Source organism: Micromonospora sp. IBSANI012 (genome assembly GCF_052814045.1).
The window spans coordinates 4,251,035-4,365,027 of sequence record NZ_CP199933.1; the positions used below are offsets into that span (position 1 = coordinate 4,251,035).

103 protein-coding genes and 10 pseudogenes (1 of these 113 cut by a window edge) are annotated in these 113,993 nt (G+C 69.0%); 53 read left to right on the top strand and 60 right to left on the bottom strand.

Annotated elements, in window-relative coordinates; translation table 11 throughout:
* Positions 1–33 precede the first annotated feature (33 nt).
* Positions 34–1,860 carry a hypothetical protein gene (locus ACTWM8_RS19605; RefSeq protein ID WP_446210324.1) on the top strand — a complete coding sequence of 609 codons (1,827 nt, stop codon included), beginning with the start codon at positions 34–36 and terminating at the stop codon, positions 1,858–1,860.
* 62 nt (positions 1,861–1,922) lie between these two features.
* Here ACTWM8_RS19605 and ACTWM8_RS19610 read toward each other — a convergent pair whose 3' ends face one another.
* On the bottom strand, positions 1,923–2,591 hold the full coding sequence (locus ACTWM8_RS19610) for a transposase (RefSeq protein ID WP_446210325.1): 669 nt from the start codon (positions 2,589–2,591) through the stop codon (positions 1,923–1,925).
* Between the two features lie 429 nt (positions 2,592–3,020).
* On the opposite strand from ACTWM8_RS19610, the gene ACTWM8_RS19615 reads away from it, so the two are divergent.
* From ACTWM8_RS19615 to ACTWM8_RS19635, 5 genes are all read left to right on the top strand, one after another.
* On the top strand, positions 3,021–3,584 hold the full coding sequence (locus ACTWM8_RS19615; RefSeq protein ID WP_446210326.1) for an NADPH-dependent FMN reductase: 564 nt from the start codon (positions 3,021–3,023) through the stop codon (positions 3,582–3,584).
* A gap of 64 nt (positions 3,585–3,648) precedes the next feature.
* On the top strand, positions 3,649–3,846 hold the full coding sequence (locus ACTWM8_RS19620) for a hypothetical protein (RefSeq protein ID WP_446210327.1): 198 nt from the start codon (positions 3,649–3,651) through the stop codon (positions 3,844–3,846).
* On the top strand, positions 3,843–4,268 hold the full coding sequence (locus ACTWM8_RS19625) for a DUF6069 family protein (protein ID WP_446210328.1): 426 nt from the start codon (positions 3,843–3,845) through the stop codon (positions 4,266–4,268). Before ACTWM8_RS19620 ends, ACTWM8_RS19625 begins: the two co-directional genes overlap by 4 nt.
* Positions 4,269–4,580: 312 nt before the next feature.
* Entirely contained in the window at positions 4,581–4,706 is a 126-nt protein-coding gene (locus ACTWM8_RS19630) for a hypothetical protein (RefSeq protein WP_446214599.1), read from the top strand.
* A gap of 28 nt (positions 4,707–4,734) precedes the next feature.
* Positions 4,735–6,354, top strand: coding sequence for an MFS transporter (locus ACTWM8_RS19635; RefSeq protein ID WP_446210329.1), 1,620 nt, complete (start codon positions 4,735–4,737; stop codon positions 6,352–6,354).
* A 552-nt stretch (positions 6,355–6,906) separates the two neighbouring features.
* On the opposite strand, the gene ACTWM8_RS19640 is transcribed toward ACTWM8_RS19635, so the two are convergent.
* A complete protein-coding gene (locus ACTWM8_RS19640) occupies positions 6,907–7,395 on the bottom strand; it encodes a MarR family winged helix-turn-helix transcriptional regulator (protein WP_446210330.1) in 489 nt (162 codons plus the stop codon).
* A 579-nt stretch (positions 7,396–7,974) separates the two neighbouring features.
* Here ACTWM8_RS19640 and ACTWM8_RS19645 point away from each other — a divergent pair.
* The 8 genes and pseudogenes from ACTWM8_RS19645 to ACTWM8_RS19680 all read left to right on the top strand — a co-directional run bounded on the left by ACTWM8_RS19645 (position 7,975) and on the right by ACTWM8_RS19680 (position 15,124).
* Positions 7,975–9,156, top strand: coding sequence for a low temperature requirement protein A (locus tag ACTWM8_RS19645; RefSeq protein ID WP_446210331.1), 1,182 nt, complete (start codon positions 7,975–7,977; stop codon positions 9,154–9,156).
* A gap of 88 nt (positions 9,157–9,244) precedes the next feature.
* Entirely contained in the window at positions 9,245–9,547 is a 303-nt protein-coding gene (locus ACTWM8_RS19650) for a hypothetical protein (RefSeq protein WP_446210332.1), read from the top strand.
* A gap of 252 nt (positions 9,548–9,799) precedes the next feature.
* A complete protein-coding gene (locus ACTWM8_RS19655) occupies positions 9,800–10,171 on the top strand; it encodes an ArsR/SmtB family transcription factor (RefSeq protein ID WP_446210333.1) in 372 nt (123 codons plus the stop codon).
* 34 nt (positions 10,172–10,205) lie between these two features.
* Positions 10,206–10,972 (top strand): annotated as a pseudogene (locus tag ACTWM8_RS19660) (recombinase family protein); the annotation flags it as partial.
* Positions 10,973–11,125: 153 nt separating this feature from the next.
* Entirely contained in the window at positions 11,126–11,659 is a 534-nt protein-coding gene (locus tag ACTWM8_RS19665) for a hypothetical protein (RefSeq protein WP_446214600.1), read from the top strand.
* 430 nt (positions 11,660–12,089) lie between these two features.
* A complete protein-coding gene (locus ACTWM8_RS19670; protein ID WP_446210334.1) occupies positions 12,090–13,547 on the top strand; it encodes an SDR family NAD(P)-dependent oxidoreductase in 1,458 nt (485 codons plus the stop codon).
* A gap of 339 nt (positions 13,548–13,886) precedes the next feature.
* Positions 13,887–14,246 (top strand): DUF7674 family protein, encoded by a 360-nt coding sequence (locus ACTWM8_RS19675; RefSeq protein ID WP_446210335.1) that lies wholly within the window; start codon positions 13,887–13,889, stop codon positions 14,244–14,246.
* 461 nt (positions 14,247–14,707) lie between these two features.
* Complete coding sequence (locus tag ACTWM8_RS19680) at positions 14,708–15,124, top strand: hypothetical protein (RefSeq protein ID WP_446210336.1); 417 nt, start codon at positions 14,708–14,710, stop codon at positions 15,122–15,124.
* 175 nt (positions 15,125–15,299) lie between these two features.
* Here ACTWM8_RS19680 and ACTWM8_RS19685 read toward each other — a convergent pair whose 3' ends face one another.
* Positions 15,300–15,803: a GNAT family N-acetyltransferase gene (locus tag ACTWM8_RS19685; RefSeq protein ID WP_446214601.1), complete on the bottom strand. Its 504-nt coding sequence runs from the start codon at positions 15,801–15,803 to the stop codon at positions 15,300–15,302.
* A 462-nt stretch (positions 15,804–16,265) separates the two neighbouring features.
* Between ACTWM8_RS19685 and ACTWM8_RS19690 the strand changes: the two genes are divergently transcribed.
* On the top strand, positions 16,266–16,829 hold the full coding sequence (locus tag ACTWM8_RS19690; protein ID WP_111135932.1) for a dihydrofolate reductase family protein: 564 nt from the start codon (positions 16,266–16,268) through the stop codon (positions 16,827–16,829).
* Positions 16,830–17,126: 297 nt separating this feature from the next.
* The gene (gene lepB, locus ACTWM8_RS19695) at positions 17,127–17,624 is read left to right on the top strand and encodes a signal peptidase I (protein ID WP_446210337.1); all 498 of its coding nucleotides are present in this window, start codon (positions 17,127–17,129) and stop codon (positions 17,622–17,624) included.
* A gap of 265 nt (positions 17,625–17,889) precedes the next feature.
* Here lepB and ACTWM8_RS19700 read toward each other — a convergent pair whose 3' ends face one another.
* The 3 genes and pseudogenes from ACTWM8_RS19700 to ACTWM8_RS19710 all read right to left on the bottom strand — a co-directional run.
* Positions 17,890–18,543, bottom strand: a complete 654-nt coding sequence (locus ACTWM8_RS19700) for a GrpB family protein (protein ID WP_446210338.1) — start codon at positions 18,541–18,543, stop codon at positions 17,890–17,892.
* 40 nt (positions 18,544–18,583) lie between these two features.
* Positions 18,584–18,895 carry a transposase gene (locus tag ACTWM8_RS19705; RefSeq protein ID WP_446210339.1) on the bottom strand — a complete coding sequence of 104 codons (312 nt, stop codon included), beginning with the start codon at positions 18,893–18,895 and terminating at the stop codon, positions 18,584–18,586.
* Positions 18,876–20,051 (bottom strand): annotated as a pseudogene (locus tag ACTWM8_RS19710) (IS30 family transposase); the annotation flags it as partial. The gene ACTWM8_RS19705 and the pseudogene ACTWM8_RS19710, both read right to left, overlap by 20 nt.
* A 183-nt stretch (positions 20,052–20,234) precedes the next feature.
* Between ACTWM8_RS19710 and ACTWM8_RS19715 the strand changes: the two are divergent.
* Positions 20,235–20,421: pseudogene (locus tag ACTWM8_RS19715) on the top strand (IS30 family transposase); the annotation flags it as partial.
* Between the two features lie 62 nt (positions 20,422–20,483).
* On the opposite strand, the pseudogene ACTWM8_RS19720 reads toward ACTWM8_RS19715, so the two are convergent.
* From ACTWM8_RS19720 to ACTWM8_RS19730, 3 genes and pseudogenes are all read right to left on the bottom strand, one after another.
* Positions 20,484–20,924: pseudogene (locus ACTWM8_RS19720) on the bottom strand (IS3 family transposase); the annotation flags it as partial.
* The gene (locus ACTWM8_RS19725; RefSeq protein ID WP_446210340.1) at positions 20,921–21,277 is read right to left on the bottom strand and encodes a transposase; all 357 of its coding nucleotides are present in this window, start codon (positions 21,275–21,277) and stop codon (positions 20,921–20,923) included. The gene ACTWM8_RS19725 and the pseudogene ACTWM8_RS19720, both read right to left, overlap by 4 nt.
* A 1,218-nt stretch (positions 21,278–22,495) precedes the next feature.
* Positions 22,496–23,545, bottom strand: coding sequence for a hypothetical protein (locus ACTWM8_RS19730; RefSeq protein WP_446210341.1), 1,050 nt, complete (start codon positions 23,543–23,545; stop codon positions 22,496–22,498).
* A gap of 190 nt (positions 23,546–23,735) precedes the next feature.
* Here ACTWM8_RS19730 and ACTWM8_RS19735 point away from each other — a divergent pair, with 190 nt between their 5' ends.
* The 4 genes and pseudogenes from ACTWM8_RS19735 to ACTWM8_RS19750 all read left to right on the top strand — a co-directional run bounded on the left by ACTWM8_RS19735 (position 23,736) and on the right by ACTWM8_RS19750 (position 27,842).
* Positions 23,736–24,335, top strand: a complete 600-nt coding sequence (locus ACTWM8_RS19735; protein WP_446210342.1) for a hypothetical protein — start codon at positions 23,736–23,738, stop codon at positions 24,333–24,335.
* 130 nt (positions 24,336–24,465) lie between these two features.
* Positions 24,466–24,647, top strand: a pseudogene (locus ACTWM8_RS19740) (integrase core domain-containing protein); the annotation flags it as partial.
* A gap of 122 nt (positions 24,648–24,769) precedes the next feature.
* Positions 24,770–26,410, top strand: coding sequence for a hypothetical protein (locus ACTWM8_RS19745; protein WP_446210343.1), 1,641 nt, complete (start codon positions 24,770–24,772; stop codon positions 26,408–26,410).
* Positions 26,411–26,732: 322 nt separating this feature from the next.
* On the top strand, positions 26,733–27,842 hold the full coding sequence (locus tag ACTWM8_RS19750) for an IS110 family transposase (RefSeq protein WP_446210344.1): 1,110 nt from the start codon (positions 26,733–26,735) through the stop codon (positions 27,840–27,842).
* 1,072 nt (positions 27,843–28,914) lie between these two features.
* Here ACTWM8_RS19750 and ACTWM8_RS19755 read toward each other — a convergent pair.
* Positions 28,915–30,153, bottom strand: a complete 1,239-nt coding sequence (locus ACTWM8_RS19755) for an esterase-like activity of phytase family protein (protein WP_446210345.1) — start codon at positions 30,151–30,153, stop codon at positions 28,915–28,917.
* Between the two features lie 256 nt (positions 30,154–30,409).
* Positions 30,410–31,384 (bottom strand): hypothetical protein, encoded by a 975-nt coding sequence (locus ACTWM8_RS19760; protein WP_446210346.1) that lies wholly within the window; start codon positions 31,382–31,384, stop codon positions 30,410–30,412.
* Positions 31,385–31,488: 104 nt separating this feature from the next.
* Here ACTWM8_RS19760 and ACTWM8_RS19765 point away from each other — a divergent pair, with 104 nt between their 5' ends.
* Positions 31,489–31,953, top strand: coding sequence for a hypothetical protein (locus tag ACTWM8_RS19765; protein WP_446210347.1), 465 nt, complete (start codon positions 31,489–31,491; stop codon positions 31,951–31,953).
* 15 nt (positions 31,954–31,968) lie between these two features.
* Positions 31,969–32,730, top strand: a complete 762-nt coding sequence (locus ACTWM8_RS19770; RefSeq protein WP_446210348.1) for a hypothetical protein — start codon at positions 31,969–31,971, stop codon at positions 32,728–32,730.
* 195 nt (positions 32,731–32,925) lie between these two features.
* Here ACTWM8_RS19770 and ACTWM8_RS19775 read toward each other — a convergent pair whose 3' ends face one another.
* Positions 32,926–34,419: an ADP-ribosylglycohydrolase family protein gene (locus ACTWM8_RS19775; RefSeq protein ID WP_446210349.1), complete on the bottom strand. Its 1,494-nt coding sequence runs from the start codon at positions 34,417–34,419 to the stop codon at positions 32,926–32,928.
* A gap of 263 nt (positions 34,420–34,682) precedes the next feature.
* On the opposite strand from ACTWM8_RS19775, the gene ACTWM8_RS19780 reads away from it, so the two are divergent.
* Entirely contained in the window at positions 34,683–35,966 is a 1,284-nt protein-coding gene (locus tag ACTWM8_RS19780; RefSeq protein ID WP_446210350.1) for a vWA domain-containing protein, read from the top strand.
* A 469-nt stretch (positions 35,967–36,435) separates the two neighbouring features.
* Here ACTWM8_RS19780 and ACTWM8_RS19785 read toward each other — a convergent pair whose 3' ends face one another.
* From ACTWM8_RS19785 to ACTWM8_RS19795, 3 genes are all read right to left on the bottom strand, one after another.
* The gene (locus tag ACTWM8_RS19785; RefSeq protein WP_446210351.1) at positions 36,436–37,215 is read right to left on the bottom strand and encodes a transposase family protein; all 780 of its coding nucleotides are present in this window, start codon (positions 37,213–37,215) and stop codon (positions 36,436–36,438) included.
* 210 nt (positions 37,216–37,425) lie between these two features.
* A complete protein-coding gene (locus ACTWM8_RS19790) occupies positions 37,426–39,213 on the bottom strand; it encodes a CocE/NonD family hydrolase C-terminal non-catalytic domain-containing protein (RefSeq protein WP_446210352.1) in 1,788 nt (595 codons plus the stop codon).
* Positions 39,214–39,599: 386 nt separating this feature from the next.
* The gene (locus tag ACTWM8_RS19795; RefSeq protein WP_446210353.1) at positions 39,600–42,617 is read right to left on the bottom strand and encodes a M36 family metallopeptidase; all 3,018 of its coding nucleotides are present in this window, start codon (positions 42,615–42,617) and stop codon (positions 39,600–39,602) included.
* Positions 42,618–43,619: 1,002 nt separating this feature from the next.
* Between ACTWM8_RS19795 and ACTWM8_RS19800 the strand changes: the two genes are divergently transcribed.
* Positions 43,620–44,552 carry an IniB N-terminal domain-containing protein gene (locus tag ACTWM8_RS19800; RefSeq protein WP_446210354.1) on the top strand — a complete coding sequence of 311 codons (933 nt, stop codon included), beginning with the start codon at positions 43,620–43,622 and terminating at the stop codon, positions 44,550–44,552.
* A 698-nt stretch (positions 44,553–45,250) separates the two neighbouring features.
* Here ACTWM8_RS19800 and ACTWM8_RS19805 read toward each other — a convergent pair.
* On the bottom strand, positions 45,251–46,891 hold the full coding sequence (locus tag ACTWM8_RS19805; protein ID WP_377609127.1) for a RecQ family ATP-dependent DNA helicase: 1,641 nt from the start codon (positions 46,889–46,891) through the stop codon (positions 45,251–45,253).
* A 103-nt stretch (positions 46,892–46,994) separates the two neighbouring features.
* On the opposite strand from ACTWM8_RS19805, the pseudogene ACTWM8_RS19810 reads away from it, so the two are divergent.
* Positions 46,995–47,525 (top strand): annotated as a pseudogene (locus ACTWM8_RS19810) (IS5 family transposase); the annotation flags it as partial.
* A gap of 417 nt (positions 47,526–47,942) precedes the next feature.
* A complete protein-coding gene (locus tag ACTWM8_RS19815) occupies positions 47,943–48,833 on the top strand; it encodes a restriction endonuclease (RefSeq protein WP_446210355.1) in 891 nt (296 codons plus the stop codon).
* Between the two features lie 22 nt (positions 48,834–48,855).
* On the opposite strand, the gene ACTWM8_RS19820 is transcribed toward ACTWM8_RS19815, so the two are convergent.
* From ACTWM8_RS19820 to ACTWM8_RS19830, 3 genes are all read right to left on the bottom strand, one after another.
* Entirely contained in the window at positions 48,856–48,978 is a 123-nt protein-coding gene (locus ACTWM8_RS19820; RefSeq protein WP_446210356.1) for a hypothetical protein, read from the bottom strand.
* 94 nt (positions 48,979–49,072) lie between these two features.
* Positions 49,073–49,321, bottom strand: coding sequence for a hypothetical protein (locus ACTWM8_RS19825; RefSeq protein WP_446210357.1), 249 nt, complete (start codon positions 49,319–49,321; stop codon positions 49,073–49,075).
* Positions 49,322–49,692: 371 nt separating this feature from the next.
* On the bottom strand, positions 49,693–50,352 hold the full coding sequence (locus ACTWM8_RS19830) for a DUF6308 family protein (RefSeq protein WP_446210358.1): 660 nt from the start codon (positions 50,350–50,352) through the stop codon (positions 49,693–49,695).
* A gap of 223 nt (positions 50,353–50,575) precedes the next feature.
* Between ACTWM8_RS19830 and ACTWM8_RS19835 the strand changes: the two genes are divergently transcribed.
* Both ACTWM8_RS19835 and ACTWM8_RS19840 read left to right on the top strand, forming a co-directional pair.
* Positions 50,576–51,772, top strand: a complete 1,197-nt coding sequence (locus ACTWM8_RS19835) for a hypothetical protein (protein WP_446210359.1) — start codon at positions 50,576–50,578, stop codon at positions 51,770–51,772.
* A gap of 613 nt (positions 51,773–52,385) precedes the next feature.
* Entirely contained in the window at positions 52,386–53,087 is a 702-nt protein-coding gene (locus ACTWM8_RS19840; RefSeq protein ID WP_446210360.1) for an ATP-dependent DNA ligase, read from the top strand.
* Positions 53,088–53,122: 35 nt separating this feature from the next.
* Here ACTWM8_RS19840 and ACTWM8_RS19845 read toward each other — a convergent pair whose 3' ends face one another.
* The 9 genes from ACTWM8_RS19845 to ACTWM8_RS19885 all read right to left on the bottom strand — a co-directional run bounded on the left by ACTWM8_RS19845 (position 53,123) and on the right by ACTWM8_RS19885 (position 63,153).
* Positions 53,123–53,341: a hypothetical protein gene (locus ACTWM8_RS19845; RefSeq protein ID WP_446210361.1), complete on the bottom strand. Its 219-nt coding sequence runs from the start codon at positions 53,339–53,341 to the stop codon at positions 53,123–53,125.
* A gap of 601 nt (positions 53,342–53,942) precedes the next feature.
* Positions 53,943–55,136 carry an alanine racemase gene (locus tag ACTWM8_RS19850; RefSeq protein WP_446210362.1) on the bottom strand — a complete coding sequence of 398 codons (1,194 nt, stop codon included), beginning with the start codon at positions 55,134–55,136 and terminating at the stop codon, positions 53,943–53,945.
* 85 nt (positions 55,137–55,221) lie between these two features.
* The gene (locus ACTWM8_RS19855; RefSeq protein WP_446210363.1) at positions 55,222–56,013 is read right to left on the bottom strand and encodes an ATP-binding cassette domain-containing protein; all 792 of its coding nucleotides are present in this window, start codon (positions 56,011–56,013) and stop codon (positions 55,222–55,224) included.
* A 2-nt stretch (positions 56,014–56,015) separates the two neighbouring features.
* Entirely contained in the window at positions 56,016–57,245 is a 1,230-nt protein-coding gene (locus ACTWM8_RS19860) for an alanine racemase (protein ID WP_446210364.1), read from the bottom strand.
* Positions 57,246–57,257: 12 nt separating this feature from the next.
* Complete coding sequence (locus ACTWM8_RS19865; protein WP_446210365.1) at positions 57,258–58,229, bottom strand: ABC transporter permease; 972 nt, start codon at positions 58,227–58,229, stop codon at positions 57,258–57,260.
* A gap of 56 nt (positions 58,230–58,285) precedes the next feature.
* Complete coding sequence (locus ACTWM8_RS19870) at positions 58,286–59,461, bottom strand: substrate-binding domain-containing protein (protein WP_446210366.1); 1,176 nt, start codon at positions 59,459–59,461, stop codon at positions 58,286–58,288.
* Positions 59,462–59,569: 108 nt separating this feature from the next.
* Positions 59,570–60,697, bottom strand: coding sequence for a substrate-binding domain-containing protein (locus ACTWM8_RS19875; RefSeq protein ID WP_446210367.1), 1,128 nt, complete (start codon positions 60,695–60,697; stop codon positions 59,570–59,572).
* Between the two features lie 4 nt (positions 60,698–60,701).
* The gene (locus ACTWM8_RS19880) at positions 60,702–62,027 is read right to left on the bottom strand and encodes a M20 family metallopeptidase (RefSeq protein ID WP_446210368.1); all 1,326 of its coding nucleotides are present in this window, start codon (positions 62,025–62,027) and stop codon (positions 60,702–60,704) included.
* 28 nt (positions 62,028–62,055) lie between these two features.
* Positions 62,056–63,153 (bottom strand): ROK family protein, encoded by a 1,098-nt coding sequence (locus tag ACTWM8_RS19885; RefSeq protein WP_446210369.1) that lies wholly within the window; start codon positions 63,151–63,153, stop codon positions 62,056–62,058.
* A 192-nt stretch (positions 63,154–63,345) separates the two neighbouring features.
* Between ACTWM8_RS19885 and ACTWM8_RS19890 the strand changes: the two genes are divergently transcribed.
* Positions 63,346–64,485 carry an ROK family protein gene (locus ACTWM8_RS19890; protein WP_446210370.1) on the top strand — a complete coding sequence of 380 codons (1,140 nt, stop codon included), beginning with the start codon at positions 63,346–63,348 and terminating at the stop codon, positions 64,483–64,485.
* A gap of 115 nt (positions 64,486–64,600) precedes the next feature.
* Positions 64,601–64,852 (top strand): hypothetical protein, encoded by a 252-nt coding sequence (locus tag ACTWM8_RS19895; protein ID WP_446210371.1) that lies wholly within the window; start codon positions 64,601–64,603, stop codon positions 64,850–64,852.
* Positions 64,853–65,049: 197 nt separating this feature from the next.
* On the opposite strand, the pseudogene ACTWM8_RS19900 reads toward ACTWM8_RS19895, so the two are convergent.
* Positions 65,050–65,325, bottom strand: a pseudogene (locus tag ACTWM8_RS19900) (WYL domain-containing protein); the annotation flags it as partial.
* 442 nt (positions 65,326–65,767) lie between these two features.
* On the opposite strand from ACTWM8_RS19900, the gene ACTWM8_RS19905 reads away from it, so the two are divergent.
* From ACTWM8_RS19905 to ACTWM8_RS19920, 4 genes are all read left to right on the top strand, one after another.
* Entirely contained in the window at positions 65,768–66,301 is a 534-nt protein-coding gene (locus tag ACTWM8_RS19905; RefSeq protein ID WP_446210372.1) for an integrase core domain-containing protein, read from the top strand.
* A gap of 146 nt (positions 66,302–66,447) precedes the next feature.
* Positions 66,448–67,245 carry a CPBP family intramembrane glutamic endopeptidase gene (locus ACTWM8_RS19910; protein ID WP_446210373.1) on the top strand — a complete coding sequence of 266 codons (798 nt, stop codon included), beginning with the start codon at positions 66,448–66,450 and terminating at the stop codon, positions 67,243–67,245.
* Positions 67,246–67,492: 247 nt separating this feature from the next.
* Entirely contained in the window at positions 67,493–68,050 is a 558-nt protein-coding gene (locus ACTWM8_RS19915) for a hypothetical protein (protein WP_446210374.1), read from the top strand.
* Positions 68,051–68,336: 286 nt separating this feature from the next.
* Positions 68,337–69,626 carry an ATP-dependent DNA ligase gene (locus ACTWM8_RS19920; protein WP_446210375.1) on the top strand — a complete coding sequence of 430 codons (1,290 nt, stop codon included), beginning with the start codon at positions 68,337–68,339 and terminating at the stop codon, positions 69,624–69,626.
* Positions 69,627–69,686: 60 nt separating this feature from the next.
* Here ACTWM8_RS19920 and ACTWM8_RS19925 read toward each other — a convergent pair whose 3' ends face one another.
* From ACTWM8_RS19925 to ACTWM8_RS19940, 4 genes are all read right to left on the bottom strand, one after another.
* Positions 69,687–69,872, bottom strand: a complete 186-nt coding sequence (locus tag ACTWM8_RS19925) for a hypothetical protein (protein ID WP_334456674.1) — start codon at positions 69,870–69,872, stop codon at positions 69,687–69,689.
* Positions 69,873–69,935: 63 nt separating this feature from the next.
* Complete coding sequence (locus ACTWM8_RS19930; RefSeq protein WP_446210376.1) at positions 69,936–70,721, bottom strand: SigB/SigF/SigG family RNA polymerase sigma factor; 786 nt, start codon at positions 70,719–70,721, stop codon at positions 69,936–69,938.
* 166 nt (positions 70,722–70,887) lie between these two features.
* Positions 70,888–71,616 (bottom strand): GAF and ANTAR domain-containing protein, encoded by a 729-nt coding sequence (locus tag ACTWM8_RS19935; protein ID WP_446210377.1) that lies wholly within the window; start codon positions 71,614–71,616, stop codon positions 70,888–70,890.
* Positions 71,617–71,711: 95 nt separating this feature from the next.
* Complete coding sequence (locus tag ACTWM8_RS19940; RefSeq protein WP_446210378.1) at positions 71,712–72,443, bottom strand: GAF and ANTAR domain-containing protein; 732 nt, start codon at positions 72,441–72,443, stop codon at positions 71,712–71,714.
* Between the two features lie 650 nt (positions 72,444–73,093).
* Here ACTWM8_RS19940 and ACTWM8_RS19945 point away from each other — a divergent pair.
* Genes ACTWM8_RS19945 through ACTWM8_RS19955 form a run of 3 tightly spaced genes read left to right on the top strand, consistent with a single transcriptional unit; the run spans position 73,094 to position 74,853 of the window.
* Positions 73,094–73,408, top strand: coding sequence for a lipopolysaccharide assembly protein LapA domain-containing protein (locus ACTWM8_RS19945; RefSeq protein ID WP_446210379.1), 315 nt, complete (start codon positions 73,094–73,096; stop codon positions 73,406–73,408).
* 3 nt (positions 73,409–73,411) lie between these two features.
* On the top strand, positions 73,412–73,960 hold the full coding sequence (locus ACTWM8_RS19950; protein ID WP_446210380.1) for a DUF5994 family protein: 549 nt from the start codon (positions 73,412–73,414) through the stop codon (positions 73,958–73,960).
* On the top strand, positions 73,957–74,853 hold the full coding sequence (locus ACTWM8_RS19955) for an SPFH domain-containing protein (RefSeq protein ID WP_446210381.1): 897 nt from the start codon (positions 73,957–73,959) through the stop codon (positions 74,851–74,853). The genes ACTWM8_RS19950 and ACTWM8_RS19955 overlap by 4 nt, the downstream gene beginning before the upstream one ends.
* Before the next feature lie 32 nt (positions 74,854–74,885).
* On the opposite strand, the gene ACTWM8_RS19960 is transcribed toward ACTWM8_RS19955, so the two are convergent.
* The 4 genes from ACTWM8_RS19960 to ACTWM8_RS19975 all read right to left on the bottom strand — a co-directional run bounded on the left by ACTWM8_RS19960 (position 74,886) and on the right by ACTWM8_RS19975 (position 77,013).
* The gene (locus ACTWM8_RS19960; protein ID WP_446210382.1) at positions 74,886–75,275 is read right to left on the bottom strand and encodes a hypothetical protein; all 390 of its coding nucleotides are present in this window, start codon (positions 75,273–75,275) and stop codon (positions 74,886–74,888) included.
* Between the two features lie 295 nt (positions 75,276–75,570).
* Positions 75,571–75,702, bottom strand: a complete 132-nt coding sequence (locus ACTWM8_RS19965) for a hypothetical protein (RefSeq protein WP_357616540.1) — start codon at positions 75,700–75,702, stop codon at positions 75,571–75,573.
* Positions 75,703–75,804: 102 nt separating this feature from the next.
* Positions 75,805–76,332 (bottom strand): universal stress protein, encoded by a 528-nt coding sequence (locus ACTWM8_RS19970; protein ID WP_446210383.1) that lies wholly within the window; start codon positions 76,330–76,332, stop codon positions 75,805–75,807.
* A gap of 6 nt (positions 76,333–76,338) precedes the next feature.
* Positions 76,339–77,013, bottom strand: a complete 675-nt coding sequence (locus ACTWM8_RS19975) for a hypothetical protein (protein ID WP_446214602.1) — start codon at positions 77,011–77,013, stop codon at positions 76,339–76,341.
* Between the two features lie 619 nt (positions 77,014–77,632).
* On the opposite strand from ACTWM8_RS19975, the gene ACTWM8_RS19980 reads away from it, so the two are divergent.
* A complete protein-coding gene (locus tag ACTWM8_RS19980; protein WP_446210384.1) occupies positions 77,633–78,691 on the top strand; it encodes an Acg family FMN-binding oxidoreductase in 1,059 nt (352 codons plus the stop codon).
* Positions 78,660–79,097: a DUF1003 domain-containing protein gene (locus tag ACTWM8_RS19985; protein WP_446210385.1), complete on the top strand. Its 438-nt coding sequence runs from the start codon at positions 78,660–78,662 to the stop codon at positions 79,095–79,097. Before ACTWM8_RS19980 ends, ACTWM8_RS19985 begins: the two co-directional genes overlap by 32 nt.
* 350 nt (positions 79,098–79,447) lie before the next feature.
* Here ACTWM8_RS19985 and ACTWM8_RS19990 read toward each other — a convergent pair whose 3' ends face one another.
* From ACTWM8_RS19990 to ACTWM8_RS20000, 3 genes are all read right to left on the bottom strand, one after another.
* Positions 79,448–80,743: an MFS transporter gene (locus ACTWM8_RS19990; protein WP_446210386.1), complete on the bottom strand. Its 1,296-nt coding sequence runs from the start codon at positions 80,741–80,743 to the stop codon at positions 79,448–79,450.
* A gap of 457 nt (positions 80,744–81,200) precedes the next feature.
* Positions 81,201–81,974, bottom strand: coding sequence for a phosphotransferase family protein (locus ACTWM8_RS19995; protein WP_446210387.1), 774 nt, complete (start codon positions 81,972–81,974; stop codon positions 81,201–81,203).
* A 186-nt stretch (positions 81,975–82,160) separates the two neighbouring features.
* Positions 82,161–82,694 (bottom strand): SUKH-4 family immunity protein, encoded by a 534-nt coding sequence (locus ACTWM8_RS20000; protein ID WP_446210388.1) that lies wholly within the window; start codon positions 82,692–82,694, stop codon positions 82,161–82,163.
* A 1,035-nt stretch (positions 82,695–83,729) separates the two neighbouring features.
* On the opposite strand from ACTWM8_RS20000, the gene groL reads away from it, so the two are divergent.
* Positions 83,730–85,301 carry a chaperonin GroEL gene (groL, locus tag ACTWM8_RS20005; protein WP_446210389.1) on the top strand — a complete coding sequence of 524 codons (1,572 nt, stop codon included), beginning with the start codon at positions 83,730–83,732 and terminating at the stop codon, positions 85,299–85,301.
* A gap of 145 nt (positions 85,302–85,446) precedes the next feature.
* On the opposite strand, the gene ACTWM8_RS20010 is transcribed toward groL, so the two are convergent.
* Positions 85,447–85,983, bottom strand: coding sequence for a BON domain-containing protein (locus ACTWM8_RS20010; RefSeq protein ID WP_446210390.1), 537 nt, complete (start codon positions 85,981–85,983; stop codon positions 85,447–85,449).
* A gap of 14 nt (positions 85,984–85,997) precedes the next feature.
* A complete protein-coding gene (locus tag ACTWM8_RS20015; protein WP_446210391.1) occupies positions 85,998–86,510 on the bottom strand; it encodes an inorganic diphosphatase in 513 nt (170 codons plus the stop codon).
* Positions 86,511–87,834: 1,324 nt separating this feature from the next.
* On the opposite strand from ACTWM8_RS20015, the gene ACTWM8_RS20020 reads away from it, so the two are divergent.
* Complete coding sequence (locus tag ACTWM8_RS20020) at positions 87,835–87,972, top strand: hypothetical protein (RefSeq protein ID WP_441149341.1); 138 nt, start codon at positions 87,835–87,837, stop codon at positions 87,970–87,972.
* A 184-nt stretch (positions 87,973–88,156) separates the two neighbouring features.
* Here the strand turns inward: ACTWM8_RS20020 and ACTWM8_RS20025 are convergent.
* Positions 88,157–88,847 (bottom strand): annotated as a pseudogene (locus tag ACTWM8_RS20025) (IS6 family transposase).
* A gap of 896 nt (positions 88,848–89,743) precedes the next feature.
* Positions 89,744–90,594, bottom strand: a pseudogene (locus ACTWM8_RS20030) (IS5 family transposase).
* Between the two features lie 110 nt (positions 90,595–90,704).
* Between ACTWM8_RS20030 and ACTWM8_RS20035 the strand changes: the two are divergent.
* On the top strand, positions 90,705–91,946 hold the full coding sequence (locus tag ACTWM8_RS20035; RefSeq protein WP_446210392.1) for an IS701 family transposase: 1,242 nt from the start codon (positions 90,705–90,707) through the stop codon (positions 91,944–91,946).
* Between the two features lie 4 nt (positions 91,947–91,950).
* Here the strand turns inward: ACTWM8_RS20035 and ACTWM8_RS20040 are convergent, their stop codons facing one another.
* From ACTWM8_RS20040 to ACTWM8_RS20090, 11 genes are all read right to left on the bottom strand, one after another.
* Positions 91,951–92,292 carry a VOC family protein gene (locus ACTWM8_RS20040; protein ID WP_446210393.1) on the bottom strand — a complete coding sequence of 114 codons (342 nt, stop codon included), beginning with the start codon at positions 92,290–92,292 and terminating at the stop codon, positions 91,951–91,953.
* A 168-nt stretch (positions 92,293–92,460) separates the two neighbouring features.
* On the bottom strand, positions 92,461–93,519 hold the full coding sequence (locus ACTWM8_RS20045) for a hypothetical protein (protein ID WP_446210394.1): 1,059 nt from the start codon (positions 93,517–93,519) through the stop codon (positions 92,461–92,463).
* On the bottom strand, positions 93,516–93,863 hold the full coding sequence (locus tag ACTWM8_RS20050) for a PadR family transcriptional regulator (RefSeq protein ID WP_346535457.1): 348 nt from the start codon (positions 93,861–93,863) through the stop codon (positions 93,516–93,518). Before ACTWM8_RS20050 ends, ACTWM8_RS20045 begins: the two co-directional genes overlap by 4 nt.
* A 1,682-nt stretch (positions 93,864–95,545) precedes the next feature.
* A complete protein-coding gene (ptsP, locus tag ACTWM8_RS20055; protein WP_446210395.1) occupies positions 95,546–97,213 on the bottom strand; it encodes a phosphoenolpyruvate--protein phosphotransferase in 1,668 nt (555 codons plus the stop codon).
* Positions 97,206–97,487 carry an HPr family phosphocarrier protein gene (locus ACTWM8_RS20060; RefSeq protein WP_109943736.1) on the bottom strand — a complete coding sequence of 94 codons (282 nt, stop codon included), beginning with the start codon at positions 97,485–97,487 and terminating at the stop codon, positions 97,206–97,208. The genes ptsP and ACTWM8_RS20060 overlap by 8 nt, the downstream gene beginning before the upstream one ends.
* Positions 97,488–97,529: 42 nt before the next feature.
* The gene (locus ACTWM8_RS20065) at positions 97,530–98,570 is read right to left on the bottom strand and encodes a zinc-dependent dehydrogenase (RefSeq protein ID WP_446210396.1); all 1,041 of its coding nucleotides are present in this window, start codon (positions 98,568–98,570) and stop codon (positions 97,530–97,532) included.
* Positions 98,570–99,037: a PTS sugar transporter subunit IIA gene (locus ACTWM8_RS20070; protein ID WP_446210397.1), complete on the bottom strand. Its 468-nt coding sequence runs from the start codon at positions 99,035–99,037 to the stop codon at positions 98,570–98,572. Before ACTWM8_RS20070 ends, ACTWM8_RS20065 begins: the two co-directional genes overlap by 1 nt.
* The gene (locus ACTWM8_RS20075; protein WP_446210398.1) at positions 99,030–99,338 is read right to left on the bottom strand and encodes a PTS lactose transporter subunit IIB; all 309 of its coding nucleotides are present in this window, start codon (positions 99,336–99,338) and stop codon (positions 99,030–99,032) included. The genes ACTWM8_RS20070 and ACTWM8_RS20075 overlap by 8 nt, the downstream gene beginning before the upstream one ends.
* Positions 99,339–99,343: 5 nt before the next feature.
* On the bottom strand, positions 99,344–100,528 hold the full coding sequence (gene mtlA / locus ACTWM8_RS20080; protein ID WP_446210399.1) for a mannitol-specific PTS transporter subunit IIC: 1,185 nt from the start codon (positions 100,526–100,528) through the stop codon (positions 99,344–99,346).
* A 62-nt stretch (positions 100,529–100,590) separates the two neighbouring features.
* Entirely contained in the window at positions 100,591–101,535 is a 945-nt protein-coding gene (locus ACTWM8_RS20085; RefSeq protein WP_446210400.1) for a 1-phosphofructokinase family hexose kinase, read from the bottom strand.
* Positions 101,532–102,293, bottom strand: a complete 762-nt coding sequence (locus ACTWM8_RS20090; protein ID WP_446214603.1) for a DeoR/GlpR family DNA-binding transcription regulator — start codon at positions 102,291–102,293, stop codon at positions 101,532–101,534. The genes ACTWM8_RS20085 and ACTWM8_RS20090 overlap by 4 nt, the downstream gene beginning before the upstream one ends.
* Positions 102,294–102,729: 436 nt before the next feature.
* Here ACTWM8_RS20090 and ACTWM8_RS20095 point away from each other — a divergent pair, with 436 nt between their 5' ends.
* The 3 genes from ACTWM8_RS20095 (at position 102,730) to ACTWM8_RS20105 (ending at position 107,265) form a co-directional block, all read left to right on the top strand.
* Positions 102,730–103,161, top strand: a complete 432-nt coding sequence (locus ACTWM8_RS20095) for a MarR family winged helix-turn-helix transcriptional regulator (protein WP_207783768.1) — start codon at positions 102,730–102,732, stop codon at positions 103,159–103,161.
* A 128-nt stretch (positions 103,162–103,289) separates the two neighbouring features.
* Positions 103,290–104,891, top strand: coding sequence for an MFS transporter (locus ACTWM8_RS20100; RefSeq protein ID WP_446210401.1), 1,602 nt, complete (start codon positions 103,290–103,292; stop codon positions 104,889–104,891).
* 154 nt (positions 104,892–105,045) lie between these two features.
* Complete coding sequence (locus ACTWM8_RS20105) at positions 105,046–107,265, top strand: hypothetical protein (RefSeq protein WP_446210402.1); 2,220 nt, start codon at positions 105,046–105,048, stop codon at positions 107,263–107,265.
* A 214-nt stretch (positions 107,266–107,479) separates the two neighbouring features.
* On the opposite strand, the gene ACTWM8_RS20110 is transcribed toward ACTWM8_RS20105, so the two are convergent.
* The 5 genes and pseudogenes from ACTWM8_RS20110 to ACTWM8_RS20130 form a co-directional block, all read right to left on the bottom strand.
* Positions 107,480–107,899, bottom strand: a complete 420-nt coding sequence (locus tag ACTWM8_RS20110; RefSeq protein WP_446210403.1) for a low temperature requirement protein A — start codon at positions 107,897–107,899, stop codon at positions 107,480–107,482.
* Positions 107,826–107,999: pseudogene (locus tag ACTWM8_RS20115) on the bottom strand (hypothetical protein); the annotation flags it as partial. The pseudogene ACTWM8_RS20115 and the gene ACTWM8_RS20110, both read right to left, overlap by 74 nt.
* Positions 108,000–108,040: 41 nt before the next feature.
* A complete protein-coding gene (locus tag ACTWM8_RS20120) occupies positions 108,041–108,298 on the bottom strand; it encodes a DDE-type integrase/transposase/recombinase (RefSeq protein ID WP_446210404.1) in 258 nt (85 codons plus the stop codon).
* A gap of 186 nt (positions 108,299–108,484) precedes the next feature.
* Entirely contained in the window at positions 108,485–108,709 is a 225-nt protein-coding gene (locus ACTWM8_RS20125) for a hypothetical protein (RefSeq protein ID WP_446210405.1), read from the bottom strand.
* Positions 108,710–108,853: 144 nt separating this feature from the next.
* Positions 108,854–109,483: a TetR/AcrR family transcriptional regulator gene (locus ACTWM8_RS20130; protein WP_446210406.1), complete on the bottom strand. Its 630-nt coding sequence runs from the start codon at positions 109,481–109,483 to the stop codon at positions 108,854–108,856.
* 72 nt (positions 109,484–109,555) lie between these two features.
* On the opposite strand from ACTWM8_RS20130, the gene ACTWM8_RS20135 reads away from it, so the two are divergent.
* From ACTWM8_RS20135 to ACTWM8_RS20165, 7 genes are all read left to right on the top strand, one after another.
* Positions 109,556–110,281 carry an NADPH-dependent FMN reductase gene (locus ACTWM8_RS20135; protein ID WP_446210407.1) on the top strand — a complete coding sequence of 242 codons (726 nt, stop codon included), beginning with the start codon at positions 109,556–109,558 and terminating at the stop codon, positions 110,279–110,281.
* A 7-nt stretch (positions 110,282–110,288) separates the two neighbouring features.
* Entirely contained in the window at positions 110,289–110,591 is a 303-nt protein-coding gene (locus ACTWM8_RS20140; RefSeq protein ID WP_446210408.1) for a hypothetical protein, read from the top strand.
* Positions 110,592–110,660: 69 nt separating this feature from the next.
* Entirely contained in the window at positions 110,661–111,659 is a 999-nt protein-coding gene (locus ACTWM8_RS20145) for an LLM class flavin-dependent oxidoreductase (protein WP_446210409.1), read from the top strand.
* Positions 111,660–111,847: 188 nt separating this feature from the next.
* Entirely contained in the window at positions 111,848–112,429 is a 582-nt protein-coding gene (locus ACTWM8_RS20150; RefSeq protein ID WP_446214604.1) for a TetR/AcrR family transcriptional regulator, read from the top strand.
* 75 nt (positions 112,430–112,504) lie between these two features.
* Positions 112,505–112,696 carry a hypothetical protein gene (locus ACTWM8_RS20155; RefSeq protein ID WP_130336588.1) on the top strand — a complete coding sequence of 64 codons (192 nt, stop codon included), beginning with the start codon at positions 112,505–112,507 and terminating at the stop codon, positions 112,694–112,696.
* Between the two features lie 148 nt (positions 112,697–112,844).
* Entirely contained in the window at positions 112,845–113,453 is a 609-nt protein-coding gene (locus ACTWM8_RS20160) for a tyrosine-type recombinase/integrase (RefSeq protein WP_446214605.1), read from the top strand.
* Between the two features lie 53 nt (positions 113,454–113,506).
* On the top strand, positions 113,507–113,993 hold the 5' portion of the coding sequence (locus ACTWM8_RS20165) for a helix-turn-helix domain-containing protein (RefSeq protein ID WP_446214606.1). 170 nt of this gene lie beyond the right edge of the window; the window shows 487 of its 657 coding nt (coding positions 1–487); its start codon is at positions 113,507–113,509; its stop codon lies off the right edge, out of view.

Genomic DNA, 113,993 nt, shown 5'->3' on the forward strand with positions numbered 1-113,993 from the left:
AAACCGGCGCACCAGGTGCGTAACGTGCCGGACATGGTCTTTCGCACTTGGCGTAACCTGTTGCTCACAGCGCTCGGGATGGGCGTGCTCGCCGGTGCCGGTCAGCTCGGCATCGCGTTCGGCTTCGGCATCGTCCAGCTCACCGGCGCCTCCACCGGCGCCACCGTCAACCAGTGGCCTGCCCAGCTCGTCTGGGTGGGCTGGTTCGCGGCACACGCCGCCGTAGCCGGCACCGTCGTCACCGCACGCCTGGCCCGCCGGTACGGGGTGCTGGGGAGCACGGGCAGATTGGTGGCCGTCGCCGCCGCCGCCGCGCTGGGCGCCACCGTCGTGGCGCCGCTCTGCGTCCGGCCGGTCCAGGCCGCCGAGCGCTTCTCTGTGGACCCGATCTGGGCCGTCGCCATCTGCGCGACCCTCGGCGCGCTGGTCGGCGCGGGTGCCGCGATCGCCGCAGTGGTGAAGCCGCCGCTGGGCTGGAACATGGCGGCGGTGGGCGGCGTGGTCTGGCTGCTGGCGCTCGTCTCGGTCGTCCCGTCGCTCGCAACCGCCGGGCCGTTGCCCGCCGTACGGGTCGGTGTGCTGGAGCCGGCCGGGCTCGACGCCGACGCGGCACACCGGCAGGCGATCCTGATTCTGCCGGCGGTGGCCCTGCTCATCGGCGCGGCGACCGGCGGGCTGGCCCGCTGGCGCGGGCATCCGCCGCTGGTCAACGGCGCGACCGGCACGGCCGGCACGGTACTGGTCGCGTTCGCCTACCTGACCGCCGGTCCCGGCGACGCCGTCGACCGGTACCAGATCACGCCGTACTACGGTGCGCTGCTCGCCGTCGCCGCCGGTGTGCTCGGTTCGGCCGCCGCCGCGTTGTTCCGCTGGCCGCTCCTGCCGCGCACCGCCGAAGCGCGGGTCGTCGAGCCGACCGACATCCTCCGTCCGCTGTCCGCCGGCCCCGCCGTGCCGCAGGCCATGACGCCGGCCGCTGGTGGTACGACCGACGAGCCGGATCCCGTCGACCTGGCCGGCACGGGGCCGGTCGCCGACGCGACCGCAGCGAAGCTCCCTACCGCAGCGGAACCGCTGGGTTTCGGTGCGCCAGCTGGCGACCGGGACGCCAGCGCAGTACCGGCCGACTCCGCGACGCGGACCGCCGCACCGGCCGTTACCGCCGCAGCGGCCGCACCCGCCGCACCCGCCGACCTCGCCACACCGGCCGACGTCGACGACACCCCGGAGACATCGGAACCGGCCCCCGCGACGACGGCCCACCTTCCCGCGGGACCCGGCGGGGACGGCTCCGGGACGGCGGTGGCGGAGGCCGACAACACCGAACCCGACGGGATGCCGCCCGACGGGGCACTCGTCGCCCCGGGGACCCGCCGGATGTACCAGCCGCCGAAGACCGACCGGACGCGGGTTCAGGCGACCTGGCCGGTCGTTCCGGCGCGGCGGGTGCCGCCCTCGACCGAGCCCGCTCCGGGCGCCGAGGCGACCCGCTCGGCCGGCACGCACGAGTGGCCCGAACCGGCGCTCCCACCTCGGCACCGGCCGCCCCTGCCCAACCTGAACCGGGCCGCGAACTGGGACGCCCTCGCGACCGCCCAGCGCGCCGGGCCCCCGCCCACGACCGACGCCGCGCCGGCCGCCCCGGCATCCGTCGTCGAGACGGGACGGGCCAGCGGCCGGCTGGGCCTGTTCCGGCGCAACAAGTCCCGGGCCGACGGGGACGGCGCGGGCATCCCGGCCGACGGCGAGCCGCTGCCGAGGCATGACGCGGAGTTCGTCGACTGGGTGACCCGGCTGGGCAAGCCGGTGGCGGACAACGAGCCGGATCAGGAGAGCGATCGCCGGTCACTCCGCCGGTAGTTCCACGGCGCGATGATCAGCGCCACCCCTAGCGGCTCGGGTCGCAGCCGCGCTTCCCGGCTTCAACGCCAGCGGCACTGCGACGCGTTGAGGGCGCAGCCAGCGCCGGAGGCGCCGCCGAGTGCGCGCCACCTCACCGAGCACGTTCCCAGTCTCGGTGAGCCGGGCTTCGGTCGCGCTCTTGTGCAGGTCTTCCCAGAGAGCACGTTCGAGTCGGGGACCGTTCTGTTGACCCCCCTCTGCCCCGGAGCCTTGCGCACGACCTCCAGCGTCGTACGCAGGATGCGCTGGCACCAGTTGACCAGCACGCCGGCGAAGCCCGCGTCGGCGTAGACGAACCGCACCGGGGTGAACAGGTACGCCGACAGATGGGTGGCCTTGGCTCCGTCGCGGTCCTGCACACCCGCTGCCATGACGCACACGACTAGCAACAGCCCGAGGGTGTCGGTGACGATGAACCGTTTGCGGCCGTTCATCTTCTTGCCCGCGTCGTAGCCTCGGGATGTGCGCGGCACGGTGTCGGCGCCCTTGATGCTCTGGGAGTCGATGATCCCGGCTGACGGCTCCTCAGCGCGGCCATGCGCTGCACGAACCCGGCGGCGCAGCACGACCAGCATCCGCTCGGTGAGCCTGTCCTCCTCCCAGCGGGTGGAATACCAGTACACCGTCTGCCATGGCGGGAAATCGACCGGCACCGACGACGTCGCCGCCCTCTGGACGACAGCTGCCACAGCGACCGATCCCGTGGACCGAGAAGCCGCCGAAGCCGCCGCCCGGGCGGCCTACCGCGCTGCCGACCTCCCGGCGCCTGCCCGATGCTGACGTCCGGCCCCTGGTGGCCCTTCGCCGACCTCGCCGTGATGACCGAGCGAGTCCCGCCGGGCAGCAGCTGTCCGGCAGCAGTTGGGTGAGCCCAGGTACAACCCTTCAGCCTGCCCGAATCCCGACGTGTTGGGCACTTCGCACCCAAGCAACGGCTCAAAGGTCCACGAGTCGCAGCTCACACTTGAACGTTCATGTGTGCTGTTCTAAGGTAAGACTTGAACATTCAAGTGAAGGGTATGGCAGGCCGGTACCTGTGGCTCAGCGCCACGATCCGCGCCCGCCGCGCATCCGCCGGATCGGCCTCGCACCGGCCGGCCCATCAAGGAGAGAACCGCATGAGTGACCTGAAGATCGCCGTCATCCTCGGCAGCACCCGGCCCGGCCGCAACGGCAAGGCTGTCGCAGACTGGGTGGTGGACCGGTCCGGCGCCCGCGCCGGCGTCGAGTACGAGCTGGTCGACCTCGCCGACTTCCCGCTGCCCCACCTGGACGAGGCCATTCCGCCGTCCATGGGTCAGTACCAGGGTGAGCACACCAAGGCATGGGCGACCAAGATCGCCGAGTTCGACGGGTACATCTTCGTGACCCCCGAGTACAACCACTCCACCTCCGCCGTACTCAAGAACGCGATCGACTACCTGTACGGCGAGTGGAACAACAAGGCCGCCGCCTTCGTCTCCTACGGTTCTCTCGGCGGCGCTCGGGCCATCGAGCACCTGCGGGGCGTGGCCAGCGAACTGCAGCTGGCCCATGTACGTCAGCAGCTGTCGTTCTCGCTGTTCACGGACTTCGAGAACTTCTCCGTCTTCAAGCCGGGAGAGCAGCACGACGCCGCCGCGACCACCCTGTTCGACCAACTGGAATCCTGGGCCCGCGCCCTCAAGACGGTCCGGGTCTGACGCCCTCGCCCACCGCAAGGCAGGCGACGGGAAACCCGTCCATCCTCAGGCAGGTGGCGTCGTCGTGTCCGTCACCGTCCCGGTCGAGGTGCCCACCGGCTCCCCGGTCAACGCGGTGCACTTCGTGGCCCGCAACGACACCGGTCACCTCGCCGCACTGGTCGCGCTCGTCGACGCCGGCGCCGTCCGGGTCGACATCACCGCGTCCCGTCCGCTCGCCCAGTCCGGCCGCACCCGCGGCAAGATCATCCTCGTTCGATGAAGGAGTCCCTGATGACTAGCACGTCCGTCTCCCCGACAACCACGCGGCTGCGCGTCGGCGCTCTCACGGTCGGCGGTGCCGTCCTGGCCACCGCGCTGCTCTGGACGGCCGCCCAGATTCTGGGTATCGAGCTGCGTGTCGACCCCCGCAACGGCCAGGCGCCCTCAGCGGTTGGCCTGCCGCTCACCGTCACGTTCACGCTCGCCGTCAGCCTGCTCGGCTGGGGTGCGCGGGCGCTGCTGGACCGGTTTACCCGCAGCGCACCGGCCGTGTGGACCGTCCTTGCCGTGTTGGTGCTGTTGGTATCTTTCCTGCCCCTGTTCATCTTCGAGGCAACCGGGGCAACCAAGACGATCCTGGCGCTGATGCACATCGCGGTCGCCGCCGTGTTGATCCCAGCTTTCAGCCGCCCGAAGCCCTGACCACCGGTCAGCGGAACCGCGATGCCGGTCGCCGCTGAGCCACCACGCAGGTCGGATCGCCACCGTGCGGGCTGGTACGGCGACAAGCGGAGCGGGCGGTGTCCCGGAACGGAACGGACAGGGTTCAGGTTCCGGGACCCGCACCGAGCCCACTGTCTGCCGAACGTCTGAGCCCAGAGAAGCGCAAGCGTATGCGTACGGTGGGTGCTTCAAGACTGGCCCGCCTGAGCACAGTTCCCCCGGCTGTGGCTACCGCCGAGAACTCGCCCACCGAGTCGGCCCGTCCAGGTAGCCGCCTTCGCCAACTCCCCGATCGAGGACGGTCGGCCCAGCGGATGCCTGTCCGCGCGGCGGCCCGTCAGCGAGACCAGCCGGTCCGCATCACCGACCTCACGCCCTGACCAGGCACTCGAGGCGGAGTGCCGCCCAGAGTGCTGACGACGCGAGCGGGTATCGCCCGAAAGAAGTGACCTTCTCCGCGGAGGAGGCCTTCGCGGATGCGGTGATCCCTTCGAAGCACGCCCTCAGGCACCTTCAGCCAGCCGATTCCTCACGAAGTCCCGAAGTGGATACCCTCATGTCTCGAACAGCCTTCAAGGCTGCCGGCGACGCGCACGCCGAGCGCTGGAAAGCGCTCGTCTTCATCGCCCTCGCCCAGCTGATCGTCGTCCTCGACGCCACCATCGTGAACATCGCCCTGCCCTCCGCCCAGCAGGAGCTGGGCATCTCCGACGGCGACCGGCAGTGGGTCGTCACGGCCTACGCCCTGGCCTTCGGCGGCTTGGTCCTGTTCGGCGGCCGGGTGGCCGACCTGTGGGGCCGCAAGCGCGCTTTCGTCGTAGGCCTGATCGGCTTCGCCGCCGCCTCCGCGCTCGGCGGCGCGGCGACCACCGGCACGATGATGTTCGGCGCCCGCGCCCTCCAGGGCGCCTTCGGCGCCCTGCTCGCCCCCGCCGCGCTCTCGCTGCTTGCCGTGATGTTCACGGACGCCAAAGAGCGCGCCAAGGCGTTCGGCATCTACGGCGCGATCGCCGGCGGCGGCAGCGCCGTCGGCTTCATCCTCGGCGGTGCGCTCACCGAGTACCTGGACTGGCGCTGGACGTTCTTCGTCAACATCCCGTTCGCGATCGTCGCGGCGGCCGGCGCCTACTTCGTCGTCCGCGAGCCCGAGGGTAGCCGCAACCGCTCCCCGCTCGACATCCCCGGCGTCGTCCTGTCCACCCTGGCCCTGGCCTCGCTGGTCTACGGCTTCAATCACGCCGAGTCCCACGGCTGGGGCGACACCACGACCATCTCCCTGTTCGGCGCGTCGGTGGTCCTGCTACTCGCCTTCGTCCTCACCGAGGCCAGGGTCAAGGCACCGCTGCTGCCCCTGCGCGTGGTCACCGACCGCAACCGCGGCGGCGTCTACCTCTCCCTCGGCATCGCGGTCATCGCCATCTTCGGCACCTTCCTGTTCCTGACCTATTACCTGCAGGTCGTGAAGGGCTACTCGCCGATCAAGAGCGGGTTCTGCTTCCTGCCGATGGTGGCGGGCATGATGGTCGGCTCGACGCAGATCGGGCCGCGTCTGATGACCCGCGTTCCGGCCCGGTTCCTGATGGGCTCCGGCTTCCTGGTGGCCGCGGCCGGCATGTTCCTGCTGGCGCAGCTGGAGATCGGCTCGTCCTACGCCTCGACCGTCCTGCCGGCTCTGGCGCTGCTCGGTCTCGGCATGGGTATGACGTTCATGCCCGCCATGTCCCTGGCCACTCTGGGCGTCGAGCCCCGGGACGCCGGTGTCGCCTCCGCGATGGTCAACACCTCGCAGCAGGTGGGCGGCGCGATCGGCACGGCCCTTCTGAACACGATCGCCACATCCGTGACGACCTCGTACGTCCAGGACCACATCGCCAGCGCCGCGACGAAGCCGCAGCAGCAGCTGGTCCAGCTGCAGGGAGTGGTGCACGGCTACAGCAACGCCATCTGGTTCGCCATCGGCATGCTGGTGCTCGCCACGCTGATCGTCCTGACCTTGGTCAACGTCGGCCGTACGGGCCGCGAGGGCGCCGAGGACGAGGTGGCGGTGCCGGTGGTCGCCCACTGAGGCACCAGGTCCCCCTGACGAAACCTGTCGTGGGGGCGTGGCGGGACGCCGCGCATCCACGGCTCCCTGAGTGAGGGGCTCAGCGGAGTCAGTGCAGTCCGCGGTTCTTTCGGCTGAAGACCCTCGACGACGATCTCCACGATCTCGCCGAGGGTTCTGCTGACGGAGGGGATAGCCGCTCGAACAGCGCTTGGCGCAAGGCGGTCACTGGCCGGCGCTGGCTGAACTGGTGGAGCATCACCAGCGCGGCCGGGTGCTGGACGCGTGGGCGCAGAGCCCGTGCCAGCGACGGACGTGTCTGGGTGAGCAGGCCCTCAGTCTGTTTGCTGATGCGGGTGGCTTCACCGGCGACATTGTCAGGGACGAAGCCCCGTTCCGGATCGGTCGGTGCCGGTGACCAGAGGTGCCGCGGTGTCAGTGCCCCTACGAGGCGACCGCTTCTGCAGATTCCACGCCAGGGGTCGCGACACGGCGGCGATGGCATGTGGGACGCCGGATGCCCGGCCTCGCTCCCATCGAGGCCCATCATGGCGTGGCGTTGCGGGGGCAGTTCTACCGCTCCCGGCGGTCGATCCTCTCGCTGATCTTCTCGGCAGCGGTGCGCAGGCTGTCCAGCTCGGCGGGGTCGAGAACGTCGAAGACCAGGTCGCGTACCCGGGCCACGTGTCGCGGGGCGACCTCGAGGAGATGGGCGTAGCCGGCTTCGGTCAGGATCGCGTGGGTGTAGCGGCCATTCATGGGGTCTGGTTCGCGGCGGACGAAACCCCGGCGCTCCAGCCTGCTGATCATGTGGGAGAGACGGGACAGCTCGGCGTTGGCGAGGACGGCCAGGTCGCTCATGCGCATGCGGTGTCCCGGCTGGTCGGACAGTCCGGCGAGGACGTAGTACTCGACGTAACTGAGGTCCGCGTCCTGCTGCAGCTGCGCTTCCAGGGCGATGGGCAGTTTGTGCAGCATCAGGGCGAATTGCTGCCATGTCTCCAGCTCCGCCGGAGTCAGCCAGCGCGGCTGATCGTTCGGGCGTGGAGGCTGTTCAGGCATGCCCGGAGTCTAACTGGCGTGAACGTTCACGTGTCACACTTGAATGTTCATGTGGGGCGCCCCCGGGGCAACTGCCCACACGCTGAGTTCCTGCACGTATCAGAACGCCGGCGCCAATGGCCTCGGCCTCGTCCATCCAGGTGCGGTGGATCCGCCGTGCGGCGTGCGCTGATCGGTGGGGTGCGGGGATTCGGCGTGCAGACACATGCCAGGCAGGCCCCTGGGGTGAGCCGCTTCGCGCGCAAGCCGGCGATAAGATCCTGCCTGCATCTGCGCGCAGCGCCCACCGGATCCAGCACGCACGACTCGCGCCCCAGGCCGTCGATCCACTGGTTCGACAGTCGAACTGCGAGGTACACACCGCCGTGACCCACGATCCGTCGAACCAGATGGCGCGAAAAGCTGGACGCAACCGAGCATCGTTCCGCACGGGTGTCCCGGCGAGCAGCACGGCCTGTACCGGGCAGGACGTGAATCCAGCGTGGTTGCCCGCGGAAGGTGCTAGGACTGCTCTGTGAGCTGCATCGACGGAACGACGCGCTGATCGTGGCAGCGAAGGCGACCAGACGCTTGGAGCCCATGTCCGGCGAATACGGCGGCGCGACGTTCCTGGAGTTGTTCTTCGACCTGGTCTTCGTGTTCGCCCTCACCCGCATCTCCACGCGCGCCTTCGAGGACATCGCACTGGAACCTGGCGGCAGCCATGCCTGGACGGCCGTCACCGGCGGCGGGAAGACACTTCTGCTGCTGCTCGCACTCTGGGGCATGTGGCAAGGCACGGCGTGGACCACCAGCCGCTACGACCCGCACCACATCTTGCTGCAGACGATAGTGATCACCGCGCTGGTGGCCAGCATGGTGATGGGCGTGGCGATCCCTCGAGCCTTCACCCAGACCGGTCTGATGTTCGCCATCGCCTACGTGATCGGCCAACTGTCCCGGCCCCTGATCCTGCTCGTCGCCCTCGGCCCGCACCCGAACCGCCGGCTGAAACTGCGCATGGCCATCACCTTCACCGCCACCGGCGTGCTCTGGATCGGCGGGGCATTGCTGCCGACCAACCCACGAGTGATCTGCTGGGCCTGCGCGCTCGCCGTCGAGTACGCGGCGGTACGGCTCGGCTGGCCAGTGCCCGGGCTGGGCCGCTCCACCATGTCGAAGTGGGACATCGCCGGCGAACACCTGGCCGAACGCTACCAACAGTTCTTCCTCGTCGCTCTCGGCGAGACGATCCTGGTCGCCGGCCTCGCCTACAGCATGGACCCGCACGGACCCGGCCGCACCATCGCCTTCGCGCTGGCCCTGGCAACCACGATCGCCATGTGGCGCATCTACGTCCAGCGGGCCGGGCAGATCCTCGGCGAGGCCGTCGCCAAGGCCCGACACCCGGCAACCATCGGCCGCTCCGCCGCCGACACCCACGCCGTCATGGTGATCGGTCTGACCGCCACGGCGATCGGCTACGAACTGGTCATCGACCACCCCGGCGGGCACCCCGGACCCGCCTGGGTCGCGGCGGTGATCGGTGGACCCGCACTGTTCCTCGCCGGACGGGCCCGCCTCGAATACGAAGTCTTCGCCCGGGTGTCCCCGTCACGCTGGATCGCCATTCTGGTCCTGCTCGCCCTGACACCGGTCCTGCCCCACGTTCCCGCACTGCTGGCCGCCGCGGGCGCCCTGGTCGTGCTGGCCGCGGTGGGCGTCGCCGACACCCGCCGCGCACGCGGCGACTCCGCCGAGGCAGCAGCGCCGCCCTTCTGACGCTGCCGTCCGAGCCGGTCGGCGCCGCGCACACCTCGGCCGATTGGGGCTGGAGACTTTGTAGTGAGGCACTCGTACTCTGGCCGGCGTGTCTGCATCCCTCGCCGCCATGACCCGGCACCGCCGGGTAGTCCTCGCGGTTGCCCTGGCCCTGTCTGCTGGCTACCCGGTAGGGCAATGGTTCGGCTCGGCGGGCGATGAAGCCCTAGGTGATTTGTCGTTCTTCGGGCTCCTGGCAGCCGTCGTGATTTCGCTGGTGCTGCTGATCGTCACTTCTCCGGCGCAGCGACCGGCGGTCTTCATCGTGCGGCCGGAAGAGTCGTCCTTCAGCATGCCGCCGATGCGCGATGAACTGGCCGGCCCGCCCGTCGGGCCCGGAACCGAAGCGTAGGTAGTAGCGCGCCGCCAAGCCCGCCTGGCCGCCTCCGACGACCACCACGTCACATCCGGGCATGCTCGTACCTCCCTCCGTCCGCCGATCATCATGTCGAGTGGCCCAAGATCCCGACACGCTGGGCCGACGCAGACACTCGCCCGTCCCGGGCGCGGACACGGCCGGGACGAGTTAACACTGCTCCCTACCTGCGAACGGACGGTGACCCGGTCCTGGTTCCACCGGCCTATTGCTGGTGTGGGTGGAACGATGCAAGACGTGGGAGCTGCGAAAACTGCTATGCCTGTTACCTCGCCTCTTGCTGGCGAGCCGATCAAGCGTGCCGATGCCGAGCGGCTCGCGGGAGTGCTGAAGGCATTCGCCGACCCGGCCCGGCTGCGACTGCTCAGTCTGATCCAGTCCGCGCCGGAGGGCGAGGCGTCCGTGAGTGACCTCACCGCGCCGCTTGGTCTCTCCCAGCCGACCGTGAGTCATCACCTTCGGATCCTCACCGAGGCCGGCCTGCTCGAGCGCGAGAAGCGGGGCGTCTGGGCGTACTACCGCATAGTGCCGTCCGCGATCGCGGCGATCGCCGACCTGTTGACGCCGCCGCGCAAGCGGGCGACGAAGAAGGCCCGCTGAGCGGCACTGCCGCATCGTCACCGAGTACTTCGACATCGGCCAGAGCCGCTCCCTCCCGTGGCAGCGCCGAACCCAGGCCAGCCTCCTCCTCGCGGCGCTTCGCGACCCACGGCTCGGGTTCTCCGCCGTCGTCGTCGGCGAACCGCACCGCGCCTTCTACGGCAACCAGTTCGGTCTCACGGTGCCGCTGTTCGCCCACTACGGCGTCGAGCTTTGGGTGCCCGAGATCGGCGGTCCCATCGACCCCGACAATGAGGCGCACGAACTTGTCATGTCCGTTTTCGGCGGCATGAGCAAGGGCGAGCGCAACAGGATCAAGCTTCGCGTCCGCACCGCCATGGCTGCCCAGACCCTCCTCGAGGGCCGCTACCTAGGCGGGCGCCCACCCTATGGCTACACCCTCCGCGACCTCGGACCCCACCCCAACCCTGCCAAGGCCGCCGACGGCAAGCGCCTCAAGGGCCTCACCCCGGACGAGCAGACCGCGCCGATCGTCCGGCAGATCTTCGCCGAGTTCCTCGCCGGTATCGGCCTCTTCGCCATCGCCGAGGGACTCACCGCCAATCACGTGCCCTGCCCACCAGCGCACGACCGCGCCCGCAACCGGCACCGCAGCGGCATCGCCTGGTCCAAGAGCGCCGTCCGCGTCATCCTCACCAACCCCCGCTACACGGCCGGCAGGTGTGGAACAAGCAACGCACCGACGAGGTGCTGCTCGACGTCGACGACGTGGCAATGGGCCACACCGGCGTCATGCGCTGGAACACCCGCGACAGGTGGGTGATCTCCAAGGAGATCACCCACCAGCCACTCATCGACGACGCGACCTTCGAGCAGGCCCAAGCCATCCTGCAACGGCGGGGCCAGGGACCCGGTGGACAACACGTCAGGCAGCGCACCCGCAACCCGTACGGCTTCCGGGGCATGATCTACTGCGCCGCCTGCGACCGACGCATGCAGGGCCAGTACAACCACGGCGACGCCTACTACCGCTGCCGCTTTCCGCAGGAGTACGTCCTCGCCAACCAGGTTGCACATCCCCGCAACGTGTACCTGCGGGAGGACCCGCTCACCGACCCGCTCGATGCCTGGCTGGCCTCCGCCTTCGCACCCCACCGCATCGAACAGACGATCACCGCGATGGCCGATGCCCAGCCTCTGGATCATTCACCAGCCTTAGCCACGGCAGCGCAGTCGATCATCACCGAACGCGACACCAAGCTGGCACGCTACCGCGCCGCCCTCGACGCCGGAGCGGACCCGGCGGTGGTCACCGGCTGGATCGCACAGACCCAGGCCGAACGCGCCCGTGCGGAAGCAGATCTGAACGCAAACGAGGGCGACAGCCCACGCCGGATGAGCCGAGCAGAGATCACGACCCTGGTGACCGCACTCGGCGACATCGCCGCCGTGCTCCGCGACGCCGACCCCGCTGACAAGGCCGAGGTCTACCGGCAACTCGAACTCCGGCTCGCCTACCATCCCTGAAACGCAAACGGTGCGCGTTGCAGCTGATCTCAGCGCGCACCGTGGGGTTATGGGTCGTGTCCGAGGGGCGACACGAACCATTACCCCACCGCTGATGGCGATCGGCGCGACCTTGAAGCTCGCACAACTCTAGCCAGTCCGGAATGGCGGCGCTGGTCGGCAAGTAGCCGGCACAGGAGCAGGCCGTGGTGGCCGTCATACGGGAATCGACTCCGGTGGCGGCGCGGCCGGCCTGCCCATGGCTGCTCCGAGCTTCGTGCGGCTGGCTATACACAGTTTCCGTACACCGGGCGAGGTTGGCCTCCACGATCTTTGGGCTGTTGAACAGACGCGGGATGCGTCGGAGACCGTGCGGTGCGTACAGTTCCGGGTCGGACTTGGGGTGGGCCGGGTAGATCCGGCGCAGGGAACGGGACGAGACAGCGACGGCATGACGGCGGACAACATTACCGAAACCGGTCAATGCGGCATTGACCGCGGCCGGCTGGAGACCTGTCTCAGCGTCTTCGAGGCGTTGGAGGACCTTCCTCCCGATCACCCCGACGTGGTGCGGGTGCAACGGGCCACCGCGAAGCTCTACAAGGTGATCAAGCAGCGGCGACGCGAGGAACGGCGGGATGCCATCGCGGCGGCCGACCGCGCGGTGACGGCGGCCACCGCCACCGGCGCCCCTGGCAGGATCGACGACGAGACCCGGGGCATCCCCCTCGCCTCCCCCACCGTCGGTACCACGGCCGGCTTCCTGCACAATCCGCGCGGCTGCTACGTCTGCAAGCAGCGCTACCGCGAGGTGGACGCCTTCTATCATCAGCTCTGCCCGCCCTGCGCCGCGCTCAACCGGGAGCGCCGGAACGCCCGCACCGACCTGACCGGCCGGCGCGCGCTGCTCACCGGCGGCCGGGCGAAGATCGGCATGTACATCGCGCTGCGGCTGCTGCGCGACGGCGCGCACACCACGGTGACCACGCGGTTTCCGCACGACGCGGTCCGCCGATTCGCCGCGATGCCCGACAGCGCGGACTGGCTGCACCGCCTGCGGATCGTCGGGATCGACCTGCGCGACCCCGCCCAGGTGATCGCCCTCGCTGACTCGGTCAGTGGCCAGGGACCACTCGACATCCTGATCAACAACGCGGCGCAGACCGTCCGCCGCACTCCCGCGGCGTACTCGCAGCTCGTCGCCGCGGAGGCGGCGGCCCTGCCGGACGGCCCGCTGCCGGAGATGATCACGTTCGCCAAACCGGCCGGCCGGAGCGACCCGGCGGGCAGCCTGACCGCCCCGCCGCAACCGGCGATCACCCCGCACGCGCTCACCGCGCTGGCGCTGACCAGTGGCTCCGCCTCGCCGGAACGGATCGCGGCAGCCACCGCCATCGACGCCGGCGGTCTGGTGCCGGACCTCGACCCCGTCAACAGCTGGGTGCAGCGGGTGCACGAGGTGAACCCGATCGAACTGCTCGAAGTGCAGCTGTGCAACGTGACCGCGCCGTTCGTGCTGGTCAGCCGGCTGCGACCGGCGATGGCCGCAGCGACCGCCCGCCGCAAGTACGTGGTGAACGTGTCAGCGATGGAGGGCCAGTTCGGCCGCGGCTACAAGGGGCCGGGGCACCCGCACACCAACATGGCTAAGGCCGCGCTGAACATGCTGACCCGGACCAGCGCCCAGGAAATGCTGGCCGACGGCATCCTGATGACCAGCGTCGACACCGGCTGGATCACCGACGAGCGGCCCCACCCGACGAAGATGCGGCTGGCGGACGCCGGCTTCCACGCCCCGCTGGACCTGGTCGACGGCGCGGCCCGGGTCTACGACCCGATCGTCCGCGGCGAACAGGGCGAAGACCTGTACGGCTGCTTCCTGAAGGACTACGCGCCCTGCGCCTGGTGATCAGCGCACCCACCCCGCCGTCGGCCGCCCGGGCTCAGGCCGGCGCCAGGAGTTCGGGCCACCCACTGACGCCGACGTCGCCCGACAACTACGACGGGCTGACCCAGGGGCACAGGCACCCGACCAGCCAGCCGCAATCTTCTTCTAATCGGAAGGCCGGTATGGGCCATCCGTGGGCCAGTAACCGTGGAGCGCAGCGGGCACGAGCGGGCACGGGACGCAACCGGGCCGGCCGCCACCCGCAGGCGTTTCGGGCATCACGACCGCTTGAGCACGCTCTTCCAAACTGAGGTTCCCGACCAGCCCGATTGGCCTGTCACTAGCGGTCATACTTAGCGGGTGGGGACCGCGGACCTGACGTATGGCGGCGTCGTGCCGGCGCTGATCGAGGTCGTCCCGGAGCTGCGCAGTGCCTTAAACGAGCACATCCGGGACAACGACGAGATCCTCCCGCATGTCTTCTTCGGCTGTGAAGTGGTGCCCTTCGCCTTGGACGCATGGAAGCACGGGAGAGCCGACGTTCTCGCTCGATATCTTGCGGTCCTGGATGCCGCTATGGTCAGCCCGGATCCCAGCACGCGGGAGCTCGTGGCGGTGTCCTTCGTTGAATCCGTTGGGCCCTGGGATCCGACGATGGCGGACTTCATCGCGATCTGGCCGCGGGCCCTCGCGGAGGAAGCCGCCGCACAGGTTGGATAACCGCAGTACAGCCATCCGTACAGCCAAGACGATCGACGAGGGGCAGCGGAGAGCGACACCGGCAGACGGAGCGTGCAGGTCAGCGACTGTGAGCGACGCCGGCAGACCGAGCGCCCGATCTTTGCAAGGCAGGGGTTAGGGGTTCAAGTCCCCTGGGCTCCACCAGCACTTCACCGGCTGATCTCGGTTCCGAGTACGGCCACCTGTACAGCCAAGCGGTCACGCCGTCCCTCCTCGCCCAGCAGTCGATCGATTGCCGAGGCAGCCTGACGAGCCCGCGCCGGCAGGACTCGCTGGATGGCGCTTAGCCGCATGACGTTGACGCGCCGTGCCGAGTCGGGGGTGCGATTTCCGCGCGCGGTGATCGTGAGTTTTGGTACGTCCGCCGGCTCGAACTGGTCGACTTCCCTACCGCGTACCGGGTGCCGCGCAGGGCCGCCGGCTGGCTATCGTTCTCTGCCATGCTTCCTTCTAGTAACGACGCTTGGTCGACTGACGAGGACCTGCGGGCTGCGCACGAGCGCTTCGCTGCACGCATCCCCGGGTATGTGCAGCCGACCGCGTACACGCTGGCGCGCAGGGGTCCGGGCGGGCTGACGGTCGGGTACCTAAACGGGCCGGGCGGGGAGCACAAGTTGCCAGCGGCCGTCCTGGCTTTGGTGTGTGGCTACGTCAACAGAAGCGGCGTCTTCCGGCTCAGCCGCGACCAGGTGGCCGAGGCGGTCGAGCTACTGGCACCGGCCGAGGCAGCCACCCACTGGGAACATCCGAACCTCTGGTCGTGGCGCAGGCTGCTCACCGCTGTCGAGCCAGGCAGCTCCTTTCTTGCCTATTTCGTAGCTCCCGGCCGTGAAGACGAGTCGGAGGCTGCAGGGTAGGCGGCGACTGCACAGGCAAAGCACCGGCGGCAAGTAGTCCGTAGGCGGTGCGCCTGCGACCGCTGCCGCAGATCACCTGGCGAACGCGTGTCGCACATCAATGAGCCCTTTTCATCGTGGCGGTGCTGGTCACCGCCTGTAGGGGTTCGGTGTGGGAGAAGGACGTCGCTTGCGGTCAGGCGGTTGTGGAACGCTGGAAGAGTGCGCCGGAGCCGCGGCCGGGTACATCGACGGTGCGGACGTGCTGGAAGCCGTGCTGGCGGTAGTAACCATGAAGTCGGGTGTTCGTGCGCCATGCGTCAAGGCGCAGCCAGGTCTTGCGGGCGTGCCGGGCATGGCCGGTGGCCTGATCCATCATCCACGCGCCGATCCCATGGCCGCTGCGGGTCCGTTCCACGGCGAGGTGCCGCAGGTAGAGGGCCGCACCAGGATCGTCCGCAGGCCTCCAGAAGTCCTTGTCGGGCTGCTCATCGAGGTTCATCGTGGCGACCGGGATGCCGGAGGTCGTCTCAGCCAGATGCAACGTGCCCGCGTCGATGCTGGGACGCAACTCCTCGGCGTGCCAGGGATGTCCACCCCACTGGTCCAAGTCTTGCCGCTGCAGCCACTTCACGGCCCCGTTGAGGATGGCGAGAAGAGCATCGAGATCAGCCTGGCCGGCGGGTCGCATTCGATACATCACTGAGCCTCTTCATCGTGATTGCGGGTGCCTGGCCAGGCGTGCGGTTGCGTGTCGCTGATCCAGATAGGACAAAGCTCCCGGTAGGACAGCAGTCGACCAAGAACGACCTCCAGCACGGGAGCTTCGTTGCTGACCTATCCTGCCAGCATCCCGCTGTCGACGCGCAGCCTGACCCGCCTGACCGACCTGATCCGCGCCCCGGCGCAAGACGCTCGGGTGGCCGGTGGCGCCGGAGGAACGGGGGCATCGCGAATGTCGAGTCCCACCTGATGCTTGACGAATCCGTCCCAGGTGTTGCTTGACGGTTGGTCTAGAGATAAGTGCGGAGATCGTATCGCCGTCCTGGCGCTACGGGGTCCTGGCGTGGTGGTGAACCGACCCTCGGTGTGGCCTGACCGATGATTCTTCCGCGCCGTGCTGGTCTGTACGCCGAGTACCGACTCACGGGAGGCTGACACCATGCGAAAACTGACCTTCGGCATGAACCTGAGCCTGGACGGCTACATCGCCGCGCCCGGCGACGACCTCGGCTGGAGTGTGCCGAGCGACGAGCTGTTCCAGTGGTGGTCCGACCGGGTGAGGGCGACAGGCATGGCGCTGTACGGGCGCAAACTGTGGGAGACGATGAGCTCCCACTGGCCGACCGCCGACCAGCAGCCGGGTGCCACACCGGCGGAGATCGAGTTCGCCCGCCGCTGGCGGGACATGCCGAAGGTGGTGTTCTCCTCGACGACCAGCACGGTCGACTGGAACACCCGCCTGGTCACCGGCGACGCGGTCACCGAGATCACCCGGCTCAAGGCCGAGGACGGTGGCCCCATGGATATCGGCGGCGCCACACTCGCCGCAGTGGCCATGCGGGACGGGCTGATCGACGAGTACGCGATCGTCACCCATCCGGTCCTGGTAGGTGGCGGCACGCCGTTCTTTGCGGCCCTGGACAACTGGGTGAACCTGACCCTGGTGGAGACCCGGACGTTCCCTGACGGCGTGGTCCTGACCAGGTACGAGACCAGGCGCTGAGTACCCCAACCTCGGATCGGCCCGGGCTTCGGGCCGCCCAAGGATGGGCCGGCGATGTCGTACTCCGGATGATGAGTTACACGTTGGCTTCACTTGATCCGTTACATCGTGCGGCTGCTGGACCGGCACCGACCGTGACGGTGATGGCCGCGCACCGTGCCATAACCTGCGAAGCCGACCGCTCAACTGCCGCAGGCTTAGGTTCCCCGCCAGCCGGGCTCGGACGGACGCGGCACCCGTTCCGGCAGTTCCAGCGCCGGCATGGATTGGCGCGAAGCGGGCTGGCATGATCCGGGCGTGCGGAAGATTGTCGTCCTGGTCGGACTCGTCGTGTCGCTGACCGCCTGCGGGTCGCTCGGCGACGATGCCCGGAACAAGCCCTACGAGGTCAACTCCCCCACCATGGAGCCAACGATCACGGAGGGGTCGGTTGTCACCGCTAACGTGGTGAAGCCGGGCGAATACCAGCCGCGCACGGGCGATATTGTGGTGTTCGATCCACCGGACAGCTACGGCTGGAACCCCGATGGAGCCTCACGGATCTTACGAGTGGTGGCGGTACCGGGCGACACCATCGCCTGCTGTGACGCTCAGGGCCGGATCATCCGTAACGGCACCGGCCTGGACGAGCCCTACGTCAAACCACTTGCTTTCGGGGACCCGGCGACGTTCGAGCCCATCACCGTGCCTGCGGGCAAGCTCTACCTCCTCGGCGACTACCGAGAGGCGGCCAACGACTCCTCGCACAACGGCCCCGTGCCGGTGGAAAACGTGATCGGCGTCGTCAAGCGCTGAGCACGCAGCCGGGGCGGGGTGCCTGGGTTGCCGATCTCCACCCGCGCCGGTGATCGCATGTTTTCGCCGACGGCGGTACGTCAGTTACCTACTGTGAGGCCGAAACGCGCACAGGGCCGGGCACTGTCACCCAACATTGGACACCGATCCGTAACGCAACAAGTGGAGCCCGACAAGGATGGGCCGGCACCGAATCCGTCCCACCACATGCTTGACGCTCGGTCTAGAAGACGCATCGATTGACGAGGTGGACCGGGCCCGGTGGTTACGTTGTGCTGCTGGGCTTGCTGATCTTCATGTCTCTGGTTGTGGCCCATGCCCGAGCCGCTTCGGTCAGCTTCCCGATCAGGTCAGTCTTGCCCTCGGTGTATGCCTCACGATCGTTCGGATAGCGGTCTGCCAAGTCTCGCTTGAGGGCTTCGTAGTCGGCACGGGCGTCGGGGTGGGCTCGTAGGTAGTCCCGGAAGGTCAAGACGTTGACGTAACGCGGCGAGCCGGTCGGTACCAGGTGTAGGTGATGGGTCCGGTGGCTGGGGCGTGGCTTGCAGAACCAGTGCATGACCTCAGCGAGATAGGGCCAGTAGCGGTAGCTCAGCGGCTCCAGCAGCTCGATGCAGGGGTGCGACGACTCCAGGTCCGCGACGCCAACCATGATGTCGATGACCGGCTTGGCGGCGAGCCCGGGCACTGCCGTGCTGCCGACATGGTGGATGCCGCCAGTGATCCAGGGATCGATGGTCCGGCCGATCAGTCTGGCCTCCTCGACAAACCGCTCGGGCCATGCGACGTCGTAGGGCTCAATGTGGACGGGGGCGTTGACGTCGCTCGAATCGCTACGGCTGTCCGGCATGGCGATCACTCTGCCAGGGCAGCGGTCTCGCTGCAGTCCCAGCAGTAAGCCGACGATCATGTCAAGCATCTGGTGGTGAGGTTGACCCGGTTGCATGGACACGGGTTTGTTAGGCGGCAGCTGCCACCAGGGTGATCCTCTCGTAGTCGGTTGGGCTGTAGTAGTCCAGAGCGCTGTGGCGGCGGTGGCGGTTGTAGAAGGTTTCGATGTAGTCGAAGACGGCGGTAGCCAGTTGGCGGCGGGTGGCCCAGTAGTGGCGGTCGAGTAGTTCGGTTTGCAGGGTGGGGAAGAAGCTTTCGGCCATGGCGTTGTCGAGGCAGTCGCCGACGGTGCCCATTGAGGCGGCGATGCCGGCGGCGCGCAGCGCGCGGCCGAAGGCCAGCGAGGTGTACTGGGCGGATTCAACCGGTGGTTGCAACACCGGGTTGCTGGAGCGATCGTAGGTGTTCGTCGAGGACTTCGGCTGGGGTCTTCCAGCCGAGGGTTTTCCGGGGTCGGCTGTTGAGGGCGTGGGCGACGGCGTTGATCTCGTCGGCGCTCCATCGGGATAGGTCGGTGCCTTTCGGGAAGTACTGCCGCAGCAGCCCGTTGGTGTTCTCGTTGGTGCCGCGTTGCCAGGGGCTGTGTGGGTCGGCGAAGAACACCGGGACGCCGGTTTCGACCGTGAATCGTGCGTGCGCAGACAGCTCCTTGCCGCGGTCCCATGTCAGCGACCTGCGCAGTTGCTCGGGCAGTTGGGTGATCGTCTCGGCGAGGGCTTTGCTCATCGTGATCGCCCCATAGCCGGCGAGAGCGGGGCCGTTCTTTGTCCGCGGGATCACCCCCCAGCCGGCCTCACGTGGCAGGTGGATCAGCATCGTGAACCTCGTCGTCCGCTCGACCAGTGTCCCGATCGCGGAGCGCTGCAACCCGATGATCAGATCCCCTTCCCAGTGCCCGGGGACGGCACGGTCCGCGACTTCGGCGGGCCGTTCACTGATCAGCGTGTCGCTGGTGACGTGCGCCCATGCGCGTTGCTTCGCGCGGGCTCGGGGAACCCGAAGCGCCCGACCGGTCCGCAAGCAGGTGACGAGTTCGCGCTTGAGGGCGCCACGGCTCTGAACATAGAGCGCCTGGTAGATCGCCTCGTGGCTGATGCGCATGGACTCATCCTCCGGGAACTCGGCCCTGAGCCGGCGGGAGATCTGCTCCGGGCTCCACCCGGTCGTCCATGCCCGATCGGCCCGGTGGGGTTTGTTGCGGCCCTTCCACTGCGGGCCCTGCGGGCCGGTGACCGGCCGGCCGTCCGCTGTCCGGATCGCGCCCGCAAGCCGTTGCTGGACGTACTCTCGGAGCCGCTCATTGGCCAGCAGCTTCGCGGTCTTCGGCCGGCGGGCTCGACGTGCCGCATGCCACTGCGCGGTCGAGGCCTTGTAGTCCAACCGGTACGTCCTGGTCGAGGCGTTGCGCCGCAACTCCCGCGAGATCGTCGACGGGTCCCGGCCGAGCCGGCGTGCGATCTCACGAACGCCCATGCCTTGCGCCCGCGACAAAGCGATGTCCTCTCGTTCGCTGAACGACAAATGGCGGCCCGACACCGCCGGCGGCAAGGCAGCGATCCGATCGGGTGTGATGACCGTACGCACGGACCTGGTCCTCGACGCCCTGTCCATGGCCATCGCGGCACGTCGACCCCCACCCGGGCTGGTGCATCACTCCGATCAGGGAGCCCAGGGCGGATTCAACCGGTCGTCGCAACACCTTGTCGGAGAGGTGGAGCGATGGCGTACGGGCCGAGGCAGAAGCAGGTTCGGGAGTATCGGGGTCAGATCCCTTCGCCGGGACGGCCGACGGTGGCGTGGCGTGAGGACCGGGTCAAGTTCTGGGCTGAGGACGCGGCCGCGGCGGCTGGGCGTGTCCTCGCCGGTCGGGTTCCGTTGGTTCCGGCACGCTGGCGGCGTGAATCCTACGTGCTCTGCCATGGCCCAGCCCACGACCCGGCGGCTGTAGGCGTCAACGATCACGGCCAGGTAGAACCAGCCTTGGCCGGTGCGTTGCTGCGTGATGTCTGCGACCCGCAGTTTGTTGGGCCGGTCCGGGGTGAAGTTGCGTTTAACCAGGTCCGGGCTGGGCGTGGCGGTCGGGTCCCGGTGGGTCAACCCGATGCGTCGGCGCGGGTGCAACCCGACCAGCCCGGCGGTACGCATGAGTCGGGCGACGCGTTTGCGCCCGCACCGCACGGCGTGCGCCGCCCGCAGTTCGGCATGCACCCGCGGCGCGCCGTAGGTGCCGCGCGAGGACGCGTGCACGGCGCGCACCAGCGACAGCCGCCGGGCGTCGGTGCGGTCGCGGGTGCTGGGCCGGCGCGCCCGCCAGGCATAGAAGCCAGCCCGCGAAACACCCAGCCGGGCGCACATGAAGCTGATCGGGAAGTTGGCCTTCTCCGCCTCGATGAACGCGAACGTGCTCACCGGGTCTGGTCGTGTTGCCTGGCGAAGAAGGCTGCGGCTTTTTTCAGCAGGTCACGCTCCTGGCGCAGGGTCTTGTTCTCCGCTCGCAGCCGCCGCAGTTCCTCCCGCTCGCTGCCACTGACCCCTGCGGCCGGCCCGCTGGGAACCCCGCCGTCTTCCTCGGCCCGGCGGATCCAGTTGCGCAACGTCTCGTTGGTAATGCCCAGCTCCAGCGCAATCGCCCGCTGGGATTTCCCCGACGTGCGCCACAACTCCACCGCGTGGGCACGAAACTCAGCCGGGTACTTCGATGCTCTCGGCATCTCGACATCCTCTCCCGAGGGCAACCGCCCTCGCCATGGATGGATGTCCATGCAACCGGGTCAACTTCATCTCGCCGGTCCCCACCCCGACCTGTCACCCGGCAGTGCGGATCTCGATCTGCTCGCCGTCGCACTCAAGGGACTCCAGGAGACTCCCGCGCCCGGCGAGTCAGGGTTCACCCCGCCAGCCCGGCTCGGATTCGCACACCCTGCGATGGACGGCGAGATACTCATCCACTCCGACCTCAATCCAGCCAACTTGATCGTGACTCCGCACGGCCTACGGATCGTCGATTGGGCGTGGGCAACGAAGGCAGCTCCGTGGGCGAGCCCGCATTGCTCGTCCAGTGGCTGATCGGCATTGGCCACAGCGCCGAACAGGCAGAAGAGTGGCTGACGCAGCTTCCCGCATGGACCGCGACCGACCGCGAGGTGTTGGACGACTTCGCGTCAGAGAACGCATCGAAGTGGTCGGCCAAGTCCGGCAGAGCACCGAGAGCTGGGTACACGACCTGGCGACTTGGACCGGCGAGTGGGCGGCACACCGGACCGACGGCCATCAGTCAGGCAGGTGAGCGATAGCGGGACGTCTCCCTCGTCACGGGGCCCGGTACCGGTAGCTCCAAGTCCTCCATTAGCCGGCCAGCCCGGTCGGACCGGTAACCCGAGGCCGCCGCCGGGCGCCCCCACGGCGATCGGACCCCAGAGCCGAACGCCCTGCTCCCAATCTGCTCCCAATTTAAGGGGCAACAGCGCGGAAGCCCGTTACCGGTTGAACCGGTGACGGGCTTCCTACCTGGGTATATCCATGGTGGGCGATACTGGGATCGAACCAGTGACCCCTTCGGTGTGAAGCAGGACGCCGCACCGCCTCTGACCTGCGGAAACGAGAAGCCGCAGACAGGGGTGGGTGCAGTTGCGCACCGTTGGGTGCCGTTCGGTGCGGTTGAGGGCCGTTCAATGCACCCTGTTGCTCCCAACCTGCTCCCCCGATCCCGGGCTCGTCACCGAGGTTGCTGCCGTCAGTCTGAGATGGGCGGTCCTGCAGGTTGTTCGGCAACCCGTTGTTGGCTGTTGGCCCGAGCGGCGTTGGCTGACGCCGACGCCCCGCCAGCGACTGTTAGCGTCAGGCGCTCCCGACCTGCTCGCAAAGCCCGGCTATCACCCGGCTCACTCACGGATGCCACGCCTTATCGGCGGCAGAACCGTGCACGTGACCTTGAGAACGGACAGCCGTCACAAGCAGGAATCGCGCGATGACGGCGGTCGTTAGTTCCATCCCGTGGCGTTGCAGGACACGGTCTGGCAGTCCTCGCAGATGAAGAGGCTGCGCCAGCCGTCGCCGTACTCACGGATCCGGTTCTCGACCGAGACGACGTGGAACATCAGCTGTCCGCAGGAGGGGCAGGACGGATTCGCGTAGAGGCCGGTCGGCGGGCCGCCGGCAGTGCCGACGACACCAGGGGTGAGCTGGACGTGGCCGTTGCAATAGACGAGGTCCGCGTCGTAGGGCCGCAGTTCCACCGAGCCCAACCCAAAGCCGGGTACCTCCAGCGAGCGGTAGGTCTCCTCTTCCTCGGCGGCGGGCGGCTCGTCGTACGTGATGGCCTCGCCGTGGTAACGGCCCTGGTCGTCGATGCCTGCGTGGAGGGTCCACGAGCAGGTGGCCCGTATCCCGACGAGGTGGACACGATCGGCCGGCCAAGGTGGCAGGCCCGGCACGTCTGTGTGACGCAACGACAGGTAGTGCCAGGAGATCAGGGTGGCCGAGGGGTGCTCGGCTACCTGTTCGACCGGCAGTCCCACCGGGTGATCTACGGCCGCGAGTTCTCCCGGCTGGTTGATAGGCCGCAGGAAAATGGCGCGGCGATGGGGCGAGAACCGGTTTAGTGCTGGTCCTGTGGGCGGCACCCAGATCCCGCAGAGCTCATACTCTTCGCGGTCTCCGCCGTTACGCACATCCTCTGCGATCGCGCTCAGGGCGGCAGCGCTGCCGATCGCGGCGAGCGCCCAGGCGTCACCGAACGACCAGTGATGACGCAACCTTCGCGCCAAGTGCTCCACACACTGATCCGGTGCACCGCCCAACAGCAGACACTGGTCCGCGAAGCTGACGTCGAACCGTTCGAGCATGTTGGCGATGACTGCCTCCTGGTACGGCCGGAACAACTCCGGTCGCGTGCCTGCGAGGAAAGCCAGATGGTCACCGAGCCCTCGGGTGTCCGAGTCAGGCTGTTGGAGGAGTTCCATCAGCGCGGCAACATCGTCCGGGCTATCTAGCGGTAACGGTGCCATACCCGTCACGGGCTTGATCGGCATCGCGGCAAAATATCACCTCGGCCTCCGGACGACTGCTCCGCCACAGACCAGGCATCGCCGGCGTAAACGCCCGTCGACACGACCGACCCAAGGTAGGCGTCGGCCCGCTGAGCGGAAACCCAGATTTTCCCCGACGAGCCAGGCGCACGCTCATCCGAGGGTCCGGCCTTGCCGTGTACGGTCTGCGGTCATGTCGCTCAAGCTGCTCCCGGTCGGCGAAGTGTGGGTGGACCGCATGATCACGCTGGCCGACGTGCCCTGGGAACGGGCGACGGTCGAGGCGATGTTCGTGGAGTGGGGTCTCGCCCGGCTCGGCGAGGACGTCGGTTGGGAGGGCGGCCCGGGAGCACCCCAGTTCGCCGTCGACCACGAGGGCGAACCGTCGGGGTGGCTGGTCGAGCTCGGCGCGGCCCCGCCGGATCCGGACGTGTGGGTGCACCTGCCGTGCGCGCTGTACTGGCCGGCGTTCGGGGCGGAGGAGCCGGACGACCCCGACGACGAGGACGAGCACGACGAGGACCTGCCCCCGCTGTGGGCTCGGCGGCCGGACGCAAGGCGGGCCAAGTTCCATGCCGAACGGGATCGCCTCGCCGCGCTGATCACCACCCGTCTCGGTACGCCGGAGAGCGTGGTGACCGGAGCGTACGACAGCTACCGGGCGGTGTGGCGACGTGGTGACCGGGCGCTGCTGCTGGAGACGACCGACGACATCCACACGTACTCGCATTACGACGTGCTCGGCATCCGGCTGCGGCGGTACGACCCGTCACTCACCGACCTGGACACCTGACCGAGGCCGGCGCCGTGCCAAGACTACGGCGCGGATACCGGCGCGTCTCGAGGCAGATGAGTGCGCGCGTCCTAGCACTACTGAACCAAGCGCCGAACCTCGATCCGGGCCCCGGGCACTTCGTCAGGCCGAACCCTTCAAACGCACCCTGCTCGACGAATGGGCCTACCCGCAGCCCTACACCAGCAACCAACACCACGCCGACGCCCTACCCGGCTGGCTAACACCTACAACCACCACCGCAACCACACCTCACTCGGCGGCAAACCACCCATCACCCGCGTCAACAACGCGGCTGAGCATTGCACCTAGCCGCAGTGCTGGGCAGCGTCCGCGGAGTAACACCGTCCACAGCCTACTTCGGGCCCGGATTGCTGTCAGTCGGGTGATGAGCCCTGTTGAGCTGCGGTTTCGCCGCTATACCCTCGCTGCTTGTGATTGACGACGACGCTTGGACGGCTCTTCGAACGACCGCCGACATCGCGACGAACGACGGCCACATCGGTACCTCCAGGGTGGTCTACATCGGCGGCGACCTCTGGCTGGACGGTCCGGCCGGAGACCCGGTGGCGCGGGGCCTTGCGGGCAATCCAGCGGCACCGCTCGACGTGCTGCTGCGCCTGCTCGACGACCACGCCGAGGCCGTCCCTGCAGCGTTCCGGCGGCGGGCCGACCTGCCGCCCGCGGTCGTCGCAGCGGCGATGTGTCACCCCCTGGCCCGGGTGCGCGGCGCGCTCGCGGCCAACCGCCACGTCGATCCGGCGTTCCGGCTTCGCCTGCTGGACGACCCCGAGCTTCGCGTCTTCGAGCTGGTCCGTGAGGATCCAGATCTGGCATTGCCGGCTCGCGCGTTCATGCCGTATCTCAACTGGCTCGTCGAGCAGGTCCGGCGTGACCTGATGCCACCGGCCGAGCTGCGCGGCGAGGTGATCGAGATGGCGGTGCGTGACCGTCGTGCGGTGCGCGTCGTCGCCACCCACCCGGAGCCGCTCGTGCGCGTCATCGCGGTCGAACTGCTCGGGGGCTTGGACGAAACGTCCCGCAAAAAACTGCGCCAAGCCTTACTGCACGACGACGTACCGGAGGTGCGGGCGGCGACCGCCCACTTCTATGCCGAGCGGGAACGGGTGCAGGAGCCGGCGGACCTGCCCGTCAACGGGTATGCGTACCGAGGGCTGCTGAGCGACCTTCGGCTCTCGCCCGCACTGATCGAGCACGTGCTCGCCGCCGACGACGGCAGGGAGGGCGCCGACGCGATGGCAACCAACCCGAACCTGCCGCCGGCGGTGGTCGAGGCGTTGTTCAATCACCCATCGGCAGATGTCCGGCGCAGCCTCGCCCAGCGCGAGGACCTGACCGGCTCGCAGCTGGCGCGGCTCACCGCGGACCCCGACGCGTCCGTGCGAACCGCAGTCTCCGTCCATCCCGCGCTCACCGAGCAGGAGCGTGCGGCGATCGACATCGACGTGACCACGGCACCATGGAACCCCTGGATCGGCCTGTGCTGGCACGTGCGGGGAAGGTTGCTGCCTGAACCGCTGCCGCCGCCGGCGGAGTCGGTACGGCTCGCCTCGTCCGTCAACCCGCTGCTACGCCGGCGGGCCGCAGTCGACCCGCGGTTACCGGCCGAGATCGTCACCGCGCTCTCTGACGACCCAGATCCCGGCGTGCGAGCCCTCCTCGCTCATCACCATCCGGCCGCGCCACCCGAACTGCTCCTGCGAGTGTTCCTCGAGTACGAGTACGGTCGATGCGACCGCGGTCGGCTGCTGGCGCTGCCGAACTTCCCGACGGTGGCGCTGGCCCGGTTCGCCGACGACCAGGATCCAGCGGTCCGGCGGCTCGTCGCCCGCGACCCACAGGCAGATCCGGCGCTCGTTGACCGGCTCACCCACGACCCCGACACCGCGGTACGCCGGGCGATGGCGGCATGCCCCCAACTACCGGTGGACCGGATCGTGGACCTGCTCGACGACGCCGAACTGGCCGAGCCCGCAGCGAGGAACCCGGCCCTGCCGGTCGACGTGATGCGCGAGCGACTCGCCTCGTCCCCACCCTCACAGGGGAAGCGCTAACGGTCGATCGGCGCACTCATCTCGGCTACTTGTTTCATTGACCTGCGACCGTGGCCCGGCCAGGCTTCGGTCGAGGCGCCCGGGCTGTCGCTCTCAATTCGGCTGCCCACGCTGGTCGTGTGGCTCTCATTTGGCCTGCGCGGCCCGGGTGCCGCCCCAGGGCGGGGAGAGGCTCAAGAGGGGTTTGCTCGGCTCGAAGTAGCGTTGCCCTCCCGGCTCGACAACCCAGGTGGATCGAGCATCGGAGGACGCGTTGAGTGGCACGTCAGATCGTGTGGTCATCGGCATGGACCCGCACAAGCGCTCTGCCACGATCGAGGTCATGGCCGGCAACGAGACCGTCGTCGGCGGCGGCCGCTTCGACACCGACCGCAACGGCTACACAGCGATGAGGAAGTACGCCAGCCGGTGGCCGAACCGGGTCTGGGCGATCGAGGGCTGCCAGGGCATCGGCCGGCACATCGCCCACCGGCTGCTGGCCGACGGCGAGCAGGTCGTCGACGTCCCGCCGAAGCTGTCCGCCAGGGCGCGGGTGTTCGCCACCGGCCAGGGCCGAAAGACCGACGCCACCGACGCCCACTCCATCGCGCTGGTCGGCACCCGCATGGCCGGGCTGCGCCCTGTCGTCAACGATGAGCAGCTCGCCATGCTGCGGATCCTCGTCGACCGCCGCCGCTCCCTCGGCGAGGACCACACCCGGATGATCTCCCAGCTGCATCAATTGTTGCTGGAGCTCATTCCGGGTGGCGCGAAGAAGAGCCTGTCCGCCGCTCAGGCAAAAGCACTGCTGGCCACGGTCCGGCCCCGTGACGCCGTCGGCAAGGCCCGACGGCGGGTCGCCGCGGAGCTGATCGGTGACCTCGAACGGGTCTACCGACGCTCCAAGGACGCCGACAAGGAACTGACCGAACTGGTGGCCTCCACTGGCACCACCTTGATGGACCTGCACGGCATCGGACCCTCCGGCGCCGCCCGGCTGCTGGTCGAGGTCGGCGACATCACCCGGTTTCCGAACCGGGCCCACTTCGCCTCCTGGAACGGCACCGCCCCCATCGACGCGTCCTCCGGCGAGCAGGTACGCCACCGGCTCTCCCGTGCCGGGAACCGGCAGATCAACCGGGTACTGCACATCATGGCCACGGTCCAGCTACGCAACCCCACCGAAGGCCGCGCCTACTTCGACCGCAAGAAGACGTCCGGGAAGACGTCGATGGAAGCGATGCGAGCACTGAAACGGCGCCTGTCCGACGTCGTCTATCGACGGATGATCGACGACGCCACGACGGCCACGGCGACGGGCCCGGGAGGACAACGGGAGACGACTACTGACTCCAGCGTGACCAGCTCACATCCCCAAGCCGGCTCTTCGGAGAAGTCACTTCCCGGACCCGCCGAGACCCAGGATAGAACTCTCCTCCCGGCGGTGTCTTGACACAGAGGGGAGCCAGTTGAGGATGCCCTCCGGCTGACCAGCGAGAGCCACGGATGCTGACGACTTCGGGCTCGCCGAAGAGGTCACCGAGCAGGAAGCCCTGGTCAGGGCGGTGCGCTGAGATTGATCTTCCAGAAAGCAGGACGACGCCGGACTGACAGGACGGATGAAGAGAAGCCACCTATCACCCGGCCGCATCGGCGGCGCCCCAGCCGTCTACTTGCTATCTGAAGTTGCTCAGCAGCCTCGCGCGCCGGGCAGATGACCACTTCGGTTTTCTCTGGGAGGTCACACCGAACCGCTCGACCGCATCACCGCGGGTCACAGCCCTCGTCCTTGTCCGGTGTCGGTGAACACTTCGGGCGCGGTGACCACTTCGCCAACCTGCACCCAATCTGCTCCCACTTGCAAGGCCAGGCCATCCAGCGGCTCCTTACCGCCGTGACCTGCGCATACTCCCCTGCCAGGCGACATAGATTGCTGTCGACTGCTGCGCAAAACCGCTGAGCACTCCGTGTGAACCGGGACGCTGCATTGCCTCTGACCAGGCAAACGTTGAACCGCAGGTAGGGGCCAGTGCCGTTCAAAGCAGTTCGACGCTGTTGAGTGCAGTTGCGCCCCGTTCAGCGCAGCTCGCTGCTCCCAATCCGCTCCCCCATCACCGGCCTCGCCAGTCCTGCATGAGGGCTCAAGGAGCGGATCGAAGTTCAGCTCGTAGGCGGGCCGGCCGGGGGCGGATTCCCCTGTGACGGTGGCGGCAAGCACGTGTTTGGCATCTCAGTGCAAGCAGCCGAGAGGCAAATCCTGGGTCGCGGTGTGCGTCTAGCTCGGCAACGGGCAGCACCTCGAGTAGTCGACGAATCGGGATGAGGACAGCATCATCTGTCTGCCGGTGAGTCAGACCCGCCCGGCCACCCACCCCACCATCCTCACTGAGTGCCGTCGGGCCCGCCCCTGAGGGGCTCGGCCTGCCGGGGCTTAGCAGTAGAACACGAGGTGGCGCTTCCGGGACGGTCCTCGTCCCGGCAGTATCCGGCCTGCCCGCCGGAGGTCGTGCGAGGCTCCGCTCTCTCTACTCGCCGCGGAGGCCGGGCACCTTCACGACGATGAACTCGCTGTCGTCCGCGCGGCCGGGGTTGCGGCCCGTGTTAGGGAAATTGTTGTCACAGCCGAGCAGCAACCGGTTGCCGGCAATCTGATGGATGGCCTCGATCGACTCGCACGTCACGCGGTACGGGTCGCCGAGTCCCACGTCGCCGTTGTGGACGGGGGGCAGGGAAACCAGGTCCGGGTCGGGCACGGCCACCAGGTCGACGGTCGTCGTCTTCACGAGGGACCCGCCTGCATCGGTATCGGTGAGGTTGATGACGTACACCTTGCGGAACAGCGCGTTCAGCCCAAGACCGCCGTCGCGCTCGATCACCGCGAGGTGGTGCCGGTCGAGGGCAACCATGTCTGACACGAAGTAGCCGGGCTGCTCGGTCTGGTACAGCCAGACCCGTCCCGTGAAGGCCTCGTCGCGGACGCTGAACTCGAAGACGTGGCGCCGCGTGGTGCCGAGTTCGGCCACCGTGGCCCCCTCCAGCGCCGGGTACAGGTACTGGCCGTCCGGGCTGATGGCCATGGCCTCGAAGCCGCGGCTGTTGGGCTGGGTTGCCGCCGCACCGCCGAGGTGGGGGTTGTTGGGCGACCGCAGGCCGCCCGGAGCCGCGAAGGGCGGGTCGAGCAGTTTGCCGGTGGCGTCGAAGTGCAGGACCCACGGGCCGAACTCGTCGCCTACCCACAGGTCCCCATCAGCGCCACGCTGCAGGGACTCAGGATCGATGTCGCCGCCGGTCAACGACCGTTCGGTCGTCCCCTCGTTGACGATCGTGAAGCCGATCAGACCGTCGGAGTCACGGAACTGGATGAACTCGTTCAGATCGACGGCGACCTCGCCGCTCCCATCCTTGGCGGTCTTGAAGTCCGGCCGGATGTAGTAGGCGCGGATGAGGAAGTCCCTCGAGTTCGCCTTGGCGCCGAACCCGTTGTCTGGCATGGCGAGGTATTCCCCCGGGTGTCGGCCAGCGACGATCGCCGAGAACCCCTCGACCGGCTGCGAAGGCAGCGGGAATGTGATCCCGTTGACGGTCCCGGGAGGCAAGAGGGTCCCGGAGGGCGGGCCGGGGGCGTATGTCTCGGCCGGCAGCACGGCGCGACCGAGCAGGGTCGGTTGCGCGCTTCCGGTGTCATCGGCGTGTGCGCCGAGGGATGGGATCGCCAGCGTCGCCGCGAGCGCGGCAGCGGCGAACGTGGACAGTCGCTTGATCATCACCGGCTCCTCAGGACGGTGTGCACTAGTGAGCTTGCGTAAGCCCGTGTCCCGGGTACACGTTGCCGAGGTCCGACGCCCGCACGGGACCGACTCGGTCTCCAGCCTGACCCAAATCGGAACGGGTGACCATCCGCTCAACGATGCGATTGCGTGGACGATTGACCGGTAGGGGTTCGCCGTCGCCGGCTCACCAACGCGCGACTTCCGATTCCGGCGCAACCGCCGAATTATGCTCATCGAGGAGAACAGACAGTCATTGCAGTGTGTCGATCAATTCGCGCAGCTCGTCGTCCGTTGCAGCATCCGTGCTAGCGTTCGCCACCGTTCCGTCGGAGGCGACGAAACCAACCGCGGTTGGCTTGGTCTGCCCGGCTTCGATACCGGTTGCCTGGCTGATCTGGTATCCGGCCGCACCCTTGATGTCCACGCCAACCGGCACGGGGAACGGGCCTGCCGCCTTCGACGCCTCCTCGGCCAAGGACGCGGCGTCGGCCGGGTTGAGCAGGCTGCCCTTCCAATCTGCGGGCGGTACTGCGACGAGCATGCCGATCACCCGCGGTCGGACGCCGCCCTGCGTCAATGGTAGGAGCCGAGCCACCATCTTTCGGATGCCCGCCGCGTCTCCGACGACGATCACCAACGGCGGCGGATAGTTAGCCAATGCGAGCTCGCCGCCGCCCACCCGCGGCAGGCGGAAGTCCTCGATCCTCACATCGGACGCGTCGTGCACGCCGACGGGTAGCTCAGTGGAGAACGTGCCAGCGTCCACAGTGTGAACGAAGTCGACGTGCCCAGCCACGATGGACAGCGCCGCTCCATCGTCCTTGAGTAGCAGCCCTGTCGCCTGATCCAACGACATCTCGTGCGGCTCGGGCATCCCGCCCTCGTCAGTCGAGGCGGCGCAGGCATGGCGGACCGCGGTACGCCCGAGTAAGGTGTGCGTCCCCAAGCGGCGGGCCTCCGGGCACGCCCGCCGGAAATGCTGCGAGCCCTCCCGAAGGACGTAGACCGGCCGCTGGCCGGCGTCCGGGTCGTCGACCCGGGTGTACGCCGGCTCGCCATTCGGGTTGTAGTCGAGCAGGACCTGGCCGTCCCACACCATCCAGCTGCCGTCCGTCCTCTTCTCCCAATCCGTCTCCGGTTCCCCAAAGTAGTTAATGCGGGTACGCCGATCGCCGTCGGCGATCACCTCGTACTCCTGACGGAACTCCTGTCCGTCCTGCCTCATGATCATGGTGTAGCGTCCGCGAATCACTCCAAGCGTCTGCTTGACAACCCCAGTCGAAGTTCCTGCCGGCGGAGCCTGCCGCACCGGCTGCCCACAGCTGGTGATTGTCAGCACCGCTGCGGCCCAACCGCCGATGGCCAGCCACCACGGACGCCGCGCAGACCGGCAAGATCTCCGGGTTGTTGTTGTGGGAGGTCGCGGGTCGTCCATGGCAGGACTTCCTAACGTTGTCGACGCCGGCCGAACGCTTTCCCTGCCGGCGTGGCGAGTGTCGCCTGCTCCGGATCGCCGCCCCCGCTCCCAGCCTTCTCGCCGGAGACACCGCCGTCAATTGGCTGATAGTTGTCATCGATTCGACCGGAGGCCGTGCCAAGATCATCACGCGGCGGGGCCGTCTGGCCACGGTATCGATTGGTGTTGCCGTCCCGCGGCAACAGAGGCTGAACGTCTTCAACTGCGCCGAACGGAACAGCTGGTTGACGTCGGTCTCCAGATCGCCTGTTCGCCCGGAGCCCAGCCGCCCCTGGATGGAGGCCGGGTCGACCTTGACCACCACGCCGTCGATCTAGCGGTTCCTGGCCACGGTGAGCAGCTGGAGCAGCGCCTGGTTCGCGGCGTTGATGTCGTCGCCGATGAAGGCGTCGCAGAGGCATGTGCCCGATGCCGCGGCGACGCAGCTCAGGGCGGAAGGCCTTGGAGCTGTAGCCCTTGGCCCGGACCACGGCGCCGTCGTGTGCTGGCGGCAGCGGTTGCCAGCCGGTTGGGAGCTGCGTGCGGGCGACCGGGCCGGGCGGCTCGCCGACGACCTGCGTGCGTTGTTCGGCCAACTGATGCTGGAGCAGGACCCCTGGGAGGCGCAGGACGGCACGGGCGCAGAGGTGCGCGGCGCCGTCGACGAGCTAGGAGACAGCGGCGACCCGCACGCCCGGTCCGCTACGGCGAAGCGACGCGGGCTCGTACAGGCGACCGTGCTCGACTGGCGCAGCGCCCTGGACCAGGCCACGCTCGTCAGGCAGCGCAGGCTCCGGTGTCTCGCCTTGGACCGGGCGGCGGCCGACGACGACGTGGCGCTGCTCGCGCGGCTGGTGGCGCTGAGATGTGATCCGGCGGAGGAGGTCCGCAACGGGTTGGCCCCGATCGACCTGGCCCTGCCCCATCGGGCCTCCGCAGTCGTCCGGTGGCTCCTCGAACAACGCGTTCCGGTCGAGAACTCTCTGCAAGTCGGCGCGCACGCCGTCGACCTGGAACTTGCCCGGAACCTCCTCGACTGCGGCGCGTCGGTCAATGCGTGCGCCGTCACGCGGGCGCTGGACAACGTGCCGTTGGGCGCAGTTGACTGCCGTTGAGTGCACCCGTCTGCTCCCATCCCGCTCCCCCCGGATCCTGGTCCCCATGGCAGACGGCCCGGGTCAGCCGCACCAGGATTGTTCCGGCCGGTTGTGCGGGCCGCTCCGATCATGGGCGGGGCCGTGTTCCGGCCTCGCCTGCAGCCAGGTTCTCGCCTGTTCCCGTGCGGCCTGCAGCAGCCGCGGCGTGACCCGTCACAGCTGTTCGACGACCTGCCGCAGTTCCGGGTTGACTGTCCATCCGTGCGCGCGGAGCAGCCCGCGCAGCTCGGCCAGCGCGGAGCGCGCCGGTATGCCGGTGGTCAAGGTCGTGTAGCGGGCGGCAACCGCCGGCGTGCGGCTCTGACCGGCGGCGCAGTGCAGCAGCACGACATGGCCCTCCTTGCGCAACTCGAGGACCATCCGGGCGGCCTGATCGACCACGAAGTGCGGCTGCGCATTGGCGCCGGGCTGGTCGACCAGCCACGCCGACCCCCGGTTGCCGACCGCCACATCGTCAAAGTCGTCACAGCCGACACGGCACAGGGAGACCACCGCGCTGGCGCGCGCCGCGGCCGGGTCGGTGTGGAGGTTGCCGAGGATCACCCCGGGGTCGCGCGGATGCGCCAGCATCAACGGCGCAACCGCAGGTCGCGGCGCGCGGGCGCAGCCCGGCCAACCGCCCTGGCCGGCCTGGCCGCCTTGGGCCGTCAGCACGGCCAGGCTGATCAGGTCCGCCGCACGCTTGTTCGGCCAGCCGTGAACGACCCGCTGCCAGGCCAGTGGCACCGCGGAGGAGCCCCACCGGGCGCCCAGCAGGGCCCCGGCGATCGCCGCGACAGTGTCGGTGTCGTCGCCGACGCGTACCGCCGCCGCCAGTGCACGTTCGAGATGCTGACAGGCGAAACTGCCGCGGGCGGGATTGTGGTCCGGAACGTCGGTGTGGGTGATCGCCGACCAGGCGGCCTGCAGCGCGGCGACGACGAACCCGTTGGGACGGAACTGCTCCGGCGGCTTGGACTCCGCCTCGGCCAACCAGCTCGACCATCGGTCACGGCGTTCTGCGGGCAGCAGGTCCAGACCCTCGCGTACCCCGTCGAAGGTCCCGTCGAGAACCGCCCGGCGGATCCCGGCGCACCACAGCACACACGCGTCCGCGGTCAGCGGGTCGTGATGGGTCAACTCACTGACTGCCCGGGCGGCCTCGGCGAGCGCCTCGGGCTGGCCGAGAAACGCCAGCGCAACCGGCGCGGTGCGCATCAGGGACCCGTTACCCGCACTGCGGCCGGTTCTCCGGTGCACCTCCGCAGCTGCGTCTCTCATCGCCGCGGCGACGCCCGATCCGCTCAGCCGGGAGACCGCGTCGAGGACCTGCCGGGTCTGGGCCCCGATATCGGTGGCGCCCTCCCGTTTCCACCGAAGGAAGTTGCCGGCGATGCGGTCGAGGGCGTCGCCGCTGCGCAGGTCCGCCCCGGTGGCCGACACCTCCGCGATGCACATCGCCATCTGGGTGTCATCGCTGTACTCACCCGGCGCGTACGGACCGAGCCCACCACCGCGCATCTCGGGCTGCTCGCCAACCGCAAGCGGCGGTTGAAACTCGTACGGCACGCCCAACGCGTCACCGCACGCCGCCCCGAGGAGCACACCGGCAGCCCGGTCGCTCTGGATCGCGTTCAACGGCACAGTCGCCGCCATCAACTCCCCCACCGTCGCCAACTCCCCACGCCCTCATCGGCCCGGGCCAGCCCGACGACCATACGGCGACAGCGCGGCTGAAGCATCCTCACCCGGGCCGGGTTTGCCGCCCGCCGGATCGGCACTGCGCGGTTATCACGCTCACGCCGCCGATCGTTCGCCACGCGAAGCGGTGGCTAGCAGCGGCCGCCGGAATGTCGCACCGCGATGATTCACTACCGTCCCGCAAGGCAAGCCCTGCTCGCGTACCCCTGCCGTGCCACCAAGGAGACAACATGCACATCTCCGCACATCTGGATGTCGACGTGCTGGCACTCGAGACCGACGACCAACTGTCCGTGCTCGTCGAACTGACCGCACCCACGGCGTCGACCCGCGACGCGGCTCGCCCGGCATCCACACTGCAGGTGGTGCTCGACCGCAGCGGCTCGATGCATGGTGGCCGCCTCGACGGCGCGAAAGCCGCACTGCTCGGCCTGATCGACAAACTGGATCCCGGCGACAACTTCGGGCTGGTCGCCTTCGACGACCGAGTCGAGGTAGCGGCCGCAGCCGGCCCCCTCACGGACAAGCAGGCGGTTAAGCGCGCGATCGCCAAGCTCGACGCGCGTGGCAGCACCGACCTGTCCGCCGGCTACCTGCGCGGCCTGCAGGAAGCCGCCCGCATCGCCGGGCCGGCCGGAGCCAACGTGCTGCTCATCTCCGACGGGCACGCCAACGCCGGCGTCACCGACCCCGACACGTTGGGCGGCATCGCCGCCAAGGCCCACGCCGACAACATCACCACCTCAACGCTGGGCTACGGCCTCGGCTACGACGAACGGCTCATGTCGGCGATCGCCCGCGGCGGGGCCGGCAACGAACACTTCGCCGAAGAAGCCGACACCGCGGGCGCGCTCATTGCCGGCGAGGTCGACGGCCTGCTGTCCCAGACCGTCCAAGCAGCGTCGCTGCTGATCCAGCCCTCACCGCACGTACGCGCGGTCCACATCATCAACGACATGCCCGCGACCACCACCGGTGACGGGCTACTCGCCGAACTCGGCAACTTCTACGCCGACGAGACCCGCAAACTGCTGATCACCTTCGACATCCCCGCCATCGCCACCCTCGGCCTGGCCCAGGTCGCCACTTGCCAGTTCACCTGGGTCGCGCTGCCCACCCTGGCCCAGCACACCATCACCGTGCCCCTGCACGTCAACGTCGTCCCCGGTGACCAGGCCGCCGGACGGGTACCTGACCCGACCGTACGCACCGAACTGGTCTACCTGCAGGTACAGAACGCCAAGCGTCGCGCCTCCGGCCACCTCAGCGCCGGTGCCCCCGACGCAGCGCTCGCCGAGATCCGTCACGCGCAGGACGCCCTCTCCGACGCCCTACCAGTAGCGCCGGCCCACCTGCATGACGACCTGGCCGAAGAGGCAACCGCCCTGGCCTACCTCTCCGACCAGACCGAGAGCGGAATGATCGCCCGAGCAGCGAAATACTCCTCCATGGACGCCGCCTACAAGTCGGCCAAACGCGGCCGAACCCGCCCGCCGTCAAGCGGGCCGAACTGACCGCAGACCAGCCGCGCGCATCGGCGTTGAAGTCAGCACCGAAGGCAACCAATGTCGATGCCAGCGAGAATCGGTGTTCACGATCGTTCGAGGGCGCGTGGATCTGGGTGCGCAGGCCGCGCACTGCGGCTATCAACCGACGGCCGTGATGTCCACGATGTCGTCGCTGCGCCAGCCCGCGCGCCCGCGTCGGCCACGGCGTGGCGGGCTGCGCCGGTGAGGTGCCGGCAACGCGCAGCAGGTCCCGTTACTAGCCAAACGGGGGCAGACCCCTTCCATACCAGGCCCCGCCAGCCTGCTACCGGGCCTCCTGGCACCTACCCAGACCGGACCTGCGCCAGCCGGCGACGAGGTCACAACCTGCGATGAACGACACACTCAACTCTAGGTCCGCTGGGCCGTACGAAAGGCCGACCTTAAGGGACGTCTCGTAACTGGGTGAAGGCGTTCCCCGGGGCCAGATCGGCGGTCAGCCAGCGAGGATGATGTTGTGGAGGTTGGCGATGCCGCAAGCGGCGTCGGCCAATGTGTGGGCGGCGCGGCGGTAGTCGCGCAGGATCTTGAAGCACTTCATCCTGGCCAGGGCGTGTTCGACCCCTGCTCGAACGGTTCGGTGGTGGACGTTGAGGGCTTCCTTCCAGTCCGGAAGGTCGCTGCCGTCGGTGGGCTTGCGGTACGGCATGATCACCTTGGGGTTACCGCGGTAGCCGCCGTCGGCCATCACCGGCCGCCCGTTCAACTTCTCCTCGATCCCTGACGTGCGGTAGACGATCGTGTCGTTGCGGTTGCCGGGCTGCGGGTCGCCGACGGCGATGACCAAGCGGGTGCTGGCGTCGATGGCGACCTGCAGGTTCGTCGAGTACCGGTAGTTCTTGCTCCGGGCGGCCAGGCGGTGATCGCGGGTGGGAATCAGGGTGCCGTCGACGATGGCGATCTGGTCGACCGGCCGCCGGCGCACCGGCGCCAGGGCCAGCAGCGGTCCGAGGGTGTCGATGACCCGGTGCGCAGCCGAGTGCGACACCCCGAACAGCGGGCCGATCTGGCGCATCGTCAAGTTCGTGCGCCAGTACGCGGCCACCAGCAGCACCCGATCAGGCAGGTCCAGAGCCCACTGCCGGCCCGGCCGGCCGTCAGCGATGGCGTTCCCGCCGCGTTCGGCGACCAGGCGGACCAGCTTGCGGAACTGGGCGGGCTGCAGCCCGGTGAACGGAAAGATCCACTCAGGGTGGGCTGCGGTGATCACCTGCACCCAGGCATCCTGACCGATCGTCCTCAAAAGACAGACACCGGGGTTACGAGACGTCCCTTAACAATGCTCCTTGTATCAGCTCATATATGACGGATGCGTGATCCAAGCATCCCGCGGCAGGGGCAGGACACCCCCCCCCCGGAGGGTGGTTCCGGCCCCTGCCGCCCGAAGGCTGACGCCGCCCTGTTGATCTTGGGCGGCCGGCCTCGCTCACCGAAGGGAGGTGTTGGAGTCCTGCCAGACCGGCAACTCGAGGCGGGTGGCTGACAGGTCGAGCGTCGCGGCGACCGCCGTGTTCGGTGGCCGGTAGGTCGGCTGGTCGACCTGTGCCAGGTCCAGTCGGATTCGGTGACCGGTGGGGAACGTCCAGTGGTTGCCGTACAACGGCACCTTGACTATGCCGCTGCGTGCGTCGTAGCCGGTGAAGTCGAACCGAAATACGCCTCGGCTGACCAGCACCGCGGCGCCGCCGGGCGGCACGTCCCACACCCGTGCGGCCAGCACTGCTGTGGCGCGCGGCGTGGCGGCGTACCGGGCCTGAACGTGGCCAATCCCGACGAGGGTTTGTTCCGTCGGCAGCGGTGGTGAGACTGCGGTGTAGCCATCGGCTGGCGAGGCGATCAGTCGGGTGGACGTGCGGCAGCCCGCACCGGTGGGGGTGGTGTTGCCGCCGGCGACGGCGTCGGTTGCGGCTGCGTCCGGGTCGGTGGCGCCGGAGGTGGGCGCCAGGGAAACGGAGCCTTTGTAGTCGACGGTGAGCTTGCCGTTGGCGAGGCCGACCGGGTTGGGCGCGGTGATCGCGTCCGCGGCGGTCGTAGCACCCGCGCAGCGGGTGGGGTAGCTGGTCACCGAGGTACGCGCGGGTCGACTGCCGGCGATGTTCGCCTGCAGGAACCTCCACGCCTGTTCGTTGATCGCCTGCCACGCGCCCGGCGGGTTCTGCGCCCGAGGGTGCCCCACGTCGCCCACAGCGACGGCGACCGGCCAGTCGCGGTCGAGGCTCTTGAGGTAGGTGAACATGCGGAATGACTCCACCGGTGGAAAGAGGTCATCGGTCCAGCCGGAGACGGAGAAGATCGCCGGCATGCGGCCTGTGTCGCGGCCGATGCGCCAGCCGGGCTGGTAGTACGCGGAGTGCCAGCCGCTGAATGCCGTTCTGAGCTGGCCCATCATCGGGTCGTCGACGCGGCCCGGCGCGGTGTAGGGCTCCCCTGCGTCGACCCTGGCGAGCCACGCGGTGAACGGTTCGGGTCCGTTGCTCTGTGGGCTCGGGGAACCCTCGTCGAAGACGCCGTTGGTGGTGCCGAGGCTGTAGAGCCCACCGACGTAGCTGGTCTTGGCGACGCCGATCGGGTTGCCGATGCCGAGGGTGTCGGGTGCCCCCTGCGAGGACGAATACAGGTCGTTGCCCTGGTACGGCTCGCCGGCCGGCGCTAGGGAAGGTCCGCCGGGGTGGCCGTTGGGCATCAGCGCGTAGGCCAGATCGGTCCACGGATACTTGGGCACGGCAACCTGCAGACGCATGCGTGGCAGGCCGGGCAGGTCGCTCCAGTACTCGCTGCCGGCCTGTGCGGCGGCCTGCAGCCAGCTCTCTCCGCCGCCGTAGGAGCCGCCGCTGACCGCGACCTGGTTCCGGTTGATGTCCGGGTAGGCAAGAGCGGTCAGGGCGGCCAGCCACTGGGTGTCGCGGATCTCGACGTCCTTGTTCTTCACCCGGATGGTGCCCGCGGGCGGACAGGCCGACCCGCCGGGCGGCAGGCACGTCGGCGCGGCCCCGGCCGGCGTTGACGGCTGGTAGCTGGCCCTCGGGCCGTTGTCGCGGAAGCCGCGGGCGGTGTAGGTGAGCACGTAGTAGCCGTGCGCGGCAAACCAGTGGTTGTTCCAGTGGTACTTGTCCGCCCCGTCGGCGACATCCGAGGTGGACTCCCACTCGTGCTTGTCGTTGCCGAAGCCGTGCAGCAGCACGATCAACGGATGGGTGTCGCCGGTGCCGGACATGGGCCACGTGACATCCACGTCGAGCGGCGTGCCATCGAAGCTGGGAACCTGCGCCGAGCAGGTCGTCGCTCCACCCGGGTACGCGGCACAGTTTGCTCTCAGCGCCTCCGCGTTCGGTGATCCGCTTCCCGCGGCACTCGATGCAGCCGCCGTCGGGGGCATCGCCCCGGACAGCACCGCCAGCAAGACGAGGGCGCCGGCGTGTGCGGACCCGACCCACCTCGTACGCGTTGGTGTCACAGCATCCAGCCCCCTTCGTGAAGCGGCAGCGCGGAACGGCGCGCAACCTCGCCTGAGCCCTCTGTCGCTGACCGCCCGAGGGATGGCGGCCGGCTGTCCGGCGGCCACCATCCCGTACCCGGGGGTCTGACGGAGGTGTGGTCAGTTCATTTGGTGTCGGTTGCGGTGAGGGTGAACGGGACCGCGGCGCCCAGCCACAGCTGGGTGAGTACGTACCGGGTTCCGCTCGGGATCGTGCCGGACTCGTCGGCGGCCGAGGACGCCGCCGAGCCGAGCAGGGTGCATGACTCGTCGTAGAAGTACAGGTCGAAGTCGTACGCGGTGGCGGTGTCGCTGTGCACGCGCGCCTCGTGGGCCCCATCGCCGAAGCTGTCCGGCAGCTTGGCGACCCAGCCGTCCGCGCCCTGCGCCGGCGCCGGCGGCACCGCACACGCCGTCTTGAACGCCGTGGCGGTCACGCCGGTGGCGTCGTCGGCCGTGCCGGTGGACGGGTTGCCCGTGACGATCATCCCGGTGTCGGTCACCGGCGCGTCCGGCGGGGACGGCGGCAGCGGCTCGACCCCGGTGACGGTCTTCGAGAAGACCTGCAGTTCGGCGCTCTGCACGTCCGTCTTGGTCTCGCCGAGCGCGCTGTCGGCCCAGAACCGCACGTACTGGGCCTGCACCGGCTTCGACAGGGTGAACTGCTTGTAGTGCAGGTCGGGCGCGGTGGGGCGCGGCGCCTGGTAGCCGAACGCGTCGGCCCGGGTCAGGGCGGTCTGCCAGTTCGTTCCGTCGGTGGAGGTCTGCAGGGTGAATCCGCGCAGCCCCTCGAATCGGGAGGTGGTGAAGGCGCTGACCTGGATCGACGAGATCTGCGCCGGCGCGGCCAGTTTGATCACGGCGTTGCCGGCGCCCCGGGCAGCCTTCCAGCTGCTGGCCTCGGTGTCGTCGATCAGCCGTGCGGCGCCGGTCGTGGTGGCCGAGACGATGGTGGCGCCGTTGGCGGCGGAGGCCAGGTTGGGTGCCAGCGCGAACCGCAACGCCGAGGTCTGACCGGCGGTGACCTTCACGCTCGGGAAGGTGTGGGCGCCGAAACCCTCGGCCGCGATGGTCACCGGGTAGGTGCCGGCGGACACCGGCGCGGAGAAACCGCCGTCGGTGGACGACGTCCGCAGCGGAGTGACCCGCGCTTCGAACGCGCCGAGGATGATCCGGGCGCCGGGGACCGGCTTGCCGGTGGCGGCGTTGACGACGGTGCCGCTCAGGGTGCCGTTACGGGCCGGGTTCACGTGCTCGTACGACGGGGTGGGGTCGGTGTCGTCGCCGCCGTCGGTGGCGGCGTGCAGGCCCAGACCCCGCTTGGCGAAGGCACCGTAGACCGCGTCTACGAGCGCGGCGTAGTCGGACCTGCTGTGGTAGCGGTTGTCCAGGGCGGCGCGGATCGCGTCGCGCATGTCGATGAACGACGGGTCCGCCGGGGACAGCGGCATCGCGTCGGTGACCAGCCGCGCGGCCATCTCACCACCGGCCGCCTCGCCGTAGCGGGCGACGAGGGCCTTGCGCAGGTCCCACAGGGTGGCCGTCCAGATCTCGCCGTCGGAGTGGACCTCGGCGCCGCCGAGGTCGTATCCGATGTCGCCGTAGCCGGTGGGGTTCTGGTCGTAGCTCCAGTTGCGGATGCCGCGTGTGGTGTTGCCGGTGGCGTGCTGGCCGACCACTGCCGTGGTGGCGAGTTTCTTGCCGTAGAGGTAGTTCAGCGCGTACCAGTCGCCCCAGCCCTCGCCCATGGAGCCGGACTGGTGGGTGTTGAGGGCGTTGTCCTCACCGCTGACGTACCGGTTGGACAGCCCGTGCGCGTACTCGTGCTGGATGACGGACGCGTCGAAGTTGCCGTCCGAGTACGGCCCCTCAAACGTGTCGTTGATCGGCTCCCACAGGAACATGCCACTCCACGCCGGGATGCCGTCGGGCAGGGTGAGCATGTAGGCGTTGTCCCGGCCGGTGTAGGTGGGTGCGCCGCCACTGGCCGCGCCGGCATGCACCAGCCCGAGGACCGGATCACCGCCCTGACCGCCGCTGGCGCCGTTGTTGGCCTGGAAGTTGCCACCGGACTCGGTGAAGCCCAGCGCCCGGAACTCATCGTGGATGCGGTTGTGGTGCCAGAACAAGTTCGTCGCCGCCGAGTCGAGGTCCTGGACGTAGCTCGGCGGCAGCGTCTGCCCGTTGCTGCGCGCCCAGTTGGCGGCGTAGGCGTAGTTGAACTGGGCGGTGGGGCTCACCGGGCGCGGCCCCTGGTCGGCGGGGACCAGGAAGTTCGAGTAGTTCGCGTACGTGTTGGCGTTGTTGCCGAAGGTCGTCGGCCCGGCGATACCCACCAGGCCGGTGGGGTCGACGTATCCCGACGGCGACTGGGCGGTCGGCCCGAACGACTTGATGACCGGGGCCCCGCCGGCCGGCGCGCCCGGGTAGTTCTCGTAGACGGTGCCTTCGGCGTCGCGCGCCACCAGGGACGCCTGGTACAGCGTCTCCCCGGTCGCCGCGTCCACGACCGTGTCCCACGCCTCGTCGAGGCCCTTGATGAACAGGACACGGAAGGCGGGTCGGGCGCCGTCGCGGGTGGGGAACGCCGCCTTCTGCACGTAGGACTCACCGGCGAAGGGGCCCTTGGCGAAGACCTGGAACCCTGCGCGGTCACCGGTCGGCTGCGCCGTGTAGGCCACCCCAGAGGCGAGCTTGCCGGCCACCCCCTCTACTGCCTGGCCGGCGGACAGCTTGTGCGCTGCGTTGAGAGCCCCGCCGCGGGCGGAGTTGCCGGCGTAGGAGAGGACCTTCCCGTCGCTGGTCACGGCCACGCCGAGGCGCCCGCCGCGCACCGCCGGCAAGCCGGCGTACGTCTGCGCGAAGTTCACCACGTGCGTGCCGGTGCCGACGAGTTCGTGGTCCCGCACGACGGTCAGCGACGCGACGTCCACCGCCGTGAGGCCGAACGCGTCGCGGTTGGCGTCAATGAAGGACCGAGCCACCGCGATCGCATTCCCGGAGCGCGGGCCGGTGAGCCAGCCTCCGTCCTTGCGGATCGTCCGAGGCGTACCGAACCGCCGGTCCCAGCTGACCCGGGTACCGGCGCCCGCGACGGCGCTCAACTTGTCTACCGCGGCGAGTTGGGCATCGGTGGGTCGCACCGGGTCCGACGTACGGCGGACATCGAGCCGCTCGACACCGGATGACCCAACATCGACTACGGCCGAAGCGACCGATGGACTAAGTGTCAGGACCAGGGCGAAGGCCGCCCCGACGGCCAGCGGTGGACGGATACGCATGGAAGCTCCCTCTGGGGATTGAGTCATGCCTGCGTCGTGCCGGAGGTAGTAGCCCCTCGCAATGGACATCGACGCCGACGGCTGAAGCGCAACAACCATCGGCCAAACGCCAGCCCGCCGCCGATCACCAGCACGTCAACGACCCAGGCATACGCGGCACCTCTTGCGTCGAGTCGACCGCGGCAACCGGCGCGAACCGGCCCACAGGTACCGGTAAACGAGTCACCGACGGCATCGGACTGTCGCCTTCCTGTACCGAGACATGGTCACCGTGAGGGAGTGCCGCTCGGACGTCGCCGAGATCCACGCACGGCTGCCGCGTGCGACGGCAGCCCTCTCCCGTTGGGACCAGATGGAGCAGCGGCTGGTGTAGAGCAGCAAGCAGCCGTTCGGTAAGAACAGCCGGTGCATCGGCCGCGCGGACGGCGGGTCAGACCGATGGGCCGAGCCCTCAGGGCTTACAGGCTCACCCCTGCGTGCCGCCTCGGGCCAGTGGCGGAGCTACCAGCGGATGCCACGAAGCGGTTTCCATGAGCCGGCATGGCGCAACGGCCTCGTAGCAAGGCCTCCGGGCTGTCATCGTCTGTCAGTCGATCGCCCCGGGGCCGCCCGTCAGACAGGCGAGCGCCAGTGTCATGGGAAGCCGAGCCGCTGTCGGCCCTAATCCAGGCGCTACCCCTCGGCATTTCGTCGCAAGAGCCCCTAATCCCCTAACGCCAACCGCCACCCATGCCCTAACCCGGCCGGATAAGGCTGGGGTGCAACCCCGATGTCCGATACCGCCGCTTCGCCCTACGGTCGATCCCGGGTCCGGGCGATGTTGTCTGACACGTCCTAACAACACCTATCGAGGAGACCGGCAACATGAGTGCAAGCGCCAGCACAAATTCGACCGCCGACGGGAACCCGACCTCTGCTGCCGACTGGACCGGCAACACGGAGGCAACCGCCGATACGAGCGCGACCATCAACGTGGACTCCACCGCCAGCGCGGGGTCGACCGCCGAGATGGGCGCAGCCGCTGACATGGTGTCGCCGCAGAGCCTGCAGGACTTCGTACTCGGCCTGCTCACGAACGTCGACGCCCGAGCGGCGTACGAGGCGGACCCGCAAGGGGCGCTGGACAACGCCGGCCTCAACGACGTGACCCCGGCCGACGTGCAGGACATCGTTCCGCTCGTCTCCGACTACGTTCCTGTACAGGGCATCACCTCCTTGCTTTCCGAAGACAGCCTCGGCGTCAGCGCGGCCACCACCGTCGACGGACTTGGGCTCAGCAGCGCGACCAGCACCCTCGGCGGACTCGACCTCACCGGTGTGACCGGCCACCTGGGCGGCACCCTCGACAGCACCGCCGGCGGACTCGGCGTCAGCGGCGTGACCGGCGACCTCGGCGGCACGGCGTACGGCGCCACCGGCCTGGTCAGCGACGTGACCGGCGACCTCGGCGGCACGGCGTACGGCGCCACCGGCCTGGTCAGCGACGTGACCGGCGACCTCGGCGGCACGGCGTACGGCGCCACCGGCCTGGTCAGCGACGTGACCGGCGACCTCGGCGGCACGGCGTACGGCGCCACCGGCCTGGTCAGCGACGTGACCGGCGACCTCGGCGGCACGGCGTACGGCGTAACCGCCGACGTCGGGGGCACGGCGTACGGCGCCACCGGCCTGGTCAGCGACGTGACCGGCGACCTCGGCGGCACCGTGCACGGCCTCGACAGCGTCACGGGTGACGTCGGTGTACACAGCGACGCGTACGCCAGCGCGGACGGCGAGCTCCTAGGGGGCCTGCTCTGAACTAAAGACGCTCTGCTCAATGCGGAGGCGGGGAGGGCGCTCATTGCGCGGTTCCCGGCCTCCGTATTGGTTTACTTGGGGTCGAGAGTCTCCGGCCGGGCCGGCTGGCCACAGGCTAGGGGTACGGACATAAGTGGCCCTCTGGTGTAGGCCCCGCAGCCTGGGCTACGGTTCAACCCATCGACATCCGCGCGGCCGGCTGATGGACCGGGCAACCAGCCTGCGCTGCCAGCCCAGTCGGTGGCGACCTGGTTCGTCCCTCGTCCACTCAGGCAAAAGCAATACTGCAGAAACGCGGTGCCAGAATTCGATGACCGACCCACCGAGCAGAGGTTGCGCGACTGCGACCCACCTTCGGCCCGGAAGGAAGGGAAGCAGCGGGATACTGGCGCTGCAGGCGGTTGATCGGCGTCGTTTTAAGGATCAGAAGGTTAGGGGTTCGAGTCCCTTCGGGCGCATTTCACGATCAAGGCCGTGACGAGCGGAAATGCGGCACGACCTTGGTCGGTTTCAGACCCCGGGACGGATCTTCCTAAACTTGGGGACGTGGCGCTCCGGTGGTGCTCCGCTGTTTTCGGAACCGCTGATGGCACCGCGTGTCGTTGTGGTCTGAACTGTGTTGGTTAGCGTCGGCGAGTCCGCAGGCGGCTGGGGCCTGGGGGCGGGGCGTGGACCTGCGGTGGCATCGTGCTGCACGGTTAGCGGCCATTCGCGTCGAGTGCCAGCAGGCCCTGCGCCTGCACGACCGCGACGGACAGGGTCTTGTAGCCGACGTCGTCGAAGAGCACGGTCATGCGGTCCTTTTCGTACCCGAGGACCATGCCTGACCCCCAGGTGGCGTGCCGCACGGTGCTGTGCAGTGGGTACGGCCCGTCGTCCGGAAGCACCTCCGATGTGCCGCCGTGGCAGTTGTCGCAGTGCCCGCACGGACGGCTCAACTGCTCTCCGAAATAGCCCAGCAGCGACTGCATCCGGCAGCCCCGGCTCTCGGCGAAGCGGCGCATCATGTCGGTGCGCGAACGCTGCCCGGCCTGATAGCGGGCGTACTCGGCCAGCGCCTCCCGAGCCGCCTGATCGGGCAGGGGCGCATACGGCGCGACCGTGAGTTCGCCCCGGGGCCCCGTCGCCACCGCGCCGACCTGCTCGAGGAGACTGATGTGACTGGCGACCTTGCGCTGGCCCAGGCCGGTGGCCTTTGCCAGCGCGGTGCGCGTCAACGGGCCGTTGTGCAGGGCGGCGGCGACCGTTCGCAGCTCGTCCGGTTCAGGCGCGCCGCCGTGGAAGAAGCGTTGCAGGGCAACGTCCTCGGCTCGATAGAGCAGCAACGCCCGGGCCGGTTCACCGTCGCGCCCTGCCCGGCCGATCTCCTGCAGATAGCTGTCCGGCGAGTCGGGCAGCGCCACATGTGCCACCCAGCGGAGGTTCGGCTTGTCGATGCCCATACCGAACGCCGACGTCGCGACCATGATCGGCACCCGGTCGGCGAGGAAGTCCTCGTGACGGCGGTGCCGCAGTCCGGCCGCCATGCCGCCGTGATAGGCCTGCGCGGGAAAACCCGCGTCGGACAGCCGTTCGGCGAGTTCCTCGGCGGCCCGCCGGGTCGGCACGTAGACGATGCCGGGCCGGTCGGCCTCCTTGAGCAGGGTGAGCAACCTGCGCCAGCGGTAGTCCTCACTGGGGCAGTGCATCGCTGCCACCAGAAGGTTCGGACGGTCCAATCCGGACAGCACCAGCCGCGGCTTGCGCATGCCGAGCCGCACCGTGATGTCGTCGCGCACCGGCGGCGATGCCGTGGCCGTCAGCGCCACGACCGGTGGGCGGCCCAGGTCGCGAATGAGGTGGCCGAGAGCCAGGTAGTCAGGGCGGAAGTCGTGGCCCCACGACGAGATGCAGTGCGCCTCGTCAACCGCCACCAACGCCGGACGCAGCGCGCGGACCTCGGCCAGCCGCTGCGGCGAACTGAGCTGCTCCGGCGTGATGAACAGGAACCTCGCGGCACCCGACCGCAGCTCCGCCAGCGCCGCCGCCTGCTTGCTCGGGCTCTCCGCGGAGCTGATCCGAACCGCCCGCAACGCCGGATCACCCCGCTCGTTGAGGTTGCCGATCTGGTCCTGCTGGAGTGCCAGCAGCGGTGAGATCACCACCGTGGGGCCGCGCAGCAGTGTGGCGGGAACCTGGTACACCGCAGACTTCCCGCCCCCGGTGGGCAGCACCACCAGCGCGTCACGGCCCGCCAGCAGGGCGCGCATCGCGCGCAGCTGCGTAGCCCGCAGCTTCTGCCAGCCGAAGTGTCGACGGGCGGCGCGGCGTAGCCGCAGAGAGCGAAGGATAGTCATCATCGCCGGGCATGCTAACCAACCACATGCACGGACCTGGACTAGGTGTGCTGTCCAGGGAGGTTGGTCGAGATTGTGTGACGACACGATCTGATGTCGTGGTGAGTTGACGGACGAGGCGTGGGCGGTGATCGCGCCGCTGCTTCCCGAGCCGGGCGGTGCTCGGGGCGGTGGCGGGATCATCGGCAGGTCATCAACGGGATCTTGTGGAAGCTGCGCACGGGTGCGCCGTGGCGTGACCTGCCGGAACGCTTCGGGCCGTGGAAGACCTGCCACGAACGCCTACGCCGGTGGACCGCCGACGGCACCTGGGATCGGATCCTCGCAGCGGCGCAGGTCCACGACGACGGCACACCGGTGCAGTGGACGATCAGCATCGACTCGTCGATCGTGCGGGCGCGCACCAGCATGCCGCTGGCGCCCGCAAAAAGGGGGCACCCCGACCAGTGCGGCGACGCCTGGTGCGCAAGATGGCGAGGCCATCGGCCGGTCCCGCGGCGGGCTGAGCACGAAGATCGACCTCGCGGTCGATGGTCGTGGCCGGCCGTTGTCGATCCTGCTCACCCCGGGCCAGGCCGGCGACAACCCACAACTACTGGCGCTGCTGGACGCGATCAGGGTCAACGAGTCCTGGCCGTCACCGACGCCATGGACATGATCCTCCCTGGAAACGACCAACTCGCCCTGCGATCGAATCCAGGATCACGAGTGGTGACCAGCATGGGAACCAGGAACATGTGCCGCAGGAAGCGCCGACTGGCCACTGGCGCTTTGTGAGCGGTCTCCGCTACAACATGGTGATGCGCCCGTCGCCTTTGCTGTCAAGCGATCCTCGAACCGCGCCATTGTTCAGGAGTCGGGCTGTAAGGACATCCGCGACAGCCAGGCGGTCCTCGATGCGCTAGGCCCGAAAAGGCATGTTACGGCCCTTGCACGAGGGCGCAATGGTGGTGTCTCGGTTGCCGTCCTCGTGGCCGACGCCTGGATGCTCGTCGTTTCGGTTGGTCTCCTGGCCTCCGCCGGTCCGCGGCCGTTGAAAGTTCCGGCACGGTCAGTGAGTCTCGAGCTACTGCAACCACGTTTCGGCAAGCCTGGGCACGGCACGGCGGTGCTGCGCACACCCGCTGAGCGGTTGAAAATCGAGGACGTGCCTCAGGCCGCGCTGGCCCGCCTGAGGCGGGCCCTGGCCGCCGAAGGTGCGCCGGCCGCGGAGGGGGACTCGGTCGCAGGCGGGCCGCTGGGCGATACGTCGCACCACGCGACAACCGACGCCGCAGGCCTGTCCGACCTCGGCCCACCGGCGGTCGATTGGACGCAGGCCGAGGAGCTGGCTGTGTGGCACCTGAGACTGCTCGGTTACCCCGATGCTCGATGCACTCGAGGCGGTGCGGATTCGGGGGTGGATGTCCTGGCGACGGGAGCCGTGGCGCAGGTGAAGCATTGGGCACAGCCGGTCGGCCAACCCCCGCTTCGTGACCTCTTCGGCGTGGGCCAGGCCGCAGCCGCTAAGCCCTTCTTCTACAGTCTCAGCGGCTATACGCCGCAAGCCCTCGAGTGGGCTAATGCCACCAACATGGCATTGTTCGCCTACAGTGCGGATGGGCGAGTTCTAGCTCAGAACAGCGCCGCACACATGCTGGCTCCCAGCAGCGCCCGCCCCGGGGGCGGGAATCTGGGATTCTTCGAACAGGCACGAGCCGACCGGTACAGGCGCGAACTGGAAAAGCTGCGACAGGAAATCAACGACCTGACAGCGCTGATGCACAAGCGGACACAGTCCAGACGCCCTGCAGTTCGTCGCAGCGCAGGCGAAGCGGCCAGTCTGCTCCTTAGCGCGAGCCGCGCCCTAGACGGTGGCGATGTGTTGCCGCCAGCCGACCGGCGCAGGGAAGACTTCCACCAGGTGGTCCGTGAGGCGCTCAAGCAGGTGAAGCGGCTGCTGTAGCCGCTGATGCGGCTACCCGTCTTCAGGTCCCTGCGGGCAGTTCCACCGGGCGTCTGGGTCGCTCGACGAAGTAGCGGGGCGCCTCCGGCGGGGTCAGGCTGATGAAGCCGGCCAGGTCCGCGCCGGCCTGCGCCAGTAGGTACACGTTCGCGCTGTCCGCCGGCTCGGCGAGACGCCGCTCCTCGTTGACCGGATACTGGTGGAGCTCGTCAGTGCCGCGCCAACAGGGCGAGTGGAGATCACTGGTCGAGACCCGCCTGGTACTCCTTGATCAGAGCCATCACTCGCGCGTTGTACTCGTCCTCGAGTTCGGGAGGCGCGGAGACCGTAGCGTGGTGCTCGTTGTAATCCGACGGCCCATCAGTCTTCACGTAGGCGGGATCCAGTGGTATGTCGTCGGCGTACCTGTCCAGAAACTCCTTGTGGATTGCCGCTACTGCAGCCAAAAACTCTTGCCTGTTCATCGCGCTCCTCTCGATGTCCGTCATCGCCCGACTTGGATCTAGCCGCGGCGTGAGCTGCGGCTTCGCCGGCAGCGGCCATGGCCTCACGCAACGGACTTCATCGGCGATCCCGAGGACTCGGTCCGGGAAGGATCGCAGACATGATCAAATAAGGCGGCGGCAAGGGGTGGTCGAGCCGGCACACGCGAGACCACGCTGCGAGGCCGGCCCATCTCGCCGCGAAAACCGCGGAAATCCTTGCCGGGACCCCATCCCATGCCTCCGCTTCTGCCGCTCCTACCGTCTCCAGCGCTGATGACGACGTGCAGCGGTGAATGGACCACAAACCGGGGCCCAGTCGCAGCTGCTCTGGCTATTGGCGACCGAGTGTCGTCCTTAGCGGACCATCGCTGCGACTAGCGGCGCCAGGCGAGGATGTCCAGCAACCGGACATCGCTGAGTCCGGCCGCGCGTCGAACTAGTTCATTCTCGTGGGCGTGCATCTTTGTACGAACCGCCTTCAGCGCTTCAACATTGGCGGGGTTGAGGACGTCGTCCCGAACGGTGGTCCAGAACGACCAGCGCACCCCGGGCCGATGCTGCTGGTAGCGGTCCGCAGCGGCTGCTGCGGCCTCGCGGTACGCGTCCCTGAGCTTGGAGTCGAGAATCGGGTACAGGTTCGGGCGCTTGAGGTGCAGCACCTTTGAGATCTTGCCGTAGCCAATCCCTGGTTCGCCCGCTGAATCGAAGTAGTCGAATAGGGCGAGCATGTCGTCGTACAGGCCGCCACGGACGCTGGGGTCGGCGTCGGCCAGCCGGGCGTCCGGAGGTACTGTGCGCCACAGCGGGCCGCACGCGGCCGCTCGTCGCACGAACCAGTCCCGTTCGCTCTCGCTGATCCGCGAGTTCATTTTTGTTGTCCGGGTGACCTCCTCAGCAGTGAGGATGAAGGCATCGCCTTGCCCGCCCAGGTCGTAGGCGCGCACCGTCTCGCCGGTTCCGCGAGTGGTCACGTAGTCGATGATCCGCTTGGCCGGGTCTGGTTCCGGGACTCCCGCGACGATGATCGGTGCCATGGCTGCCGCCTTTCTCGCTGCTGCTCGGATTGCGTCTTCTGATCGTTCAGAATCCCCGTACAGGCGGCCGCATCGTTGCAGTGCGGCCACTGTTGCCTAGATCGCCGTCCACCTGTCGCGCTGTTCACGTTCGCGCAGAAACGGTGGATAGATCCATTGCACGTTGCCGCGGCGATACATTAGCGGATGAGGACCGCCGCGCTCCCTGCCGGCCTCGCGATGGTTGCACCAGGACGACGCTCTCGCGTTTCAGCGTTCGCTAATCGCCGACGCCGTGCTGGCCGATGCGGTGCCATCCGACCTGCGGAACAGCTTCGAGCGGCTTCGTCACAAGCACAGTCTCGGCTTGGTCGACTACGAGCAATTCACCGACGTCGCCGACGCCGCCGTCGGTCTCGACGAGCCAGCCCTGCGTGCGCGGTTCGCCGAGTTCTACCGCGGACAGCCGATTCCCTTCACCGATAAAGAAGGCCGCCCGCAGCCGCTGACCAGCGACAGGTACGACGACATCGCCGAGCGGCTCCACAAGGACGCGCTCTTTCTGCCCTCGGACAACGGCCGACCGGTGCGCTTCCGCGGAATGCTCACCGACCTGCTTCGGTGGGCCCGAGACCACAGGCTGCTGCGTGGGCAACGGGTCCGACGACACGAAGGACTGGTCGTCGAGATGCGGAACCACCTCAGCCACGCCCGGCCGGACCACATCCACACCCCAGTAGACGCGACGATCGGGCTGCATGACCTGGCCGAATTCATCAACCAACCCTGGGGCGTCGCCATCCCCGGCGGCAGGCGTTACCCCGCGCCGGTCCAGCGCGAGGTGCTCGCCATCGGCTGGAGTCCGACGACCGGCGCACGGGCGATCACCCGGGCGGAGAACCTCACCACCGAGGAGGATCCCTCGTGGAGGTGGCTCCTGCTCCGCGCCGTAACCGACGACTACGAGGTCGAGCGATTCGACTCCCGCTACGTCACGACCCGCTTGCCGGCGGAGTACCTGTCGGGACCCGGCCGCGCCGACGACGCGGTCGCCTGGCTCGCCAGCCACCAGCCGCCGGCCAACGAGACCGACCCCGTCGACCGGCTCTACCTCCTCCGCCACGACGGCAACATGCTGTACCTGCCCCAAACCCCGGAGGTCTTCGCCGCGACGCCGCCAGAGCAGCGACGCGGCCAGTGGCGCCTGCTGCGCGCCGACAACGGCAACGACGCCTTCGTCTGCGTCCGCGCCCTGCTCAACCCGCACGAAGACCACAACAACTGCCTGTGTCCGGTGCAACGGCTGACGCGCGGTTCCTGGAGCAAGATGCGCGAGAAGCTGCGCCACCTGCAGCCCACCCTCGTGGCTCACCTGCCCGCCGACGTGCGAGTCCCGACGCCGCTGCCGTGGCCCCGCGCGGTTGAGATCCCGGCCGGTTGACCGACCCAGCAGCGGACCTCCAACGGCCACCACGGCACGATCGCCGCCATCGGACAGCAGGCGAGGACGAGACCGGCTTCGGGCCGTCCGGCGCCTCGCTGTGCAGTCGTCGGACGTGGGAACCGAGCGCGTCTCGGGCGCCCTGCGGCCACTCGGCCACGAGGCTCAGGATTCGATCTCCTCGGCCGCGCCGAAGACCGGCCCGCCCACAGGAGTTTCGGATATTCAAGATCCCGGCGCCGGGCGAGGTACTCGGTGACCGCCGAAACCGGGTCGCCCCGACGCACGATATTGATCAGCAAATGATCGGGAACCGATGACCGTCAAAGTCCACCCACTCAGTAAGGCCCGCTCCATCGATCAACAGTCCACACCGCCCCCACAGCCCTGCTAATCGACATTGGCCGGCACCTCGGTGCCTGGTCGATCGGACGGATCGCGCTGACGGCTTCAAGGCTCCGGGCGGCAGCTCCCGCATTGACGCGGGCCGCGGACTATCGTGCCGGTTCACACCCCGCTGGTGTTCCTCGTCCGGATCTCGGATTTCGCGTTTTCGCTGGTAGAGGCGTTGTGAGCTAGCGTCCGGGGATGACCTGGGCAACCGATCGAGCCCATGCGAGCAGCCGGCATCACTGAGTTGCCCGATCACCCCGGTCGGCAGCTTGCCTACGAACCCAAGTGGGACGGATGGCGATGCCTAGCCTCGGCCGCCGCCGACCAGGTCGTGCTGCACAGCCGACAGGCTAAGAACCTGACCCCGTACTTCCCGGACGTCGTTCGGCACCTGTGCGCCAACCTGCCGCGCGGCGTGGTCCTCGACGGCGAGCTGATCATCTGGGACGCCGGTCGCAGTCGCACCTCATTCACCGCTCTGCAACGGCGGATCACAGCCGGACGAGGCCTGACAAGGGAAGCCGCCGAGCGTCCAGCGCACTTCGTGGCGTTCGACCTGTTGGCCGACGCCGGCGGCGAGAGCATGCTCGATCGGCCGCTGGTGCAGCGCCGGGCCCGCATGACGCGGCTCCTCGCCTCCAGCCCGCCACAGCTGTTGACCTGCCCCCAGACCCTCGACGTCGCCGAGGCCCGCCGCTGGCTGCAGGAGTGGGCCGCAGCCGGCATCGAAGGACTCGTGATCAAAGACCTTGCCAGCCGCTACACGCCGGGAAAGGCCGGCTGGTTCAAGCTCAAATCCCGCAGTACGACGGAAGCGATCATCGGAGGCGTCACCGGCAGCGCCACCAGCCCGAGCAGCCGCCGGGCCTTGCGCGTGATTTCGTCGGTTACCAGCCTGGTCAGCCTAAGGAACGTCTCGTAGCTCGGTGAAGACGCGCCTTGTGGCCGCGCTGGTGCTCAGCTGGCGAGGGCGATGTTGTGCCGGTGGGTGATGGCGGAAGCGGCATCAGCCATTGTGTGGGCGGCGCGTGTGTACTCGCGCAGGAGCTTCCAGCACTTGAGCCTGGCCAGGGCATATTCGACCTGCGCGCGGACCCTGCGGTGCCGGGTGTTCAGGTCCTCCTTCCATGCCGGTGGCGGGCTGCCGTCGTGGTTCTTGCGGTAGGAGATGATCACCTCCGGGAAGGTCGTAGCTGCGCTAGCGGGCGTCGCGGCGCTCGACCGAACCAGTAAGCCCTGGTCACAGAACTATCGACAACGACGGACGTGCCGCCACGCTTGAGGACCTGCTCACGTTGCAGCTGCCGCTGACCGTGATCGAGTGCGGGAACAGGTCGCGAGGTCACCGCTCGGCTGCTCGCCGCAGCCACGTGCAGGTGGAGCAGCCTTGGCCGCAGGCCACCCACGACCGGTCCCCGCAGCGGTGCGTTGCGTTGGGGGGCTCCAGCCCACAGCTCCGCCCGAGCCGATGCCAAGAACTCGTATGCCGGGTTCCATCCTCGTGAACTACGTCACGCCGTGGAGTGCGGCATCAACCGTCTCAAGCGCAACCGGCCAGTCGCCACCCGCTTCGACAACTCGCCGTGCTACGAGGCCACCATCCACCTCGCTGCCATCAACAGAGTGGCTGTGACGGCGAACACCTGATCCTGCCGCTGGTGATGGACCTACACCCGGCCGGACTTCGCCTCCACTCTGTGATCATTCCGGCGCTCCAGGCTGCTGCACTACCTCGCCACGCACTGACCGGGGACCGACTTCGACACAAGCCCAAGGCTCAAGCGGACACTTGCCGCCCGTCGACCGTGAATAGTCCCTCGACACGGGGATTTCCAGTTTGGATGCCGGCGACGGGGGCAATGAGGCTGCGGGTGTAGAACGCTTGTGCCCGGAAGCAGAACACCGCAGAGTCACCGGGCCGCAGGGACCGTTCGGGCGTCTGCGCGAGTCGGCCGTAGAAGTCGATGACCTGGTGATTCTGACTGAGCGTGGCGTCCACCCGCTGCCGCACCGCCGTCTCGTAGTCAGCACCCACGAGCGCCTGTGGCTGGTAGTCGACGGATCCGATGCACAGGTACAGCCCGCCGCCGAAGCAGAAGGCGTAGTCACCGTCGAGGTGGCTGACCTCGCTGAGGTAGAGCATGGCCGGGCGTTCGGGCAGCTCCGCGAACGCGTGGTAGGCACCCGTGGCGGTGAACCCGTGACCAGGCTCGACTTGGGTGACGCCGGCGTCGGCGAGCATGGCCAGGTTGACCGTCGAGGTCTCCCCCGGACCGTTCACCGCCACGTCGGTCCAGCCCGCCTTGTGCAGCCGCTCGACGGTCCGCTCCAGCGTGCGCAGGTTTGGCGTCGGGGTGACCTTGTTGATGGAACGGTCGAACGAGAGTGCTGGGTAGGTGGTTATGCCGCCGAAGTGCGCGCCGTCGAGCGCGTCGAGACGCTGGGCGACGGTTTCGATGTCGTCGGCGTCGAAGCCGCCGGCGTGCGTCTCGACGACGAGCCCTTCGTTGTCGTAGACCCGCGCGAGCAGTCGCTGGTCTCGGCCGAGGGCTGCGGCCGCGGCTGCGGCCTCTTCAGCCTTGGTTGCGTCGAACACGGTCCAGTTCTGCGGCGCCATCGCCGCTGCCTCTCCGGCCGAGTGCCGGGGGATCTGCACCAGGTGACCCACGTGGCCGACGGGCTGGCCGGCGTCGCGGATGGCGCGGGCGCAGGTCATGTCGACCGCCACGAAGGAGTCCACGCCGCTGGTACGCAGCTTGTCGAGCGCGACCGGGTTGCGCCCGAACTGCTTGGTCATGGCGATGACGTCGAGCCCGAGCCGGTGCGCTTCCGCGCACAGCGTCTCCGCGTTCGTGCCCAGCATGTCGAGGTCGATCACGTACGTGTCCGGGGGCAGCTGTCCGGACTGGTGCAGCTCGATTGCGGCGCGCGCGAACGCCGGGTTCTGGGATACCAGGTTGTTGAGGAACATCCGTGTCTCCGTGTGAGCGTGTGCTGGGGCCGTTGGTGCCGGCGGGGTGAGCTGTCTGGGTTGAGGGGTCGACCGCCCGGGCAGCTCAGCCGTCGGCCTCCTGCAGGCCTGTGATCATCGAGACGATCTCGTTCTTGTCGGTCGTCGCACTGGCCCGGGTGCCGATCTGGACGCCCCGGCGCAGGACGGTGATCCGGTCCGCGATACGGAAAACCTGGTCCAGGTTGTGGCTCACGACCAGGACGGCGGCGCCCCGATCGCGCAGCCGCAGGATCAGCTCCTCCACCTTGGCCGTCTCCGCGACGCCGAGGGCGGCGGTCGGCTCGTCCATCAGGACTAGGCTGCTCGCCCAGTGCGTCGCCCGGCAGATGGCCACGCCCTGGCGCTGCCCGCCGGACAGCTCTCTGATCGTGGCCTTGGCCGAAGGGATACGCACGTCAAGGGAGTCGACGAGCTGTTGGGTCTCGCGTGCCATCCGCTTGCGGTCGAGTAGGCGCAGCGGTCCCTTCACCAGTTCACGTCCGAGGAACATGTTCATGTAGACGGGCTGATCGTCGACGAGGGCAAGGTCCTGGTAGACCACCTCGACACCCTGACGCCGGGCGTCGGAGGCGTCGTTGAAGGCGACCTGCTTGCCGCCGAGCCAGATCTCACCCTCGCTCGGCTGGTACAGGCCGGAGATCATTTTCACGAGAGTCGACTTGCCGGCTCCGTTGTCGCCGACGAGTGCCACGATCTCGCCTGCGGCCACCTCGAGGTCGAACCGGTTGACGGCAACGACGCCGCCGAAGTGTTTCGACAGTCCGGCCAGGCGCAGCGGCGGCGCGGACGTCTCGTGGATGATCCCGGGCTCCTTCGAGACCGATGTTGCGTTCATCGTCAGCTCCTTCCGCGAGCGACTACATCATCGGCGCGCAGCGGCGCCGAACCGTTGGCGGCCCAGATGCCCTCGACCTGCGGCGTGCCGGTGGAGATGCCCGAGATTCCGGCGGTGAGCCCGCGGGTCACGAACACCTGGGGGCGGAATCCGAAGAGCACGGTGTCGCCGACGGCGACGCGCTGCCCGTCGAGGGGGATGGTGGCGTAGTAGTCGATGGCCTCTGGCGCTGGCATGTCGACCTGCAGGACCGGTGCCTGGTCGACGCCTGCATCCGCGCCGTCACGGGTCACGACCAGTGCCGAGGTGTGGGCGCGGCCGAGGACGGGGTCGACGTACAGGCCGCCGCCGAACACGTAGGCCGAGTCGTCCCACAGGTGGGAGACCTCGCTGACATAGACGATTGCTGGCTCCTCGACGAGGTCCTCGACCGCGTGCCATGGCGTCGTACCGGTGAGGCCGTGACCGGGCTCGATCTGTGTGGCCCCAGCTTCGGCTAGGAGCTCGAGCATGGCCGTGGACGTCGTCCCGGGCGCGTTCAGCTCGATGTCCTCGCGCCCTGCGGCGCGAAGCGCGGCGGCCGCCGCGCGCAGGGTCTCCAGGTTGGGCGTGGTGCGTACCGTGCCGGCCTTCGCGTCGAACAGCGCGGTCGGGAACGTCGTGATACCCGCGAACCGGGCACCGGGCAGGGAGTCGAGCCGCTCCGCGACGGCCACGACGTCCTCGGCCGGGAAGCCGCCCTCGTGACCGCGGTAAAAGCGGTCCTGGGGCGCGACGATCCGCCCCAGCAGGTCCTGGGTACGGCCGAGGGCCTGGGCCGCCGCACCAGCCTCCCGGGCCTTCTCGTCGTTGAAGACGGTCCAGTACAGCGGCTGCAGCGTCGCCGCGTCGCGGGCCGCGTGGCGCGGGATCTGGACCAGATGCCCGATGTGCCCGGTGCGAAGGCCGCCTGACGCCGCGGCTACGCCGCACTCCAGGTCGACCGCTACAGAGTGGGTGATTCCCGACTCGACCAGTCGGCGGGACACGTCGGGGTTACGTCCGATCTGCTTCGTCATCGCGAACGCCTTGAGCCCGAGCCGGTCCGCCTCGGCGCGGATCGTCGCCGCGTTGCGACCTACCGCGTCGAGGTCGATGGCGTAGCAGTTGGGGGGCAGCTCGCCGTCGCGGTGCAGTCTCGCCGCCGCCTCGAGCAGCGCGGGGTTCCGGCGGCGGAGAAGGTCAAGGAACATGGGGAGTTCTCCTTACTGGTTCTTCTTGCCGCGCAGCGAGAAGGACACGGCGACGAGGATGATGACCGCCCGGGCCACCATCTGCTGGGAGACCGTCAGCCCGGCGAGGACCAGACCGTTGTTGAGCATGCTCATCAGCAGGCTTCCGATCAGCGCACCGACGATGGACCCCTTGCCACCGAACAGGCTCGTACCGCCGACGATTGCCGCAGCGATGACGGTCATCAGGTCGGCCTCGCCCAGGGTGTACCGGGCTCCCTGGAGCCTGCCGGCGTACAGCAGCCCAGCGACCGCGGCGGTCATGGCGCTCCCCACGAGCACCATGACACGCACCCGGTTCACTTTGATGCCGCTCACCCTTGCCGCCGAGGCGTTGTTGCCGACGGCGAGCACGTGCGCGCCGTACCGCATTTGCCGCAGTAGGGCCCAGCCGATGCCGACGGCCGCCACGGTCCACCAGACAAGGATTGGGATGCCCAGGAGCTCGCCGCCGCCGAAGATCCAGACCAGCGTGTTGTCGGTCACGGGGACCGACTGCAGGTTGGTCAGCTGCCGGGCGAGACCCGCCACCAGCCCCATCGTGGCCAAGGTGACGAGGAAGGACGGCAGCCGCACGAGGGTCACGAACATCCCGTTGAGCAGGCCGACGGCCGCGCCGACGGCCAGGCTGGCGAGCACTGCGAGCCACCATTGGTCCGTCGCCCGCACGGTGACGGCGGCGGTCAGCGCGGATAGGGCCACGACCGAACCGATCGACAGGTCGATCTCGCCGGCGCTGAGTACGAAGACGATGCCGATCGCCATGACGGTCACCGGCGCGGCCTGGATCACGATGTTCGAAAGGTTCGTCGGCGTGAGGAAGTACTGGGTTTGGGTGGCGGCGAAGAACACGAACACCAGCACGAATCCGACGTAGACCACGTAGTTCTTGGTGTCGAACCTCTTCATCCACCCCCTCGGGCTCACCTGCGTGCTGACGGTCATTTGCGGTGCTCCTTCTAGGTGTGCTGCGACAGCTGTCGGGGCGGGTGGTTGCCGGGTTACTTGCCGGCGGCGGCGATGTCCGAGGGCAGGGTGACGCCGAACGTCGACTCCCAGCCCTGCTTGAGGACGTCCTTCGTCACGGGGAAGGCCGGCACGACGGCCATCGGGGGAGCCTGCTTGCCGAGGAGGCCGTAGGCGCCGGCGATGGCCAGCGTGTTGCCGAACTCGACCGCCAGGGTCGACGTCATTTCCTTGACCAGGCCGCCCTTGGCCATGTCGAGGGCGTTCGTGTTGCCCAGATCGATCGTGTAGACGCCGATGTCCTCGCGGCCGGCGTTGCGTAGGGCGGCGACCACGCCCTCGGCGGCGGTGTCCCACGGCGCGAAGATGGCCTTGATGTCCGGGTGCCTGGCGATCATCGCCGCTGCGATGTCCTCCACCTTGGCCGGGTCCGCCATCGGCGCCCGCTCCACGACCTCGATGCCGGGGTACTTCGACTTCAGCGTTTCCTCGAACGCCTTCTCGCGCTCGTTGACCACGAAGAAGTTGGCGTCGAAGAAGATCTGTCCGATCTTGCCCTTGCCGCCCAGATCCTCGCCGAGGGCGGTGGCGGTCACGTCGCCCAGCCCCTTGAGGTCGTAGGTCACGAGGCTGACGTACTCCTTGCCGGCCTTGAAGTCCTTGGGCTTGACGCTCGCGAACACCAGCTTGACGCCCTGGTCGACCGCGGGCTTGAAGGTCGCGACGTCCGCCACGGGGTCGAGCGCGATGGTCACGATGACGTCGGGCTTGAGGGCCAGCACGCTCTGCACGTCGTTGGCCAGCTTCGGCTGGTCCATGGTCGCGTCCGTGGTGGCCACGACCTCGACGCCCAGCGCCTCGTAGGTCTCCTTCACGCCCTTGGCGAGCGCGTTCATGAAGGGGGAGAAGGTGTGCCAGACGATCGCGGCGCGGTACTTGCCCTTCTTGACCTTCTCCACCTCCTCGGGGGTCAGCTTCAGGTCGCTGTACCACACCGGCGTCTCCCCGTCCGGCCCACGCGTCTCAATCTTGTCGGCCAGCGGGGCGGGTGAGATGTAGCGCTTGAGGCCACCCGAATCGGTCTGCACGACCGAACTGACGGCGGTACCCGAGTCGCCCTTCGGCGACTCCGCGGTCTCGACCGTGCACCCGGATGCCAGCAGTGCCGCCGCAGCGACGGCGGCGATCGAGGCGATAACACCTCTCCTCATGACGTTTTGCTCCTTGTTCGTTGGGTTCTGATGGCGGTGTAAAGGGCGGCCCTTTGCGGCCAGGTGGAAATCCCGGGCGCACCGTTGCTGCGCCTGAAATCGCGTCGACTAGTTGAGGGATTCCTTGACGGCCTTGGGCACGTCCTGGTTCCACGCGGAGTAACCCTCGGCCATGTTGTCGCGCGTCACCGTGACCGCGTCGACGATGCCGAACTCCGGCGCCTTCTTGCCGAGCAGCGAGTAGGCGGCCGAGACGGCCATAGCCTTGCCGAACTCATACGCCTTGTCGCAGATGATCGCGACCGTGGCGCCCTTGGCGACCATGTTGGTGGCGATGGTGTCATCCAGGTCGAGCGTGACGAGCTTCGTCGTCGTGTTGCCCGCATTGTTGAGGGCGGCGAGTACACCCTGGGCCGGCTGTGCCCAGCTGGTGTAGATGCCGCCGAGGTTCGGGTGCTGAGCGATGACCGCGCTGGCGATGTCCTCGGCCTTGTTCGGGTCCGAGAAGCCCTGCTGCGCCACGATCTTGATGTCGGGGAACTTCTGCTGGAGCGTCAGCTTGAAGGCGGCGTCACGCATGTTCGTGACGTGGAACTGGGCGTCGTAGAAGAGGATCCCCACCTCGCCCTTGCCCCCCATGGCCGTGCCGAGCGCCTCGGCGGCGCGCTTGCCGAGCTGGAAGAGGTCACCTGTGACGATGGCCTGGTACTGCTTGCCGTAGGTGTAGCCGTCCGGCGCCTGGTCGGCGTAGATCAGCTTCACGCCCTTGTCCACGGCGGGCTGGTATGCGGCGGCACCGGTGGTCGGATCAACCGCTTGGCCGAGGATCACGTCCGGCTTGCGGGCCAGCGCGTTCTCGATCTGGTTGGCCTGGGTCGCCGGGTCGAACTTCGCGTCCGCGGTGGCGACCACTTCGATACCCAGGCGGCTGAACTCGTCCAGCGCGCCCTGCTGTACCGCGCTCGACCACGCGGACATCTCGTGCCACAGCAGAGCCGCTTTGTAATGGCGCCCCTTGACCTGGGCCACCTCAGCGTCAGTCAGGGTGAGATCGGCCACCCGGGTGGGTTGTTCGCCCTTCGGGCCGACCGTCCCGGTGATCTTCTTGTCGATGACGGTGTTCGACGCCACCGCGGAGCCGGCCGAGTCTCCGCCGCCCGGCGCGCCACCGCACGCGGCGAGGGCCAGGCTGGCAACGAGCGCGGCGACGCCGAGGCTCATCCTCTTGTGGTTCATCTCGTTACCCTTCGCAACCTGGGCTGATTGAGGTGGAATGCTGTGAGGTCTCGGCCGTACGGCCCAGGTCGCGGACGCCGCAGTACTCCACGATGAACTGCAGGTAGACCGACACGGCGGCGAGGTACTCGTCGACCTTCACGTGCTCTTCGAATGTGTGGCAGTGGCTGATGTCTCCGGGCGCGAGGTAGACCGTCGGGATGCCGAGGTCCCTGCGGAGGAACGGCCCCTCCGACCAGTACGGCCCAGCGGCGATGTCACCGCGGTCCGGCAGGTGCTGCTTGACGGTCTGCTGCAGCCGCCGCACCGGCTCAAGCTCGGGGTCGGTGACCAGGGCCGTGCCGCCCAGCTCATGGTCGCGGCTCGCCGGGTAGGACGTGCTGACCGCGATCCGCTTGTCGCTGATCGCATCGCGGATGACCCACTCCAGCTCATCGCGCGCCGTGGCGAGGTCTTCGACGGGGGTGAGCTTTCGGATGATGCTCAGCCGGCACTCTCCCGGCACAGCAACCGAGCCTCCACCGGTCACGCCGGTTACCAGCAGCGACGGAGTGCCGATGAGGGGGTCCGCCGGCCGGCTGCGCAGGTCCTCGTCATGCGCCCACAGAGCCCGTAAGACCTCGTCCCCGGCGCGCAGCGCATCGACGCCCAGCTCCGGCGTCCCGAAGTAGGCCGACTTGCCAGTGAGGACGACGTCGGTGATGAAGAAGCCCATGTGCGAGCTGAAGACCTGCATGGTCGTCGGCTCGCCGTAGATCGCCAGGTCCGCGCGGATCGGCATCCGGCCGTCGGCGGCGGCGGCGATCGCCCGCCGGATCCCTTCGCTGGTTCCGGAACCCTCCTCGCCGCTCTCCTCGTCGGCAACGAACAGAGCCGTCACGGGCCTAACGGGTTCGAGACCCGCCCGGTGCAGCTGCCGCAGGGCGGCGATGACGACAGCGATGCCACCCTTGCAGTCGGCGACGCCGCGGCCCCACACCGCCCCGTCGATGATCGGCGCGGCGTAGGGACTTTCCCTTGCGGTCCCGGCCCAGTGCTCCTCCCAGCCACGCACGTGCACGGTGTCGAGATGACCAAGGAACAGCAGCCCCCGCTCGGGCGATCCGAGGTCAGAGCCCCAGGTGGCCCAGGTGTTCGCTCGGTTCGGCGCGAACACGTCGACCTCGACGGACGACATGACCTCGCGCAACTGGTCGGCAGCCCACCTCGCGGCCGCTTCCTCGTTGCCCGTGACGCTCGGGATCGACACCAAGCCGCGCAGGATGCTGACCGCGGTGACGTCGTCCCTGGCCGCGTTCACGCGCGCAACAAGCTCGTCGTTGAGGTTCATGGGGACAGCTCCGTGTTGGTCGGTGAAGTCAGTGGGTAAGGGTGGCCTGGTTGAGGCCCGGCGGCGGGTCCGTGTCGACACCCGGCAGCCCGTGCCGAGGCGCAGCACCGCTGGCTGCCGGTCCATCTCCCGGCACATCCGCGGCGGTCGTGGTGGTGCAGGAGGCAGCGCCGCTGGTGTCGGGGAGGAGTTCGGGCAGACATCCGGCGGCACGCAGCGCAAGCGTGATAGCCCCGTGCAGTGAGGCGTCCTTGGTGAACCGCGCCGCTAGGACGTCGGGCGGGAAGGGCACCGTGCGGTTGAGCTGGGCCCGCAGGACCGACAGAACCGGCGCAGCGGAGGCCATCATTCCCCCGCCGACGACGACCCGGGCGGGGTCAAGCAGGACGGCGATGTTCGCCACCGCGGCAGCCAATACGCCGAGGGCGTGGTGCAGGATCTGCTGCGCCTCGGGATCCTTGCGGGTGAACAGGACCTCGGCGTCGATGTGCTCGCCCAGCAGGCGCGACGCCCGCTCCCCGAGCGCCTTGCCCCCGACGATCTCCTCGAGTGGAGCCCGCTCCGCTGACGAGGATGGGGCCATCTCGATCCCGACGTAACCGATCTCACCTGCCGCCTGATGCGCGCCCGCCAGCACATTGCCGTCAATGGTGACCGCGGACCCGATACCTGTACCCAGACTGAGGTAGACGCCCGGATCTGCCCCACGAAGGTTGCCGTGCACAAGCTCGGCGAGCGCCCCGGCCCGGACGTCGTTCCAGACAGGGATGGAGTCGACTCCGAGCGCCTCTGCGAGCCGGCGGCTGATAGCCAGGTCCTCCCAGCCGGGAAGGTTGGGCACCAGCAGGATGCGGTCCTCTTGGATCACTCCAGGGCAAACCGCTGCCTGCCCGACAACTGTGGTTCCGCGCTGTGCGGCACCTTCGGTCAGCTCCCGGACCGCTTGAACCACCCGGTCGATCGCCTGATCGGGCCCTTCGCTCGCCCGCGTGGGCAGCCGCCGCTGTTCCAGTACGGCACCGGAGGTGCCCGCGAGCGCCACGTCGATCTTGGTGCCGCCGAAGTCGACGCCGATGACCGCATTCGAAGGTCGAGCCGCCTGCGGCGTCTGATCGGGGTGCAACATGTTAAGGAGCATTTATTAAAGTATCTTCAGGAGTCAAGGACCGCGAGGACCTGAGATCCTTCCGTTACCTAGACTGCTCATCCGCTCCCTAAGCTCCTCATCCGAACCCCATACCTGGAGGGCAAGATGCGGCCCGATGGCCAGACCCCCGGAGGCCTCACGGCCGCTGCGGCTCCGTCGTTGCTGCGGACGATGAACCAGCGGCTACTGCTCGACCGCCTCTTCGAGAACGGTCCGGCCACCCGCCCGCAGCTAGCCCGGGACGCTGGCCTGTCCCAGCCGACCGTCAACGCGGCCCTGACTGATCTGAAGGAGGCGGGTCTGGCGCGGGTCGCCGGTCGGCCCGAGACCGCGCACGGCCGCCCGGCCCAGCTGTACGAAGCGGACGCCGCCGCCGGTGCTGTCGCTGCCGTAGACATCGGCCACGACTGGCTGCGTCTGATCGTCACCGACCTCGCCAGCAAACAGCTCAGCCGGATCGATGTCCGCAACGACGCTCGATCCGCCTGGGCCCTGGTACAGCTCGTCAGCACCGGGGTCGCGGATGCGGCCACCAAAGCGGGCTTGCCCCCGGCCGCCATCACCCACACCGTGATCGGCTCCCCGGGTGTCTTCCGGCCGCAACAGGACCAGGTCGCCTACGCGGCCAACATCCCCGACTGGCAACGGCCCGGCCTCGCCGAATCCCTCACGACCCAGATAGGCACTCCGCTCACGATCGACAACGACGCGAACCTGGCTGCCCTCGGTGAGCACAGTGAGGGCGCCGGTCGAGGGGTCAACCAGTTTGCTTACCTGCACATCGGCACGGGAGTCGGTCTGGGTCTCGTCCTGAACGGTCACATCTATCGTGGCTTTTCCGGCGCCGCCGGCGAGGTGGGATACATCCCCCTGGGCGAACCCCCTTACGACCAGGCACGCAATCCCGACCGTGGGATGTTGGAGGAGGCTCTGGCCGCGGACGCCGTCGTCGCCTACGCCCGCGCGGCTGGCATGTCCGGCCCGCTCACGGCCGCAGCGGTCTTCGCCGCAGCCCGTGAGGAGATTCAGCCCGCACTGGCTGCCGTGCGGCGCGAGGCCGAGCGACTCGCGCAGCTCGTTGCCGCCGTGTGCGCCTTCCTCGACCCTGAGCTGATCGTCATCGGTGGAGGTGTCGGGCAGAACCTCGACATGCTCGAGCCGGACCTGCAGAGCGCGCTGCGGCGGATCACTCCGCTGCGTCCAAGGCTGGCGGTGGGCGAACTGGGCACCGAGGCTGTGCTACGCGGGGCAATCGCGACGGGCGTGGCCCTCGCCCGAGAGGCCGTCTTCACGGCACGCCTCGGCTCGTGACGACCGTCAGGCCGGGCGGGCCTGCGAGCGCCCACCAGCTTGACCTGTGCTCTGCGCGTGTCTACCCAGGCCCCGTGCTATGCGCTGGTGTGGCGTTCACCCAGGTGGGCAACGGTTGGAGAGCAAACACTGGGCAAGCCTCGCCCAGGCCCGGCGACGGATCCCTCCATCGGTCGGCACGCTCACCGAGGTCGCCGACGGAGTGCGGCTGACCACCCGAGCCGAACACCTCGACGGCGCCGCCCAGATGCTGGCCGTGCTCGGCTGGCCCTTCACCATCGAACGGCCCGCCGAACTCAGAGCCGGAGTACCAACGTCGACGGGCCGCTGTGGCGGTCTACTCGCCTGCGTCTGCGTGGGTGAGTAGGCGGGCGGCCAGGGCGCGCACCTCGTGGTGTGCAGCAGGACCGAGACGTCGTGGGCGTAGGGCACCGAGGCCAGGCCGGCAAGGACGTGTCCGGTGGGGTCGAACCCGGCCGGCACCTCGAACGCCGCGTCGGTGGCGCGGATAGCGCCGATGCGGTCGAGTCGGAATGTCCGCACGGATCCGCTGGCGTGGTCGCGACCGGTGACGTACCAGCGGCCGTTGTGGAAGACCAGCCCGTACGGGTCGAGGCCGCGTTCGCTGGAGTGGCCATGCCAGGTGGTGTACGTGAGCTGTACCGGGTGTCGGTGGCGGGCCTGTGCCGTGCCAAAACTCGTCGCACAGGGCGTGAGCTGCTGCTTCGTGCCTGTGACGCAGTAGGGCGGGGATGTTGGTTCGGCTGCTGTACCTGAGTGTGGTGCGGGTGTTCGGCTGGTTGCCGCTGGCCACGCGCAGCAAGTCGGCGATGGCCGCAGAGTTGCTGGTGCTGCGTCACGAGGTGGCGGTGCTGCGGCGTCAGGTTGGTCGGCCGCGGCTGTCGTGGCCGGAGCGGACGGTTTTGTCCGCGCTGGTCCGGGCGCTGCTGTGGGAGTTGTGGAAACATCGGATCGTCACCCCGGCCACCCTGCTGGCCTGGCACCGCCGGCTGGTCCGCCGGCACTGGACCTACCCGAACCGGCCCGGACGACCACCGATCAGTGATGACATCCGTGACCTGGTTCTGCGGCTGGCCGCGGAGAACCCGGGATGGGGGCACCGGCGCATCCACGGTGAACTCGTCGGGCTCGGCCATCGGGTCGGCACCGGCACCATCCGTCGCATCCTCGCCCGATCGAGGGTCGGCCCTGCCCCGCGTGAGATCGACACCAGTTGGCGGATGTTCCTGCGGGCCCAGGCCTCCGGGCTGCTGGCGACGACTTGTTCCACCTCGACACCATCACGCTGCGACGCCTGTACGTGCTGTTCGTCATGGAGATCACGACCCGGCGGGTGCACATCGTCGGCGTCACCGCCCACCCGACCGCCGCCTGGACTACCCAGCAGGCCCGCAACCTGCTGATAGATGTCGGCGACCGGATCAACGCCTTCCGGTACCTGGTTCGTGACCGCGACGCCAAGTTCACGCCGATGTTCGACGCCGTGTTCGCCGCCGAAGGCATCGACGTGGTGAAGACACCGCCACGCACGCCTCGGGCGAACGCGTACGCGGAACGCTTCGTGCGCAGCGTCCGGGCCGAGTGCACCGACCGGGTCCTTATCTACAACGAACAGCACGCCCGCACCGTGCTGCGCGATTACGAGGACCACTTCGTCCGGCACCGGCCCCACCACCAGAGCCTGGAGCAGGATCCACCCGACTACGACCCCGACGCGGTCGTCGCGATCGACAAGCCGATCCGGCGACGCCGCGTCCTGGGCGGCGTCATCAACGAATATCGTCGAGCCGCTTGATCCGCCAGGCAAATCTCCAGCACACAGCCTTAAACAGAGTTTTGGCACGGTACAGGCCGGAATGACTCGGCCGAAGCGGGGTAGCCGGCGCCGTGATACGGCGGCGAGGCGTGGACCTGACTCGGTATGAAGGAACAGAGGGTGGCATGACGCCGCCGTCGAACTCGCGGCACCTCCTGCCGGCGGACAGCCGACGCCTATCCGTGGTCGCGTTCGTCGGCATGGTCGTCGCCTACCTGGTCGTGCTCCACGGGCTGGCACTGACCCTGACCAGTGGCCTGGAAACGAGGTACGCCGCGCCCAGAACGCTGGACGAGATGTGGCGCAGCATCACGGTTCCGGAGGCGGTCTCCGTCGTGCTGGTGATCGCGGCCATCTCCTGGCTTCGCTGGTGGCCGCCGGTCCTGCGGGATAACCATCCGGTCCAGCGCTGGGTCGTGGTCGTGCCCATCGGCATGGCGACCTGCGCTCTCATCGTGACCGACTACGGCGCCCTCGCCACCAAGGGCGCCACCTTCACCCTGACACTCCTGCTCTCCGCACTGCTGATCGGCGCCAGCGAGGAACTGATATTCCGTGGGCTCGGGGTGACCGTGTTCCGCTCCACCGGGTTCACCGAAGGAAAGGTCGCCCTGTGGTCCACGGTCATCTTCGCCCTCGCCCACGCCACCAACCTGCTCACCGTAGGTGCCGTAGCCTTCGCCCAGGTACTGACCACCATGGTCGCCGGCTACTTCCTCTACCTCATCCGACGCCGCTCCGGCGGCATCACCGTGCCGGCCATCATCCACGGAATGTGGGACTTCTCCCTCATCTCAGCCCAGGTAATCCCGGGCAAGCCCTACCTCCTCTCACTCCTGGCCATCGTCACCATGGCGGTCCTGGCCATCGTCGTACTGGCACGCCGGCACCACATCGAACCAGTCACCGCCCAGCAACCCTGACGGCCGGTCGTTGGCGCACCAACGTCGGCGCTTCCAACACGGCACCTTGACGCCGACACCCGCTGCCATCACCGACGAGAAGAACCCCTGACCAGCTGGGCCAACTTCTGTCCCAACGTCACCATCACCGTCGTCCGCGCCTTCTGACGGCATCCGAAGGGCGACCGAGTCCTGATCTTGGTCCTGTTATAGACACTGCTTGTCTGAGGGCAACCGACCCCGCTGATGATCAGTAAGGTCCACGCGCATGACCGAACCCACCGCGGCTGCGCCAGCCGGCAAACGCCGGCTCCTCATCGCCGCAGCTGCCGTCGCTGTTGCCGTCCTCATCGTCGCCGTCGGTTTCGCGCTCGGACGTGGCTCTGATCAGCCGGAGGCGGCGAATCGCGAAGCGGCGGCTGCATCTCCCACCGCTGCCGCCACCACCCTGGCCGCCACGCCCAGCGCCTCGCCCACCCCGTCACCGAGCAGCTCGCCGAGCTACACGCCGAAGCTGCCGACGACGATGACGGACGAGGGAGGCGACTGCATCGACGACAAGCCCGACAAGTGTGGCTACTACGTCGCCGGGTCCAGCTGCAAGAACGTCGAGTGGTGCGAGAAGGATGACCACGCCGAGCCGGGAACGTGGGCGACTGACGGGGGTACGGGCCCGAGCGACTGCATGTGGGGGCTGTCCCTGCCGCCGGAATATGGCTTCGATGGCGGCGGCTACGCGACGTCGTACATGGAGATCGAAGTACCCAAGGGCGCCATCTTTGAGACCCGCAACTGCCTCGCCGGGTGGAAGTGGCTACACCCGTAGCTGGGACTCCGAGAACACGACGACGGCCCCCGGTTCGTGCGCGGGGGGCCGTCGCCGTGTTCAGGTATTGACATTCGCACTGCCCGATCCGCGCCCGCAATGCCATGCCTGTCCGGCACGATCGCGGCAGGGGGCCGGATGAGCGGGATGCGCTGCGTGGGTGGCTCGGCCCGGCCGGGGTGAGCCTCGGCCGGGCCGAGCCGGTGCTGCGTCGGCCGGTCGCCCCGATGCTCTCAGCGCCGGTGGACGTGGTGCCGCAGGGGCCGCGCCTGGCGTACGAACCCAAGTGGGACGGGTTCCGCGCCCTCGCCTTCGTCGAGGCCCCGGCGTCTACCTTCAGTCGCGCGCCGGCAAGAACCTGACCCCGTACTTCCCGGACATCACCCGGGCGATCCGCCAAGCCCTCCCGCCGGGGGTGATCCTCGACTGGGAGCTGATCGGGTGGGAGCGGGGGCGGACCAGCTTCGCCCGCCTGCAGCGCCGGATCACCGCCGGACGGGGCCTGCTGATGATGGCGCGGGAACACCCGGCGCACTACGTCATGTGGGATCTGCTCGCCGACGCCGGCGGCCATGTCGTGATCAACGCGCCGCTGTTCGAGCGACGGGCCCGGCTGGCGGAGCTACTCGAGGATGCGCCCGCGCAGCTGACCCTCACGCCGCAGACCACCGACATGGACGAGATCGGCGATTGGCTGACCACCTACACGGCGGCCGGGATCGAAGGCGTGGTCGTCAAGCGGCTGGACGGCCGCTACGAGCCCGGCCGGCGCGGATGGCAGAAGTTCCGGGTGCGCGCGGCGACCGAGGCGATCATCGGCGGGGTGACCGGCAGCCTCGGCAACCCGAGCACCCTGCTCCTCGGCCGGTTCGATCGGCGGGGACACCTGCGCTACACCGGTCGGACCCATCCGCTGACGATGCCCCAGCGTCGGGAGCTCGCGCCGCTGCTGTCCCCACCCCGGTTGCAGCGCCAAGGCATCGTCGCGCACCCCTGGCCGCAGCCGCTGCCGGCGAGCTCGAGCGGGCAGCTGGACCGACCCGAGCCACTGCGCTACGTGCAGGTGGAGCCGACCCCCTGGCTGGCCTCCGCCTTCGCCCCGGACCGCATCGAACGAACGATCAGCGCCATGGCTAACGCCCAGGCCACTGATGATCTACCCGCCCTCGACACCGCAGCCCGGGCGACCATCGCCGACTGCGACGCCAAGCTTGAGCGCTACCGAGCAGCCCTCGACGCCGGAGCCGATCCGACGGTGGTTATCGGCTGGATCGCCCAAACCCAGGCAGAGCGGACGCGTGCCGAAGCCGATCTCCACGCCACACCGAACAAGAGCTCACAGCGGATGAGCCGAACCGAGATCACCAACCTCGTACAAGCGCTCGGCGACATCGTCACCATGCTCCGCGACGCAGACCCGCTGACAAGGCCGAGGTCTACCGTCAGCTCGGCCTCCGACTCACGTACCAGCCAGAAACGCAAACGGTGCGCGCTGAAGCTGATCTCAGCGCGCACCGTGGGGTTATGGGTCGTGTCCGAGGGGCGACACGAACCATTTCCCCACCGCTGGCCCTGACCGGGATCCTGCGGCTCCGACAGTTGGCCGATCCGGCCTGGGCATGAGCCGCCGCAGGGGTCAACGGTCACCGAGCACGACGGTGAGCAGCAGCGGCAGGAGCAGGGCGGCCACCAGCAGGAACACTCTCAGCCGGAAGGCGCGCAGTGCGACGCCCCGCTTCACCCACACGCCGAGCCGGGCGGGCGCGGAGCTCCCTGCGAGGATCGTGGAGGGCTCGGTCGTAACGACGGGGCCAGCAGCCATGGTGTTCCTCTCTGGATCATTGAGCGCCTGACCCCTGTCTGGGTGTCGCCGGAGGGGGGCCGGTCAGCCGAGCCGGGTCCTGAGTCGGGTCAGGGACTGCTTCAGCAGCCTGGAGACATGCATCTGCGACAGTCCGACCTCGTTGGCGATCCGCTTCTGGGTCAGGTGGTCGTGGAACCGCATCGTGAGGATCCGACGCTCACGCAGGGGAAGGGCAGCGAGGAGTGGCCGAAGCGCGAGGCGCTCGTCCACCTGGGCGAAACCGGGATCGACGGCCCCGATGAGCGCGAGGGTCTCGAAGTCGTCGGTGCGGTGGTGTGGCGCGTCGAGAGACACCAGCCGGTAGGCCTGCCCTGCGAGGACGGCGGCCAGGATCTCGTCGACGCCCACCTCGAGCTGGTCGGCGAGTTCGGCGGCACTAGGGTGGTGGCCCTGCCGCTGCGTCAATTCCCCCGTGACGGCGCGCATCCTGCTGTTCAGTTCCTGGACCTGGCGGGGTACCCGCATGTCCCATGTCGTATCACGGAAGTGGCGGCGGAGGGCGCCGAGGATGGTCGGGACCGCGTAGCCGGAGAAGGGCAGACCTCGCTCCACGTCGAATCCGTCGACGGCCTTGACCAGGGCCAGCGCGGCGACCTGCGCCAGGTCGTCGTACGGCTCCCCGCGTCCGACGTATCGGCGGGCCAGTCGGCCGGCCATCGGCAGGTCGTTCTCGATGATCCGGGCCCGGAGCCTCGCGCGAGCGGGATCGTCACGGTCCAGGGCCGCGAGTCGACGCAACAACTTTTCGCGGGTTCCCGGTGCCTGAAGCAGCCGAGTACGGGAAACGGCCGGAAGGGGGATGACCATTGTTCAACGCCCCTTATGGGCTGGTGGCGGCGAGATCGGCGGCCACCGGGGACCCGGGCGACAGCCTCACCGTACGCCCAATCGTCGGGGCGGGCACCGCGGAATCCGTACGGTGGGACCGGACCACCGCAGGGGACGCTCAACCGGCGATGTGCTGAGCCGGCACTCAGCCAGGTCGCCCGGCTGGAGGTTCGGGCGGGAGCGGCTCGGACCCGTCGACGATTGCCTGGGCCAGATCGGACAGTCGCCGGTTGTGGCTGCGGGCGCCGCTGCGCAGCAGCGCGAAGGCCTCCCCCACGTCCACCTGGAGGCGCTCGGCGAGGACACCCTTGGCCTGCTCGATCAGGACACGGCTGTTGAGCGCGGTCTGCAGCTGTTCGGTGAGGATGTCGCGGCGGTGGATGGCGCGTTGCTGGAGCAGGCCGATGGTGGCCACATCGGCCAGTGCCTGACCGATCCGGAGCCTGCCTTCGTCGAGTGCGCCCGGCTGGCTGTCGAAGAGGTTCAGCGCGCCGATCACCTCGGAGCGCAGGCGCATGGGCAGGGCGTGTACCGCAGCGAACCCGACCTCGGCCGCGGCGGCGGCAAACCGGGGCCACCGACCGGTGGCGGACAGGTCGACCACCGACACGGGTCGGCCGGTGCGAAAGCAGTCCACACAGGGCCCCTGGTCGGTCTGCAGCTGAAACAGCTCCAGCAGCCTCGTGCGTTCAGAGGATGCGGCCACCACCTGCAGGGTGCCCTGCTGGTCGGTCAGCAGCAGCCCGGCCGCCGAGACAGCGAGCAGCTGGACACATCGTTCGGTCAGCACGTGCAGGAACTCAAGCACGTCGAAATCGTCGACGAGTGTGTCGGCCATTTCCACGAACACGTCGGACAACTGGATCTCAGCCATGTCACTCACCCTCGTCCTACGATGGTCCCGCCGGCGCCTTGACGGCCCCGGGTCGTGGTCCCTGCCCCGGCCTCACGACGGCCGCAGTGCGGGCTTCAGCCCGCCCCGCCAACCTGTGTGTCCTCCGTGGGATCGAAACGCAGCCGGCGGGCGACCACGTCGCCTGCCACATCCCGGAGGCGTCGGTCGTGGGAGTAGGCGAAGGCACGTAACCGGATGAGGGCCACCGCCGCGGTCACCCCCAACTGGACCGTGACCATACCGGTGGCCTGGTGCACCTCGGGATGCTGCGAGCCGACCTGCTCCGGCCGACCCTCGTCCGGGGCCGACCGGTCGCGCTCCCCGCCGTCCAGCAGCACCGCGCAGGCCGTGTCCGCCAAGGCCAGCGCGTCGGCCAACTGATCGCCGTCGAGGCCGCCGGAGCGCGCGCGGTAGAGGTCGAGCACGCCGAGGCGGATCCCGCCGACCTGCAGCGGCAGGGCGAACACCGCATGGACCCCGGCGAGCACCGCCGCCGGGGCGAACGCCGGCCAGCGGGCCCGACAGTGGGGGGCTGCCAGATCGGCGACCAGACCCGGGCCGCCGGTGATCGCGTCCACGCACGGGCCCTCACCGAGGGTCAGGGTCAGCTCCTCCAGGTCCGAGGCGGTGCGGTCGCTGGCGTACAGCACCTCGCGTGGGGTGGCGCGCAGCGTCACGGCGACGGCGGCGGCGTCCACGCCGGTGGCCGACACCGACACAGCGCAGACATGGTCAACCCCGACCGTCCCGCCCTGGGCGACGTTGGCGACCAGTGCCCACAGCCGGACCCTACGTTCGGAGTTCATCGGCCGGCCCTGACGGGGACGGCCACGCCCCGGCGACGCCAGCCGGGCGGGCGCCCCGCGTCCACCGGGACGCCGCTCGGAAACGGCGAGGCGTACGGCTCGTCAGATCGTCCACAATTGGCTCCGACCCGTCGTCCTGCGCGGACATTCGTCCCGTGGCCAACCGGCAACCCGGGCGACCGCTCACACGCTACTCCTGGATTGCGCCCTCTGCGCGACGTGGCAGCCGCCGGCGCCGAGCCGCGACGGCGGCTGCCGGCACGGTCGCCGGTGGGCGTCCGGAAGCGTACGATGACAGGTGTCGCTCGGGACCCCGGTGGCTGACAGTTCGCCGCTGACGGACGCACCCCACTGATCGAGGTCCCCGTGCTGGCCGCCCGACGCACCAGACCACCTGGTCACCTCGTGCGCCCCGACGGTCGCCGGTCCCGTCGCACCGACGCCTCCGGACGCCGCGTCACCCACCCGCCAGCGCCCATGCCTGGGCTGGCTCCCACCGCATTCAGGCATATCAGCTGCTCCTCGGAAGGTGGCGGTTCGTGATGACCGCACCGCAGCACCATCCTCACCCGGCTCCCCCGGCCACCAGCCGTGACAGCGCCTCCCCTCCTTGGCCCACGCCCGGCCGCCCAATGGTGAAGCGTTCGCGGATGGGCGGCCTGTGGGTCGCCGCCGTGCTGTTCGCGTTCGTGCTCCTGCTGCTCCTGATCTTCGTACTGCAGAACGGCCAGCGCGCCGAGGTGTCGTTCCTCGGTGCGCACGGCCACCTGCCCGTCGGAGTGGCCCTCCTGCTGGCTGCGGTCTTCGGCATCCTGCTCGTCGCCCTCCCGGGCACCGCCCGCATCGTGCAGCTCCGGATGCCGCAGCGCGGTCCCGGCGCCCGGTCCGGCCCTGGTCCGCACTCCCGGACCGCGACCGGCACCGATCGCGCCACGCCGCCGCGCACCTACCGCGAGGACAGGTGAGCCATGCCCACCACTGTGATCCCCCCGCCGCCCGCCCAACCACGGCTGTCCCTCGCTCCCGTCAAAGGCCGGACGGTCGCGGACGGTGCGTGGTGGCCGCGCTCCTGGAACCCGGCGGCGGAACTCCCCGGTTTCGTCCTCGCCCTGTCTGAACGGTATGGCCGGATCCGGCACATCATGCTCAACATCCACACCTGGGACAGCCGGTTCCGTCGACTGACCGTCGGGTCGGACGTGGTCCGAATCGGCTGGTTCGACACCCTGGATCCCGCCCTGCTGGTAGCCACCACCGGCCGCGACGACCAACTCGACCTGCTCGTCGTCCCACCCGACACGGCGCCGGCGACAGCCGAGCGGGCCATGGCCGCCGCCGCCGACCCGGCCAACCTCAGGCGCGCACCCGACATCCTCACCGCCGAACCGACCCCGCGGGGCGCGACCACGACGACCGGCTCCGACGTGTACGCGGTGTGGGACAACGAGGGCGGCAGCCCCGCGTCGGGCGGAACCCACCTGGGCCACACCCCGTCTCCCACCGGAGTGCCCGCATGAACGCTCTACAGACAGCCATGGTGATCGCGATCCTGGCGATCGGCATCATCGGCCTCATCACCGTCACCCGCGCGGTGCGCGTCGTGCAGCAGTACGAACGCGGGGTGGTCTTCCGCTTCGGCCGGGTGCAGGAGGGCAGCCGCACCCCGGGCCTGACCCTCATCGTCCCCGGCGTCGACCGGCTGGTGAAGGTCAACCTGCAGATCACCACCCTCAGCGTTCCCGCCCAGGACGGCATCACCCGCGACAACGTCTCCGTTCGCGTCGACGCGGTCGTCTACTTCCGCGTCGTCGACCCCGTCAAGGCCCTGGTGAACGTGCAGAACTATCTCTACGCCGTCTCCCAGGTCGCCCAGACCTCGCTGCGCGCGGTGATCGGCCGCGCCGACCTCGACGAACTGCTCTCCGACCGGGACAAGCTCAACTCCGAACTCACCAACATCATCGACACACCGACCGAAGGACCGTGGGGTGTGAAGGTCGAACGGGTCGAGGTCAAGGACGTCGCCCTGCCCGAATCCATGAAACGGTCCATGTCCCGCCAGGCAGAGGCCGAACGCGAACGCCGCGCCCGGGTCATTGCCGCGGACGGCGAATACCAGGCCGCCACCAAACTCGCCCAGGCCGCCGCCACCATGGCCGCCGACCCCGCCGCCCTGCAGCTACGACTGCTGCAGACAGTCGTGGAGGTCGCCGCCGAGAGGAACAGCACCCTCGTCATGCCCTTCCCCGTCGAACTACTGCGCTTCCTGGACCGAGTCACGCCCGCGGCGAGCGCGCCGGCACCGGCCGTCGCCAACCGCACCCGGGTCTCGGAGACCGCGCCGATGCCGGACGTTCGGCGCGTGACCAGCGAGCCCGAACCCGGGGCCGCGCCGATGCCGGTGAGCTAACCGCGGATGACGCCGGCCCGGCGACCCGCTGGTCATCCGGCCGGCCGCTCCGATTTCAGCATCACGGCGAGTTCGCGGCCCAGGAGATCGTCATAGCCGGTCGGAAGGCAGGACGCCGGACCATTGATCTCGCGGAGCCGGTCCGCCGCGCGGCGGGCGGCGATCGCGGTCACCCAGGCGACGCCGTCGAGTTGGCGGGAGTCGGGCCTGGGCGCGAGCCGCCACACCTCGACGAACACCGCCCGAGTCACCGCCACGGCGAGCGCCGGGCTGCCGAGGCTCTGACAGACCTGAGCGAAGACGGCACGGACGAGAAGACGGTGGAAGCGGCGGAAGGCGGCCTGGTCCCGGTCGGCGATCCGTTGGACGAGATCGTTGACGGACTCCGGGCCCGGTACGACGTAGCTGGGCGGGACAGGCATCCGATGCTCCTGGGTGGTGTGCCTGCGATCAGGGCACCACCAGGGACCAGGGCGGCTACTGCGCTTCTCACCCTACGCCACCGGACACGTCACCGGGCGTGTCGCGCGTCCACTGTTCATCATCGGCATCCCGGCAGGCGAGCGGCGGTCATCCTCTCCCGGAGCTGACCGGCAGCCCAGCCGGCGGTCCAACGGCACCGTCCGTGACAGCCCTCGTGGGCCGTCACGGACGGTGTCTATCAATGCCGGTACCTCCGGCCAGGTCGGAACGCCCTGGGTTACCGCGCCGCGCCCTTCAGCACGGTGCGGCCCGTTCGCCGTACCCGGCGCCGACGAGAACCTCGAAGCCGCTGGGGACGGTGGCGCTCCTGGAGGTGACGTCGCGACGCCGGCGGGTCAGGTCATGGCCGGCCGCAGCGAACGCCATCCCGAGCAGCGCATGTTGGGCGAGGCCCAGCGCGCGGCTCGGACGAATGTCAGCGGGAGCCGGGCAGGCAGTTCACCCGACCAGCGGATGTGGTCATTCGCATCATCGCCTTCCGATCGGCTCGGGCGTCCGCCCGGCCAGCGGCACCACCACCACCGGGCACGACGCGTGCTGGACGCAGTGCTGGCCGACCGAACCGAGCAGTATCCCGGCGAAGGCGCCGTGTCCTCGGCTGCCCACCACCAGCAACTGCGCCCCACCCGCCGCGTCGAGCAACACCTGGGCGGGATGGCCGTGCAGCACGCGGGTCAGGATCTGGACGGTCGAACCCTTCGCGGCCTCGTCCGCGACCGTCTCCGCGAGGACCTTCTCGGTGACCGCGGCGATGCTGACGTCCTCGAACACGGCCGGCGACCAGCCGTACGCGAATCCGTACACCGCCGGGTCCTGCCACGCGCTCACCGCCTCCACCCGCGCGTCGGTCAGCTCCGCCTGGGTCATCGCCCACCGCAGCGCCGTCCTGGATCCCGGCGATCCGTCGACCCCGACGACGATGCGCCGGTCATGCTCCGCAACCTGGTTCATCTCGACCTCCCCAGCGCTCTTGCCCGCGTCCTCCATGGCAACCATCCGGCCCTACTTGAGCCAGGCGGTGCGTCGCACGAACGGGATCCCGGCCCAGATGGCGCCGAGTCCGAGGGTGCTGCCGGCGCCCAGCAGGGCCAGGACGATCAGCACGGCGGCGTAGATGAGGTGGTCGTCCATGAACGGATTGTTGACCGGCGGGAGGACCGCGGTCCACATCATCAGGGTCAGCAGCGCTCCGCCACCGGCTGCCAGCCGCATCGCCACGCCCAGGATCAACGCGCCGCCGATGGCGAGCAGCGCGCCCATGAACAGCAGGTCGGTCAGGCCGGTGCCAGCGATCGAGTGGTAGAAACCCGTGAACGGGCCCCTGGTGGCGGATCCCAGGAATCCCTCCGTGGGGCTGCCACCGTTGACCCAGGACTTCGCGGCGGTCGTCTCGTGCCCCAGGCCGAACATCTTGTCCAGGAACGCCCACAGGAAGATCCAGCCCAGCGCGAGCCGGATGCCCGCGAGCAGATACCGCACCGGCGCGCTGAGGTGTGGGCCGACCTCGGTCCTGGCGGTCGGCGCCGATCCACGGCCGCGGTCGGTGGCGATACCGATCGGCCTGACCTGCTCCCCCGCGGGCTGAAGTCCGGCAACGTCCGGCACCAGCGGTGCCAGCCCGGCGCTCGGTACGGAGGTGCGTACGGTGCTGCTGTGGTCCTTGGCGATGTAGGCCATCGCGCTCACGATCCTTCGATGCTCATCGAGCAGTCCCACGACGCGAACGGCCGTGGGTAAGTCGTTTGGTCTGGCCAGTGAATCCGTGCCACAACGGGTCGGTCGGCCGCGCGCAGCGCGGTGCGACAGCAACGGAAACTAGTCGGCTCGTGGGCGGATCGACGGCGGCGGGCGGTCAGCCACCGGGGGCCCGAGCGACACCCTCACCATACGCGCAGTCAGCGGGAAAGGCACCGCGCGAACGGGGACGCATCGACCGGGCTGGTCCGGAAGCGGGTCCAATCCGATCATCGCCGCCAGCGGTGCGGGAGCGTAGGCTACGGGTGTCGCTCGGGACCCCGGTGGCTGACAATTCACCGCTGGTGCACCCGCCCTCGGTTGAGGTCCCGATGGCGGCCTGTTCCCGTTCTGGGACGCAATCGCGGCGCGACGTCGCGGACCACTCCCGCCACCGGCCTCGCCGGTCGAGCCGGGCGCAATGAACCGATGCCACCAACCGCTGGGCCTCGGGCCGCGCCATGACCGAGCGAGACTCGTGACCGGCACCGCCCGGCGCCACAGAGATCCACGAAGGGACGCTGTCGTGCCGACGCAGACTCAACCGACCGACGCTCGGGCCGTGACCCAGGCGCTGGTCGGAGCAGCAACCGTGGCGGGCTACGCGCCGTCGATCCACAACACCCAGCCCTGGCGGTGGCGGGTGGGCGGGACCAGGTTGGGCCTCTTCGCCGACGGCGCCCGGGCGCTCGCCGTCACCGACCCCGACGCCCGGCTCGCGACGCTGAGCTGCGGGGCCGCCCTGCAGCACGCCCGGATCGCCCTGGCGGCCCAGGGCTGGCGCGCCATCGTGACCCGGATCCCCGACCCCACCGAACCCGAGCATCTCGCGCAGCTACGCGTCGTCGGGCGGGCGCCGGTCGAACTGCAGGCCGTCCGCCGTACGCACACGATCCGGCTACGGCACACCGATCGCCGCCCGGTGACCGGACCGCCGGTCGGGTCCGACGACCTGCGCGCCATTGCCGACGCGGTACAGGCCGAAGGCGCCTGGCTGCACATTCTGCGACCAGACCAGGTGATGGACCTCGCCGCCGCAGCCGGTCACGCCCAACAGACGGAGACCGCCGATCCGGCGTGGCAGGCGGAGCTGGCGTACTGGACCGGTGGCACCCGACCAGCGGGCGTCGGTGTTCCCGACGACACGATTCCCCTCCGTGCTCCGCAGACGACCGTGCCCGGCCGCGACTTCGGCCACCACGGCGACCTGTCCGTGAGCACCGGGCACGACCGCAATGCCGGGTACGGGGTGCTCTACGGTCCCAACGACCAGCCAGTGGACTGGCTGCGCGCGGGCGAAGCCCTGTCGTCGGCCTGGCTCACCGCGGTCGAACTGGGGGTGTCCGTCCTGCCGCTCAGCGCCACCGTCGAGGTGGCCAGCACCCGCCAGACCGTGCGGCGGCTGGTGGCCGACCTCGGCCATCCGTACCTGGTGGTGCGTCTGGGGATGCTCGACAGCGACAACGCCGGGCCGCCGCACGCGCCGCGACTGCCCGCCCGACAGAGCATCGACCGGCTGCGGCCGAAGGCACTCAGTCCCGGCCCAGCCGCGGGCGACAGCTCCTCCACCCCGAAGGGTCGCGGCCGACATGACCCCACATCACCACCGACACCCCGCTAACCAGTACCGGCACGATCACCGCACCTCCGGACAACGCCTGGCCGACTCGGTCACCTCGGTGTTCGGGTCCTGGCGGTTCATCATCGTCCAGACCGCCGTCGTCGCGGTCTGGCTAGCCATCAACGTCGTCGCCGTGCTGTACCGCTGGGATCCCTACCCGTTCATCCTGCTCAACCTGCTCTTCTCCACTCAGGCCGCCTACGCCGCCCCACTGATCCTGCTCAGCCAGAACCGCCAGGCCGACACCGACCGGGTCAAGGCCGAACACGACTACCAGGTCAACCAGCTCGCTCTGCAATACCTCATCGTCTGGCATCGCGACGCCCACGGCGCGGACTGCGACTGCGTACGGCGGGCCGAGCCGATCGTCGAGGGGATGCTGACCGCGTTGGCCCGCGAACTGTGACGCGGGTCCGTCTCGGCACGAAGGTCGGCGGGATCGACCGTCGGACTCTCCCGGGCCGGCGGCGGCGAGAGCAGAGAGGTGGGCGAGCGGGCTTCGCGGCGGTCGCCACTCGAGGAACATCGCCGTGGCGTCGTCCTGGAGTTCGTCGCCCTGGTGCGCCATGACGGCGCGCACCAGGAATAGGGCCCAGTTCCACGTGGACACGTGGAACCTCCATCGAAAGGACACGGGCCTACGTCACACTGCGTGGTGCCACAGTATGCGCAAGAGTGAGCCGCAGTACATGGCGGCGGCTGATCCTGCTCTTCGAACTGAGGGTGCGGCTGGCACCGAGGAAGTCCACCGCCGGGTCAGGCGTGGGCGGCTGGTTCGGTGGACTTCGTGGTAGGGCCGTCGCTCGGTCCGCCGTCGGCTGGCTCGGTCTGCGCTGCGTCGGCGGCGCGGGCGGGGGCTACCGCCTGCAGCCGGCGGACGTCCCGGCTGGCCAGCATGCCGAGGACCGAGAGCACCACCAATGTCGCCAGGATCAGCAGCGTGTCGTGGGTGCCGATCGCCGCGGCGACCGGTCCGACCGCGATCTGGCCGAGTGGGATGGCGACCCATGACCCCAACATGTCGTAGGAGTAGACGCGGGCCAGTCGATCGGCCGGGATGTGCTGCGCGATCGACGTGTCCCAGACCACCGCGAACTGTTCGACGGCGATGCCGACCGCCACTCCGGCCGACAACAGCACGACGATGGTGGGCGCCAGGGCCAGCCCCAACAGCAGGAACGACTCGGCCAACATGCAGGCCACCCCGAGCAGCAGCAGCCGGCGCACCCGGATCCGCAGGGCGATCAAGCCGCCGACGACCATTCCGGCGGTTTCCGCCGCCAACACCACGCCCCAGGCGCTACGGCCGATCGTCTCGTCCGCGACGGCCGGGCCGAGCACGTTCACGCCGCCGGCGAGGGCCGCGTTGAGGATCATGAAGCCGAGCACCACCACCCAGACCCAGGTCCGTGCGGTGAATTCCGTCCAGCCCTCCCGGAGGTCGGCGACGATGCTCGTGCGGGTGCTCGTCGCCTGCGGTGCAGCGATCCGGACTCCGGTGAACGCGACAGCCGCGATAGCGAAGGTGAGTGCGTCGACGGCGAGGCCCCAGCCGGGCCCGACGGCGGCCACCAAGAGGCCACCGAGCGCAGCACCACCGATCATGCCCGCGTTGATGCCGAGCCGGATGAGCGCGTTGGCCGGCTGGATCAGCTCCGGCGGCACGGTCTGCGGTGTCGCGGCGGCTGAGGCTGGCTGGGACAGGGCGCTCACGATGCCGTTGGCCGCACCGAGCGCCAGCAGCAGCGGGATCGTCGCCGTGCCAGTGAGCACCAGGGCGGCCACCGCCGCCTGCGTCAGCGAGCCCAGCACATTGGAGCCGACCAGCACCAGCCGGCGCGGAATCCGGTCGGCCACCACCCCGCCGAAGAGGACGAACAGCACGGTCATCAGCGATCTCGCGCCGACCACCAGGCCCAGGTCGCGCACCGAGCCGGTCAGATCGAGTACGGCGAAGGCCAGCGCGATGGGAGCGACACCGTTGCCCAGCATGTTGACCAGCCGGCCAGCAGCCAGGTATCGGAACGCGCCATACCTCAGCGGAGCCAGCACCGAATCCTCCATCCGGAACAGGACAACGATCAACGTGGAGCAGTTCGAGGTCACCGAGCCCTTCGGCCCGCCCTCGGCTGAGGTGTCCGAGCCCGCAGGGTCGAACGCGGCGGTGGCCCGCGCGCGGGTGGTGCAAGGGACACCCGTAATGATCGGCTGTCGGTGCCCTTCGATCGAGCCGATCTCCCAAGAGCAGAAAGGGCGGTGCGGCAGACGACCACGGATGGGCTGCCGAACCGAGCCCGTGGATACCCGATGACGTCAAGCGCACCACATTCGACCGAGATGCCACGGTCGCTCACCGCGGTGCAGGCGCCATGCCTGCGGCTACTCATGATCGACGCCATCTGCTGGGCGTCGGCGGCCGACTTCGGCACACTCATCTCGGCATGATCGGACGGCACCGCAACACGCGCAGATCGCGCACGGCACTCGTGGCAGGCGGGCTCGTGCGGCCTCACATCCGGGGTTTCAGCACGTCGACCTCGCAGCCTCGCGCGGCCGGGTCGAAGCCGTGTTCTACCAGCCAGCGGATCGCCAGCAGGCTTCGCAATGACCACCACGCGCGGATGACGTCGAGGTCGACGTCGGTGCCGTAGCCGGCGAGGACGTCGCCGAGGTGCTCCTCGTGTCCGAGCGTCAAGATGGCGAGGTCGTACAGGGCATCGCCCTGGCCCGCCTCGGACCAGTCGAGAACGCCGGTGATCTCGTCGTCGTCGACGAACACATGGGCGGTCTGCAGGTCGCCGTGCATGAACACCGGAGTCCACGGCCGAAGCGCAGCCTCGGCAACCCGGCGGTTGCGCGTGACCAGGTCAGCGGGAAGGACGCCGTTCGTGACGAGCCACTCGCATTCGCCGTCGAGGCGCGATGCCAACTCGTCGAGGCGGCGACCGGGCCAGGGCGGCAACGGCGCGTCGTGCAGCATCCGTGCGGCGGCACCGGCCGCGGCCCACGCCGCCGGCGACGCGGTCGACGGCTCGCCGAGGCGGCCGAGCGCCGTCCCGGGGAGGGCGGCGAGCGCGAGCACGGGCGGCTTGCGCCACAGGATCTCCGGATTAGGGACCGGCGCCATGGCCATCGCCTCGACCTCGACATCGGTGCCGGTCTGATCAGCGTCGATCTTCAGGAACACGTCGTCGACGCGCAGGGTCGCGCGCTCGTGGTGGGCGACGACGACCTCGACCTCTTCCACGTCGGCCAGTGTCGCGGAGATGACCACCGACGTCACCGGTTTATTGCGTGCGACTGCGCGGTCGACTGCGTCCCGCTGCCCGGTCGCCTGCCCGACTCGCTCACATCGGCACGAGCGCGCACCCCGCCCACCGATCAGTCTGCCGAAGCGACGTACGGAGCGTGGTGATCGCCGGCGCACTGCAGTGCACGACAGACAGGCAGAAGAGGATGTCTGCATCGATCAGTAAAGCCACCGGTCGAGCACTGCGGGCCAGAAGTGGGTTGCATGGTCGCCGTCCCCGAACGCGGGCGGGTCAAGGGCCCTGATCCGCTCCAACAGGTCGGCGAGCTCCGCGAGCGCTTCCTCTTCGGCCTGTCCGTCTTCGTCCCAGCGGCCGATGACGGTTGAGCTGGTCAGCCAGCTACCAACCATGTGCAGCGAACACAGCCAGTGGGTGATCGTTGAGTTGACGAACCAGGTGCTGCCGTCCGACGACCATGTCTGCACCTCACCGGTCCCCGGCGCGGCACCGTACACCCAGTCCAGGTCGTCGGAGTTCGCCAACCGGTACATCGTCGGCTCTGCGTGGAATGACACCGCACTCACGAGGTCATCGATCAGCGGTACGCCACAGGAGACCAGCGCGGCCTTCTGCGGCTCGGGAAGCCACCACGTCGCCACGTCCAGCTCGGTAGCACGCATCACCCGCCCAGTACCAGCCCAGGCCGTGACCGCTTCGAACGCGGGAGGCAACGGAAGATCATCAACGGGCACGCCAATGAGGGTAGTCCGGGCAAGGTTCCAAGCACCCCAGTGTTCATGTACCGGCCAGGCATCCGATCATCGGCAGTTGAGGACATCGCTGGCTGACCAGCGATAACCCGAGAAGGTAGACGCCTTCGGGCACGCCGAAGAGGTCACCGAGCAGGAAGCCCAGGTCAGCCTGGCGCCGCTGAGATTGATCTTCGAGAGAGACAGACGCCCGCAGAGACGCACACCTATGACGCGGCCGCATCGCTGGCGCGTCCCAGCCATCGACCCGGCACCTGAAGTTGCTCACCACTGAGGCTCCGGGCGGGTGAACACTTCGGTCTTCTCTGGGAGGTCACACCGCCCCGTCCGTCCGCATCACCGCACGTCGGAGCGCTCGGCGCTGCCTGGCTCCATTGAGCACTCCGGGCGCGGTGACCACTTCGCCAAGCTGCACCCAATCTGCTCCCAGATGCAAGGCCAGGCCGTCCAGCGGCTCCTTACCGCCCTAACCTGCGCATACTCCCCGAGCAGGCGACATGGACAGCCGTCGACTGCTGTGCAATACGGCTGAGCACTCTGGTGTGAACCGGGACGCTGCACCGCCTCTGACCAGCCAAAACGTGGAACCGCAGGTCGGGGCCAGTGCCGTTCAGAGCAGTTCAACGCTGTTGAGTGCAGTTGCGGGCCGTTCAGTGCGACCTGCTGCTCCCAATCTGCTCCCCCGTGCCGGCAGATCTACCCGGTTGGCGTTCGGGATCACCGCTGCCTGGGCGCCCAAGTCAGGGCAGATCGGGGTATGTCTCGTCGATGGCGGCCGGGGCGGCGACGGCCCGCATCGTGTCGGAGTGGTCGACCGGGTGCTGGGGTCCGACCACGGGAGGATGATCTTCGCGTTCCTTGCACTCTCAGGCGGCGAGTGCTAGACCGTAGTTAGCACTCGCCCCTTGCGAGTGCCAGCCGAATGGGATGAGCCCTCTGGTGGGGCGTACACGTACGTCATCGCAGGTCGGTCCGATCAGTGCTGCACGTCAGCACGACGAGTAGAGGACGACGCAGATGGCCAAGTTGATCGCATTCGGTGAAGACGCCCGTCGCGGCCTCGAACGTGGCATGAACATCCTCGCCGACACGGTGAAGGTGACGCTGGGCCCGAAGGGCCGCAACGTCGTGCTGGCCAGCAGCTGGGGCGCGCCCACCATCACCAACGACGGTGTCAGCATCGCCAAGGAGATCGAACTCGACGACCCCTACGAGAAGCTCGGTGCCGAGCTGGTCAAGGAAGTCGCCAAGAAAACCGACGACGTGGCCGGCGACGGCACCACGACGGCGACCGTCCTGGCCCAGGCCCTGGTACGGGAGGGGCTGCGCAACGTCGCCGCGGGCGCGAACCCGATCGCGCTCAAGCGCGGCATCGAGCAGGCCGTGGCCGCGGTGACCGAGGCGCTACGTAACCAGGCCCAGGACGTCGAGACCAGAGCGCAGATCGCGGCCACCGCGTCCATCTCCGCCGCCGACGCAAGCGTCGGTGAACTCATCGCCGAGGCGATGGACAAGGTCGGCAAGGAAGGCGTCATCACCGTCGAGGAGAGCAACACCTTCGGCCTGGAGCTGGAGCTCACCGAGGGCATGCGCTTCGACAAGGGCTACATCTCGCCCTACTTCGTCACCGACACGGAACGGATGGAAGCCGTTCTCGACGACCCGTACCTCCTCATCGTCGAGAACAAGATCTCGAACCTGACCGACCTGCTCCCGATCCTGGAGAAGGTCATGCAGGCGGGCAAGCCGCTGGCCATCGTCGCCGAGGACGTCGAGGCCGAGGCTCTCGCAACCCTGATCGTCAACAAGGTCCGTGGCACCTTCGCGTCGCTGGCTGTCAAGGCACCCGGCTTCGGTGACCGTCGCAAGGCCATGCTGGCCGACCTTGCCGTCCTCACCAATGGTCAGGTCGTCAGCGACACCGTAGGTCTCACGCTGGAAAACGTCACCCTCGACATGCTCGGCCGAACCCGCAAGGTGGTCGCCACCTTGGACGAGACCACCATTGTCGACGGTGCCGGTGACGTGGAGCAGATCGCCGGCCGGGTCGCCCAGCTCCGCGCCGAGATCGACAACAGTGACTCCGACTACGACCGGGAGAAGCTGCAGGAGCGGCTGGCCAAGCTGGCCGGCGGCATCGCGGTGATCAAGGTCGGCGCGGCCACCGAGGTGGAGCTCAAGGAGCGCAAGCACCGCATCGAGGACGCCGTCCGCAACGCCAAGGCCGCCATCGAAGAGGGCCTACTCCCCGGCGGCGGCGTGGCCTTGGCCAACGCCGCGGTCACGGCCTTCGACAAGCTCGACCTTGCCGGTGACGAGGCCACCGGCGCGAACATCGTGCGGGTCGCGTTGACCGCGCCGCTCAAGCAGATCGCCAGCAACGCCGGCCTTGAGGGCGCCGTGGTGGCAGAGAAGGTCAACTCACTTCCCGCCGGCCACGGCCTCGATGCTGCCACCGGCGAGTACGTCGACATGATCAAAGCGGGTATCGTCGAACCGGCCAAGGTGACCCGTTCCGCGCTGCAGAACGCCGCGTCGATCGCCGCGCTGTTCCTGACCACCGAGGTACTCATCGCCGACAAGCCATAGACGCCCGGCGTCGGCTTGCCGGGCAGCGACGACCTTCGGGGCTGTCACAGACCGGGGCCGGCCAGTGCGGCTGCGTGCCGCACTCGCCGGCCCCGTCAAGGGATTGAGCTGTCGTGCCGTCAGGGACGGCAGGGTGGATCTGGAATCAGGCGGCGACGGTGAGATGGTTCTTGACGCTGGTCACGCCGGAACCTGACCACGACACCTTCTCGGCCTGACGGCGTTCGGCCCACGATCGCACGGACCCGCGCAGCGTCACCTCCGCGCCGTTGACATCAGCCTTGATCTGGTGGGAGTCGAGCTGGGCGTTGCGCAGGATCGCCCCGTCGATCGCGGCTTTCAGATCATCGGACGCTGGAGTGGTCGCGATCAGCCTGATGGTGTTGGCGACCGCGGTGACGCCCTTGAAGTACATGACCGCGCGTGCCGCGGCCTCCCGCTGGTACTGCCAGTTGACAGTGCCGGACAGGGTGACCACGTGATCGCGGACCCCTGCCTTGACCGTGTCGGAGGGTACGTCGACCGCCCAGCTGAGCATCTGGTTCGCCGCCTCGGCGATGTCGCTGTCCTTGGCGCCGGACACGCCCGGGTCGCGGACCACGATGTCGTCGGTGACGGCCTGGACGCCGGCTACTCGCATGGCCGCCCGTTTCGCCGTATGCCGCTCGGGCAGGCTGCCCACGTCGCCGGAGAGTGTCACCACGCCGCCGTTTGCGCAGAGGTCGGCTGGCGGGCGCGTTCCTGTGAGCGTCTGATCTCCGCCTCAGATTCGGTCCGGCCTGCCCAGATCCCGCGTTCGACGTCGACGCTTTTGCCCGGCTCCAGGTCCTTGTACACGTCGAAGAAGTGTTGGATCTCCAGCTTGTGGAAGTGTTCCAGATCCGTGATGTCGCCCAGGTGCGCGAGGCGAGGGTCAGCCGTGGGCACGCACAGCACCTTTGGGTCGGGCCCCTTCTCGTCCCGCATCCGGAACATGCCGATGGCCCGGCATCGGATGAGGCAGCCGGGAAAGGTCGGTTCCTGTACCAGCACCAGCGCGTCGAGGGGGTCGGTGTCTTCGCCGAGGGTGTTTTCGATGAAGCCGTAGTCGGCCGGGTACTGAGTCGCGGTGAACAGGGTGCGGTTTAGCCGGATCCGGCCGGTCTGGCGATCCATCTCGTACTTGTTGCGGGTTCCCTTGGGGATCTCGATGGTGACGTCGAACTCCATGCGGCTGCTCCGCCCTTCGGACCTTCAGTCGGTGACCGGCTATCGGCCTGGTCGGTGATGAACACGCCGATCTCGCTGCCGTGCGAGTGTCGAACACCGACAACAACGCGGCGGGCCAGTAGCTGTAACGGCTGGTTCGGCGGGCGAACGCAGGCACCTCGAGAGTGTTCCGCCGCGGTTGGGGCCCGCCGGCCTCCGACCGACGCGGGACCGCTGTGGTAGGTCAGTTCGCCCCGGAGCGAGTGATCAACAGAGGTAGGTGCAGGGCGAGGACCAAGAGCAGTCCCCGGATGCGGCCGGCGCGGCGGCGTATGACGCGCCGGACCCGTTCGCGGTGCATTCGCGCGGTGGGGCCTTCGCGGGGCGCGACGGGCCTGGTCCGGTCCGACACCCGGTCTGCCTCGTCCGCTGAGGCCCGGTGCTTGCGGGCCGACGATGCCGGGTTGGATAGATGTGTGCCCTGTCGAACGCGGCGTGTCCGGTATGCGAGGGACGAGACATCAGCGGGCGTTGCGGCCACGACCCCCAATTGACTTCCTCCACCGCCATGAATGGCGGGGATTCCCTCCGCGCTGCGCGCGGAACGCGCAACGCCCGGGTGGGTTCCTGCTTCACCGCGATCAGCCGGAGCGTGCTCCGGTCTTACGTCCGCTCCACAGGCGTTTTCCGTCTCCGCATGCCCTGCGGCGACGTCTGGTGCGGCGGGCTCCAGCTTGGTTATCGCTGGAGCCCGCCCAGATTTTACCACGGTCAATGACACGCTCGAGGCCTGGCGGCCCCTCCCGTGCGGGCCTTCACCCCCGCCCTCAAGGTCGGAGCACTGGCCCGCATCTTGGTAGCACCAAGCGCGCCAGGCCGAACAAGCGTACGATCGAGTTATCCCGGAATCGACGACATCCCATTCCTGAGGTGCCAGCCACACCGGCCCTACCCCAGGGGATGTCATGTCCGTCAATCGCACCCGAAACGCACCGGCAGACCCGGCCACCACAGCGCCGCCGCGGGCCCCAGCAGGCCCCACCCAGCCAGGCGCCCCCCACCCTGGCGAGCGCCGCCTGGATCAGCCGCGCGAACAGCCTGCCCGGGACGTGTGGAAGACCGACGGGGGCAGCCTGGCTGCCATGATTCCGACCGCGCGGCGGAACCGGGCCCCGATCCTGGGCGCGTGGATCGGAACAGTGATGACAGCAATGAGGGAAGCAGCCACCCGTGTCAGCGTCGGGCGCCGGTTTGCCGCGCACCCATCCCCGCCCTCACCCGACTCCGGCGAACGCCCCGCCGCCGGCACGAAGATCCACGATAGGAAGGAACCAGCATGACACCCATGGTCGACCGCATCCGCACATTCCTGCACAACCCGCAAGGACAACGGCTCACCCGCCAAGCGCGTGAGCAGCTCAACAAGCCCGACAACCAGCAGCGGCTGCGGAAGCTTGCGCAACGACTCCGGCGACGCGGGTGACTCCCGGCGAGCCCGTCAGATAGCCAGAGCCACCATGACACGTCGTCGGCGTCGCCAGTGACGTCAGCAGCGGGACCAGGGCGCGCCGCCGTCCTGGTCCCGGCCTGCGGGGCCTCCAGGACAAGGAACGGCGCCGTTGCGTTGTGGAACCGGTGGACGGGTTGAACCTGGGCAGGGTCCGCGGTCAGATTGCTTGGGCGACTTCGGTGAACGCAGCGGCGACCCGCGTTGTCGGCGGGGCGTCGACCGCGAGTTCGTAGTGGCCGCGTCGAACGTTCTGCATGAAGGCATGTCCGGCGATGATCACCTGTGCTGTCTCCTCCGTTCGCAGCCCATGCATCGGTCTCAGCCGGCGTTTGACCTGGCTGTGATCAGCCTCGATCGGATTATTGGCGTACTGCTCGACGTGGTGCCACGCCGACGGGATCAGCTCGTCGATGACAGCGGGGGTAGACCGCGGCGGCGTCGGTGACCACCTCGCTGGGTGTCACCTTCAACGCCGATAGCGCCCGGCGGAAGAACCTCCGCGCCGCGCCGGCGTCCCGACGCGCCGAGACCAGCACATCGATGACCTGCCCGTACTGGTCGACCGCCCGGTACACGTACCGCCAGACTCCGTTGAGCTTGACGTAGGTCTCGTCGACGTGCCACCTATCGCCTGGTGAATGGCAGCAGAACCGGGCAGCGTCGGCCAACAGCGGCGTGAACCGCTGCACCCACCGGTACACGGTGACGTGATCGACCTCCACGCAGCGCTCGACCAGAAGTTCCTCAACGTCCCGATAGGACAGATTGAACCGCAGATACCAGCGCACTGCGACGACGATCACCTCGGTTGGGAACCGGAAGCCAGCGAACGCCGACTTCGGTGGCAGCCACGAGCGAGGACGAATCAACGACTTCACCGATCAAGCCTGCCTCGATCACGCCAACGCTCAACGCAACAGAGCCTCGACAGCAGCCTGCTGCTACTGCGCCGCGGCGACGAGTGGCTGGACTACCGATACTTCCACTCCTCAGGCCCCGGCCGCCAGCCGGACACATCGGTGCGTAGAAGGCGGCTGACTCCTTCGAGGACGCCGAAGAGGTCGCCGAGCAGGAAGCCCTGGTCAGGGCAATGCCGGTGGGATCGGAGTACCAGCCCGTGGGACCCATGTCGCGCCTGCGCGTTTGGCCGCAGAGTCAGGCGTCGATTCAGCAGCTTCGCTCCTGGCCCGCGGACGGTGCTCGACACGCTTTCGACGCGGGTCGATCGCGGAGCCGCAGCAGAGTGACCACTTCGGTCTTCACTGGGAGTGCAAGCACGCCAGATCGCCACATCGTTGCTGCTCACGGCCTTGGCCGGTGGCGGGCTGCTTGAGCACTTCGGCAAGGATGACCACTTCGTTAGCGTGCACCCAACCTGCTCCCAGCGAAAGCCCCGCCCCGGCCGCAGACTCGTTACCGCCCTGACCTGCGCATACTCCCCACCAGGCGAGATAGAGCGCAGTTGAAGTCTGTTCAGCGCCGTTGAGCACTGCGTGTGAAACGGGACGCCGGATGCACTCTGAGCTGCGAAAATGAGAAGCCGCAGGTAGCGGCGGGTGCAGTTGAGCGCCGTTCGATGCCGTTGAACGCAGTTCAACGCCGTTCAGTGCACCCGGCTGCTCCCGACCTGCTCCCCCGAACCGGGCTCGTACCCGGCCGGCGACCGCCGACGGATCGTGAGCTGCCGGCCCAGTGCCTCGGCACCGGAGGCAGTCTCATGCCGTTAGGCCGTGTCTTCAAAGGGTTACAACCACTGCAGTAGTGCGGCGATGGTGACGGTGGCCTGATACGAGGTGGCGGTCTTGTCGTAGCGAGTCGCCACGCTGCGGCACTGCTTGAGCCGGTTGAAGCAGCGCTCGACGACGTTGCGCCGCTTGTAGAGGTGCTTGTCGAACGCCGGTGGCCGGCCGCCCCGGTGGCCTCGCCGGCGGCGGTTGGCCTGCTGGTCTGCGCGTTCGGGGATCGTGTGCCCTATGCCTCGCCGGCGCAGGTCGGCCCGGATGGCCTTCGAGCTGTAGCCCTTGTCGGCGATGACGTGGTCCGGGCGGACCCGAGGGCGGCCGGGACCTGACCGCCCGACACGGATCGCGGCCATGACCTGGGTGAAGCGGGTGCAGTCGTTGACGTTGCCACCCGACAGCACGAAGGCCAGGGTCCGCCCGAGTCCGTCGCAGGCGAGGTGAATCTTGGTGGTCAGTCCACCTCGACTTCGACCGAGGGCGTGATCTTGTGGTTCGTCCGTTTCTCGGCGCCCCCTTTAGCGCGGAGGGCGTGCTGGTGGGCTCGCACGATCGTGGAGTCCACCGACACCAACCAGTCGATGTCCCCGGCGGCGTCCGCGTCGGCTTGAACCCCGGCCAGCATCCGCTCGAACGTCCCATCCAAGGCCCACCTGCGGAAACGGGTGTAGATCGATTGCCAGGACCCGTAGCGGGCGGGCACGTCCCGCCATGCCGCTCCCGCCCGGATCTTCCACACGATCCCGTTGAGCACTCGCCGATCATCTGCACGCGGGCGACCACCCGTTACCGCCGATGGCAGATACCGGGACAACGACTCCCACTCGACGTCCGACAACTCGTAGCGACGACCCACGCGCTACATCATCCGATATCAAGATCCTTTGAAGACACCGCCTAGTAGCGCTTTGTTAGGTCGGCGTGTCGTTGGGGTGCTCGAAGTGGTCCGGGTAGTTCGATGTTGGGGTGACTCCTGACGAGCTTTCCGTTGTGCGGCAACGGCTTGAGGCGTTCGCCGTGGATGTGTTCACCCCGTTGGTTCGGTCTGATCAGCGGGCCAAGGGTGAGACGTATCTGCGGGGGCTGCTGCTGGACGGGCGGCGTAAGTCGATGCAGCCGATGGCGCAGCGGCTCGGGGTGGATCATCAGGGTTTGCAGCAGTTCGTGACGACCTCGACGTGGGACACCACGGCGGTGCGGATGCGGCTGGCCGCGCGGGCGGTTGAAGTGGTCAAGCCGGTCGCGTGGGTGGTTGACGACACTGGCTTTCCGAAGGACGGCAAGAGCTCGCCGGGCGTGGCCAGGCAGTATTCCGGCACCCTCGGTAAGGTCGCGAACTGCCAGATCGGAGTGAGCGTTCACGCCGTGACCGACACCGCGTCGTGCCCTCTTGACTGGCGGCTGTATCTGCCGACGGTCTGGGACGACGACGCTGTTGACGAGGCCGCCCGTCCCGGGGTGGCCGCGGCCCGGGCCCGCTGCGGCATCCCTGATGAGGAGCGTCATCGCCCGAAGTGGGCGCTGGTGGTGGAGATGCTCGACGAACTGGTCGAGTACGGGCTGCGACCGCCGCTGCTGGCCGCCGACGCCGGCTACGGGGACAACAGCCAGTTCCGCAGTGCCCTGGATGAACGCGGGATCGGTTACATCATGCAGGTCAAAGGCGACGCCCTCGCCCATAAGCCAGACGTGCGGCCAGTCGAGCGGGTCTGGTCCGGGCGGGGTCGCCCACCGACGCGCACCGACCCGCGCTACCCGAAGACGGCGATCAGCCTGGTCGAACACGTCCGCGCCGCCGGACACGCCGCCGCGGAAACGATCACCTGGCGGGAAGGCTCAAAGGGCACGATGAGCTCCCAGTTCGTCTTCCTTCGGGTGCGTCCGGCCGGGCATCGCGTGGCCCGGGACGCCGATGGCCTCCTGCCCGAGCGGTGGCTGATCGCCCAGTGGCCCGACAACGAGGCCGAGCCGGTCAAGTACTGGCTGTCCAGCCTGCCCGCCACCACCAGCCACACCGACCTGATCCGCTACGGCAAGATCCGCTGGCGAATCGAACACGACTACCGCGAGCTGAAGACCGGCCTCGGCCTGGACCACTTCGAGGGCCGCTCCTGGATCGGCTGGCACCGCCACATCACCCTCGTCACGGCCGCGCACCTGTTCATCACTGAACTACGCCTGGACCCAAAAGCGGCTGCGCCGGCCTGACCCTCTACACGGTCATCCGCGAGCTGCAACGACTCCTCGCGACCTGGACCGGCGCCTGCCTCACCTGCCACCAACCCGTGAAACCGCTACATCGGGCGCGCTCGGTCATGTCCCAGGGGCCTGGACCGGCCACCCGGATATCGATATGCATACGGTTCTTGCCGGACTTGCCCTCGGGCACCTTGAGGAAACCAATGGCAGGGCCCCGGCCATCCGGGTCGACGATGGACGCGTTGTCGGGCTCGTCGAAACCGGATTCCTTGACATAGCCGAGGGCCAGCGCCCAGAAGGCAGCGATTCGCTGGGGATCGTCGGCATCGCAGCCCAAGGTCCAAAAAGTGGCCACGGCGCCAACGTACGCGAGCTACGACAAGCTGTCATCGGCAGATCCGGTCGTTCAGCGACCGGTGAGCCGGCGCGCTGATCGCGGCTACATGACAGTGCTTTCCGTTGTGGTCCGCGCGGCCGATGGGGCTTGCGTCTCGGGCCGGTGGTGCCGAGGTTGGGCGAGTTCCTACGTCGGTGTGGTGGGTCTTGGGGCGACGGTGGGGATCGATGGAAGTCGGCGCAGCGCCCGGATGGCTAGTACGGCGACCGGTACGCCCACAGCTAGGACGGCGATGACCTGCACGGAAGCGATCGTGGCGAGTGTTGTGCGCTGTGCCTGGTCGCTGTAGTCGGGCAGGGTTGCGGTTCGCAGGGCGAGCGTGGTTACGGCGAGCAGGGTGAGCGCCAGTGACCATGGCAGCGTGCGAGTTGGACGACTGGATACTCGGATGGCGAGGTGGACCACCATGGCGGCCGTGACCACCCCGCAGCACAGGCCCGGCCAGTCCAGCAGCCTCAGCGCCGGTGCGGTCGTCTGGATGGTGAACAGCGGCACGGGGACGAGGAGGATGCCGATCGGCAGCGCGAGGAGCCAGGGGCGGCGCGGCACAGGCGGGGCGCCGTGGTGAAAGGCCGCCATGGCGAGTAGCAGGACGACGTCGATGAGCCGCATCGCCCAGGGTGACACGGACAGCGGTACGTCGCCGGCGGCCTGTTCCACGGCGGTGGTGATGGCCGGAGGCACGATGGCGAGCAGGGCGACCGCTTGGGCCACGCGTCGGTGTCCGAGGACAAGCGCGATGTAGGCCGGTAACCAGGCGTAGCCGGCGAGGTTCCACGCGGTGTGCCAGATGCTCCCCGGCGGGGTGAGTGCCCATTCGGGTGGAGGAGCCGGCAACGAGGCGATCTTCCCGGAGAGCCACAGTGCGACGGCGATGCTCGCGGTGACCATGACGGCGTGGGTCAGCATCGCCATCAGGGTCGCCAGTCGCACGGCCTGCCCCCAGGCGAACGAGCGGAGTGGCGCGTCAGCCCCGCCGAGACGCAACCGGACGGCGAGGGACACGATGCTGGCGACCTCCGACAGGCTCGGCCGGCCATAGTCGGCGGCGTACGCGGTGGTCTCGGAGCCGCCGGTGTCCATGCTGTCCAGGAATGCGGCGACCATGTCGTCTTCCCATTCCTGCCGGTAGGCGGCGGGCAGCAGCCGAAGAACGAACCGGTAGCGCTCCTCCAGCCGGCTCACGACGGCGTCCCCGTGATCGGGTTCCGCCGCTCGCGCAACCGGGTCGAGGCGAGGCGTGCGTTGGCGGCCAGCCGTTGAGCCTCTGCGTCGAGGGCATGGCGACCCCGCTCGGTCAACCGGTAGTACCGGCGTAACCGTCCTTGCCATGCCTCCTCGCGGTCCAACTCGACCAGGCCATCACCGACGAGTCGGTCCAAGACCCCGTACAAGGAGCCGATCTTCAGCTGCACGCGGCCCCGCGACAGTTCCGCCACCTCCGCGACGATCCCGTAGCCGTGCCGCGGAGCGTCGAGCAGCGCGGTGAGGATGAAGAAGGCTGGTTCCGTCATCGCCCGAGAACTCATCCACCTAATATAGTGTAAGACAAGATATGCTGTGTGCCGGAAGTCGAGCTGGCACCGGCGGGTTCACCGGGCCCCGGCACGCGCGGAGCCCACGACAAGAAGGAGTGATCATGGGCGACGGTGACGCGGCGGACGCCGGAGACCTGGGCGGGCCGGATTTCGCTCCTGCGATACCGGCGGTGGAGAGCAGCGTCGTCGGCGCCCCGCCCGCCAACGGGGCGGCCATCGTCCTGGGTCCCGGATACAGCGGTCAGGTCCTACTGCCCCGGACCCCGCAACGGGTCCGGCCGCTGCCCCCAGTCGCAAGCAGTGACCTTGACGGCGGAGCTGGAGAGGATTCACGGGCAGCGCCGACGATCATCCGTAACGGGGCCGGAAGCTAGCGAACGACCGCGTCGGCACGTCCGGACGTCGCAGACCGGTGCCGACGTCACCTTCGGTGACGAGCGCTTCGCGGCAGATGTGCGCATCTGATTTCATCGGCGCCGATGCGATTACACCGGCCCGACATGTACGGCAGCGCCATCGCCCGAGATTGTCCTCGGCAAGGTCGACCCCGCCGCGGACGACATGCTCGACGCCCTGCCTGCGCGCCCGGCCGACGAGCCCGTTCGTGGAGGCATTGAGGTCTCCCGCCCCGGCTCGACCCTTGAGACCGGCGCGCCGCCGACGCTCCCCTCAATCTCCCCGCCACTCGCAACTACGCACTTGACCCGGTCGCGGTCGCCCAGTTCGTCCTCGTCATCAGTGCCTCGCTGTTCGACCGGTGACGCGGAAAGCGCCGGACCGCCGCCGGGACGGCGACAGCGTCGCCCTCGATTCCGCAGTCGGGCCGGCCATGACGAGTTGTTGCAGCTCACGAGCAGGGCGTAGAGGGTCACGCTGGCGGATTCGCTCTGGGAACGCCCTGCTCCCAATCTGCTCCCAATTTAAGGGGCAACAGCGCGGAAGCCCATTACCGGTTGAACCGGTGACGGGCTTCCTACCTGGGTATATCTATGGTGGGCGATACTGGGATCGAACCAATGACCTCTTCGGTGTGAAGCAGGACGCTACACCGACTCTGACCTGCGGAGACGCGAGACCGCAGGTGGGGGCGCATGCCGTTGGGCATCGTTCGATGCCGTTGAGTGCCGTTCAACGCCGTTCAGGGCACCCGACTGCTCCCAACCCGCTCCCCGATCCCCGCCCCACATGGACCCACACGGTATACCGAGACGTCTGCCTAACGCAGGGCCGTCCGCCCCACGTCCTACCGCCAATCACCTCTGCGGGAAACCGGAACCCGGTGAACGCCGACTTCGGAGGCGACCAGGGACGACCAGGTCTCGACAGCTGCACCCGTCAAACCTGCCTCGATCCCTGGACACGGGCAATGCAACAGACCCGTATCGCCCGGTCGCTGGGCTGGTCGACCAGGACCACGCAGCGCCGGATCCACACGCTGATGGAAGACCTGGGTGGCACTACCCGCTTCCAGATGGGCATGAGCGCCACAGCGCGTGGCTGACTGTGACTCTCGACCCCAACCGACGCCGGGTGGAACACCCTCTCGATCACCCTTCGATGATCGATTCCCGGCCTCCGAGACCGCTGTCGGGCGTTGCAGGTTGCCGGCCAAGACAGCCGCCGGAGATCGTGTCACACGGGAAATCTCCGACGACTTCCGGCGAACTGCCGGATCAGTCCGGCACCGGTCTGGCCTCACTCCGGACGATGGCCCAGGCCTGCGTGGCGTCCTCGGCAGCCAGCGCGAGCTTGGCCAGTCGGGCGCAGTCGGCGAGGGTGTGCTCGGCCAGCGCCGCCCGCACGGGCGCCAGGGCCCGCGATGACATCGACAGGCTGGTCACGCCGAGGCCGGTGAGCACCACCGCGAGCAGCGGATCGGCTGCCGCCTCCCCGCAGACGCCGACCGGCTTGCCGGCTGCGCCGCCGGCGGTCGCGCAGGCGGCGATCAGCTGCAGCAGCGCCGGCTGCCACGGATCGAGCAGCTCGGCCAGGTCGCCACACTGCCGGTCGGCGGCGAAGACGTACTGGCTCAGGTCATTGGTGCCGATGCTGAGGAAGTCGACCTGGTCGAGCAGTTGCGGGGCGCGCAGCGCCGCCGCCGGCACCTCCACCATGACGCCGACGTTGGTGAGGCCGGCGGCGCGCGCGATCGTGGCGAACTCGCGGGCCTCGGCGGCGGTGGCCACCATCGGCGCCATCACCCGGACGTCGGCGCCGGTCCGCCGGCAGGCCAGGTCGATCGCTTCGAGCTGGGTCCGGAGCACCTCGGGTCGGCGTCGGGCGACCCGCAGACCGCGGACGCCGAGGGCCGGGTTGGGCTCGCCGGCCTGGTCGAGGAAGGGCAGCGGCTTGTCGGCGCCGGCGTCCAGCGTCCGGATCACCACGGGGCGGCCCGCCATCGCCGCGAAGACCTCGGCGTACGCCCGAACCTGCTCGTCCAGGCCGGGCGCCGTGCTGCGGTCGAGGAAGAGCAGCTCGGTGCGGAAAAGCCCGACGCCCTCGGCCCCGGCGGCCTCGTCGCCGCGCAGCTGGGCCGCCGAGCCGATGTTCACCAGCAGCTTCACCGCGTGCCCGTCGGCGGTGCGGCCGGGTCCCCGGCTCGGGGTGGCTCGATCGCGCTGGGCGGCCGCCGCGGCGCGAGTGGCAGCCACGAGTGCCTCATCGACATCGGTGAGCACTTCGCCGGAGCCGCCGTCCACCCGGACCACCGTTCCCTCGGGCACGCTCAGCGCGCCGGCGCAGGAGACCACCGCGGGCAGGCCGAGTGACCGGGCCAGGATGGCGGTGTGGCTGGTCGGGCCGCCCGCCTCGGTGACCAGTGCGAGCACCTGTTCGGGGTCGAGGTCCGCGGTGTCGGCCGGCGCGAGATCGCGTGCGGCCAGCACGTACGGGTGACCCGGGGCGGGGACGCCGGGCATCGGCCGCCCGAGGCTCGCGGCGACCGCGCGGTCCCGGACGTCGTCCAGGTCGGTGACCCGCTCGGCGAGGTAGCCGCCGGCCGCCTGGAACGCCCGGCGGTGTTCGGCGAAGGCGTCGGCGATCGCGTGCGCGGCGTCCCGACCGCCCCGGATCACGTCGGCGATCGTCTCGCGCAGGACCGGGTCCTCGGCCATCATCGCCTGGGCCCGGAGGATCTCGGCCGCCTCCGGCCGCGCCGCCGCATCGGCGCGGCGGCGCAGCTCGGCGGCGACCGCGTCGAGGGCCGACTCGGCCCGCGCCAGCTCCGCCTCGACGTCGGGGACGGCGGTCGGCTCCGGCAGCCGGGGCGCCGGGGCCACCCGCAGCAGCGGACCGGCGGTCACGCCGGGGCTGACCCCGATGCCGGTCAGCCGCTCAGGCATCGACCGGCTCCTCGTCGAGGTTGCGGCGCAGCAGGTCGGCGAGCGCGTCCAGGGCGGCCTCCGCCCCGTCGCCCTCGGCGGCGAGGATCAGCTCGGTGCCGTGGGTGGCACCGAGTGACAGCACCGAGAGCATGCTGCGGGCGGGGACCGGCCGGCCGCCCGGCCGCCGGACGCTGACCGCGACGGGCTGGGCGGCGGCGGCCGCGACGAAGATGGCGGCGGGGCGGGCGTGCAGCCCGCTGGTCGACCCGACGGGGACGGTGCGTTCGGGCATGACGACTCCTAGGGGTGATGGATCCGGGTGGATCCGAGCCGGTCAGGGCTCGATGGTGACTTTGATGCCGGCGCCGCGGGAGACGATGTCGAATGCCTCGAGGGCGTTCTCCAGCGGAAGCCGGTCCGTGATCAGATCCACGACCGGCACCGCACCGCTGGCGATCAGCTGCAGCGCCGCCTTGTTGTGCGCCGGGCTGGACCCGTTGGCGCCGACGATGGTCAGCTCGCGGTAGTGCACCAGGTTGGCGTCGAGGGCGATGACCGGCTTGTCCTTGGGCAGGCCGCCGAAGAAGCTGATCCGGCCCTGGCGGCCGACCATCTGCAGTGCCTGCTCCTGCGCCGCCCCGGAGGCCGCCGCGGTGATGACGACATCCGCGCCGGCGCCGTCGGTCAGCTTGAGGACCGCGTCGACCGGGTCGGTCTCCGCAGCGCAGACCGTGGCGTCGGGCGTGACGAGCGCCGCAGCCATGTCCAGCCGGTCCCGGTTGAGGTCGACCAGGGTGACCCGGGCGGCGCCGCGGGCCCGGGCGAGCCGTACGTGCAGACAGCCGATCGGGCCGGAGCCGATGACGACGACGTCGTCACCCTCGCCGACGCGGGCCAGTTCCTGACCGTTGAGGACGCAGGCCAACGGCTCGGTCACCGACGCCTCGGCGAAGCTGACCCCGTCCGGGATCCGGTTCAGGCCGTCGACGGCGAGCACCTTGGCCGGGACGACCATGTGCTGGGCGAAGCCGCCGTCGTAGTGGTAGCCGATCGACTCCTGGTTGGGGCAGACGGTCATCCGGCCGCGGCGGCACTGGTCGCACCGCCCGCACGGAATCGCGGCGATCACCTGGACCCGGTCACCGGGTTGCCAGCCGGTCACCTCGGCACCGACCTCGGTGACCTCGCCCGCGACCTCGTGGCCCATCACCCGCGGCGGGTCGATGTGGTGATGGCCGAATCGCCAGATCTTCACGTCCGTGCCGCAGGTGGAGCAGTTGCGTACCCGGATCTTGACCTCTCCCGGTCCCGGGGTCGGTTCGGGTGCGTCCTCGATCCGCACATCACCCGGAGCATGGAAGCGAACCACCTTCATCAGTCTGTCTCCTCGTCGACCGGCTTGAGCAGCCGGAGAATCTCGTCGGCCTCGGTGGCCTCGCGCAACGCCAGGGCCCGCTCCGGATCCAGCAGGACTTCGGCCAGCTGGGCCAGGAGCGCGACGTGACCGTCGCCGCGGGCGGCGATGGCCACGCAGAGCACGACCTGCTCGCCGCCCCAGTCCACGCCAGCGGGGAAGCGGAGCACCGCGAGCGCGTCACGGCGTACGGCGTCCTTGCCGGCGAGCGTGCCGTGCGGGATCGCCACCCCCTCCCCCATGTACGTCGAGACCGACCGCTCCCGCGCCAGCATCGCCTCGACGTACGACGGGTCGACGGCCCCGATTTCGACCAGCACCGCGCCGCAGCGCCGGATCGCGTCCTCCCGGTTGGCGGCGGTCTCGTCGAGCCGGATCGCCCGGCGGTCCAGCAGCGCGGCGAGGTCCCCGCTTGCCACCTCAGCCATCGACCGCGCCGCCGTTCTTGACCGCGGCGACCACCTTCGCCACCGCCGGATCGCCGATGAACACCTGGAACGGCACGATGACCTTCTCGGGCGCGTTCGCCCGGGCCCGTGCGGCCAGCCCGGTGTGCACGACCACCACGTCGGCGTCGGCGGGGATGTGGTCGACCTGGGTGTGCTCCACGGCCACCGAGTGCTTGCTGAGCTGTTTGCGCAGCTGGCTGGCGAGCATCACGCTGCTGCCCATCCCGGCGTCGCAGGCCACCACGATCTTGTGGATGTCGCTTCCCTGAATCGTGCTCATCTGGTTCACGCCTCCGAAACTGCGGTGGAGTTAGCGGTTGCGGCCGCCCCGGCGGTCTGACGCGGCGCGGCCGCCCCCTCGCCGCCCGGCGGGACCGTGACCTCGGCGTCCCCGGTGCCCGGCTGTTCCGTCTGGGCGTCGCCGTTGAGTCGACCGAAGCCGAGCAACGCCGCCGCCACGAAGAAGGTGACCGCCGCCGCGATGAGGATGCCGAGGACGACTCCGAACCAGCTGCCACGAGGCGTGACGGCGGCGTAGGCGAAGACGCTTCCCGGTGACGGGGTGGCGACCAGGCCGGCACCGGTGATCATGAAGGTGGTGACTCCAGCGGCCCCACCGGCGATCATCGCGAGGATGAGCCGCGGCTTCATCAGCACGTACGGGAAGTAGATCTCGTGGATGCCGCCGAGGAAGTGGATGATGATCGCGGCCGGCACGCTGGGGCGCAGCGCGCGGGGCCCGAAGAACAGGAAGGCCAGGAGCAGCCCCAGGCCCGGGCCGGGGTTGGACTCGATCATGAAGAGGATGGACTTGCCCGTCTCGGTCGCCTGCGCGACACCCAGCGGGCCGAGAACGCCGTGGTTGATGGCGTTGTTGAGGAAGAGCACCTTCGCCGGCTCGACCAGGACCGAGGCGACCGGCAGCAGGTTGTGCCCGACGAGCCAGTCGACACCGTGACCGGCGAGGTTGGTGATGGAACGGACGACCGGGCCGATCACCCAGACCCCGACCAGCGCCATGCCACCGCCGATGATTCCGGCCGAGAAGTTGTTGACCAGCATCTCGAAGCCGGCCTTGATGCGGTGCTCGAAGGCCTTGTCGAAGAGCTTGACCAGGTACGCGGCGAGCGGGCCGACCATCATGGCGCCGAGGAACATCGGCACCGTGCTGCCGACCACGATGCCCATCGTGGCGACGGCACCGACGACGGCGCCGCGCTGGCCGTGCACCAGCCGGCCACCGGTGTAGCCGATCAGCACCGGAAGCAGGACGGTGATCATCGGGCCGACGAGCTGGGCGAGGTGGGCGTTGGGTATCCAGCCGGTGGGGATGAAGAGCGCGGTGATCAGACCCCAGGCGATGAACGCGCCGATGTTGGGCATGACCATGCCGGCGAGATAGCCGCCGACCCGCTGAATCCCTGCCTTGATGCCGGTACCCGTGACGGTGGGGGTGTAATCCGTGGCCATGGGAGGCCTCCTGTTCGACTGCCGGCTGAATTGCCGGTGGTGGGGGTTGGGGGTGGGGTCAGTCAGTCCCGGGTGAGCAGTTGCCGGACCAGGTCCGGCCGGTGGTGGATGTGGACGTGGTCGCGGCGCAGGTCGCCCGGCCGGGGCATCCGGCTGCCCGGCAGGCTGACCGCCGCCGCGGCCCACGCGAGGCCCTCGGCGAGCGCCTCTGCCCCGGCGGTACCGCCGGCCAGGAAGCCGGCGAGCAGGGCATCCCCGGCCCCGACGTTGCTGCGGGGCTCGGCGACGGGTGCGATTCCGGTGACGACGCCGTCCTCATCGACCAGCACGGCGCCCTCGGCGCCGAGGCTGGCCAGCACCGCCTTTGCACCCAGGGCACGCAGCTGCTGGGCGGCGACGACGACGTCTTCGGTCGAGTTGACGGCCCGCCCGGCGGCCTGAGCGAGTTCCTCCCGGTTGGGCTTGATCAGCGACGCTCCCGCGGCCGCCGCGGCGACCAGCGCCGGGCCGCTGGTGTCGACTGCGAGCGGGACGCCTGCGTCGATCAGTCGGGAGCAGAGCTCGCTGAACTCCTCGACCGGCAGGGACGGCGGGATGCTGCCGCAGACCACCGCCCAGTCGGCCGAGCCGGCGGCGGAGAGCACCACCTCGACGACCGCCTTCAGCTCGGCGCCGGAGAGCGCCGGGCCGGGCTCGTTGATCTTCGTGATCGTGCCGTCCGGCTCGGCCAGCGTGATGTTAGACCTGGTCCGGCCGGCAATCGGTACGGCGATCATGGGTACGCCCTCCGCCGCCAGCAGCCGCACCAGCTGCTCCCCTTCGGGGCCGCCGCACGGGATGACCGCCCGCGACGGCACGCCGTTGGCGAGCAGGGCCCGGGAGACGTTGACGCCCTTGCCGCCCGGGTCGAGGTGTGCGGGTGCGGCGCGCAGCACATCGCCCCGCACCAGGGACTCGATGGCGACGGCCCGGTCCAGGCTCGGGTTGAGGGTGACGGTGAGGATCACGCCCGGATCACCTCCGGACCGGCGTGCTGCAGCTCGCCTGCGGCGGCGGCGCTCAGCCCGGTGTCGGTGATGATGAGGTCGACGTCCGCGAGCCGGCCGAAGCGCGCGAGGTAGTCGTCGCCGAACTTGGTGTGGTCGGCGAGCAGAACCGTACGCCGGGCCGAGGCGATCATCGCCCGCTTGACGGCCGCCTCGGCCGGATCCGGCGTGGTGAGCCCGCGCTCGGCCGAGCAGCCGTTGGTCGCCATGAAGGCCACGTCGACGTAGATCTGGGAGAGCGCCTGCATGGCCCAGTCGTCGACCGTCGCCATGGTTCGGCTCCGGACCCGGCCGCCGAGCATGATCACGTTGAGGTTCGGTCGGGCGGCCAACAGGGTGGCCAGTGGCGGGGCGTTGACGATCACGGTCAGCTCGCGCTCCGTGTTCAGCACCTGGGCCAGCCGCCCGGTGGTCGAGCCGGCGTCGATGATGATCGCCCCCTCCTCCGGGACCTCGGCGAGCGCGGCCTTCGCGATGCGCTCCTTCTCCGCGGTCAGCACCGCGTCCCGGGCGGCGAGCGCGGGCTCGAAACCGAGGCGTTCGACCGGGATCGCGCCGCCGTGTACGCGGCGCAGCACCCCCGCACGCTCCAACGCGGTCAGGTCCCGCCGGATGGTCTCGCTGGTCACCGCCAGTTCCTCGGCCAGCACCATGACGTCGACCCGCCCCTGGGCCCGGGCTCTGCGGAGGATCTCCTGCTGCCGTTCCTCGGCGTACATCACTTGGTTTCACCGCCGTTTCGATGTGGCTTCCTCTGTGTTTACGCCCGATCGTGTTGGATGGTCAAGGGGTCTCACCCGCTAACTGCGCAAGCTTGACCGAAGCGGTACCTGGGAAAAGGAACAGATCGATATATCTCGGCACATACTGGCGAGCTGCGGGCGAGATGTGGGGTGATCCCGGTGCCGCGTCGCGCCCTGGAGGCGCTGGTCGGGCGCCAGGATCCGCATCACTTGCCGCGCCGGTACGAGGCGTTCGCGGAGTAAGCGACCGTCCGTACGGCTGCATACCACTGCCTGGCGCAAGACGCACCCCACCTGGACTGAGCCGGTCGCCCTTGGGAAAGACCCAGGCGGTACGACCCGGGAAGTGAGATCCAGGTCACTTTTGCAGGCGGCGTGCTACATCCATAAGCAGGTTATGCATAATGGGGTTATGCACTCGAATGCCTCCGGCACTGAGCTGGTTGTGGTGCTCGAGCACCTCGTGACGCTCATCCGCCAGGTCTCCACCGCCGGCGGTCTCAGCACGGCAGCCTCGTCCGCGCTGAACCGTCTCGGACGTGACGGACCCCACAGGCTGACGGAGCTGGCTCACGCCCAGGGCGTCTCCCAACCAGGGATGACGCAGCTGGTTACCCGCATGGAACGCGAGGGTCTGGTGCGCCGCACCGCGAACAGCGACGACCGCCGCGCCGTGCTGGTGGAGGCGACCGACGCCGGCCTCGACCTCGTCAGGCGCCGGCGTGCGGAGCGCGCCGACGCCCTGCAGCACCTGCTCGACCGACTCGATCCGCAGGATCAGGCCGCTATCGCCGCCGCACTACCCGCGCTCGCCCGGCTCGTCGAGGCCCGGGCGTCCGACTGAATACCCGCATCGACAAACACCACCTTCAGGAGAACCTGAAAATGACCGCATCACAGGGGACGGCCCGGAGCCCGTTCAAGCAGCCGCGTGCCGTCTGGGCCGTGGCGTTCGCCTGTGTCGTCTCGTTCATGGGCATCGGGCTCGTCGATCCGATCCTGCCCGCACTGGCCAGCAGCTTGCACGCCACGCCGAGCCAGGTGTCGCTGCTGTTCACCAGCTATCTGGTCGTGACCGCGGTCGCGATGCTGGTAGTCGGCTGGGTATCCAGCCGCATCGGCGCCAAGCTCACACTGGTCGTCGGCCTGATCCTCATCGTCGTGTTCGCCGCGCTCGCCGGCACGACGAACTCGATCGGCGGCATTGTCGGTTTCCGCGCCGGCTGGGGCCTGGGCAACGCCCTGTTCATCGCGACCAGCCTCGCCGTCATCGTGGCCTCGGCCAGCGGCGGCTTCGCCGGGGCGATCATCCTGTACGAGACCGCGTTAGGTCTGGGCATCGCGGTCGGGCCACTGCTCGGCGGCGAGCTCGGCAGCATCAGCTGGCGCGGACCGTTCTTCGGCGTCGCGGCGCTGATGTTCATCGCCCTCGTCGCGACCGTCGCGTTCGTCCCGGCCCTACCGAAGCCAGAGCACAAGACATCGTTAGCCGCGCCGCTCAAGGCCTTGCGGCACCGCGGCCTGCTGACCATGGGCATCATGGCCCTGCTCTACAACTGGGGCTTCTTCACCATGCTCGGCTACGCGCCGTACCCCATGGAACTCAACGCCCACCAGCTCGGCCTGGTCTTCACCGGCTGGGGCCTGCTGGTCGCCGCCTTCAGCGTGTTCTTCGCCCCGCGGCTGCAGGCGCGGTTCGGCACCGCGCCGGTGCTCTACGTCAACCTGCTCAGCCTCGGCATCGTCATGGCCATCATCGCGATCGGCGTGAACATCCCGGCGGCGGTCATCGGCGCGGTCATCGTCAGTGGCGCGTTCATCGGCATCAACAACACTCTGACCACCCAGGCGGTCATGCTCGTCTCGCCGGTGGAGCGGCCGGTCGCCTCCTCGGCGTACGGCTTCGTCCGGTTCATCGGCGGCGGCCTTGCCCCATTCGCCGCGGGCAAGCTCGCCGACGCCACCAACCTCAGCGTCCCCTTCTACCTCGGCGGCGTCACCTTCATCCTGGCCATCGTCGTTCTCGCCTCCGGCCACAAGCTGGTCGCCGCGGCCGAGAAGGGCCTGGTCGAGGGGGAGACGGTGCGCCCGAGCCTGCAGCGCGTCGGGGCCACACCGCCGGCTGGTTACCAACCTGTCATCGTCGCGGTCGGCGCCACCGAGGACGCCGCCAAGATCGTCGACGCGGCCGCCGCAATCGCCCGCGACGCCGGCCGCCCGTTGGAGGTTGTCCACGTCCGCGAGACCGCCGTAGTCGAGGAACTGGCCATCGACGCCGAGGACGCCGAGCAGGCACACTCCGCGGTCCTGGGCCACCTCGACCGGCTGGCCGCGCAGGGCATCGCCGCCACCGGTCAGGTACTCGCCAGCGTCGGCGACCACGCCGCTGCAGGTCGGGTCCTCGCTCAGCACGCCGACGACGTGGACGCGCGCGTAATTGCGGTCGGCCGGTCCCCGCGCGGGCCGGTGGCCCAGTTCGCCGACGGCAGCTTCACCACTGCGGTGACCCACGCCGCAGCCCGCCCGGTCGTACTGGTTGAACCCGGCAAAGCGCCGTACCGGTTGACAGCTTGACAGCGGCGTCGCTGCACGAGCTGCGCCTCAGAAGCACGTTGCGGAGGCGAGATACCGGCCACCAGGCCGCTAGTTTCGCCTAGCGGGTCGGCCAGGCGGCGCCGGCGCCCAGGCGTCGAGCATCCTTCGCGGCCGGTTGCCGTTGGAGAGGGCAATGGACGACGTGGTGGAGTTGCGGGTGCACGGTGTCGCCGGGGGATCGGCGACGAAAGTGGTCGGCCACCCGAACCTGGTCCAGGTCGCGGGCGACCGCCACGCGGGCTTCTACCGTCCCCGGCCGGGAGCCGGGGCGGCGGACGGGGCTGCCGAGATGACGGTCGAGGGCTACCGGTGGGGTGGCCTGACCGGCGGAGCGAAGCTGGTGAGCGCGCTGTCGTTGCTGCTGCTGCCGTTCATGCTGTGCAACCTGACGGTGTGGCTCCGGCCGGCGGCTCCGGACCGATTCAGCCTGCTCTCCGCGTTGTGCCGACTCCTGGGTGGCACCTTGACCGCTGGCTTTGTCCTGGCGATCGCCGGCGTCTCGATGGACCTGATCGGCTGGCAGTGCGCCTCCTACCAGCCCTGCGTCGCCGGTCGTCCGTACCTGTCCTGGCTGTCGGCGATACCGGTCGGCCCGCGACTGGCCGTGCTCGCGCTCGTCCCGCTGGTGGCGCTGCAGATCGTCTGGGGCATCAGTGCCCGACGTGCCCGCACCTTCGCCGCGTTCGGGGGGACTCAGGGCCGCCCCACCGTCGATTCGCTCGACGCTGCCGGATTCTGGGACGACGGTCCCTCGGTGATGTGGCTGCGCCGGATCCACTTCTGCCTCGGTGCCGCGACGCTGGATGCGGTGCTGCTCACCGCCCTGGTGCCACTCGGGGGCGGCGCCGTGGGAATGCCGCTGCTCGGCATCGCGATCGGGGTGCTGGGGTGGTGCGGGCTGCTGCTGTGCCGGCGTACGGCGCTGGGCGGACTGCCGCCGGCCCGTTCCGGGCGGCTGCTGCGCGCAGTCACCAACGTCCTGACCGTCCTGACCCTGGGCTACGCCTTGACCCTGCCCGCGGCCGATCCGAAGCCCGCGCAGCTGCCTGGATTCGAGGGCGAAACCGCCGGACTGTTCGGTGCGCAGGCCGCGTTGATCGTGGCACTCACCCTGGGCGCCGCACGCCGCATGCGGACCCGCCGCGGGCCGGACCGGCCGGCCCTGCTCGGGTTGGGGACCCCGTTCGTCGGGGCGGCTGCGGCCAGCGTGGCCGCCGCGTTCGCGGCGACGCTGGTGTACCGGGTCGCCGACTGGCTCGACCGGGGAATCGTCCCCGATCCGGCCCGGCTCGACCCGCCGGGCGTGCCGCCCCTGGAGCCACCGGTGTCCTACTGGTGGGCAACGCTCGCGGGGTTCGTCGCCCTGCTCACCACCGCAGCGGTGGCGATCTGGTCGATGCTGCTCAGTCGTGCCCGCCGCCGCGCGATGGCCGAGCGCGACATCAGGAACGACTACCCGGACGCGCAGCCAGAGGCCGAGCCCCGGCTCCGCGAGCTCCGGGAGATCATCGCCCGGTCGCACCTGGTCGACCGGCTCGGCCCGGTGCTGGTGGTATTCCTGGCGATCACCGCGTCGGGCCTCGGCGCGGTCGCGTTCGACCTGGTCGGCATCGGCCCGACGCGGCTCGCCGAGGAGCTGAGCGGGGGGACGGGCCAGCCGGAACTGGTCGTCGCGTACCTGACCGACGTGGGGATCTACGTGATCAGCCTGCTCGTCGTCGGGCTGGCGATACTGGGCGTGCAGGCCTACCGCTCACCCGACACACGTCGCGTGCTGGCCGTGTTGTGGGACCTGGGCACCTTCTGGCCGCGGACGATCCACCCCTTCGCGCCGCCGTCCTACGGACGACGGACCGTACCCGAACTCGGCAAGCGGGTGTCCGCCCTGGCCCGCAAGGGTGGCGTGGTCCTTTGCGGGCACAGCCAGGGGTCGGTGCTGGCGGTCGTCACGCTGCTGCAACTGCCGCCCGCGACGGTGAGCAGGGTTGCCCTGCTCACCCATGGTTCGCCGCTGCACCGGCTTTACGCCCGGTTGTGTCCGGCCTACCTCGGGGAGCCGACGCTGCAGAAGGTGGGCGAGCGGATCGGCTGGCGGTGGCGGAACCTGTGGCGGTACACCGACCCGATCAGCGGGCCGATCTTTCCCGGTTGCGCCAGCCGGGGAGCGGACGGGGACGCGCAGTCCGTGGACGAACGGCTGCGTGACCCGCGCAGCCTGACCGTGGACCCCGACGACACCGTGCCCCCACCCGTGGAAGGGCACTGGGCCTATCACACGCAGGAGGAATACCGGCGTGCCGTCCGGGACCTCGCCGCGCGGCTGCCGATCAGGACGGACGACGCAGCCCGGTGACGCGGCTCGCCCCCGTTGCCGCGGAGTCTCGCGGAATCGTCGGTGACGGCTGCTTGATGAGTCCCGGAAGATCGGGGGCAGGATGATCGACGTGCGGATCACGCAGTGGAGTGAGGACGACCTCGTCTGCGGGCATCCGCAAGCCGTCGAGTCTCAGGACGTCCGTGACAGAAGCCGACCGGGACAGTCTCGGGACGTGGGTGACAATTTCGGGCTAGCCAGGTGGTGAGGGCGGCTCGGGTGGGCGTCGTCGGGCATGGGCTGCGTCGGATACGGCGATCCCGGCCAGGACGAGAGCAGCGGCGGCGGCGACCAGCACTGGCGGCAGGAAGATCGTTGCCGGCGAGGTGGCGGCGAGGACAAGGATCCCGACCACGCGGTCTCGGGACACCCGGCCGAATACCTCGTACTCGAGGATGGCCCGTCCAACGAGGAACAGTGCGGGTCCGCCGAGGATGACGGCGCCCCACGCCGGTTGTGTGTGCCCGAACGGGTGCTCGATGACGACCTTCGTCGCCGACGGAGATCGCGACGACGCCGGCGACCATGACCACGTGCGCGTATACCGCCGACACGGCAACGCCGAATGGATCAGGGGCCGCGGCGACGGCCCCGCCCAACACCTGCCCGGCACGGCTGATGTAGATCCGCCACAGCAGCACCGTGGTCGCGAACGCCACCACGACCGCCGCGCTGCGGTCAGCCTCGAAGGCGTTGCTACGGCGCCGTTGCATTATCTGATCGGGAGGTGCGTTACGCCCGGGTCGGGTCCGCGTCAGATGGCCCGGGCGAGTTCACTGAACGCCGAAGCGGCTCGGGGCTTGGGCTGACGGTCGAGCCCGAGTTCGTAGTGCCCGCGGCGGAGGTTCTGGATGAATGTGTAACCGGCGATGATCACTTGTGCGGTCTGGTCGGTCCGGAGCCCGCGCATCGGTCGTAACCGGTGCTTGAGCTGACTGTGATCGGCCTCGATCGGATTGTTGGCGTGCCGCTCGAGATGGTGCCAGGCCGAGGGGATCAGGTCGTCGAGCACGGCGGAATAGACCGGGGCGGCGTCGGAGGCTCTCCCGTCGCTCGCCGGGCTCCACCCGCCGAAGGCGCGGGAGGCCGCGCACCTCGAACGCAGGACGTTCGAGGAAGCCCGGCCGGCTCTGTGCCCACCCTTCGAGACCTGCCGCGGGCCGGGCGGCGCCTGCATGTTCCGGTCCGGCGGTGCGAATCAACGGTCGTCGCTAAACAGGTAGTGCAGATACCGCCGCGGGTCGGCCAGGAACGAGCGGGTCAACACCACCGGCTGCGCCTCGTCGTAGCTGACCTCGCTCATGGTGCCGGTGACGTCGATCTGCAGGATCCGCGCGTGCGGTACGGCCAGCAGAATCGGTGAATGGGTGGCCACGACGAACTGCGAACCGGTCTCGACGAGGTCGCGGATCCGGGTGAGCATCGCCAGGCAGCCGTGCACCGACAGCGCCGCCTCCGGCTCGTCGAGCAGGTACAGTCCACGCGACCCGCCGACGCTGAGGAGGACCGCGGGCCGGGGGCCGAGCCTCGACCGGTTGCCGGGTTCCGCTTTGAGGGCGGCTCTAACTCAGCCTGCTGAGCCGTACGCCCGCAGGAACGCGCGTACTCCGGCGGAGGTCAGCCGGTCGGCCTCCTCCGGCGGGAGCGGGCTGACCCCCCAGTAGGACCGTTGCGTGATCTCGGTTGAGATCAACGCCATGAAATGGGCGGCGGCCTGGGCCGGGCTGCCGTGGACGTCGATCAGGCCACGATCGCCCAACGCGGCCATGGCAGACGCCACCTCGCGGCCCACCACGCGCGGTCCGGCCTCCTGCCAGGCGTCCAAGACCTCGGCCGGGATGTGCGCGGCCTCCGCGTAGATGTGCCGCACCAGCGAGAAGTGGTCGCGGGAGTCCGTTATCAGGCCGACCCAGGCGCGGGCCAGAGCGAGCAGGTCACGTTCAAGGTCGTCAGGATGCGGCGGACGCTCCGGATCCAGGTACCTCCGCAGCTGCGCGAGCTGCTCGTCCCTGACCCGCTCTGCGCTCAACCGCATGATGGAGCGGAACAACTCCTCCTTCCCACCCGGGAAGTGGTTGTAGATGGTGCGCGTCGAGGCGCTGGCCTCGGCGGCGATCGTGTCGATGCTGGCCCGGGAGTAGCCGTCCCGTCCGAAGACCTCGCACGCGGCCTGCACGATCGCTGTCGCCTTGTCCACCCGGCCCCGCCGCGGCTGGGCCGTCCTTGTCTTGTCCTCTGATCCCGCGCCGGTCATCGCTTCATCTCCCACATGTCGATCAAGGCCGATTACAACGACCGTTTTATCTTTTGCAATACTCGTTGTATGCTACCTGACGTGCCAGCGAATCGTGGCAATGAAACGAGAGGGGAGACCGCGATGTCTGACTTCGCACCTTCGAACGACCCCGCGCTCCGGGTCGCCGTCATCATCGGAAGTGCTCGTGGCGGCGGCTCCGGCCTGTCGGTCGCCGAGTGGTTCACCGGCCATGTGGGCCACCGCACCGACATCGATCTGGACGTTGTCGATGTCGCCGGCCTGGATCTTCCCGTGTCCATGCCCGGGTGGGACGGCCTTCCCGCCCCCGCGCCGGGGACTCAGGCCGTTCTCGCCGACGTCAGCCCACGGCTGGCCGCCGCCGAGGCGTTCGTCGTCGTCACGCCCGAGTACAACCACAGCTTTCCGGCCTCGTTGAAGAACCTCATCGACTGGCACTACACCCAGTGGCAGGCCAAGCCGATCGGCTTCGTCTCCTACGGCGGGTTGAGCGGCGGGCTCCGCGCCGTCGAGCAGCTTCGTCAGGTCTTCGCCGAGCTGCACGCCATGACTGTGCGCGACTCCGTCAGCCTGCACGGGCCCTGGTCCGGGCTGGGCGAGGACGGCAGACCGCTCGACCCGGCGGTCTGCGAGGGCGCCGCCAAGAACATGGTCGACCAGCTGTTGTGGTGGGGCCGCGCGCTGCGCACCGCTCGCGCCGAGCACCCGTACGGTATGTGACGGGGGGATGAGCACCGTCACTGGACCGGCACGAACCGCCGGATCCGCCGCCACTCTCGCCCGTACCCTCGTGGTCGTCGTCATCGGCTCGATCATGGCCGTGCTCGACGTGACCATCGTCAACGTCGCTCTCCATCCGCTGGCGACGTTGTTCGACGCGCCACTCGCCACCGTGCAGTGGGTCGCCACCGGCTACACGCTCGCTCTTTGCGCCGTGATCCCGCTGGCTGCCTGGGGCCATGAGCCGCTTCGGCGCCAAGCGCGTCTACCTCACCGCGTTGGCCCTGTTCACCGGCGGCTCCGCCGCTAGCCACCCGGGCCGGAGTCCGGTTTAGACCATCCCGCCACGCGACAACCCCACCACCAAAGGAATGATCTTGTGATTGACGTACCTCTCTCTGTCCTCGATGTCGCTCCGGTCGACGCCACCGGATCCTCCGCCGAGGCCCTCCGGCACACCACGGCGCTCGCGGTCCGCGCCGAGGAGCTGGGTTACCGGCGGTTCTGGGTGGCCGAGCACCACAACACGCCGTGGGTCGCCAGTTCGTCCCCGTCTGTGCTGATCGCGCATTTGGCGGCGTCGACCTCGACGATCCGGGTCGGCTCGGGCGGCGTGCAGCTGCCCAACCATGCCCCGCTGGCGGTGGCCGAGCAGTTCGGCACGCTGGAGGCGCTGCACCCGGGCCGGGTCGACCTGGGCATCGGCCGGACGTCCGGCACCGACCAGGTCACCGCGCTGGCCCTGCGCCGGACGACGAAGGGCCTGTCCGCCGAGGCGTTCCCGCAGGAGCTTGACGATCTCATCGGGTACTTCACCAGGCGCGAGCCCCGGCTGGGGATCACCGCGATCCCTGCGCTGGGCAACATGCCGAAGATCTGGCTGCTCGGATCGGGCGGGTTCAGCGCGCAGCTGGCCGGCATGCTGGGCCTGCCGTTCAGCTTCGCGCACCACTTCAGCTCCGCCAACACGCTGCCGGCACTGGCCCTGTACCGGCAGCACTTCCGCCCGTCGGAGTACCTCGACAAGCCGTATGCGATGGTCTCGGTCAACGCGATCTGCGCGGATACCGACGAGCGCGCGGAGTACCTGGCCGGCCCGGCCATGCTGTCCTTCCTGCGCATGCATACCGGCCAGGCGCAGCTGCTGGCCAGCCCCGAGGAAGCGGCCCGGTACCCGTACACGCCGCAGGAGCTGGAGCTGGCGCGGTCGCGGTTCGAGGGGCAGGCGCTCGGCTCCCCGGAGACCGTGGCCCGCCAGCTCGACGAGCTGCGCGAGCGCACGGGTGCGGACGAGCTGATGCTGACCACCCAGGTCTACGACATCGAGGACCGGATCCGCTCGTTCGAGCTGATCGCCAAGCAGGCGGCCACCTCCTGACCCAACGGCCGGCCGCGGGCGAGGCCGGGGGAGTCTGCCACAATCTGATTGAAGGGGCAACCATAGATGAGCACCGTGACACCAAGCAGGACTTCACCGAGACGGTGCAGGGCGACGGCATCGTGCTGGTGGACTTTTGGGCCGCGTGGTGCGGGCCGTGCCGCCAGTTCGCACCGGTGACGCACGTCATGACCGGCGGAGGGCACCTGCCCGAGGTCTTCGCACGGCGGCCCAAACGGGCCGACGCCCGACGCAACTACGAGTCGCTGATCGCGGCGGCCCGCGAGGCGTTCGCGGAGAACGGAGCGTCGGCCTCGCTGGAGGAGGTGGCCCGGCGCGCCGGCGTAGGCATCGGCACCCTCTACCGGAACTTCCCAAATCGACCGGACCTGTTCGAAGCCGTCTACGTCGAGGAGGTCCGAGCGCTCAGCCGATCCGCCGCCGACCTCGCCGACCTGCCCCCGTGGGATGCCCTCGTCGCCTGGTTGCACCGTTTCGTCGGATATGCCGCTACGAAGCGGGCGCTGGCTGAAGAGCTGCTGCACGACTCCGAGGTGTTCCGTACGTGTCGGACGGAGATCTACACCGCGGGCGAGCCGATGATGCGCCGCGCCCAGGCGGCCGGGGTAGTCCGCGACGACATCAGCTTTGACGACGTGGTCCGGCTGGTCAGCGGCCTCACAATGGCCCGATTCCCCGAGCCGGACCAACGCGAGCGGGTGCTCGGCGTCGCCCTCGACGGCCTACGCCCCCCACCCGCGCCGCGCTGACGCTTCGCCAGCGGTCGACCAGCAGCAACCATTCGAAGATGGACGCCGGTCACGATCACGCCGCGACTCAGCCTGGTGCGGCGGTTCGCGAGGTTCACCAACCAGTACCCGTGGCAGTGGCAGCCGGCCGAGGTCGACGCGTTCTTCGCTCATCTCACTTCCGGGCAGCGCCCGCTGGCGGAGTCCACCGGCCGCGGCTATCAGTTGACGTTGCGGCTGTTCTGCGACTTCGTCAGCGACCCCGGCTACGGCTGGGCGGCTGCCTGAGCGGTTCGGCCAGGCCCCGGCGAAGATCCTGCACGAGTGGAACACCGTCGCCCACGTCAGCGACTTCGAGGGACGGCCGGGTCGCCGGCCGCTGACCTACGACGAGGTCCAGGCCCTGTTCGACGCGGCGGATGGTAGGGCGGAGGAAATCCGGAAACGGGGCCGTAAAGGCGCGCTCGCGGCGATGCGCGACGCGGCCTTGCTCAAGACGGTATACGCGTTCGGGCTGCGCCGGCGCGAGGCCGTGTTCCTGGACATGGTCGATCTGCGTGCCAACCCGAAGGTCCGCCAGTACGGCCGCGTCGGAGCCTTGTTCGTGCGTTACGGCAAGGCATCGCGGGGCGGCCCGCCCAAGCGCCGCACCGTGCTGACGGTGCCGGAGATGGACTGGGTGGTCGAGGTCATCGACGCGTACGCCGATGAGGTCCGTCCCCTGTTCTCCCCTGGCAGGCACCCGGCGCTGTGGGTGACCGAGCGGCGCGGCCGGATGTCATTGCGGTCGGCGAACGACGCTTTCGAGACCGCGCGGTCGGCCGCCGGCCTGCCGGACGAGCTGAACCTGCATTCACTACGGCACTATTACATCACCCATCTGATCGAGTTCGACTACCCCGAGCGGTTCGTGCAGGATCAGGTGGGTCATTTGTACGGGAGCACCATGGCGATCTACGCGCACGTGTCGGACGAGTACCGCAATCGCTTGGTCCGCGAGGCATTGGCCAACAGGGATGTCGAGCTGTGGGAGGCACCCGCGTGATCAAGAAGGTGGACTACCAGTGGCACCTGCGGCGGCTGATGGCCGAGCGGGGCATGTTCCAGACCTCCGAGCTGGTGCCACGCCTGGCCGAGTGCGGCATCAGCCTGTCGAGGGAGCAGGTGTTCCGACTGGTCACCCAGCCCCCGCAGCGGCTGTCGATGGATGTGTTGGCCGCGTTGTGCGACATCCTGCAGTGCCAGCCGAACGACTTGATCGAAGTGCAGGTCGTCAACGCCCGGTCTGGCCCCGCAACCGGCCAGCGGCGGCTGACGCCGTACCAGAGGAATCACGGCGGCCGGGGACCGTCACTCGCGAGCTGCTCGCCGACGCCGCCGACGCCGGTCACGTTCGCGCCGACATCCCCGCCGACGAACTCGCCGGCTACGCCTGCACGCGCTCACGGCAGAAGCCCTCAGCTCCGCCGCCGCGGTCCAGCGCCTGGTCACCGTCACCCTGACCGGCCTGCGTCCTGCCACCTGACCCAATTGCTGACCGCCGACACGCTGCCCCAACTTGTTCGTAGGGGGGTCCCTCATGGCG

Coding starts and splice junctions, on each gene's coding strand:
- ACTWM8_RS19605 (WP_446210324.1), top strand. CDS start 34: ATGGTCTTTCGCACTTGGCGTAACCTGTTGCTCACAGCGCTCGGGATG.
- ACTWM8_RS19615 (WP_446210326.1), top strand. CDS start 3,021: ATGAGTGACCTGAAGATCGCCGTCATCCTCGGCAGCACCCGGCCCGGC.
- ACTWM8_RS19625 (WP_446210328.1), top strand. CDS start 3,843: ATGAAGGAGTCCCTGATGACTAGCACGTCCGTCTCCCCGACAACCACG.
- ACTWM8_RS19640 (WP_446210330.1), bottom strand. CDS start 7,395: ATGCCTGAACAGCCTCCACGCCCGAACGATCAGCCGCGCTGGCTGACT.
- ACTWM8_RS19645 (WP_446210331.1), top strand. CDS start 7,975: ATGTCCGGCGAATACGGCGGCGCGACGTTCCTGGAGTTGTTCTTCGAC.
- ACTWM8_RS19655 (WP_446210333.1), top strand. CDS start 9,800: ATGCAAGACGTGGGAGCTGCGAAAACTGCTATGCCTGTTACCTCGCCT.
- ACTWM8_RS19665 (WP_446214600.1), top strand. CDS start 11,126: ATGCAGGGCCAGTACAACCACGGCGACGCCTACTACCGCTGCCGCTTT.
- ACTWM8_RS19670 (WP_446210334.1), top strand. CDS start 12,090: ATGACGGCGGACAACATTACCGAAACCGGTCAATGCGGCATTGACCGC.
- ACTWM8_RS19680 (WP_446210336.1), top strand. CDS start 14,708: ATGCTTCCTTCTAGTAACGACGCTTGGTCGACTGACGAGGACCTGCGG.
- ACTWM8_RS19685 (WP_446214601.1), bottom strand. CDS start 15,803: ATGTATCGAATGCGACCCGCCGGCCAGGCTGATCTCGATGCTCTTCTC.
- ACTWM8_RS19690 (WP_111135932.1), top strand. CDS start 16,266: ATGCGAAAACTGACCTTCGGCATGAACCTGAGCCTGGACGGCTACATC.
- ACTWM8_RS19700 (WP_446210338.1), bottom strand. CDS start 18,543: ATGCTTGACATGATCGTCGGCTTACTGCTGGGACTGCAGCGAGACCGC.
- ACTWM8_RS19725 (WP_446210340.1), bottom strand. CDS start 21,277: ATGGACATCCATCCATGGCGAGGGCGGTTGCCCTCGGGAGAGGATGTC.
- ACTWM8_RS19730 (WP_446210341.1), bottom strand. CDS start 23,545: ATGCCGATCAAGCCCGTGACGGGTATGGCACCGTTACCGCTAGATAGC.
- ACTWM8_RS19735 (WP_446210342.1), top strand. CDS start 23,736: ATGTCGCTCAAGCTGCTCCCGGTCGGCGAAGTGTGGGTGGACCGCATG.
- ACTWM8_RS19750 (WP_446210344.1), top strand. CDS start 26,733: ATGGCCGGCAACGAGACCGTCGTCGGCGGCGGCCGCTTCGACACCGAC.
- ACTWM8_RS19755 (WP_446210345.1), bottom strand. CDS start 30,153: ATGATCAAGCGACTGTCCACGTTCGCCGCTGCCGCGCTCGCGGCGACG.
- ACTWM8_RS19760 (WP_446210346.1), bottom strand. CDS start 31,384: ATGAGGCAGGACGGACAGGAGTTCCGTCAGGAGTACGAGGTGATCGCC.
- ACTWM8_RS19780 (WP_446210350.1), top strand. CDS start 34,683: ATGCACATCTCCGCACATCTGGATGTCGACGTGCTGGCACTCGAGACC.
- ACTWM8_RS19790 (WP_446210352.1), bottom strand. CDS start 39,213: ATGTCCGGCACCGGCGACACCCATCCGTTGATCGTGCTGCTGCACGGC.
- ACTWM8_RS19800 (WP_446210354.1), top strand. CDS start 43,620: ATGAGTGCAAGCGCCAGCACAAATTCGACCGCCGACGGGAACCCGACC.
- ACTWM8_RS19805 (WP_377609127.1), bottom strand. CDS start 46,891: ATGATGACTATCCTTCGCTCTCTGCGGCTACGCCGCGCCGCCCGTCGA.
- ACTWM8_RS19825 (WP_446210357.1), bottom strand. CDS start 49,321: ATGACGGACATCGAGAGGAGCGCGATGAACAGGCAAGAGTTTTTGGCT.
- ACTWM8_RS19830 (WP_446210358.1), bottom strand. CDS start 50,352: ATGGCACCGATCATCGTCGCGGGAGTCCCGGAACCAGACCCGGCCAAG.
- ACTWM8_RS19840 (WP_446210360.1), top strand. CDS start 52,386: ATGCGAGCAGCCGGCATCACTGAGTTGCCCGATCACCCCGGTCGGCAG.
- ACTWM8_RS19850 (WP_446210362.1), bottom strand. CDS start 55,136: ATGTTCCTCAACAACCTGGTATCCCAGAACCCGGCGTTCGCGCGCGCC.
- ACTWM8_RS19855 (WP_446210363.1), bottom strand. CDS start 56,013: ATGAACGCAACATCGGTCTCGAAGGAGCCCGGGATCATCCACGAGACG.
- ACTWM8_RS19860 (WP_446210364.1), bottom strand. CDS start 57,245: ATGTTCCTTGACCTTCTCCGCCGCCGGAACCCCGCGCTGCTCGAGGCG.
- ACTWM8_RS19865 (WP_446210365.1), bottom strand. CDS start 58,229: ATGACCGTCAGCACGCAGGTGAGCCCGAGGGGGTGGATGAAGAGGTTC.
- ACTWM8_RS19870 (WP_446210366.1), bottom strand. CDS start 59,461: ATGAGGAGAGGTGTTATCGCCTCGATCGCCGCCGTCGCTGCGGCGGCA.
- ACTWM8_RS19875 (WP_446210367.1), bottom strand. CDS start 60,697: ATGAACCACAAGAGGATGAGCCTCGGCGTCGCCGCGCTCGTTGCCAGC.
- ACTWM8_RS19880 (WP_446210368.1), bottom strand. CDS start 62,027: ATGAACCTCAACGACGAGCTTGTTGCGCGCGTGAACGCGGCCAGGGAC.
- ACTWM8_RS19885 (WP_446210369.1), bottom strand. CDS start 63,153: ATGTTGCACCCCGATCAGACGCCGCAGGCGGCTCGACCTTCGAATGCG.
- ACTWM8_RS19890 (WP_446210370.1), top strand. CDS start 63,346: ATGAACCAGCGGCTACTGCTCGACCGCCTCTTCGAGAACGGTCCGGCC.
- ACTWM8_RS19910 (WP_446210373.1), top strand. CDS start 66,448: ATGACGCCGCCGTCGAACTCGCGGCACCTCCTGCCGGCGGACAGCCGA.
- ACTWM8_RS19915 (WP_446210374.1), top strand. CDS start 67,493: ATGACCGAACCCACCGCGGCTGCGCCAGCCGGCAAACGCCGGCTCCTC.
- ACTWM8_RS19925 (WP_334456674.1), bottom strand. CDS start 69,872: ATGGCTGCTGGCCCCGTCGTTACGACCGAGCCCTCCACGATCCTCGCA.
- ACTWM8_RS19930 (WP_446210376.1), bottom strand. CDS start 70,721: ATGGTCATCCCCCTTCCGGCCGTTTCCCGTACTCGGCTGCTTCAGGCA.
- ACTWM8_RS19935 (WP_446210377.1), bottom strand. CDS start 71,616: ATGGCTGAGATCCAGTTGTCCGACGTGTTCGTGGAAATGGCCGACACA.
- ACTWM8_RS19940 (WP_446210378.1), bottom strand. CDS start 72,443: ATGAACTCCGAACGTAGGGTCCGGCTGTGGGCACTGGTCGCCAACGTC.
- ACTWM8_RS19945 (WP_446210379.1), top strand. CDS start 73,094: ATGGGCGGCCTGTGGGTCGCCGCCGTGCTGTTCGCGTTCGTGCTCCTG.
- ACTWM8_RS19950 (WP_446210380.1), top strand. CDS start 73,412: ATGCCCACCACTGTGATCCCCCCGCCGCCCGCCCAACCACGGCTGTCC.
- ACTWM8_RS19955 (WP_446210381.1), top strand. CDS start 73,957: ATGAACGCTCTACAGACAGCCATGGTGATCGCGATCCTGGCGATCGGC.
- ACTWM8_RS19960 (WP_446210382.1), bottom strand. CDS start 75,275: ATGCCTGTCCCGCCCAGCTACGTCGTACCGGGCCCGGAGTCCGTCAAC.
- ACTWM8_RS19965 (WP_357616540.1), bottom strand. CDS start 75,702: ATGGCGTTCGCTGCGGCCGGCCATGACCTGACCCGCCGGCGTCGCGAC.
- ACTWM8_RS19970 (WP_446210383.1), bottom strand. CDS start 76,332: ATGGTTGCCATGGAGGACGCGGGCAAGAGCGCTGGGGAGGTCGAGATG.
- ACTWM8_RS19975 (WP_446214602.1), bottom strand. CDS start 77,013: ATGGCCTACATCGCCAAGGACCACAGCAGCACCGTACGCACCTCCGTA.
- ACTWM8_RS19985 (WP_446210385.1), top strand. CDS start 78,660: ATGACCCCACATCACCACCGACACCCCGCTAACCAGTACCGGCACGAT.
- groL (WP_446210389.1), top strand. CDS start 83,730: ATGGCCAAGTTGATCGCATTCGGTGAAGACGCCCGTCGCGGCCTCGAA.
- ACTWM8_RS20015 (WP_446210391.1), bottom strand. CDS start 86,510: ATGGAGTTCGACGTCACCATCGAGATCCCCAAGGGAACCCGCAACAAG.
- ACTWM8_RS20020 (WP_441149341.1), top strand. CDS start 87,835: ATGGTCGACCGCATCCGCACATTCCTGCACAACCCGCAAGGACAACGG.
- ACTWM8_RS20050 (WP_346535457.1), bottom strand. CDS start 93,863: ATGAGTTCTCGGGCGATGACGGAACCAGCCTTCTTCATCCTCACCGCG.
- ptsP (WP_446210395.1), bottom strand. CDS start 97,213: ATGCCTGAGCGGCTGACCGGCATCGGGGTCAGCCCCGGCGTGACCGCC.
- ACTWM8_RS20060 (WP_109943736.1), bottom strand. CDS start 97,487: ATGCCCGAACGCACCGTCCCCGTCGGGTCGACCAGCGGGCTGCACGCC.
- ACTWM8_RS20065 (WP_446210396.1), bottom strand. CDS start 98,570: ATGAAGGTGGTTCGCTTCCATGCTCCGGGTGATGTGCGGATCGAGGAC.
- ACTWM8_RS20070 (WP_446210397.1), bottom strand. CDS start 99,037: ATGGCTGAGGTGGCAAGCGGGGACCTCGCCGCGCTGCTGGACCGCCGG.
- ACTWM8_RS20075 (WP_446210398.1), bottom strand. CDS start 99,338: ATGAGCACGATTCAGGGAAGCGACATCCACAAGATCGTGGTGGCCTGC.
- mtlA (WP_446210399.1), bottom strand. CDS start 100,528: ATGGCCACGGATTACACCCCCACCGTCACGGGTACCGGCATCAAGGCA.
- ACTWM8_RS20090 (WP_446214603.1), bottom strand. CDS start 102,293: ATGTACGCCGAGGAACGGCAGCAGGAGATCCTCCGCAGAGCCCGGGCC.
- ACTWM8_RS20095 (WP_207783768.1), top strand. CDS start 102,730: ATGCACTCGAATGCCTCCGGCACTGAGCTGGTTGTGGTGCTCGAGCAC.
- ACTWM8_RS20100 (WP_446210401.1), top strand. CDS start 103,290: ATGGGCATCGGGCTCGTCGATCCGATCCTGCCCGCACTGGCCAGCAGC.
- ACTWM8_RS20105 (WP_446210402.1), top strand. CDS start 105,046: ATGGACGACGTGGTGGAGTTGCGGGTGCACGGTGTCGCCGGGGGATCG.
- ACTWM8_RS20125 (WP_446210405.1), bottom strand. CDS start 108,709: ATGCTCACCCGGATCCGCGACCTCGTCGAGACCGGTTCGCAGTTCGTC.
- ACTWM8_RS20135 (WP_446210407.1), top strand. CDS start 109,556: ATGTCGATCAAGGCCGATTACAACGACCGTTTTATCTTTTGCAATACT.
- ACTWM8_RS20140 (WP_446210408.1), top strand. CDS start 110,289: ATGAGCACCGTCACTGGACCGGCACGAACCGCCGGATCCGCCGCCACT.
- ACTWM8_RS20150 (WP_446214604.1), top strand. CDS start 111,848: ATGACCGGCGGAGGGCACCTGCCCGAGGTCTTCGCACGGCGGCCCAAA.